Source organism: Pseudarthrobacter sp. S6 (assembly GCF_050156575.1).
Lineage (GTDB): Bacteria > Actinomycetota > Actinomycetes > Actinomycetales > Micrococcaceae > Arthrobacter.
On the sequence record NZ_CP189581.1, the window covers coordinates 957,682 to 1,069,346 of the forward strand.

A 111,665-nucleotide genomic window follows, 5' to 3' on the forward strand; every position below is an offset into this window, starting at 1 on the left:
CAGTAGGACACGGCGCCCAGCACGCGGGCGGCTGGGCCAACCAGCAGCCCACGCGTGACGGCAACGGCGAGCAGGCCCACCACCGGCCGAACGCCGAGGAACTCCTGCAGGGACTGAACCCGCAGCAGGAAGAGGCCGTTAAGCACGCCGGCGGAGCCCTGCTTATTGTGGCCGGCGCCGGTTCGGGAAAAACCCGCGTCCTCAGCAACCGGATCGCCTACCTCATTGCCACCCACCGTGCGCATCACGGTGAGATCCTGGCCATCACGTTCACCAACAAGGCCGCCGCCGAGATGCGGGAGCGTATCGCTGCCCTGGTGGGTGGACGCGCCAAGATCATGTGGATCTCCACGTTCCACTCGTCCTGCGTGCGAATCCTGCGCCAGGAGGCCGCCAACGTGGGCCGGAAGTCGAACTTCTCCATCTACGACTCCGCGGACTCGCTGCGGCTGGTTATCCAGGTTTCCAAGAGCCTGGACCTGGACCCCAAGAAGTTCGCGCCCAAGGCCATCCAGCACAAGATCTCCGCACTCAAGAACGAGCTCATCGACGCCGATTCCTACGCGTCATCCGCGAACCACAACGATCCCTTCGAGTCCGCCGTGGCTGATGTCTTCAAGGGCTACACCCAGCGGCTGCGCCAGGCCAACGCCATGGACTTCGATGACCTGATCGCCGAGACCGTCTACATGTTCCGCGCCTTCCCCGCGCTCGCCGATTCCTACCGGCGGCGTTTCCGGCACGTTCTCGTGGACGAATACCAGGACACCAACCACGCCCAGTACGCACTGGTCCGCGAGATCGTGGGTGAGGGCCCCGGAGCATCCGAGCTCACCGTCGTCGGCGACTCCGACCAGTCAATCTACGCCTTCCGCGGCGCTGACATCCGCAACATCGTGGAGTTCGAGAAGGACTACCCGGACGCCCGGACCATCAAACTGGAGCAGAACTACCGCTCCACCCAGAACATCCTCAGCGCGGCCAACTCCGTGATCTCGCGCAACCCCAACCGTCCCGACAAACGGCTGTGGACGGCCGAGGGTGACGGGCACAAGATCATCGGCTACGTGGGCGAGAACGAGCACGCAGAGGCCCAGTTCATTGCCAAGGAGATTGATCGGCTCCAGGACGAGGACAACCTCCGCCCCGGTGACGTTGCCATTTTCTACCGCACCAACGCCCAGTCACGCTCCATAGAGGATGTGCTGGTCCGGGTTGGCCTGCCGTACAAGGTAGTGGGCGGCACGCGCTTCTACGACCGCAAGGAAATCAAGGACGCCCTCGCGTACCTCCGGGTTCTGGTGAACCCGGACGACGACGTCAACCTGCGCCGGGTGCTCAACGAACCCAAGCGAGGCATTGGTGACCGAGCCGAAGGCGCCGTGGCCGCGCTGGCCCAACGCGAACGGATGTCATTTATGGCCGCCGCCCGGCGGGCGGAAGAAGCTCCCGGCATGGCCACCCGTTCCGTCAACGCTGTCCTCGGGTTTGTGAAACTGCTGGACGACCTCGCAGAGGTAGCCTCGGGCTCGGGGGCCGCCGCAGCGCTGGAAGCCGTCCTGGAACAGACCGGATACCTTGCCGGGCTGCGTTCCAGCACTGATCCACAGGACGAGTCCCGCGTGGAGAACCTGGCGGAACTCGTCGCCGTCGTGCGTGAATACGAACAGGAGAATCCGGAAGGGTCCCTGGGTGCTTTCCTGGAGCAGGTGTCCCTGGTGGCGGATGCCGACCAGATCCCGGATGCGCCGGGCGCAGACATCGATGCCGCCGTGGCGGAAGCCAAGCGCCTCGGGGTAGTCACGCTGATGACCCTCCACACCGCCAAGGGGCTCGAATTCCCGGTGGTGTTCCTGACCGGCATGGAACACGGGCTGTTCCCGCACCAGCGCTCGGCTACGGACCCCAAGGAACTCGCCGAGGAACGCAGGCTGGCCTACGTAGGCCTGACCCGCGCGCGCAAGCGCCTCTACGTCACCCGGTCCGAAGTCCGCAGCATGTGGGGCCAAAGCCAGTACAACCCGGCCAGCCAGTTCCTCGAGGAGATTCCCGCCGAGCTGCTGGAGTGGAAACGCGAAGGCACCAGCAAGGCGTCCGGCGGGTGGGGGAGCAGTGCCTCGATCGGCTCCAGCCGTTACGGCGGATCCTTCTGGGGCGCCGGTACGTCCCGCGGTGCGGCGGCCGACTCGTCGGCAGGCTTCAACGCGGACGTTCCCGCAGCCATCGCCAAGAACCGGGTCCAGCCGCAGAAAGAGATTGTGGCCGTCGGTGTGGGTGACAAAGTCCACCACACCAGCTTCGGTAACGGCACGGTGCTGGCGCTGGAAGGTGCGGGGGACAAAACGGTGGCCAAGGTGAAGTTCGACGTCGGCGAAAAGCGTCTCCTGCTCCGTTACGCGCCTCTGACGAAGCTCGACGCCTAGCCACGGGTGCCCTTGTCCGGGCACGGCGCTTGGCTTACAGTTCAGGAACGCGCCAGTAGCCGGGAGCCGCCGGTTGCCGGGAAACCGCCGGTTGCCGGGAAGCCGCCGGTTGCCGGGAAACCGGTTAAGCGCAGGCCACTTGGGCACAGCAGATCCTGAGCACAGCAGATTCGGGGGCTCCACCGTGAAGATCCTGTTCGCCAGCCAGGCCATTGACGGCCATTTCAACCCCATGACCGGCGTGGCGATGCGGCTCAAGGACCGCGGCCACGAGGTGGCCTGGTACACGGGGCCTGTTTATGCAGACAGGCTCGGCGGGATGGGAATCCAGCACTTCCCCTTCCGCAGGGCCACAGAGCACCGCGCGGACAACCTCAATGAGCTCTACCCGGAGCGGGCCAAGCTGAAAGGCCCACGGGCCATTGGCTTCGACGGCGAGAAAATCTTCGCCAGCAACGTCAGCCACTTCTTCGAGGACATCCGCGAAGTAGCGCAACAGGATCCCTTCGACGTATTGGTGGCGGACAGTTCCATGTTCATTCACCGCCTCGTCTCCCATCTGATGGGCACGACGGTGGTGAACTTTGTCGCGATCCCCAACATGGAAAGCGATCCGCAGGTGCCCCCGCTCTTCTTCGGGTTCCGGCCGCCCCGCAATCCCATGGAGAAAGCGATCCAAGGCCTGGCGGGCCTGCTGTCCGACAAGGTCATCCTTCGGCCGGCCAGCCAAAGCTACCGGCGGCAGCACACCGCCTACGGCCAGGCTGTCCCGCGGGAAGGCCGGCTGACGGACGAACCCTACCGGTGCTCGGACGCCATCATCCAGACCGGCCCGGAATCCCTGGATTTCCCGCGGCGCCGGGTCAACCCAAAAGTGCACTACGTCGGTGCGCTCCTGCCGTACCGGTCGGCAGGCCAGTCCGTGGCAGGTCGCGGCGCCGGCGATGGGCTGCCGCGAAACTACCCCGCAACACTCGTAATAACCCAGGGAACCGTGGACAACCTCGACCAGGACAAACTCATCGTTCCGGCGCTTGAAGCGGTCAAGGACATGGACGCGTTGGTCATCGTCGCAACCGGCGGGCACGGCACCGAGGCGTTGACAGCCCGCTTCGCGCAACCCAACGTGGTGGTGCGGGACTACGTGGACTTCGCGGAGGTCTTTGACTTCACGGATTGTTTTATCACCAACGGCGGATTTGGCGGTGTGCAGCTGAGCCTGTCCAAGGGTGTTCCGTTGGTGGTGTCGGGGATCAACGAGGGCAAAAGTGATGTTAACGCCCGGGTGGAATACGCCGGCGTCGGCATTAACCTCAGAACGGAATCACCCAAACCCGCCGACATTGCCGCTGCAGTGGGAAAGATACTGGCCGATCCCGGCTGGAAAAGCCGCGCACGGAAGATGCAGGAGCAGTTCGAGGGTGAGGATCCCGCTGAAGTCGCTGCCGCAGTGGTGGAGGACGCGGGCAGGCGTACGCCGGGCTGAGACCGGCACCGGGGCATAATGGAGGCCCTACGACGGACTGTATTGGGGATCCTGGCCGCCCTCTTCCTGCTGGCGGGCACTGCCTGCAGCATCACCACCGAGGACCCGGGCTACGTGGCGCCGCCCCCGCTGCCGGCCATCAAGCAACTCGAACAGGCAGCCCTGACTGACCCCGCCGCGTTCAGGCCAGCGGAGACGTCCTGTCCTTCATTACGTAGGATCGGAACATTCTCTGCTTCCTTGACGTCGGCCCGTGAGGAACACCTCAACCTCCCGTACGAGTCGAACAGCTTCAGCGACGCGGCCAACAACAAGCTCGCGACCGTCCCCGTGGCGCATTGAGAGCTTGCCGGATACCCCAAACCTGCCGCGAGCGACATCAAGGACGACTGCGCCGGCACCGGCCTGGGCTACCTGGGCGGGACGGCGCTGCTCAGCCCGGACAAGGCAACGTACGGGGAGTGCCGTTCCGGCGTCACACAAATGGAGGCCGCCTACGGCCCCAAAGGAAGTAAAAGCGGCCCGCTGACCGAACTGGCGGTCCTCGCCGAAGGCCAGAACCTGGAACGGAATGGGCTACGCTGCACCGACTACAACGGCGGCGTGGCGTGCGGAAACGTCTCGGCCGGCGTCGGGTTCTTTGTGGCACGGGACCGCTACGGACTTATTTCCAAGGCAGCGGCAACGGCCTCCCGGGCGCCCGCAGAGGCCTCGAAAACCCCGTAATCTAGGCGTTTTTCTACGCTCCATAGAATAGTGTCGTTACTCACATAAGCGGTACTGTGGAACGGGCCGGTCCTCGGAGAGGACTAGAGTTCCGAATGGAGCATTGCGCTGTGTGGCCCGTTTTCGAACTGGCCCCAGGTGCAGGCAATCCGCAGCCCGGTCATCGTCTTCGGCGGTGCCCGACTGTACAGAAACTACTTCGACGTAGAAGGACACTAAACCGTGGACCTGTTTGAATACCAGGCGCGCGATATGTTCGAGGCGCACGGTGTCCCCGTGCTTGCCGGCATCGTGGCGTACACCCCAGAAGAAGCAAAGGCAGCTGCCGAGAAAATCGGCGGCGTAACTGTCGTTAAGGCCCAGGTTAAGGCCGGAGGCCGCGGTAAGGCTGGCGGCGTCAAGGTTGCAAAGACCGCCGATGAGGCGTTTGAGCACTCCACCAACATCCTGGGCATGGACATCAAGGGCCACACCGTCAACAAGGTGATGATTGCCCAGGGTGCCGACATTGCCGAGGAGTACTACTTCTCCGTCCTGCTGGACCGGGCCAACCGAAACTACCTGGCCATGTGCTCGGTAGAAGGCGGCATGGAAATCGAACAGCTCGCCGTCGAACGCCCCGAGGCGCTCGCCAGAATCGCCATCGACCCCGCTGTGGGCATCGACCAAGCCAAGGCTGACGAAATCGTTGCAGCTGCAGGCTTCGATGAGGAACTGCGCGGCAAAGTCGCCGCCGTGATCCTCAAGCTCTGGGACGTCTTCAAGAAGGAAGACGCCACTCTCGTGGAGGTCAACCCGCTCGTACAGACCGGCGCCGGTGACATTGTGGCACTGGACGGCAAGGTCTCCCTCGACGAGAACGCCGACTTCCGCCACGCCAAGCACGCCCTCCTTGAAGACAAGGACGCTGCAGATCCGCTCGAGGCCAAGGCCAAGGCGCAGGACCTGAACTACGTCAAGCTGGACGGTGAAGTGGGCATCATCGGCAACGGTGCAGGCCTGGTCATGTCCACCCTGGACGTTGTTGCTTACGCCGGTGAAAACCACGGCAACGTCAAGCCCGCCAACTTCCTGGACATCGGCGGTGGAGCTTCCGCCGAGGTCATGGCCGCTGGCCTCGACGTCATCCTGGGCGACCCGCAGGTCAAGTCCGTGTTCGTGAACGTCTTCGGTGGCATCACCGCGTGTGACGCTGTAGCCAAGGGCATCGTCGGTGCGCTGGCCGAGCTGGGCCATAATGCGAACAAGCCGCTGGTAGTCCGCCTCGACGGTAACAACGTTGAGGAAGGCCGCCGCATCCTGGCCGAGGCCAACCACCCGCTGGTTACCCTGGCCGCCACCATGGACGAGGGCGCCGACAAGGCCGCCGAGCTCGCCAACGCAGCTAAGTAAAGGGACGCACCATGTCTATCTATCTGAACAAGGACTCTAAGGTCATCGTCCAGGGCATCACCGGCGGCGAAGGCACCAAGCACACCGCCCTGATGCTGAAGGCGGGCACCAACATTGTTGGCGGCGTCAACGCCCGTAAGGCCGGCACCACGGTCCTGCACGGCGACACCGAGATCAACGTTTTTGGCACCGTCAAGGAAGCCATTGCCGAAACCGGCGCCGACGTCTCCATCGTCTTCGTCCCGCCGGCTTTCACCAAGAACGCCGTAGTTGAAGCCATCGAAGCAGGTATCGGCCTGGTTGTTGTCATCACCGAAGGCGTGCCCGTCCAGGACTCCGCCGAGTTCTGGGCACTGGCCCAGTCCACGGTTGACGCCGACGGCAAGCAGGTCACACGCATCATCGGACCGAACTGCCCCGGCATCATCACGCCCGGCGAAGCGCTGGTTGGGATCACGCCGAACAACATCACGGGCAAGGGCCCCATCGGCTTGGTTTCCAAGTCCGGAACCTTGACCTACCAGATGATGTACGAACTGCGCGACCTGGGCTTCTCCACCGCCATCGGCATCGGCGGCGACCCCGTCATCGGTACCACGCATATCGACGCCCTGGCCGCGTTCGAGGCTGACCCGGAGACCAAGGCGATCGTCATGATCGGCGAAATCGGTGGCGACGCCGAAGAGCGTGCTGCCGACTACATCAAGGCACACGTCACCAAACCCGTTGTTGGCTACGTTGCCGGCTTCACTGCTCCCGAAGGCAAGACGATGGGCCACGCCGGCGCCATTGTCTCCGGTTCAGCCGGAACCGCCCAGGCCAAGAAGGAAGCCCTCGAGGCTGCAGGCGTGAAGGTCGGCAAAACGCCGTCCGAGACCGCCAAGCTGCTGCGCGAAGTCTACGCAGCGCTTTAGCACCAAGAAGTACAACGCGGGGTCATTTACGGCCCATTCCACTCGGTGGGATGGGCCGTAAGTGACCCCGCGTTGCTTGTTTAAGTACGACGGCGGACGGTCACCTTTCCCGCGAAGGTCACCGTCCGCCGTCGCCCGCGTTTAGGTGCTGTGCTAGACCTTGGCGCCGCTGAGCAGTTCGTCGAGCCGCTCGTAGCCCTCGGTCATGCCGCCTTCCATAGCGGATTGCGCCATGCCGTCGCGGGCTTCCCGGGTGGGGTAGACGGAGTGGCCCCGGACGCGGGACCGGCCGTCGCCGAGGTCCTCGAACGTGAGGAACTCGATGCTGACCACGTCGGGGTAGCCGCCGAATTCGAAGGTCTGGACGGCAAATTCGTTCTCGCGGACGGTGTGATAGACGCCGCTGAATTCGTAGGCGACGCCGTCGGGCCCGGTGTGCAGGTAGCTGTAGCTGCCGCCGGTGCGGAAATCGAAGTGGTTGATTTCCATCTTCATACCGCGCGGGCCGAGCCACTGGACGATGAGGTCCGGGTCCTTGTGCGCGCGGAACACGTCCGCTACCGAGAAGTCGAATTCGCGGTCGTAGTCGATGAAGGGGAGTCCTTCAGGAATGGTGAGGTTCAGTGGATTGCTCATGATGATTCCTTGGGGTGGGTGCCGCCGTTGGCGGCATTGGACCTGAGCACGGCGTCCAGGCTGCGGAACTGCTCTTCGCGGACCAGCCGGTACTGGTCGATCCACGCGGTGAGTGCCTCCAGCCGTGCGGGATTCAGGTGGACGGGCCGGCGCTGGGCTTCCCTGCTGCGGGTAACGAGCCCCGCCTGCTCGAGGACCTGGATGTGCTTCGAGACCGCCTGTTTGGTGATCGCGAAGGGTTCCGCTAATTCGTTGACTGTTGCCTGTCCGCGGCTGAGCCGGGCGATGATCCGCCGCCGTACGGGGTCGGCCAGGGCCATAAAGGCCGAGTCCAGGGTGCCGTCGTCGGGGTTCATCGTGGTGCAGGCCTTTCATAATCGGTAATCAAATAACTCATTTATCAACCATTTGGTTGTTTAACCGTACCGCTGCCACTGCCTGTGCGGAAGGGGTTTCCGGGGATTTCCTTGCCCCTTATCCTGTATGTTTGTTAGTATGTCAGGACAATCTTTAAGGGAGATGAAAAAATGCCACTGGTTCGAATCGATGTTAATCAAGGGCGCAGCTCCGAACAGTTGCAACGCCTAAGTCGCGGAATCCACGATGCCATCCTCGCGGAGTATGCCATCCCCGAGCGCGACTATTTCCACGTCCTCACGGAGCATCCGCAGGGCCAGATTGTCGCCCAGGATGCAGGGCTCGGCTTCGAGCGCACCGCCGATGTGGTGATGATCCAGATTTTTACCCAAGGTGGCCGCAGCCAAGCGGCCAAACAGTCCCTCTTTGCCGCGATCGCTGCCCGACTCGTGGAACTTGGTATTGCCGGCGAGGACGTATTCATCGGTTATGTGGAGAATGCCGCCAGCGACTGGTCATTCGGCTTTGGGCGGGCGCAGTACGTCACGGGCGAACTGGCGGTTCCCCCAAAGTAATCCCGAGGGCGCCAATCCGGCACCTTTATGCAGGTTGTAAATATGTCAGTACAAACCTTTGACAGGACAATGATTCTAGGGCAAGGTAGTGGTTGTGGTCCCGCTCACGGGGGCCCGGCCAGGAACCGGAGTTCTAGCTCTTGCTGTACAGGGTATGGAGCTCAAACAGAAAGGTCCGCGATTACCGTGACCCACGAACTGCTCACGATCGGGCGCATCAGTGTCGATATCTACCCGAACGATATAGGGGTGGATCTGGAGGACGTCACGTCCTTCGGAAAGTACCTCGGAGGTTCCCCGTCTAATGTGGCCGTGGCCGCGGCTCGGCATGGCCGCAATGCAGGCGTGATCACGCGCACGGGCGACGACGCCTTCGGGAAATACCTCCACCGTGAACTGCGCAAGTTCAACGTGGACGATACGTTCGTTACACCGGTGAAGGAATGGCCCACCGCGGTGACGTTCTGCGCCATTATGCCGCCGGAAGATTTTCCGCTCTACTTCTACGGGCGTTTCCCCACGGCCCCTGACCTTCAGATCAAGGCCGCGGAGCTGGACCTGGACGCCATCCGTGAAGCCGGGATCTTCTGGTCCACCGTGACTGGCCTGTGCCAGGAGCCCAGCCGCGAGGCCCACCTGGCTGCCCATGCGGCGCGTCCGCGGACCGGTCTCCGGGCAGGCCAGTACACCATCCTGGACCTGGACTACCGGCCCATGTTCTGGGCCTCCGAAGCGGATGCCCGGGCCGAGGTTGCCAAGATCCTGCCGCACGTCACGGTAGCCATCGGCAACGACAAGGAATGTGCCGTCGCCGTGGGCGAAGGTACCCCTGACGAGCAGGCCGACCGATTGCTGGCCGCCGGCGTCGAGATCGCCGTGGTCAAGCTTGGCCCGGAAGGCGTGATGGCAAAGACCCGCACCGAACGCGTTGTCTCGGCGCCGGTCCCGGTGGAAACCCTTAACGGCCTCGGTGCCGGCGACTCGTTTGGCGGAGCCTTCTGCCACGGACTGCTGTCCGGCTGGCCGCTGGCCCAGGTCCTGGATTACGCAAATGCCGCCGGCGCCATTGTGGCTTCCCGCCTTTCCTGCGCAGACGCGATGCCGACGCCGGAGGAGGTCACCTCGCTGCTGGCCGAACGCGGCCGCTTGGCACCGGCCCTGGCCGGTGCCGCCGCTTCACAACCGTCCCACACCACAGTTTCCGAAGGAGCAGCGTCTTGAGCGCCAACGATGATCCCCGCCGCTACCAGCACCTGAGTGCCCTCCGGCTGGAAGATCCCGAGGCCGTTGCCCGCGCGGCAGCCACCCGTCGCCGCCATCCGGGGCTGAAGTATGGTGTGCAGAACTTCATCGTTGCCGCCGACCACCCGGCCCGCGGCGCCCTCTCCGTGGGAAACGCTCCGGTGGCCATGGCGGACCGCCTCGATTTGTTGGACCGCCTGCAGATTGCCCTGGCAAATCCCGCCGTCGATGGTGTCCTGGCGTCCCCGGACATCATGGATGACCTGCTCCTGCTGGGGGCCCTGGAAGACAAGCTCGTTTTCGGCTCGATGAACCGCGGGGGCCTGGCCGGGCTCGTCAACGAAATCGACGACCGCTTCACCGGCCACACGGCCGCGGCACTGGAAGCCTTGGGCGCCGACGGCGGCAAGATGCTGACCCGCATCTGCCTCGGCGACCCGGACACCGCCTCCGCCCTGGAAGCCACGGCACGCGCCGTCGACTCCCTCGCTGCACGCAAGCTGATCGCCATGGTGGAACCCTTCCTCTCGGTCTGGAAGAACGGGAAGGTCCGCAACGACCTCAGCCCGGACGCCGTCATCAAGTCCATCGCGATCGCCCAAGGCCTAGGCTCCACGAGCGCCTACACCTGGATGAAGTTGCCCGTGGTGGCGGAGATGGAACGCGTCATGGCGGCCACCACGTTGCCCACCGTGCTCCTCGGCGGGGATCCGGAAGGCACCCAGGACAAGGTCTTCGCCAGCTGGCAGGCCGCCCTGGCCCTGCCCGGCGTCCAGGGCCTCACCGTGGGACGGACGCTCCTGTACCCGGCCGACGGCGATGTGGCCGGGGCCGTCGCCACCGCCGCCTCGCTGCTCAAGACGTCTGAGCTGCAGTCATCAGCGAAAGTATCGGAGTAACGTCCCAATGGGAACAGCAACACGCAGAATGACAGTGGCCCAGGCCGTCGTCGAGTACCTGTCCAAGCAGTACACGGTGGACCGCATCGGTACCGAGGACTATAGGGAGCGGCTGATTCCTGGGACGTTCGGCATCTTCGGCCACGGCAACGTTGCCGGCGTCGGCCAGGCGTTGAAGCAGTACCAGCAGCTCGATCCGGCGATCATGCCGTACTACCAGGGCCGCAACGAGCAGGCCCAGGTGCACCAGGCCGTCGGCTACGCCCGGCATACCCGCCGCCGCCAGACGTTTGCCATCAGCACCTCGATCGGTCCGGGATCCTCGAACCTGCTCACCGGTGCGGCGCTGGCCACCACCAACCGCCTGCCGGTGCTGCTGCTGCCGAGTGACACCTTTGCCACCCGCGCCGCGGACCCGGTCCTGCAGCAGCTCGAGCAGCCGTACGCCTACGACATAACGGTCAACGACGCATTCCGGCCGCTGTCCAAGTTCTTTGACCGGGTCTCCCGCCCGGAGCAGCTGTTCTCGGCCTTCCACCACGGCCTGCGCGTCCTGACGGATCCGGCCGAAACCGGTGCCGTCACCATCTCGCTGCCGCAGGACGTCCAGGCCGAAGCCTTCGAGGTGCCTGAGGAGTTCCTGGCCGAACGCGAATGGCGCATCCGCCGCCCCGAAGCCGAGGACGAGGACATCCGCCGCGCCGCCGAGGCCATCCGGGCCGCGAAACGCCCGCTGATCATCGCCGGCGGCGGCGTCCTCTACGCCTACGCCAACGAGGAACTCGCTGCCTTTGCCGAGTTGACGGGCATCCCGGTGGGCAACACCCAGGCCGGCGTCGGCGTCCTGCCGTGGGACCACAAGTTCTCGCTCGGCGCCATCGGCTCCACGGGTACGACGGCGGCCAACACCATCGCCGCCGAGGCGGACCTGATCATCGGCATCGGTACCCGCTACGAGGACTTCACCACTGCCTCCCGGAGCGCGTTCCAGAACCCCGACGTAAAGTTCATCAACATCAACGTCGCCGCGATTGATGCGTACAAGCACGGCACGTCCCTGCCGATTGTCGCGGATGCCCGCAAGGCCCTGGTCAAGCTGAACCAGGCCCTGGGCGGCTACCGCGTCGGCGCGGACCTCGAAGCGAGGATCGCCGCGGAGAAGAAGCGTTGGGACGCCAAGGTGGACGAAGCCTTCGACACCCGCTTCACGCCGCTGCCGGCCCAGAATGAGATCATCGGCGCCACACACCGGGCCATGGATGCGGCCGACGTCGTCATCTGCGCGGCAGGTTCCCTGCCCGGTGACCTGCACAAGATGTGGCGGGTCCGGGACCCGTTCGGCTACCACGTGGAATATGCGTATTCCTGCATGGGCTACGAAATCCCGGGCGGGCTCGGCGTTAAGCGCGCCGCACTGGCAGAAGCCGCCCGCGGTGGCACGGACCGGGACGTTGTGGTCATGGTGGGGGACGGCTCCTACCTGATGATGCACACCGAACTGGTCACCGCCGTCGCCGAACGCATCAAGCTGATCGTGGTCCTGATCCAGAACCACGGCTACGCCTCCATCGGCTCGCTGTCCGAATCCCTTGGTTCGCAGCGTTTCGGCACCCAGTACCGGTCGCTGAACGAGGAGCAGCACAGCTTCGACGAAGGCGAAACCCTCCCGGTGGACCTGGCCCTGAACGCCGAAAGCCTCGGCGTGAAGGTGATCCGGATCGAACCGGGGGAGAAGGTCATCGCCGAACTCGAGCAGGCCATCCGGGATGCCAAGGCCGCGCCTGAACGCGGCGGCCCCATCCTGATCCACGTTGAATCGGACCCCATGCTGGACGCTCCGAGCTCCGAATCATGGTGGGACGTTCCCGTCTCGCAGGTCTCGGACCTCGACTCCACGCAGCAGGCCTTCAAGACCTACACCGACCACAAGAACCGCCAGCGCAAACTGCTCGGCTGATTTCCCAGACACACAGCCCCCACAGACCGAAGGAAGTCCAACACCATGTCAAAGACGACCGTCACCACCACCATCAACCACTTCATCAACGGGGCCGAAACCGCCGGCGTTGGTACCCGCACCCAGCCCGTCTACAACCCCGCCACCGGCGCCGTCTCCGCGGAGCTGCGGCTGGCCAACCGTGCGGACCTGGACGCCACGGTCGCAGCCGCCCGCGCCGCCGCCGACTCCTGGGGCGACATCTCCCTGGCCAAGCGCACCAATGTGCTGTTCAAGTTCCGCGAGCTCGTTGCCGCCCACGTGGACGATCTTGCCGAACTGATCACGGCTGAGCACGGCAAGGTCCTCTCCGATGCCAAGGGCGAGATCGGCCGCGGCCTGGAGGTCGTCGAGTTCGCCTGCGGCATCCCGACGCTCCTCAAGGGCGACTACTCGGACCAGGTCTCCACCGGGATCGACGTCTTCTCCTTCCGCGAGCCGCTCGGCGTGGTGGCCGGGATCACCCCGTTCAACTTCCCGGTCATGGTCCCTTTGTGGATGGCCCCGATGGCTATCGCCGCCGGCAATGCCTTCATCCTCAAGCCCTCCGAGCGTGACCCGTCCGCCTCGATGCTGTTGGCCAAGCTGTGGAAGCAGGCCGGTCTGCCCGACGGCGTGTTCCAGGTCCTGCACGGCGACAAGGAAACCGTGGAGGGGCTCCTGACCCACCCGGACGTGGACGGCATCTCGTTCGTTGGCTCCACTCCGATCGCCCAGTACGTCCACGAGACCGCCACCAAGCACGGCAAGCGCGTCCAGGCCCTGGGCGGGGCGAAGAACCACGCGATCATCATGCCCGATGCCGACCTGGACAACGCGGCGGACCACCTCGCGGCCGCCTCCTTCGGTTCCGCCGGCGAACGCTGCATGGCCATCTCCGTGGCCGTCGCCGTCGGTGAGGCCGCGGACCTGCTGGTCAAGAAGGTCGAAGAGCGCGCCCTCGCCGTCAAGGTCAACAACGGCACCGCGCCCGACGCCGAAATGGGCCCCGTGATCACGCCCGCTTCCAAGGAACGCATCGTCAGGATCGTCACCGAGGCCGAAGCCGCCGGCGCGGCCATGGTGGTGGACGGCCGCGACCTGGTTGTCCCCGGCCACGAGGACGGCTTCTGGGTTGGCCCCACGGTCATCGACCACGTCAAGACCGAAATGACCGCCTACACCGAGGAAATCTTCGGACCGGTCCTGGTGGTGGTCCGCGTCGAGGACCTGGACGCAGGCATCGCCCTGATCAATGCCAACCCCTATGGCAACGGCACCGCGATCTTCACCTCCTCCGGCGCCATTGCCCGCAAGTTCCAGCGTTCGGTGACCGTGGGCATGATCGGCATCAACGTGCCGCTGCCTGTGCCGGTGGCCTACCACTCCTTCGGCGGCTGGAAGGCCTCGCTGTTCGGCGACAAGCACATCTACGGCCCGGAAGGCGTGTCCTTCTACACCCGCGGCAAAGTAGTCACGTCCCGCTGGCCCGAGCCCACCCACGCCTCGGGTGCCTCCTACAACTTCCCGTCCAACTAATCCCCACCGCCGCCCTCGCCTCGCAAGCTCGGCCAGGGAACCCTGGCGGGGTGGGCCCACCCAAAAGCAGAAAGACACCGCTGTTATGACTGAGAACAAGCTGATCATCGGCACCGCGCCGGACTCCTGGGGCGTGTGGTTCGCGGATGACCCCAAGCAGACTCCGTGGGAACGCTTCCTCGACGAAGTGGCCGAGTCCGGTTACAAGTGGATCGAACTGGGTCCGTACGGGTACCTGCCGAACGATCCCACCCGGCTGGCCGAGGAACTCAAGGCCCGCGACCTCAAGGTCACCGCCGGAACGGTCTTCACCGCCTTCCATCGCGGGCTGGAACAGTGGGAAACCGCCTGGGAACCTGCCCGCAAGGTGGCCGAACTGACGGCTGCCATGGGCGGAGAGCACATAGTTGTCATCCCGGCCATGTGGCGTGACGATGTCACTGGCGAAGCTGTGGAGAGCGGCCAGCTCACTGAGAAGTCCTGGAGTGACCTTTTCGCCGGCCACAACCGCCTGGGTAAGACGCTGCTGGAGGACTTCGGCCTCAAGCAGCAGTTCCACTCGCACGCCGATTCGCACGTCGGTGCCCAGGGAGACATCGAAACCCTGCTGGCCGCGACGGATCCCGAATACCTGAATCTGTGCCTGGACACCGGCCACGCCGAATACTGCGGAGCTTCCAGCCTGGAGCTCATCAAGAACTACCCGGACCGCATCGGCTACCTGCACCTGAAGCAGATCAACCCGGACATCCTGAAGAAGGTCAACGACGAAAACATGACCTGGGCGGCGGCCAACCTGGCCGGCGTTATGACCGAGCCGCCGAACGGCCTCCCCGACCTGCGCGCCGTCATCGAGGCGGTGGAGGGGCTTAACCGCCCGATCTTCGGCATCGTGGAGCAGGACATGTATCCAGTGGCGTTCGACGTGCCGATGCCCATCGCCAAGCGAACCCGCAACTACCTGTTGTCGTGCGGCTCCCGCACGGCAGTCAATTAACAGCCGCCCCGGAATCCGATACCTAAGGACAGAAACAATGACTGACATTCTCCGCGTTGCCGTCATCGGCGCAGGCCGCATGGGTGCGGACCACATTAAGCGGCTCAGCACCCGCATCCACGGCGCCGAAGTGGCCGCCGTCGTCGACGTCGACCTCTCCCGGGCGCAGGCCGCCATCGAAGGGATCGACGGCGCCGTGGCCCTGGCCAGTGCCGACGAGGCGCTGAACAACGGCGACGTCAACGCCGTGCTGATCGCCACGCCGGGCTTCCTCCATGAGGAAATCCTGTACAAGGCGCTCGAGAAGGGCTTCCCGATCCTCTGCGAAAAGCCGCTCACCCCTGATGCCGAATCAGCGTGGAAGATCGTGCAGGCCGAGGAAAACCTCGGCCATAAGCGCGTCCAGGTGGGCTTCATGCGCCGCTTCGACGCCGAATACGCCGCCTTGGGCCAGCTTATCCATGGACACGACCTCGGCGAACTGCTGATGCTCCACCACCAGCACCGCAACCCCACCACCCCGCCGGGCTTCACCAACGAAATGCTGATCAACGACTCCGTGGTCCACGAATTCGACGCAATCCGGTTCTTCACCGGTGAGGAAATCACCTCCGTTCAGGTCCGGCTGGGCAAGGCCACGCGCAACGCCCCGAACGGCCAGCACGATCCGCAGCATGTCCTGCTCGAAACCGAATCCGGCGTTCTGGCCGACGTCGAGATCTACGTCAACGCCAAGTTCGGCTATGAAGTGGCCACCCAGGCCTCCTTTGAAGACGGCATCGTGAACATCGGCGGCGACACGGGCCCATACACCCGTAGCTCCGGCCGCTGGGGCGGCAAGGTTACCCCCGGCTTCGAAGAGCGTTTCGGCGCGGCGTACGACGTCGAAATCCAGTCCTGGGTTAACGCTGCGGTCCGCGGCGAAATCGGCGGCCCCACCGCCTGGGACGGCTACGCCACCGCCGCCTGCTGCGAAGCCGGCGTCGAGGCGCAGAAGTCGGGCGAAAAGGTCAAGGTCCGGCTGAACACCAAGCCGGACCTCTACAAATAACAGCCCGCGCCCGCTCCCGTAGTTTTTGTCCAGATAATGCGGCTTTGAGATCCTTCTCGGCGCATTATCTGGACAAAAACTTTAGATCAATGACGCATTTACCAAGGAGTGACCATGAAAATCGCCCTGGATCCCACCCCGTTCCACCACAGCCACAGCCTGCTGGAATTTCCGCGCGTGGCCGCCGATCTCGGTTACAACTACCTGCAGCTGACCCCGCACGCGGACATGATCCCGTTCCATAACCACCCCAAAGCCGACGACGAGCTGGTGGCCCGGATGAACAAGGCATGCAAGGACGCCGGCGTCGAAATCGCGTCCGTCCTGCCGGTTCTGCGCTGGTCCGGTCCGGACGAGGATGCCCGCGAGGCGGCGGTCCGCTACTGGAAGCGCGCCATCCAAATTGCCGTGGATCTGGGCGTCAGCACCATGAACACCGAATTCAGCGGCCGCCCCGAAAAGGCAGAAGAGTCCGAGCGCGCCTTCTTCCGCTCCATGGAAGAGCTGCTGCCGATCATCGAGCGTGAAGGCCTGGACGTCCTGATCGACCCGCACCCGGACGACTTCGTCGAAGACGGCCTGGCCGCCATCCGCGTCATCCGCGGCATCAACTCGCCCAACATCGGCATGGTCTACGTGGCCTCGCACTCGTTCCACATGGGCAACAAGCCCCTGGAAATCATGCGGGCCGCCGGGGACAGGCTGCGCCTGGTCCACGTCTCGGACACGATGGACCACCACGCCTCCCACGGCCTGCGCTACATCACCAACCCGCCCGGAAATGCCGTGCGGGTGCACCAGCACCTGAAGATCGGCGACGGCGACGTCAACTGGGACGAGTTCTTCGGCGGTCTCAAGGAAATCGGCTTCCTGGAGAAGGACAACACCGTGATGGTGTCCAGCGTCTTCGCCGAAGACGACAACGCCAAGGACGTGTCCCGCTACCAGCTGGAGACGATGAAGGAGCATATCCAGAAGGCGAGCGTATGACGGCGCCGGGTGCTTCCCGGACGTGGCCCGGAAACCGCCTGTCAACCACAAACGCGCCCTGCGGACTGTCACCATCATTTCGACATTCGGGGGCCTGCTGTTCGGCTAGGATGCCGGTGTCATCAACGGAGCGCTGCCTTTCATGCAGGAAGATCCGGGGCTGACGCCGCTGACCGAAGCTCTGGTCACGTCCTCGCGCCAAGCACCGGGTGATTGCCGCACGCTTTCGTGTTGGGTCTGGCCGTGGGCGGTGCGTCCGTGACCGTCCTTGTGTACCTGGCTGAAGTTTCACCCAGCGCACGGCGCGGGCGCATCGTCACGCAGACCGAGTTGATGATCGTCACCGGGCAGTTGCTGGCCTTCATCTTCAACGCGTATCTCGGCAACACTTTTGGTGAGACCGGTGGATTCTGTCGTTGAATGCTCGTCATCGCCGCGTTGCCCGCGATCGCGCTGTGGGTCGGGATGAACTTCATGCCGAAAAGCCCCCGCTGGCAGGACCTCGGAATTCCCTGGCTCCGCCGGAATTTCCGTCGGTATAAAGGCCGCCCTGCTACTGATCGGCTTCTTCTCGCTGGTCCTGCTTAAAGGTATAGGCCGCGGCTTCGTGATCCTGGCTTTGACCGTCACCTTCCTGGCCTTCCAGGAAGGTGCCATTTCGCCGGTCAGCTGGCTCGTGTTGTCCGAAATTAGACCGCTGAAGATCCGCGGTCTCGGGAGGGGAGCGTCGGCATTTCTGGTGTGGACCGTAGACTTCATGGTTGGCTTCGGCTTCCCCCAGTTACTCGCCGCGATCGGACTCTCCAGCCCATTCTTCGTGTTCGCAGTGCTGGGCGTTGGCGCCATTGTGTTGCTGCCACGTACGTTCCGGAAACAAAGGACAAGAGATTGGAAGACGTGCAGCACTACTTCAAGAATGTTGCCGGCAACAAAGCCATGGCTGGCGGCCCAGCCCCCCGACCTGCCCTGCCGACGCGGTCCGGACACCGGCATCCCTGACCTTATTACGTCAAAACATCCTAATGTCAGGACAAACTATTGACTTATGTGAATTGAGTCACCATGATCGTTGTAGAAGGCCGACTGACTGGCGCAGCGAAGCGTCCCCAGGGGCCCGGATCAAAGGAGATAATTCGTGACGAAGTTTTCGTGGCGTAAGGCGGCCCTCGTGGCCACTGTGGTGCCCATGCTGGCCCTGAGCGCATGTTCCAGCACTGGCGGTAAGGCCCCGGACGCGGCCGGCGGTGCAGCCGGAGGGCAGGTCGTCAGCACGCCGAAGCTGAAGATCGCATTGATCACGCACGCGGCCCCGGGAGATACCTTCTGGGACATCGTGCGCAAGGGAGCCGAGGAGGCCTCGGCGAAGGATAACGTGGAGTTGCTTTACACGTCCGATCCTGAGGGTGGCCGGCAAGCCCAGCTGATCGAGCAGGCCATCAACCAGAAGGTCGACGGGATCGCCGTGACCCTGGCCAAGCCCGATGCGCTTAAAGGCGCCCTGCAGAAAGCCACGGAAGCCGGCATCCCCGTAGTCAGCCTCAATGCGGGCGAATCGGTTTCGGCACAGCTCGGTGCCTTCACGCACTTCGGCTCGAATGAAAAGCTGGCCGGTACAGCTGTTGGCGACAAGCTCCGGAGCGAGGGTTTGTCCCACCCCATCTGCGTCATTCAGGAACAGGGCCACGTTGGCCTTGAAGCCCGGTGCGCCGGCGTTAAGGAAAAGCTGCCCGCAACGGAAATCCTCTATGTCGCCGGCACCGACATGACCCAGGTGTCCTCCACCGTGACCGCCAAGCTGCAGGCCACCGCGGACGCTGACTCGATCGTCGGCCTGGGCGCCCCCTTCACACTCACCATCCTGAAGGCCGTCAACTCGGCCGGCAGTAAGGCCAAGGTGGCCTCCTTCGACATGAACGCCGAGCTTGCCCAGAAGATCGCCGACGGCGAGATCCTCTTTACCGTGGATCAGCAGCCGTGGCTGCAGGGGTACGGGGCGATTGATGCGATCTGGCAGAACAAGCGTGGCGGGTTCGAGATCGGCGGCGGCCAGCCGGTACTGACCGGCCCGTCCATCGTCGACAAGGCCGCAGCGGCTGACGCACTCAAATTCGCCAAAGAAGGCATCCGCTAAGGATCCTTTGAGCCGGGTTCCGGGGCCCTTGCGGGGCCCGGAACCCGGCCCGGAGTAGGAGAAGCACCATGACCCAGACCATTTCCAAGACACCGCCATCGAAGACACCGGCGCCGGTCACTGATGAACGTGTCGGCAAACGCAATCCGCTACAGAAGCTCCTGGGCCGCCCGGAAGTCGGCGCCCTGGTCGGGGCGATCGTGCTGTTCGTGTTTTTCGCCTCGGTCTCCCAGACCTTCATCCAGCCCAACGCGTTCGCGACCGTGCTCTACGGCAGCTCCACGATCGGGATCATGGCGGTCGGGGTATCGCTGTTGATGATCGGCGGGGAATTCGATCTCTCCACCGGTGTCGCCGTCATCTCGTCCGCGCTGGCCGCATCAATGTTTTCCTGGTACTTCGCCACGAACGTCTGGGTCGGCGTGGCCCTGGCACTGGTGGTATCCCTGGCGGTCGGGCTGATCAACGGCCTGATCCTGATCAAGACCAAACTCCCATCCTTCATCGTGACCCTCGCTTCGTTCCTGATGCTGACCGGCCTGAACCTGGGCCTGACCCGGCTGATCGGTGGATCCGTGTCCTCCCCGTCGATCTCGGACATGGACGGCTTCGCGTCCGCGAAGGCCGTATTCGCCTCCTCCGTCCCGATCGGGGACGTGGACGTGAAAATCACCGTGTTCATCTGGATCGGCCTGGTTGCGGTCGCGTCCTGGATCCTGCTGAGGACCAAGGTCGGGAACTGGATCTTCGCCGTCGGCGGCGACGCGAACGCCGCCCGCGCCGTCGGCGTCCCGGTCAACAAAACCAAAATCGGTTTGTTCATGGCTGTCGGGTTCTGCGGCTGGATCCTGGGCATGCACAACCTCTTCGCGTTCGACTCCGTCCAGTCCGGTGAAGGCATCGGCAACGAATTCCTCTACATCATCGCCGCGGTCATCGGCGGCTGCCTCCTGACCGGCGGCTACGGCTCCGCGGTGGGCGGCGCGATCGGTGCCTTCATCTTCGGCATGGCCAACAAGGGCATCGTCTACGCCCAGTGGAACCCGGACTGGTTCAAGTTCTTCCTCGGCCTGATGCTGCTGCTGGCCACCATCGTCAACCTCATCGTCAAACGCCGCGCGGAACTCAAGTAAAGGGGCCCGGGAACATGAATGCCAAAGAAATCGACCAGCAAACACTGCTCCAGAACGAAAAAGACCCCCTCACCCACACCCCCGTCCACCTCCTCTCCCTCGAGGCAGTAGGCAAGCACTACGGAAACATCATTGCCCTGAGCGATGTCACCATGGCCGTGGACAACGGCCGCGTCACCTGCGTCCTCGGCGACAACGGCGCCGGTAAGTCCACCCTGATCAAGATCATCGCCGGCCTGCACCAGCACGACGCCGGGATCCTGAACATCATGGGCGAGGAACGGAAATTCACGTCCCCCCGTGACGCCCTCGACGCCGGCATCGCCACCGTCTACCAGGACCTCGCCGTGGTGCCCCTGATGCCGATCTGGCGGAACTTCTTCCTCGGCTCGGAGCTGACCAACGGCTTTGGCCCGTTCAAGAGCCTGGACGTCGAGAAGATGAAAGCCATCACGCTCAAGGAACTCGCCGAGATGGGCATCGACCTCCGCGATGTGGAGCAGCCCATTGGCCAGCTTTCCGGCGGTGAACGCCAGTGCGTCGCGATCGCCCGGGCCGTGTACTTCGGCGCGAAGGTCCTGATTCTGGATGAGCCGACGGCGGCCCTGGGCGTCAAGCAATCCGGCGTGGTCCTGCGGTACATCCTGCAGGCCCGCGACCGCGGCCTCGGGGTCATCTTCATCACCCACAACCCGCACCACGCCTTCCCCGTCGGGGACCGGTTCCTGCTGCTCAAACGCGGCAAATCAATCGGCTACTACGACAAGAAAGACATCACCCTCGACGAACTCACCGCCCAAATGGCCGGCGGCGCCGAACTCGCCGAACTCGCCCACGAACTCGAACAACTCGGCGGCCACAGCGACATCGTCAAAGAAGTCCAGGCGGAGGTGGCGGGGGTGGCCGACGTCGCGGATGCCGTCCAGGCAGGCGCCCCAAGACACGCCTAGCAGCGCCGGCGGAAGGGGCCCTCCGGCGGACTGCCGGCGGGCCCCTGCCTTGCCACGGGCAGCTATTAATCGACGTACAGAACCACGATGGACAGGACAGGACCAACATGCCGATCCGGGTAGGCGTCATCGGCGCCGGAATCATGGGCGCCGACCACATCAGGAATCTCCCCACCACCATCGGCGGTGCCGAAGTCACCTATGTGGCTGATATCGACGCCAGCCGTGCCGCGGCCGCTGCGCCACCGGCCGCCCGCATCAATACCGATCCTTCCGAGCTGATCAATTCAAGCGAGGTGGACGCCGTCGTGGTTGCCTCGCACGACTCCACGCACGCCGGGGTGGTGCTGGAATGCTTCGAGGCGATGACCCCGGTGTTGTGCGAAAAGCCAATGGCACCCACACTCCTTGAAAGCCTTGAGGTGGTAGCGGCGGACGCAGATATTGTGGCAGCCACCGGCGCATCCTTGCTCTCACTGGGCTTTATGCGGCGCTTCGACCCCGGCTACGTGGCCGTGCGCCAGTCCGTGCAGGACCGGGTCCAAGGTGAGCCTCTGCTGGTTCACTGCACCGGCCGCAATGCCGCTGCGGGCCCCGGCACCACCTCGGAATCGGCCATCACCAATTCGGCCATCCATGAGCTGGACATCATTCCTTGGTTGCTGGACTCGCAGATCACGGAGGTGTCATGGCAGGCCGGACGGAGCTCACGCCATGCCGACGGCGGCCTGAAGGACCCAGCCTTTATGATGCTCCGCACGGCCGACGGCACGGTGACCACGCTGGAGCTGTTCCTGAACGCCCAGTACGGCTACACCACGCGCTGCGAGGTTGTCTCGGAACGGGGTACCACCGGATTGCAGAATTCCGCACTGCTGGGGGTCCAGCAGGCGGGCCTCAGCCAGACGGCGATACCCGCAGACTGGCGCCCTCGGTTTGCCGACGCGTACCGGCTGCAGCTGCAAGCGTGGATCTCAGCCCTGGCCGAGGGGGAACAGCCGCCCCTGGCCGAAGCGCAGGACGGTCTGAACGCCTCGCTCGTGGCCCAAGCCCTGATCCAGTCCCTGCGCAGCGACGGTACCTACACGAAAGTGAGCTACTCATGACCGCTACAGCCCTCCCACAGTCCCGAGTGCCTGGATCCTGGGATGCCCCCGTGCTGCGCTGGGGCATCATGGGACCGGGCTGGATCGCCGAACGCTTCACCGAATCCGTCCAGGCGCACACGGACCAGGTGATTGCCGCCGTCGGGTCCCGTTCGCTCAGCCGGTCCAAGGCATTCGCGGACGCTTTCGACGTGCCCGCGGCCTACGGCAGCTATGAGGAGCTGGCCGCCGCCCCGGACATCGACATCGTCTACGTCTGCACGCCGCACAACTTCCACCACGAGGCCGCGGTGCTCGCCGTCGACGCCGGCAAACACGTTCTGGTCGAGAAGCCGATCGGCCTCAACGCGGCGCAGGCCCGGGACATCGCCGCCCGGGCCGAGGCCGCCGGGGTGTTCGCCGCCGAGGCCATGTGGAGTTTCTTCCTGCCCAAGTTCGACGTGATCCGGCAGATCCTCGACGCCGGGACCCTGGTCACCGAGGTCCTGGGCCTGCCGGAAGAGCTACACGCCATCGGCCAGCCCCACGAATCCGGGGTCAACGCCCAGCTGTCCGCCATCATGCGGTTCGCCGGCGGCGCGCAGGCCGTCGTGAACACCCACCTGCACAACTTCACGCCCACTTCCGCCACGATTGTCGGTTCCGAAGCCACGCTGACTATCGACGGGCCCTTCAACATGCCCGGTGGCTTCGAGGTCCGCTTCCCGGACGGGGCCCGGCTGCGCCATGAGGAACCGGCCGGCGGCCACTTCGAGGGACTGCACTACGAAGCCGCGGCCGTGGCCCGTGCCGTGGCCGCCGGGCAGACGCAGGCCGGCCAGCGGACCCTGGCAGCCTCCATCCGCACCCTGGAAGTAACCGATGAGATCCGCCGCCAGCTGGGAGTGGTGTTCCCGGGCGAAAATGTCCCCGGCGAGGAAACCCCATGCCCCTGATTCATTATCCGTTCTAACCATCGAAAGGACGGGCCCACCCATGGCCTACATCGAACAGCACTCCGACGGACTCCCCGCACCCGTAAAAGTCGGGCTCATCGGCTCCGGCTGGATGGGGGCGTTCCATGCCGAAAGCATCGCCCGCCGGGTCCCGGGCGCCGTCCTGGCGGCCATCGCAGACCCTAATGTGGAATCCGCGAAGGCCCTTGCCCAAGCGTTGGGCACGGTAAAGGTGACGGCCAACGCAGAAGACATCCTGGCGGATTCGGAGATCGATGCCGTGGTGATCGCGAGCCCGGCACGCTTTCACTCCGCCCTGATCACCCAGGCCGCCGCCGCGGGGAAGCACGTCTTCTGCGAGAAGCCCGCGGGCCAAGGGCTCGACGAACTCGACGCCGCGCTTGCCGCCGTTGAAAAAGCCGGGGTGCATTTCCAGATCGGCTTCAACCGGCGCTACGCGGATGACTTCCAGGCCGCCAAGAAAGACCTCGCCGCCGGCATCGCCGGCCAGCCGCAGCTCCTGCGCTCGCTGACGCGCGATCCGGGCAACGGCAGCATCCCGAACGCGGCCAGGGTCCCCGCGTGGACGGTCTTCCTGGAAACCCTGATCCACGACTTCGACACCCTGAACTGGTTCAACGAAGGTGCCGAGCCGGTGGAGGTCTATGCCGTGGCCGACGCCCTCGTGGAACCGGAGCTGCGCGATCAGGGCTTCCTGGACACCGCAGTGGTGACCATCCGCTACAGCAACGGCGCCATCGCCGTGGCGGAAGCAAACTTCAGTGCCCTCTATGGCTACGACATCCGCGGAGAGGTCTTCGGTTCCAAGGGCATGGTCCAGGCCGGCCGTGCCACCGAGACGGCGGCCCGGCGTTACACGGCGGAGGGACTGTCCGCGGACACCCCGCGCCTCAACGTGGAACTCTTCCGGCAGGCCTACACGGACGAACTCGCGGATTTCGCCGCCACGGTTCGTGCGCAGCGTGACGGCACCCCGCCGCCGTCCGGCGCGTTCACCCTCACTCCCGGGGCCGCAGACGCCCGCCGCGCGCTGGCCATGGCGCTGGCGTGCATCGAATCGGTCAAACAGGGCGGTCCGGTGGCTGTGGCTGCTGCCCCGGTGCCGGCGCTCCGTGACGACGCCCGGGCCGGCGTCTGATGCGCCTTGCCATCTGCGCGGAAATGGTCTTCACGGACCTGCCGTTTGTGGAACGGGTGCAGCGGCTCCACGACGCCGGATTCGACGTCGAGATGTGGGACTCCAGGGGCAAGGACCTCGCCGCGCTCAAGGCCACCCGCGCGGTGTTCTCTTCGATGACCGGGTACACCTCGGGAAGCCTCGTGGACCCCGACACGGCCGACGACGTCGTGCGGACCGCGGGGTCGCTGATCCCCACGGCCTTGGAGCTCGGCGTCAGCCGCATGGTGGTGCACTCCGCGGAGCTCATCGATGGCCAGGCGGCCCGCCCCCTCTACCGTTCCACCGGTCCTATGTGGAGTACCGGCGCGCGGACGCTGGAACGCCTCGGCAAGCTGGGGGAGAAGTACGGTGTGACGTTCTGCCTGGAGAACCTCAACACCATCCTTGACCACCCAGGCATCCCGCTGGCCCGGGCCAAGGACACGCTGGCGCTCGTGGAAGCAGCCGGGCACCCCAACGTGAAGCTCATGCTGGACCTGTACCACGCACAACTGGGGGAGGGGAACCTCATCGAGCTCGTGCGGACCGCCCTGCCGCACATCGGCGAAGTCCAGGTAGCGGACGTACCGGGCCGCTGCGAACCCGGCACCGGGGAAATCCACTACCCAGCCGTGGCCAGGGCGCTCGCGGACGCAGGCTATGAGGGAACCGTGGGCATGGAAGCCTGGGCCAGCGGCGATGACGAGGAAGCCCTTGCGGCCTTCCGGGCAGCGTTCACGGTGCCAGGCACTAAAACTTTTTCAACGGAAGGAACACTATGAAGGACGTCATTCTCGGTCTGGTCGGAGTGGGGCGCATCGGCGTCATGCACGCCAAAAACATCGCCGCTCTCAACGGAGCTCTTAACCCGGAAGGCATCAACGTCAGCCTCCTGCTGACCGACGTCGCCGCGGACCACGCCAGGGGCATTGCCGCGGGCCTCGGTGCCGGCTTCCTGCCCTCGGTGGCGGAAATCATCGCCGCCGGCGTGGACGGGCTGGTCATCGCCACGGGGACCGGAACCCACCCCGAACTGATCAAGGCGGGCGTGGACGCCGGGATTCCGGTCTTCTGCGAAAAGCCGGTGGCCATGAACGTGGCGGACGCCCTGCCGGTGCTGGACTACATCCGCGACAACAACGGCGTGGTGCAGATCGGCCACCAGCGCCGCTTCGACCACGGCTACCTTGAGGCCAAGCGTGCCTACCAGGCGGGCGAGCTGGGTTGGATCCACTCCCTGCGCGCCGTCACCTGCGACATGGCGCCGCCGCCCGTGGAGTTCCTCGCCAGCTCCGGCGGTCTGTTCCGCGACTGCTCCGTCCACGACTTCGACATCCTGCGCTGGCTGACCGGCCGCGAGATTGTGGAGGTCTACGCAAAGGGCTCCAACAACGGCGACCCGGCCATCGGCGCCGTGGGCGACGTGGACACGGCGCTGGCGCTGGTCACGTTCGACGACGGGACGGTCGGTACCGTGTCAGCCACCCGCTACAACGGTGCCGGCCACGACGTCCGCCTGGAAATCCAGGGCTCCGGCCGTTCGCTGATGGTTGGGCTCGATGAGCAAACGGCCATGGCGTCGGCCGAAGCCGGGATCGCCTTCCCCGCCGGGGCACCCCACCGGACCTTCGCCGAGCGCTTCGACCAGGCGTACCGATCGGAAATGGCCGCGTTCGTGGAGCTGATTCTGGGCCGCCGGGAGAACCCCTGCACGCCGGAGGACGCCGTGGCCGCTTCCCGCGTGGCTGACGCAGCCCAGGAATCACTGGCCACCGGCGTCCCGGTCAAGGTGGTGCTGGCCGCGGCCAAAGCTGGCTAGGCGAGCGTACGGCTCCCATGCAAAATGCCCCTCCGGAATCCGTTCCGGAGGGGCATTTTCCTTGATCTCTTCGGATCTCTACGCTCCGAACGGCAGCCGGGGATCGATGTCCTGGCCGTCCCAGCTTTGGCGGACCCAGCCGTGGTGCGGGTCGTCGCTGATGAGCCATTCACGGACCGGTCCGGGGCCGGCCATCACGTTCAGGTAGTACAGGTCGTAGCCCGGGGCTGCCATGGCGGGGCCGTGCCAACCGTAGGGGACCAGCACAACGTCGCCCGTGCGGACCTCGGCCGCGACGTCGATGGGACGCTCATCCGAGGCGTACACACGCTGGTAGCCGATGGCATCGGCGTCGGCGGGTGCCCCGGAGCCGGCAGCCACCTGCGTCTCGAAGTAGTAGATCTCCTCGAGGTTCGTTTCGCCGTCCTTTTCCTCATCATGTTTGTGCGGAGGGTAGGAGGACCAGTTTCCGGCGGGGGTGAGGACTTCACACACGATGAAACGGTCAGCCTCGAGGGCCGCCGGCGTGCCGAAGTTATGGACCTGGCGGGAACAGTTGCCGGCGCCGCGCAGTTCCACAGGCGTTTCCGCCGCCGTGACCAGGCGGGTCGGATAGGAGGCCTTTGCCGGTGCCGTGGCGACCGCCACCCGTCCGCCGTCGGATGAGCTGACGGTGACGGCACAGGAAGTGCCCGAATACAGCACGTCGCTGGGGCCGTGGAACACGGACGGCCGCCCCTTCAGGACATACTGGTCACCGTCCACGGAGACGGTGAAGGAGCCGTTGAGCGGAACCACTATGCGCTCCTCGTCCGCTGCTGGGAGAACGACGGCGGCACCTGCAGTTAAGGTGGCCACCTTCAGGCCCGTATGGGCCCAGCCGTCCACGGCCATGGTTGAATCGGAGGTTCCGAGCGAGATGTCCCAAGCGCCGTCGGCGGCGCTGCCCAAGGGGTAGACCCAGTTAGCCATTGATATTCCTTGCGCTATCGCTGTACGAGTGTCATTTCAAAGCTGTACGAATCCGCCCGGTACACGTGGTGCCCGGTTTCCACGCGGCGGCCCGCATCGTCCGTTGCGGTGCGCTCCATGGTGACCAGGGCGGAACTGACCTCGGCCCCCAGCAGTCGGGCCTGGTAGTCGTTGGCGATCATGGCGCCGATTCGTTGCGAGGCCAGGCGGAAATTGACTCCGCCGCGGCGGAGAATGGCGTAGAGGCCCTCAGAGGCGAGCGTGGCTTCGTCCATGGTGACGATGTCGTCCCGGACCCAGTTCTCCATCAGGGCCAGGGGCTTGCCGCCCACTTTCCGCAGGCGGGTGAAGTGGTACACCTTCGAGCCTGCAGGAAGTTCGAGGGTGGCGAGCGTCGCCGCATCGGCCTCCAAATGGGAGAAGGTCAGCACCTGCGTGGTGGGCTTCTTGCCGTTGTTGGAGAGATCATCAAACAGGCTGGAGAGCTCCAAGGGGCGGCGAACCTGGCTGGAGACCACCTGGGTGCCCACGCCACGCTTGCGGACCAGCAGCCCCGAGCGGACCAGTTCATCCATGGCTTTGCGCATAGTGGGCCGGGACAGGTTCAGCTGGGCAGCGAGATGGATTTCGTTCTCCAGCCGGCTGCCGGGTTCCAGGATTCCGCTATTGATAGCGTTCTCGATGCCCTGGACCACCTGGTGATACAGGGGCACGGGCGAGGAACGGTCGATGATGAGACCAAGTTGATTCGCCACTAAATACTCCTCGTTCCATGCCGGACGCTGGTGCCTGCCCGTGGTTCGGGCGGACATCCATGTCCTAGTATGTTCGCTTGATAGGACATACTACCTTAGTTGATAATATCAGCGGAATTTTGGCGGTCAAGGCTGCCACTGGCGGGCGACCCTCCATTCGTGCCCGTGGTCTTAGGCTGGGGGAATGAATAACCGATATCTCGTCTCCCGCGAACGCTTCATCGCCGCTCCGGCCCAAGTGATCTTTGACGTCCTGGCCACGCCGGCGCTGCACAGTGCGATCGACGGATCCGGCACGGTGAAGGGCGCCCAGCCGCACGGCCCGGAACGGCTGGGCCTCGGAGCCCGGTTCGGCATGGAAATGAACATGGCCGTGGACTACAAGATCCTGAACACGGTCTCCGAGTTCGAGGAGGGCCGGCGCATCGCCTGGCGCCATTTCTACGGTCATGTCTGGCGTTACATCCTCGAACCGGCCACCGGTGCCGATGGTGCTGCCGGCACGCGCGTCATCGAACAGTGGGACGCCAGGGAGGTCCGCGGCAAGGTCTTCCTCCGGCTGGCAGGTTACTTGCGCCGCCACCCCGTCAGCATAGAAAAGACGTTGGCCCGGTTGGACGAGCACGTCACCGGCGCTGCCGGAGCGGCACGCTAGTGTTCCCGGCGTGAACCCCTCCGGCGGACTGGTTCCCAGCCCGCGGACCCTGGAGGTTGAGAGCCTCGAGGCCTTCGATCGGCTGGTCGCAGCCGGCGCGGTGGCCATGGGCGGCTGGCACGCCCAGTCTCTGGATCTGCGTGGCCGGAACGCGGCGCTGGAAACCCTGGACGTGGAAGGTGCCATTTTCCTGGGCTGTACCTTCGACCAGGGCGTGGAAGAGGGGCTTCGCCGCCGCGGCGCACTGATCTTCCCCAGGCTGCAGGGTGTGCCGTTCGATCCCTACCGGGCACGGCTCTACACGCCGCAGGAACTGTATGCCGGCCTGGAAACTTCACCCTATGAGGAGCTGCCTGATGCCCTGGTGTACCAGTGGAGCATCAGCCCGGGGCAACGCAGCCGGTTGGATGCCACCCTGGCCTCGGCGCTGCATGACCACGCCATCGGGGACGCCCTGGACGAGTTCACGCACTCGGACCTACTCGCCGGCCGCACCACCGTGGGCGTGATGGGCGGCCATTCCGCCCAGCGGGGCACCCCGGACTTCGCCCAGGCAGCCGAGCTGGGCAGGCTCCTGGCGCAGAGCGGGCGGCGGGTGGCAACCGGCGGCGGCCCCGGTGCCATGGAAGCGGCCAACCTCGGCGCCTATCTCAGCCACGTTCCGCATGCGGAATTCACGGCGGCACTGGCCGGGCTTGGATCCGTCCCCGGCTTCCGCCCCTCGGTGTCCGCGTGGGCACGCGAGGCGGCTGCCGTCGTCGAACGCTATCCGGGCGGAACACCATCGCTGGGAATACCCACCTGGTTCTACGGGCACGAGCCGCCCAACTACTTTGCCACCCACATCGCCAAGTACTTCGCGAACGCCATCCGCGAGGCGATCCTGCTGGAACTGTGCGACGGCGGCATCATCTTCCTGCCGGGCGCGGCCGGGACCGTGCAGGAAATCTTCCAGGACGCCTGCGAGAACTACTACAGCGCGCGCGAAGCTGTGATGCCGATGGTGCTGGTAGGGCGGCAGCAGTGGAAGTACGAGTATCCCGCGTGGCCCATGCTCCAGCGGCTGGCGGCCGGACGTGCCATGGAGGACCGGATCTTCCTGGTGGACAGTGCGGACGAGGCGCTCGCGGTGCTGGGCGCCCAGCCCATTTCCGGCAGCGGCTAGCCCACCGCGGTGCCGAAGGCCAGCCCCAGCACGTAGGTCACAGCGGCGGCGCCCAGGCCGATGCCCAACTGGCGCAGCCCGCGCGTCAGCGGCGACGTCCCGGACAGCAGGCCCACGATTCCGCCGGTGGCCAGCAGTGCCAGCCCCACCAGCACCGCGGCCACCACCAGGGCGGCCACCCCGGTCAGGCCGAACAGGAACGGCAGGATGGGGACCACGGCGCCGGACGCGAAGAAGCAGAAGCTGGACATTGCCGCCCCCCACGCAGTGCCCACGGCCTCGTGCTGGTCCTCCAACTCCGGCAGTTCGGCTTGCAGCGACAGGCTGGGATCGCAGTCGCAGCTCAGCAGCCCCATGCGTTCGGCCACGCGGTGTTCGGCGGCCTCGTGGGACATGCCGCGCGCCAGGTAGACGAGCATCAGTTCGTTGTGTTCGATGTCCAGTTTCGGGGCGGCGGCGAGGGTGATCTGGGTGGGACGGGTGGCGGCGAGGAGCTCGCGCTGGGACCGGACGGAGACAAACTCGCCCGCGGCCATGGACATGGCGCCGGCGAGGAGCCCGGCTACACCGCTGAGCAGCACCACACCGCTCGCCACTCCGGAAGCGGCCATGCCCACCACGAGTGAGAGGTTGCTGACCAGGCCATCGTTGGCGCCAAAGACGGCGGCGCGGAAAGTCCCGGCGAGCCGATTGCGGCCGCGCGTTGCCAGGCCGCGGACCACCTCCTCGTGGATCTGCTCATCCGCTGCCATGGCGTCCGTGGCGTTGGGATCCAGGGCATACGGGGAGCGGCCTTCAGCGCGCTGGGCGAGGGCCAGGACAAAAACGGAACCGAAGTGGCGGGCCAGGAATCCCAGAAACTGGCTGCGGAGCGATGCCGGCCGGGACTTTTGGGCGTGGTCGCCGAGGAGCCGCAGCCAGTGGGCCTCGTGCCGTCCTTCGGCTTCGGCGAGGGCCAGCAGGATGGCACGCTCTTCGCCGTCGCGGTTCTGGGCGAGGTCGCGGTAGACGGCGGCCTCTGCCCGTTCGTCTGCCAGGTATTGGCGCCACCGGCGGAGGTCCGCCGGTGTGGGCTGCGGCGGTGATGGATTGGATTCCGCGGGCGCGGCTTGGTGGGGATTGTGGTGCTGAGACACGCAAGGCTCCTGTGCTGGATGGGGAAGGTTCGGCCCCATTGCACCGCCCAGCTTACCGCGGAATGACGCGGTTTTTCGGCTGGCTGACCTCACTGCGGAGTTTAGGTTTCCCTCAATAAATGGCGGCCTGCCGGGTGTGCCCGGACGCGTTGCGGCGGGTCTTGACCGGGCCCACCGGCGGTGCTGTGATGAAGGAGTGGCGTCCGCCCGCGCCCACCCACAAAAGCACGTCAGGCGAACAATCGGAGGTCAAACCATGAGCACCACCGGACAGCACCCGGACATGCCGCACCTGGATTCCGTTGAAGCGGATCCCGCCTATGACTACGCCGAGGACCTACCAGTCAGCGAGGAGGACTGGGACGCCGACGAGGAGTTCCTGGACGCCGAAGAAGTGGTGGTTCCTACGCCTCCGGTAGTAGTCGACGCCGAGGAGCGCGTGGTCCCACTCGATGAGGACGAGTTCCGCGGAACGGAATGAAACGAACGACGGCGGCACACCGGTTCGCCGGGGAAGCGAAGGGAGTGCCGCCGTCGTACTCTGCGTTGGTTGAGCCTTATCTCCGGAATGAGCCTTATCTCCGGTGATGGAGCCTGTCAGTAATGACCCTAATGGGTCCGGTGGCTGGCGACCGGTGATCCTCCATGGGTAGTTCTTCGGTGACAGCTCCCGCGACCCACGATGCCGGAGGTCTGGGTGGCGCGTTTGGCCGTAGCGCAGGCTGAGCATCTGGGAGACCGTGTAGATCTTCAGCCGCTGGATGGTGCCTGCGAGGAGCAGGCTCAGGAGGAGCACCCGAGCCGATGGGATGTTGACGAAGTGAGCGTCCATTTGGGGCTCCTTGGAGCTGATTTGCAGCTTGGCGGGTATCCCGGCGGCGCTGCTGGGGACGCCGGTTTTCCGCTGCTCCTGTTGAGTGGGGAGGAAGAGTTCCTCAGCCATTAGGATTGCTCCAGAGATGGGGCCGCACCGCCGGCCATGAAAGGTCCGTACATGAAGGCACTTCCAGTTGAGCCGAGCAACGTCCCCGTTGCCATCGGTTCCCGAATCCGTGCCGCCCGGCAGTCCCAGCGGCTGACCATCGAGCAGGTTGCCGACGCCACAGGCCTGACCAAGGGCTTCCTGAGCCGCGTGGAACGTGACCTCACGTCGCCGTCGGTCGCGTCCCTGGTGACCCTGTGCCAGGTCCTGTCCATCTCCATCGGCGATTTGTTTGTTGCCCCGGAAACGCACCTGACCAAGCGGAACGATGGGCCCCGGATCTCCCTCGGCGGCGAAGGCATCGTGGAGCGGCTGCTGACGGCCCGTTCCGAACGGCGCATCCAGATGATCCAGGCCGTCATCGAGCCGCATGGCCGCGGGGAGACTGAGCTTTACGCCGTGGACTGCGACGTGGATGTGCTCCATGTGATCAAGGGGCGCATCCGGCTGATCCTGACCAACGAGGAATACGAGCTCAGCACCGGCGACACCGTGACATTCCCGGGCCGCGAACCACATACGTGGGTCAATCCCACCGACGAGGCTGTTGAGGTTCTCTGGGTCCTGGTCCCCGCCGCCAGCCGGTAGGTTGCCACTGCCCGCCTACTGGCTGCCCGCTTCCTGCTTCTAGTTGCTTGCGTGGCAGCGCTCCGTTGCGTGTTCCTGCCCGGTTTGTGGCCGGCCTCCTCTTTCCTGCGGGCCGGCAGCCCGCCTCGGCTCCGCGGCGTGAAGGCCTGCCCCTGCCGAAATTGCCGACCCGCGGGAGCGATCAGCGGGACCCTCGCCAAAGAGTTTGTAAACAACTGATACGCATAAGAAAACTTCAGGCTATGATGGCTGTCACCCCCGCCGATCAATCCTCGAAGGAGAGGCTCATTTTGAAAGAGCTGCGCATCGAAGCCAACGGCAACCTTGGCCCCATCGATTCATCCCGTATCCCGCGCTATGCCGGCGCTGCAACGTACGCCCGGCTGCCGCGCCTGGACCAGGTGGCCAAGGCTGACGTGACGGTGGTGGGAGTGCCCTTCGACTCGGGTGTTTCTTATCGTCCCGGCGCCCGGTTTGGCTCCAATCACATCCGCGAGGCCAGCCGCCTGCTGCGCCCGTACAACCCCGCGTGGGACGTCAGTCCGTTCGAAAACATCCAAGTGGCCGACGCCGGCGATATGGCGGTCAACCCGTTCAACATCAACGAGGCCATCGAAACCATCCAGCAGAACGCCCTGGACCTCACCGCGGCCGGCAGCAAACTGGTGACGCTCGGCGGGGACCACACCATCGCCCTGCCGTTACTCCGCGCGGCTGCCGAGCGCGCCGGCGGCCCTATCGCGATGCTCCACTTTGACGCCCACCTGGACACCTGGGACACCTACTTCGGTGCCGAATACACGCATGGCACCCCGTTCCGCCGGGCCGTTGAAGAAGGCATCCTGGACACAGAAGCCATCAGCCATATCGGCACCCGCGGCCCGCTCTACGGCAAAAAGGATCTCGACGACGACCACCGCTTCGGGTTCGGCATCGTCACCTCCGCTGACGTCTACTACCAGGGCGTCCTGGAGACCGTGGCCAAGGTCCGCGACCGGATCGGCAAGCGCCCGCTCTACATCTCCGTGGACATCGACGTCCTGGACCCCGCGCATGCGCCCGGTACCGGAACCCCGGAGGCCGGCGGCATCACCAGCCGCGAACTCCTGGAGATCATCCGCGGCTTCCGCGGCATGAACCTGGTGGGCGCCGACGTCGTCGAGGTTGCTCCCGCCTACGACCACGCCGAAATCACCGGCGTGGCGGCCAGCCATGTGGCCTATGAACTGATCACCCTGATGGCGGACAATGCTGTTGAAGGTGACCGGTTCGGGACCGCCAGCGGCTACGCCGCCCAGGCTTTCGGCCAAGAAGCCCGCCAACCTGCCGGTTTCGCCGCCGGAACCAAGGAGTAGCCACCATGATTGATTTCGATCCGGGCACGGCAGCTGCGCCCGCAGGGGAGAGCAAGGGGAGAAGTCAGCGCAACGGCGGGGACCTCGTCGTCGAAACCCTTGAAGCCCTCGGCGCCAAGACCGTCTTCGGCATCCCGGGCCAGCACGCACTCGGCCTGTTTGACGCCATGGGCCGCGGAAACCTGCACTTCGTGTCCTCCCGCGTGGAGAACAACAGCGCCTTCGCCGCGGACGGGTACTCCCGCGCCACCGGTGAAGTGGGTGTGCTGTTCCTGTCCACGGGACCCGGCGCGCTGACGTCCCTGGCCGGCCTGCAGGAGGCCTACGCCACGGGAGTGCCCATGGTGGTGGTGGCCAGCCAGATCCCGCTCGACGGCCTGGGCGCCCGCCGCAAGGGCATGCTGCACCAGCTCGATGACCAGAAGGCCTCGGCCGCGAACGTCACCAAGAGCCAGCGCCTGATCCAGCACGCGTCGGGCATTCCCTCAGCCATCCAGGATGCCTGGACTGAAGCCATCTCCTCGCCGCAGGGGCCGGTCTGGCTGGAAATCCCGCAGAACGTGCTGCTGGATCCCATCATGGTGCCACCGGTGGAGGATGCACTCGCCGAAGCAGCGGACAATCCGCCCCGCGTGGAGCTGGTCCGGGAAGCGGTGAAATGGCTGTCGACGGCGGAACGTCCCGCCATCATCGCCGGCGGCGGTACGCGGCGGGGCCGGGCCGAAAAATCGCTGCTCTCGATTGCCGAGAAGCTGCGGGCGCCGGTCATCTGCACCCCGGGCGGCAACGGCGCCTTCCCCTGGACCCATGAGCTTTCGCTGCAGTCCTGGATCGAGGACCGCCACATGACGGACCTCCTTGAGGATGCCGACGTCCTGATTGTCATCGGCTCGTCTCTCGGTGAAGTAACGTCCAACTACTTCACGTTCACGCCCCGCGGCCGCATTATCCAGATCGACGCCGAACCGCGGGTCCTCGAATCGAACAGCCCCGGCCTGGGCATCCGTGCCGACGCCGGCCAGGCGCTCGCCGCCCTCGACGACGCCCTGGCAGCGCCGGTGGACGCCGCCCGCAGCTGGCACGGGACCACCCCCGAGGACCTGGTGAAGGAATCCCTCGCCAAGGTCAAGGCAAGGCTCGAATCCCAGGACCTGGGCAAAGAGCTGATGTTCATGTCGGACATCCGCGAGGCCGTCCCCGCGGACATGCAGACCTTCTGGGACATGACCATCTCCGCCTATTGGGGCTGGAGCTGCTGGGATGCGCGGCAGGGTCAGTTCCACTCCGCCCAGGGCGCAGGCGGCCTGGGCTACGGCTTCCCGGCAGCCATCGGCGGCGCCGTCGGGCTAGAAACACTGGGCAAACCGGGCCGTGTTCTTGCCGTGTCCGGTGACGGTTCATCCATGTACTCCATCTCCGAACTCGCCACCGCCAAGCAGCACAATGTCCCGGTCACGTGGCTGATCGTGGACGACGGCGGTTACGGCATCCTGCGTGAATACATGGTGGGCGCGTTCGGCAAGGCCACGGCCACCGAGCTCGCACGCCCCGACTTCGTGAAATTGGCGGAGGCGTTCGGTGTGCCGGCCACGCGAGTGGCCCCCGAGGACGTCGGGGACGCGCTTAAAGCGGGCTTCGCGGCGCACGGACCTAACGTTGTCGTCGTCGAAACCCTGCTCAAGATGTTCGCTCCCACCCACCAGGACGGCTGACCAGCACGCACCAAAGCACCCGCTCCACCACAGCGCGAGAGGACACTTGAGGCCCCATTCCAAAGGGCCCCAAGTGTCCTCTCGCGCTTTTGTTGTGAGGGTATGTGCCACCGCACCCAGCTCTTTAGTTTCCCAAAGCAACCAGTTAAGGATATAGTTGCCTTAGGCAAACAAAAGAGGAGAGCTCAACCATGGCAGTTGCCCCGGATACCGCAGCGGACCTTGTCTACCGCATTTTCGACCTCCAGCGGGTGGTCCGATGTGTGGCCGCGGCGAGCTTCCGCGGACAGGACACCGGGGTTGCGCTGCAAGGCGTCCTCAGGTTCGTGGGGGAGGGGGAGTCCCGCGCCACCCAGCTTGCGGAGCGGCTCGGCGTCAGCGCCCCCGTCCTCAGCCGCCACATCGCGGACCTTGAAGAGCAGGGTTACGTCATCCGTCGGCAGGATCCCGACGACGGCCGTGCCCAGTTGGTTGCCCTTTCGCCGGCCGGCGCGGAAAAGCTCCGGAAGATCGAGGAGCACCGCACGGCCACGCTGCAGGATTACCTCAGCGACTGGAGCCAGGAGGATGCCGAAGATACGGCACGGATTCTGACGAAACTCTCGGAGTCCCTCAAGCATTCAGCCCGGGAACATGCAGTCCCGGCACTTTCAACCATGGCAACAGCCGCCGCAAACCAGACCTTCCAGGAGCACTGATTATGTCGAGCCAACCGGCCGCACCCCCCTTGGCGATGACCCACCGCCAGATCATGGAAGCCCTGACCGGGCTCCTCGCGGCGTTCTTCACCGCCATCCTCAGCAGCACCATCGTGGCCAACGCGTTGCCCACCATCATGTCCGATCTGCACGGCACCCAAACCGACTTCGCCTGGGTGATCACCGCTGCCCTGCTGGCCAACGCCGTCACCACCCCGATTTGGGGCAAGCTGTCGGACCTCTTCAACAAGAAGATTCTGGTCCAGCTGAGCATCGTCATCTTTGTGGCCGGCTCGGTCATGGCCGGACTCTCCGAGACCATCCCGCTGCTGCTCACCGCACGCGTTATCCAGGGTGTGGCCATGGGCGGGCTCACCGCGCTGGCGCAGGCCATCATCGGCACCATGATCCCGCCGCGGGACCGCGGCAAATACTCCGGCTACATGGGTGCCGTGATGGCGGTAGGCACTGCCGGCGGCCCGCTGCTGGGCGGATTCATCGTGGACAGCCCGCTGGGCTGGCGCTGGACCTTCTTCGTCTGCGTGCCGCTCGCCGTCGTCGCGCTCATCCTGCTCCAGATCACCCTGAAAATCGAGCACATCAAACGCCACGTCAAGATCGACTGGCTTGGCTCCATCCTGCTGACCTCCGGTGTCAGCCTGCTCCTGATCTGGGTGTCCTTCGCCGGCAACCCCGCCTACTACGACTGGGTTTCCTGGCAGTCGGCCGCCATGGTGGGCGGCGGCGTGGTGCTGCTGGCCCTGCTGGTGCTGGTGGAGTCCAAGGTTGAGCAGCCCATCATCCCGCTGAAGATCATCTCCGAGCGCACCACCGCTTTGGCCATCATCGCTTCAGTGGCCGTGGGCATCGCGATGTTCGGTTCAACCACCTTCCTGGGCCAGTACTTCCAGGTGGCCCGCGGGGCCACCCCCACCGAAGCCGGGCTGCTGACGCTTCCGATGATCGCCGGCAACCTGACCGGTTCCGTCGTTTCCGGTCTGCTCATCAGCCGCACCGGAAAATGGAAGGGCTATCTGATCGGCGGGTCCATCCTGCTGATCGGCGGCCTCGGCCTCGCAGGGACCATGGACCACACCACCGAACTGTGGCAGGCCGGGATCTTCACGGCCATCCTGGGCCTGGGCCTCGGCATGCTGATGCAGAACCTGGTCCTTGCGGTGCAGAACACCGTCCGGGCGTCAGACATCGGTACGGCCAGCTCGTCCGTGGCATTCTTCCGTTCGGTGGGCGGCGCCATCGGTGTCTCCGTGCTCGGCGCCGTCCTCAGCAACCGGGTCAGCGAACTCGCCACGCAGGGCCTGGCCGCGGCCGGCATTCCTGTGGCGGGCGGCTCTGCCGGCGCCAGCATGGACCTTGTTGATATGCCCGCACCGGTGCGCGAGATCATGCGCGCTGCTTACGGCGACGCCACCGCCGAGGTCTTCCTGATCTCCGCCGGCGTTGCGGTGATAGCCCTGATCTCGGTCCTGCTCATCAAGGAGCGCCCGCTGCGGCGCACGGTTGACATCCAGCCGGCTGCTGAACCAGGGGCGGGGGCAGCGCCGGGGACAGGCGCAGGGGAAAGCGCTAAGGAAAACGCCAACGCTGACAGCACGACGCCGGAACTCGCCTCCGCGAACCGCTGACCTGAGCGCGAACGGCTGATCGCCGCGCGAACGGACACTTGAGGCCCCATGGATCCGGGGCCGCAAGTGTCCGTTCGCGCAGGTGAGTGGTGGAGGAACGTGTGGGGGAGTACGCCGATCGGATGATATTTACCGTAGATGTTTCGCCGGGGCAACGGATTTCGTAGAGTAGGTAGGCTGAGAAATGTCAGCCCCGTCTGCTACTACTTATCCTCATCATTTCGCGCTCTCTCCCTAAGGAATCAAGGGCATGCTCCTCACCCTCATACGGCGCTACTCCAAACCGTATATGCCATACATCGTGGCCGTCGTAGTGTTCCAGCTGGCATCCACCATCGCAGCGCTTTACCTTCCCAGCCTCAACGCCCAGATCATCGACGAAGGCGTTACCCGCGGGGACACGGATTTCATCTGGCGGACCGGGTCCGTGATGCTGCTGGTGGCCATTGTCCAGGTGGGTACCGCCATCGCCGGCGTCTACTACGGCTCCAAAACGGCCATGGCCGTGGGCCGGGACCTGCGCCGCGGGGTGTTCCGCAAGGTCACCAGTTTCTCCGCCAAGGACGTGAACAGGTTCGGTGCCCCCACCCTCATCACGCGCGGCACCAATGACGTCCAGCAGGTCCAGATGCTGGTGCTGATGGGACTGAACTTCATGGTGGCCACCCCCATCATGTGCATCGGCGGAATCATCATGGCGCTGCGCGAGGATATCAGCCTGTCGTGGCTGGTCTGGGTCTCCGTGCCCGTGCTGTTCGTTGTGGTGGGCTACCTGGTGGTCCGGCTGATGCCCCTGTTCCGTTCCATGCAGAAGAAGATCGACCGCATCAACGCTGTCCTGCGCGAGCAGATCATCGGCATCCGGGTGGTCCGCGCCTTTGTCCGCGAACCGTACGAAACTGACCGTTTTGGCGTCGCCAACAAGGACCTGACCGACGTCTCCTTGAAAATCGGGGCCTTGTTTGTCCTGATGTTCCCGGCCATCGGCATGATCCTGCACCTGTCCACGGCAGCTGTGCTGTGGTTCGGCGGCCAGCGCGTGGATTCAGGCGAGATGCAGGTGGGCTCCCTGACCGCGTTCCTGCAGTACCTGTTGCAGATCCTCATGGCCGTCATGATGGGCACGTTCATGGCCATGATGATCCCGCGGGCCTCGGTCTGCGCGGACCGCATCGGTGAGGTGCTCGACGTCGAACCCTCCATCCACGATCCCGAACGTCCCGAGACTCCCGCCACAGTGGCCGGGGTAGTCGAGTACCGTAACGTCACCTTCGCCTACCCAGGTGCCGAGACGCCGGTGCTGAGCAACGTCAGCTTCACCGCCAGGCCAGGCGAGACCGTTGCGATTATCGGTTCCACCGGCGCAGGCAAGACCTCGCTGCTGGCCCTGCTGCCGCGCCTCTACGACATCGCCGAGGGCGAAGTCCTCCTGGACGGCGTCTCCGTCAGCAACCTGGACCGCGCCGAGATCACCAAGCGCGTGGCGCTCGTCCCGCAGCGGCCGTACCTCTTCTCCGGCACCATCGAACACAACCTGCGCTTCGGCAAGACCGAAGCCACGGACCAGGAACTCTGGGACGCGCTGCAGATCGCCCAGGGCGGGGACTTCGTCCGCGAGAAGAAGAACGGCCTGGACGCCCGCATCGCACAGGGCGGCACCAACGTCTCCGGCGGCCAGCGGCAGCGGCTCTGCATCGCCCGCGCGTTGATCACCAAACCCAAGGTCTACCTTTTCGACGATTCGTTCTCAGCACTGGACGTGGCAACCGACGCCAGGCTCCGCGCAGCCCTGAAACAGACCACCGCCGACGCCACAGTGATCATCGTGGCCCAGCGGATCTCCACCATCACCGACGCGGACCAGATCCTGGTCCTGGACAACGGCCGGATCGTGGACCGCGGAACGCATGAGGAACTCCTGGAAACGTCACCCACTTACCAGGAAATTGTTGAATCCCAGCTGAGTGTGGAGGAAATGGCATGAGCGCCGCCAAGAAGGTCTCGACGCGCTCGACCACCGAAACGAACCCGGATTCCGTAACTCCCGAAGACCTCCTGGAGGACGACGGGTTCTTCGAGGAGGAGTACAAACCTTCCGAAGCCGACGGCGATATGTTCGGCGGTATGCCCGCCAAGAAGGCCGAGCACTTCTGGCCCTCGGCGAAGCGCCTGCTGGGGCTCCTGAAGCCTGAGGCTGTGGGCATCTACGCCGTCGTGGCCCTGGTGGTGGTCTCGGTGGTCCTGAACGTCATCGCCCCCAGGATCCTGGGCCAGGCCATGGACGTCATCTTCGGCGGCGTAGTGGGCAAGCAGCTCCCCGCCGGCGCCAGCAAGGACCAGTTCGTGGAAGGCCTGCGCCAGCAGGGGCAGGAAAACTTCGCGGACATGGTGTCCCGGATGGAGCTGGTTCCAGGCACTGGGATCAACTTCCAGAAGCTCTCGGTCCTGATCGCCATCGTGCTGCTGATGTACTTTGTGGCCAACATCTTCCTCTGGCTGCAGGGCTACGTGCTGAACCGCATCGTGATGAAGGTGATCCGCAGGCTCCGGGACGACACCGAAAAGAAGCTGAACCGGCTCCCGCTGAACTACTTCGACACCCGCCAGCGCGGCGACGTCCTCTCCCGGGTAACGAACGACGTCGACAACGTCCAGCAGGCGCTGCAGCAGGCCTTCGCGCAGCTGATCAGCTCGCTGCTGACGGTCATCGGCATCGTTATCATGATGTTCATCGTCTCGTGGCAGCTCGCCCTCATCGCCCTGGTGGCGCTGCCGCTGTCCGGCGTGGCGGCCGGCCTGATCGGTTCGCGCAGCCAGAAGCTCTTTGCCGCCCAATGGAAGAACACGGGCGAGCTGAACGGCCAGATCGAGGAATCCTTCTCCGGTCACGATCTTGTGCGGGTTTTCGGCCGTGACGCTGACATGCTGGAACGCTTCGAAGAGCGGAATGAGGCCCTGTACAAGGCCAGCTTCGGAGCCCAGTTCGTCTCCGGCATGATCTTCCCGGTCATGCAGTTCGTTTCCTACCTCAGCTATGTGGGCATTGCCGTCGTGGGTGGTCTCCGGGTGGCCTCGGGCTCGATGTCCCTGGGCGACGCCACGGCATTCATCCAGTACTCGCGCGAATTCACCCAGCCGCTGGGCCAGATGGCCGGCATGGCCAACATGCTGCAGTCCGGCGTGGCGTCCTCGGAGCGGGTGTTCGAATTCCTCGACGCCGATGAGCAGGACCCCGAGTCCGTCACCGAGCACCTGCCGGCCAAGACCGACGGGCATGTGGCGTTCAACGACGTCACGTTCAGTTACACCGAGGACAAACCCCTGATTGAAAACCTGTCCTTCACGGCGGAACCCGGGCACACCGTGGCAATCGTCGGTCCCACGGGGGCCGGCAAAACCACCCTGGTGAACCTCGTGATGCGCTTCTACGAGCTCAACTCAGGGTCCATCACCCTGGATGGCGTGGATGTCACGCACCTGAGCCGCTCCGAGCTGCGGTCCAAGGTTGGCATGGTACTCCAGGACGCCTGGCTGTTTGGCGGGTCCATTTACGACAACATCCGGTACGGCAACCTGGATGCCACCGAGGAGCAGGTCATGACGGCCGCCAAGGCCACCTTCGTGGACCGCTTTGTGCGCGCCCTGCCGGATGGCTACGACACCATCATCGATGAAGAAGGCAACAACGTCAGCGCCGGTGAAAAGCAGCTGGTCACCATCGCCCGCGCATTTGTGGCCAACCCGTCGCTGCTCATCCTGGACGAGGCAACCAGTTCGGTGGATACACGCACTGAACTGCTGGTCCAGAAGGCCATGGCGGCGCTGCGGACGGACCGCACCAGCTTTGTGATCGCCCACCGGCTGTCCACCATCCGCGACGCCGACACCATCCTGGTGATGGAGAACGGCAAGATCGTGGAGCAGGGTAACCACAAGTCACTCCTGGCGGCGGAAGGTGCCTACTACCGGCTGTACATGTCCCAGTTCGCCGGTTCCGACGTTGAGGACACCGTTGTGGACGATTCGACGGCGGTCCACAGCTGAGCGCCCTGGAAGCCGGAGCCGCCCGGCGCATTGAGGTCCTGGTCCCGATGCGCTGGGGTGACATGGACGCCTACGGGCACATCAACAACGTCCAGATTGTCCGGATGCTCGAGGAGGCGCGGATTATGGCGTTTGGGCCTCCCCGGGGCACCGGTCTGCCGGGCGTTGAGCCGGAAATGTCGCTGTTCAACGACGTTCCGGAGGGAACCCTGGCGCTGGTGGTGGACCACAAGATCCGCTACGTCAGGACGCTCGAATACCGCAACATCCCGGCAGTGGTCCAAGTGTGGATCGGTGCCGTCAAGGGCGCCAGCTTCGACATCCACTACGTGGTGCAGGACCCGGTCACCCGGGAGGACTGCGTCCGGGCCAGCAGCCACCTGGCGTTTGTGGACGAAGCCTCCGGCCGCGTCCTGCGCCTGACACCGGAGCAGAAGGAGCGGCTGGCGCCGTTCACTTTTTGAGCCGTTCACTTTTGAGCCGTTCACTGTTTGAGCCGTTCACGTTTTGACCCGTAAGGCGCCGTTCGTGCGCATCCGTTGCGCAGGCACGGCGGACACCGGAAACTGGGAATATCCACTAAGGAGCGTTTGATCATGGCCAAGAAAACCAAAAAGACCTGGAAAGAGATGTCACCGGCGGCACGGGCAGGATTTGTGGCCATCGGAATCGCGCAGGTGTCACTGATGCTGGCCGCCCAGCGGGACATTTCCAAGCGCCCGGCTGACCAAATTAACGGGCCAAAAGCGGCCTGGCGCGTGGCTGCCCTGATCAATTTCATCGGGCCGATGGGCTACTTCATTCTTGGGCGCAAGCGGTCTGGTGCCGGGGCCGTGTCAGTCAAATAGCGGGCCTGTGAACTGCAGACCGCCAGGGACTTCGGAGCGGGCATCCAGCTTGAGCCTGTAAATTTGAACCCATGACCCCAAACCCCAAGACTGCCATGCACCGCGCCCTCGGTGTCTCAAAGGAGATCGAGGACGCTGCGTGGTTTGTGCTGGGACCGGGCTTGCAGGGCAAGCCGTCAGCTTTGGACGGAAACACGCTGACCTGGACCGCGGAGGCTGCGGCAGAGCTGCTGGAACGCCTGGACCGGGGAACCGCGGACGCCAAGGCGCCCATGATGACAAACCTCCGGCAGAACCTCGAAGACGCGTCCCGGGAGGCCAAGCAGCTGGCCGTCGAGCTGCTCTTCCTGCAGTCGCTGCCCCTGGCGCACGAGGTGAAGTCGCTCAAGGTCAAGCGTGCCCGCGTGGCTGAGGCCGCGTCCTGGCTGGAAACACCGTTGGAAGCACCGCTGGAGCTGCCCGAGGAACTCTACAAGGGCATGACTGACCACGGCGTGATCAGGGACCGCACCGCCGAATTCAACTGGACCATTTGGGACCACCTCAAATGGCTCTGCCGCTTTGTGCAGCACGTGGACCAGCAGATTCCTGCAGCCATCGCCAAGGCGCTGAAGGACCCGCTCAATTTCCACGAGCTCGCCGCGGGCACACCGGGGGACCAGCCGGCTATCCGCCGCAGCATCGAGTACCTGGCGTGGCCGAGCTACTTCGAGCCCGTTGTGGCGGACGTGGAACGGCAGGAAATCCGGGACGCGTTCGCCTCCCTGGTGGGCGGGGCCAAGGGCGACAGTGATGAAGACATCACCGCGGACATCCACCGCATCCGGCTGCATTTGGATGAACAGGCCGGCCAGCGGATCGACTGGTACGCCCGCCAGCTGGTCAGCCAGTGGCGCAAGGTCGGGGACCCCGGGCGCCGCGCGTGGCTGCTGCGTACCCACAGCGACAACGCCGAGCTCCTCACCGCGTGGCAGGAAGAGGAGAAGGTGACGCTCGACGTCGAACATCTCCGCCATCTGGACCCCGGGGTGACCGCCGGGCTGGTGCAGCACGCGGTGGACGAGGATTACAAGCACCTGGGCTACGTGGAGCGGGAGGACACCAAAACAGCGGTGTTCGCCTTCCTCACCGTCATGAAGCCCGGCGACCTGGTTCTGTTCCAGCATGCCGGCACCGTGCGGCTGGGCGTCGTGCTGGGCGAGCCCGAGCACAACGATGACAACCGTCGCCTGCGGCGCAAGGTGCGTTGGCTGGACGACGGCCACGCCACCACCGATCTGCCCCGTCACGTCCAGCGGCAGCTGGCCACCTCGGGGATCGTTGTTGACGTCACCAAAGTGGTGCAGGCGCTCCAGGCGCTTGTGCCGGCCGAGGCGGAACCGGAGGACGACGGCGACGCCGAACCTGCCGCCGTCGTGCCCCCTGTGCAGGAGGGCTTCCGCCCGCTGAGCCGCGACTTCGCGGAGTCGCTGCACATGGACCTGGAGCCGCTGCAGGAGATCGCGGAACTGCTGGAGGAGAACCGCCAGTTGGTCCTGTACGGGCCGCCCGGAACCGGCAAGACGTACCTGGCCAAGCATCTCGCGGCGGAACTGGCCCAGGACAGCACGGACGAACGGGTGAAGCTGGTGCAGTTCCACCCGTCCTACGCGTACGAGGACTTTTTCGAAGGCTACCGGCCGGACAAAACGGACGAGGGCCAGGTGGCCTTCAAACTCGTGGCGGGGCCGCTGCGCCGCCTGGCCGAAGAAGCCGCCAAGCCCGGGAACGAGAAGAAGCCCTATTTCCTGATCATTGACGAGATGAACCGGGCCAACCTGGCCAAGGTGTTCGGCGAGCTTTACTTCCTGCTGGAGTACCGCGATGACCGGATCTACCTGCAGTACAGCCCCAACGAGCCGTTCACGCTGCCGGACAACCTGTACATCATTGGCACCATGAACACCGCGGACCGCTCCATCGCCATGATGGATGCCGCCATCCGCCGCCGGTTTGCGTTCATCGAGCTGCATCCGCAGACGGAGCCGGTGCAGGGGTCGTTGCTACGGTTCCTGCAGGCGCGGAACCTGGACACCACGCCGGCACTGCTGCTGGATGCGCTCAACGCCGCCATCGACGAGTGGGACCGGGACCTGATGATCGGCCCGTCGTACTTTATGAAGACCGCCGCCCAGACGCCCACGGGGCTGCGCCGGATTTGGAAATATGAGCTGATGCCGCTGCTGGAAGAGCATTACCACGGCCAGCTGACGCGCGCGCAGCTGGAGGAACGGTTCGGTCTGGAGCAGCTGCTGGGGCGCCTTGTTACCAGCTAAGCCAACCCATACTCCCGCCCACGGCGGCGCCGCGTCAGGAGGGGCTGTGCAGGGGCGCGCAGCGCAGGGTGGCGCAGCGTTGGGCGGCGCCCAGCAGCGTGGTGGCGGCCCCGCAGTGCGCCACCTGGTCCTCGATGAGCTGTGCAAAGGCACCGTGGAACGCCTCGATGCGGCCAGCGCGGCCTTTATGAACGCCAGTGGACTTGCCAAGGCCTCCCCGATGGGCATGGGTTTGTACCGGATCGAGCCCGCGGGCAAGGTGGGTTCGGTCCGCACGGCCACCCTGCAGCTGGATGTGCGCCCCAAAGACCGGCTGGGTCTGAGCCGGCTGCTTTTCCTCCTCAGCTACGCCGGCAACCAGGGCTTCCGAGCCGACTCCGTGGCCGCAACCGAGGACCGCGAACTCTGGAGCGCCCTGGCCGAATCCTTGGCGCAAATGGCAGAGCGTGCCCTTGGGCGAGGGGTGCTGCAGGGCTATCTGACCGTTGATGAGTCCCTCCGCACGGTCAAGGGCCGCATCCGGATTTCCGACCAGATCTCCCGCCGCCCCGGCATGCTGGTGCCGCTGGAAGTGTCCTACGACGAGTTCACCGAGGACATCGCCGAAAACCGGATCCTGCGCGCCGCGCTGGAACGGATGGGCCAGGTGCCCCGGGTCCGCCCCGAAGTGCTGAGCCGCCTGCGCCAGCTGAAGGGAAAGCTCGACGCCGTCACCCGCCTACCTGCCGGTGCGCCCCTGCCACCATGGACGCCGAGCCGGATGAACGTTCGCTACCAGCCAGTGCTGCGCCTCGCTGAGCTGATCCTGAAGAATGCGTCTGCTGAGGCGGGCGAGGGGAAGCAGCAGACGGCGTCGTTTGTGGTGGACATGGCCCAGGTGTTCGAGGATTTTGTGGGCACGGCGCTCCGCGAGGCCATGGCGGCGTATCCGGGGGAGATGCGGCGGCAGTTCAACGCGCTCCTGAGCGAAGCTGTCCATGATGCCGACCGGCTATCCGTGCGCCCGGACGCAGTGCACCTGCTGGGCGGCCGGCCGGTGGTGGTCTACAACGCAAAGTACAAGGCCGCCACGGACTTGGGCGCCTCCCTGACCGCCGACCACTACCAGATGCTTGCCCACTGCACCGCCCTGGGTGTGCCCACCGCCTGGCTGGTCTATGCGGGGGTGGGCGAGATGAAGCTGCGGAGGATCCTCAACACTGACATCGACATTGTGGAGTTTCCGCTGGATCTGTCGATGCCGCCGTCGGACATTCTGGCAGCGGTGGCGGACCTTGCGCGGCAGTCCTGGGGTGAAGTGGTCCGGACCGCCCGCGCGGTCCGGTGATCGTACCCGCCTCCCGGTGATCGAGCCTGTCAGATCCAGGAAACCTAGACCGGCATCCGGAACGTGAACGTGGTGCCCTGTCCCAGTTTGCTTTCCACCTGGATGGTTCCGCCGTGGGCTTCCACGATGGCCTTGCTGATGGGCAGGCCCAGGCCTACACCGGGAATCGATGTATGGCGGACGTTGCTGGTCCGGAAGAACTTGGCGAACACCTGGGCCTGGTCGTTGGCGCTCATGCCCATGCCCGTATCACTGACCCGGCAGGCGAGGTGGCCGTCGTCGTGCTCCAACGACACCACCACGTTCCCGCCGTCGGGCGAATATTTGATCGCGTTGGAGACCAGATTGTCCAGCACCTGGGAGATGCGGGGGCCGTCCACATGGGCATCCAGCCGCGCTGGCGTGTCGGCTGTCAGCGCCACGCGGGAGACGTCGGCCCTGGGCATCGCGGCGGACACGCTGGCACGCACCAGTTCAGCGACGTCGACGGCGTGTGGGGTCACGATCAGTTGCCCGTTTCTGGTGGCTAGGAGGTCGGACACCAAGGTGAGAAGCCGTTCAGAATTGCGCCTGATGATGTTCAGCGGTTCCAGTTGGTCGTTGCCGGGATCGTCCTCCAGGAGGAGTTCCACGTAGCCCAGGATGGAGGTCAGCGGGGTCCTGAATTCGTGGGACACGCTGGCGACGAAATCATCCTTGGCCGCCAGGGCGTCCACCAGGTCTGTCACGTCGCTGAACACGATTACCGAGCCGGCGAACGTTCCGTCCGGGTCCGTCATGGCCCGGGCGCTCGTAGTGATGGCCCGCTGTTCCGTGCCTGCGCCCAGCCAGACAAGGTAGTCGGTGAAGGTCTCGCCGAGGACAGCCCTGCGCACAGGTCGGTCCTCCACCGGGACAGGGGTGGTACGGTCCGCGGCGAAGACCAGCAGCTGGGACTCGTTCGGATCATCGATGTCCTTTGGGCGGGCCAGTTCGTGGTTGGCGCGCTGTTTCCGGTTCATCAGGATGTCGTGGCCGTCTGCGTCGACGGCGAGGACGCCCAGGTGCACAGTGTCCAGAACGGAGTTGAGTAAAGCCTCCTGTCTCCTGGTGCCGAGCAGGCTGGCTTGGAGCTGTTTATCTTTCTCTTCCAGGATCCGTTGCTGCCGCGTCATGCTCAGGGTCAACACGCTGACTGATACGCCGATTCCGAGCATCATGACAGGGAGGAGAAGGGGCTTGACCAGGGTAGGGCCAGACACATCTAGGCGAATCAGCAGCGGAACCCAGATCATGGCCAATGGCACGAAGAAGGACAACCACAGGGAAGTCCGGGGATAGTAGCCTGAGGCACATAGCCAGATGACGGGGAAGACTGCCAACAGACTGATTCCGGCCAGGCTCTCCTGCCCGCCTTCCCGGCCCACGCCGATGGAGGCGAAATCCAACAGCGGGACAACCAGGAAGCTAGTGTACGGCAGGCGGTCCCACGGCACCACGTAGCACAGCACCATGAGGGCCAGCTGGGAGAAGAGGAACGCCACGAATAGCGCGTTGTCCATGGTCCGGGGGAAAAACGCCGACACGAGGACCACGGCCAGCAGTGTGGTTATGAAAAGCGGCATTTGGCTGAGGGCAACTCTTTCCGTCAGCCGGTATTCATGGAAGGGTTTCCGGAAAAACCTAAGGTGGCCCGCGGCCCACGTTGCGGGTTCAGTCATGAACGTCGGCCTGAAGTGGGAGGATAGGGGAATACATACCAGCAGGATATCGGCAGCGGGCTATACTTCTCACGTTGTCAAGCTGGTTGAGGGGACTGGTATGAGTGAAGCACGAGTTGGTCTGGTCATCGAAGACGATCAGGATATCCGGGAGTTGGTACGGGCGGTCCTGACGCAGGCGGGTTTTGACGTCACAGTGGCGGGCAGCGGATTCGAAGGGGTCAAGGCTGCCAGAACCTTGAATCCAGACGTCATAACACTTGATTTGGGACTGCCGGATATCGACGGATTCGAGGTCTCCCGCCAGATCCGCGAGTTTTCGGATGCCTACATAGTGATGCTCACGGCACGGGCTGAAGAACTGGACACTTTGATCGGCCTCGAGTCCGGGGCTGACGACTACCTCACCAAGCCCTTCCGCCCACGTGAGCTCCGCGCGCGGATCGCGGCGATGATGCGCCGCCCCCGAGCGCTTCCGGACGCGGGGGAGAGCGCCCCTCCAGTATCTGATCGCCCGGTCGACCTCGGCACTGGCAGCGGAAACGGTCATTACAGCCACAATGGCTTGGATCTGAACTACGCCTCACGGTCTGTCGCTGTGGACGGCCAGGAGCTCAACCTGACGCGGACGGAGTTTGAACTCCTCTATGCCTTGCTCGAGGCGGGCCGGACTGTCCGGACCAAATCGGATTTGGTGCGTCGGCTCCGGGACGAGGATTACGACGTCGGAAGTTACATCAGCGAAGCGGACGAACGTTCGGTGGAGGTGCACATGGGCAACCTCCGGAAGAAGCTTGGTGATTCACCGCAGCAACCGCGCTGGCTGCAGACGGTCCGCGGTGTGGGTTACCGGTTGGCACCAGGCGGGCGCTGAGCCTGGAGCCGGTACAGGGTCTGGCGGCTGCACTGGTTGATCGGCCGGAGGTAGTTGGCGGCCAGTTGCGGCAGTGCAACGGATGGTTCCGCGCGCGGTGACTCTTCCCGGATGGAACGTTCAAGGGCCATGGCCAGCCCCGCCAGCCGTTCGGCGCCCACCATTTGGCTCGAAGTCTTGAGGCTCAGGACCGCGTCCACCGCCCCGTCCAGGTCTCCCGTGGTGAGAGCGAGCCGCAGCTTGCCGATCCGCAACGGCAGGCAGTCGATGAAGTTTCCCACGAACATGCTGCAGTAGCCCTCGTCTTCGTCGAGTTCGACGCGTAGCCGGTCAAGGACGGAGGGATCTACCAGGGGGCGCCCTGCGTCGTCGGATGGAGCCATGTCCGTCCCTTCCGCTCGCGACTGCCGCCCGGGTAGGGGGCTGTGACTTGGGTTTGTGTCCACTTTCAGCGTAAATCTGTTCCCTGAAGATGCAGCCGTCCGGGACAAGGACTGCGGGATTCCTGAGGAAAATGCGGGTTTTTCATAGGAGCTCATCTTTGCTGGTGCCGATCAATTCGCGAGGCGGCAAAGGCTCAAGATTGCCTCAACTTCCGGCTGGCATTGTTTGCCTGCTGTGGGCTTGTCTGGCGTCGGCTTGCCGGGCACCGAGGAACTCCACAAGGTGGGCTTCGAGGGCGGAGCCGTCCTTCAACTCGCACTCCCACACGGTGAGGACCTCCCAGCCGGCGGCCATCAACTGTTGGCGCTGGTCGGCGTCGCGGTTTCTGGTGCGGGTGCGCTTGGCTTGCCAGAAGGCGGCGTTCGCTTTTGGCGCGTGCTGGCCTACCCGGCAGTGGTGGAAGTGCCAGAAGCAGCCGTTGATGAAGATGACCTTTCGACGGCCTGCGAATACCAGGTCCGGGCGACCGGGCAGTCGACTTTTGCCTGCCTTGCCGTGCAGGCGGTAGCGGTAGCCTTTGGCGTGGAGGAGGCGGCGCACCAGCAGTTCCGGCTTGGTGTTCGTGCCCTTGATGCGGGACATGTTCCAGCTGCGCTGCTCGGGAGTGAGCATGTCCGCCATGATTCCAGTCTAGGAGCTCCTAGATTTCGCGCTCCGGCTGGTCGCCCAGTTCAAAATGGCGGCCGCTGACGGACGTCGGCACGATTTCCACGTAGAAATCCTTTAGCGTCGGCACCCAGGATTTCAGGCCAATTTCCTCGACGGCGGCGAGCTCCGTTGAGTTGGCCAGGACGCGCGCCGTGCCCCGGAGGACTACCGACCACGCCTCATCTGAGAGAATACCGTCCGTTTCGAGCAGCACGCGGGAGTTGATGGTGAGCTGCGCCAGCTTGTTGCCTGGCGCGGTGCGGAGGTAGATTTTCCGGTCCGAGGTCAGGTAGTTGACGGGAAAGATATCCGGTTCGCCGGCCACAGAGACCACCAGCCGGCCGTGCTTTGTTGCGTCCAGGAGTTTCCAGGACTGCTCGTCGTCGAGCTCAAGAACGGGGTTGCCATCTGCGTGCGTAAACATCATGCACGCCATTCTTCTACGTTCGGTAGAAGAATTCTAGGGTTTTGGCGCGGAGATTCTGCACCAGGGTCCTGGCGTGCGATTGTCCGTGTGACTTTTTATTGGTCCTTGGCGGTGGTAGAACCGATGGCGGGTGGCTGTGGATAACTTTCATCGCTCAAATGTGTCCTGGGCTACCCTTAAGGTCATTGTTCGGAGCGAAACGTCTTGAAACTATCGGGGGATTAGCTGCCCATGACATCGCACATCACTTCCACGGCCAGGCGTTTGCGCATGCACTTTGTTGCTGCTGTTGCCGTGTCCGCTTTGCTTTTGACCGGATGTAACCCGGGTGGCGATCCTGGGGGCACCTCGTCCGAGGCTCCGACCGCGAGCTCCACGGCCAGCCCTAGCCCCAGCCCAACCCCGACGGCGACTCCGGTCTATGTGCCGGCTTCGGCTAGCGGCCGTGCTCAGAATGTGCCGGTGCCGGTGTTGCCCGAGGTCGCAAAGACGGAGACGAAAGAGGGGCTGGAGGCGTTCGCCAGACACTGGTATGCCACTCTGACTTACGCCTATGAGACCGGCGACATGAAGCCGCTGGAGAGTATTTCAAGCCCAACATGCGTTAGTTGCGCTCGAGTGAAAGAGGTCGTCGAGGGCTGGCACTCGGGCGGCCAGTGGATCGCCGGCGGGCGCATGGTCGTTGAGGGTGCGCAAACGAAGTTTCTCGAGGTTGCGCCCGGGGAATATCAAGTCTTGATTCAGGTGCGGCAGGAGCCGCTTTCCTACTACCGCGCCGACAGGTCTCTTGATGAGACAACGGAGAGCAAGCCTGCGATCGGCGACATAATGGTTGCCGGATACGAGGCTGGTGTCTGGACTGCCAAAACTGTTGAGCACCTGGTCAATGAATAATGAAAACAATTGCCCGCTGCGGGTTCTTAATGCTGTTCGTCATCCTGCTATACGTTCCGACAGTTTCCCCTGCTCGCGCTGAGACTTCTGTCAAAGGTGACTGGGGAGGGGCCGGCGCGAATGTTGGTGGTTGGTATCAGGATCCGGGCTCAGGTGCGTGGACTGAAACTCCCATAGGAGTAGACGATGATCCTTACGTGTACATGTATAAGCACGTTTGCCGGACGGATCCGACTCTGGATGGCTCAAATTGCGCGGGACCGGATATCGCTTGCACAGCAGGCGATAATGGGCGGAGCGTCAACTGGTACAGATCGCTTGCAGAGTTTACTCCGCGTGTTTGGAGTTTTTTTGCGGGCCCGACCTGCATCTATGATGAAAAACCTGTCGACGTCCTGGAACAAATAGCCGCTCAGATCCAACAGCAGTTCGAGAGCCTCCCGATCAACGCCGGAGCCGTTGTCGCGCAGCCCAGCCCAAACACGCTCCGCGGTGCTGAGACGAACTTCTACGCGGACGCGTCCGAGCAACAGTTCGACGTGACGATGTTCGGGCAGAAGGTGCACGTTGTCGCGACGCCGGTTCAGTACACCTGGAACTACGGAGACGGAACCGTCTTCGGCCCGCAGCCTTCCATGGGTGGGCCGCTGCCCCAGGACCGCTGGGGTGAAAAGACCCGAACAAGCCACGTCTACGCGGACACGGGCGACTTCCAGGTTGTCCTCACAGCGTCCTTCCAAGGCACGTATTCCGTGAACAACGGACCACCGCTGCCTATACCGGGCCAAGGCCAGTTCAGCGCACCACCGCAGCCCATCAGCGTCTGGCGGTCCATCACACGGAACTATGCCGACGACTGCAACGAGAACCCGCAGGGTCAGGGATGCCCGGGCATCGCATCGCCCCGATAGGACGCCTCCGACGACGCGACTGAGACGGCTGGCAACGGCGCCGGGAAACCCTCGAAGCCGCCCCCGCAAAGAGTGATCCGCGCCTCCATCGGAATACTTGCACGCGCCGGGCAGTTGGGCACAGCAGTACCAATTCACCTCGAAAGGAACTGCGCATGCTGTTTTCCCCCTTGACTCTTGGCGAGCTTGAACTGCCCAACCGCCTGGTCATGGCGCCCCTGACCCGCCTCCGCTCAGGCGAGGACGGTGTTCCGGGTGCCCTGGTCGTGGAGCATTACCGGCAGCGCGCCTCACTGGGACTCATCGTCAGCGAGGGCACGTACCCCAGCCCCGCAGGACGCTCCTACCCGGGTCAGCCCGGTCTGGTCACCACGGAGCAGATTGCTGCCTGGAAGAAGGTCACCGACGCGGTGCACGCTGAAGGCGGCCGGATTTTCGCGCAGATCATGCACGGCGGGCGGGTTTCCCACGCGGACATCACCGGCGGCCACACCATCGTTGGTCCGAGTGCTGTTGCCATCGAGGGTGAGGTCCGCACGCCGTCCGGCAAGCAGCCATACCCCGTCCCGCACGCATTGACCACCGACGAGTTGCCCGTTGTGATGCAGGAAATCGTCGCCGGCTCGGTCAACGCCATTGAAGCAGGATTCGACGGCGTGGAGCTGCACTCGGCCAACGGCTACCTTCTCCACGAATTCCTGGCTCCGAACTCCAACGTCCGGGACGACAGCTACGGCGGTTCGCCGGAAAAGCGAGCCCGCTTTGTGATTGAAACGGTCAACGCCGTGGTGGCCGCCGTGGGTGCGAACCGCGTGGGTATCCGCATCTCGCCGGAGCACAGTGTCCAGGGCATCGCCGAAACGGATGCGGACGATGTCCGCGCCACGTACGAGGTGCTGGTGGACAGCATTGCGCCGCTCAACCTCGCCTACGTCAGCATCCTGCACCACGAGCCCACCAGCGAGCTGGTCCAGGATCTCCGGGCGCGCTTCAACGGCACCTTCCTGGTGAACTCCGGCTTTGGCACCATCACCACCCGTGAGGAAGCAGCCGCGCTGGTGGCCGACGGACATGCGGACGCGGTGGTGGTGGGGCGGCCCGCCATTGCCAACCCGGACCTCGCGCGTCGCTGGAAGGAAAGCCTTCCGCTGAACGAGCCGGACCCGTCCACCTTCTATGCTGACGGCTCCATAGGCTACACGGATTACCCCGCGTATTCGGCTTAGCGGTCAATTTTCGCCTTGACCGGAGCTTAACGACGACGGCGGCACCCGGCTTAGGTGCCGCCGTCGTTGGCTGCTCGGTGTGCTGTCCCGGCAGCCCGCGCCAATAGGCCATCCGACGGCTGTTTTGGCTCATTTTCTACGTTGGCCCGCCCAGATTCACAAGTGCTGAGCGGTAACTTCAGAATACTCCAGCGAATGGATTATTGCTAGGAAAATTATAGGTACGCCTCCCGGCCCGTCCCCTCGCGCATCACCAGCTTGTCATCCTGAATGGAGACGAGCAGGCTTTTGGGCTTTCCGCTGACTTTGGTGATGGCTTTCAGGCCCCGGTTGGTGACTTCCACACCTACCTGCGCCCCTTTCGCGGGAAGCTCCACGGATGTTTCATAGGCTTCCCCCAGCAGCGGGTTGGTGGACACCCCCATATCGCGGCGGACCTCCTTGCCGTTGACCATGACGGTGATGTTGGCCTCGTCGAATCCTTCCTGAAAGACGATGAGCAGTTCCCGCATGGTGGGCCTCTTCCTCGAAGTGATTGCCTGTGGCGGCATATCAACTACAGCACTTCGCGGCCCGGAGCGGAATACCCCGGCCGGCTGCCCGGCAGAGCGTCGCTGGAGACCATCAGGCCCGTAGGGCAAAATGTTCAGGTGACCCAACTCCCGCACGTCCCGTCCGCCTCCTCGTCTGCCTCCACTCCGGACGGCGCCATCCATGCCCAGATCGCCGCCGAGCTTGCCGTGAAGACCTGGCAGGTCAAGGCTGCAGTAGACCTGCTCGACGGCGGGTCCACCGTTCCGTTCATCGCCCGGTACCGCAAGGAAGCCACCGGGACGCTCGATGACACGCAGCTGCGCGAGCTCGACGAACGCCTGCGCTACCTCCGCGAACTTGAGGACCGCCGTCGTACTGTCCTCGAAGCGATTGCCGCGCAGGGGATGCTGACCCCCGAACTGCAGGCAGCGATCCTTGCCGCGGACACCAAGTCCCGGTTGGAGGACATCTACCTTCCGTTCAAATCCAAGCGCCGCACCAAGGCCCAGATTGCCCGCGAAGCCGGGCTGGAGCCGCTCGCTGATGCCCTACTGAAGCGTCCCGAGCTGGACCCGGAACGCGAGGCTGCCAGGTACCTGAGTGCCGAACACTCCATTGATGACGCGTCCGCCGCGCTCGCCGGCGCCCGTTCCATCCTGGTCGAGCGGGTTGCGCAGGATCCGGACCTCGCGGCGACTCTGCGCGAGCGGCTGTGGACGCAGGGGCGGATGGTGTCGCGGGTCAAAAAGGGCAAGGAGTCCGACGGGCAGAAATTCGCCGACTACTTTGACTTCGCCCAGGCGCCCACCGGGATGCCCTCGCACCGCGTGCTTGCGCTGTTGCGCGGTGAGAAGGACGGCGTCCTGGAGCTGGATCTCGCCGAGGCGGATCCGAACGACGACGACGCCCTGGCCGCCGCGCGTTCCCGTTACGAATCGGCCGTGGCCAGGTGCCTCGGGGTCGCCGACCGCGGCCGTCCCGCCGATTCGTGGCTGATCCAGACCGCGCAGCTTGCCTGGCGCTCGCGCGTGCTGGCCCGGCTGACTGCCGACCTCCGGGGAAGGCTGTTCACGGCCGCAGAGGACGAGGCTGTCCGGGTGTTCGCCGCCAACCTGCGCGACGTCCTCCTGGCGGCACCCGCTGGAAACCGCGCCACTCTTGGGCTGGACCCCGGACTGCGGACCGGCGTGAAAGTTGCCGTTGTGGACGGCACGGGCAAAGTGGTGGCCACCGACACCGTGTACCCGCACGCGCCTGCCCGGAAGTGGGACGAGGCCCTCGCAACGTTGGTGCGGCTGTCCCGGAAGCACAAGGTAGAACTGGTGGCCATCGGCAACGGAACAGCATCCCGGGAGACTGACAAGCTGTCCGCGGAACTGATCAAGCTGCTGCCGGCGGCGGATGCGAAACTGCAGAAACTGGTGGTTTCCGAGGCTGGGGCGTCGGTGTACTCTGCGTCGGCGCTCGCCTCGGCGGAGCTGCCGGGTATGGATGTGTCCCTGCGCGGGGCCGTTTCCATTGCGCGGCGGCTGCAGGACCCGCTGGCGGAATTGGTGAAGATCGATCCCAAGTCCATCGGCGTGGGGCAGTACCAGCACGACGTCACTGCAGCGAAGCTGGACCGCAGCCTGGACGCGGTGGTCGAGGACTGCGTGAACGCTGTCGGCGTTGACGTGAACACGGCGTCGCCGGCGCTGCTGAGCCGTGTGGCCGGCGTAGGGCCGTTGCTGAGCGAGAACATTGTGGCCTACCGGAACGAACACGGGCCGTTTGCCAAGCGCAGCGAACTGAAGAAGGTGCCCCGACTGGGTGCGAAGGCGTTTGAGCAGTGCGCAGGCTTCCTGCGGATCACCGGGGGAGCAGAACCTTTGGACGCGTCGAGCGTGCACCCCGAGGCGTATCCGATTGCCCGGAAAATCCTGGTTGCGGCTGGCTCTGCGCCGGCGTCGTCCCTGGACCCGCGGGCCTTCGTGGACGGAACGTTTGGCCTTCCCACCGTCCAGGACATCCTGGCCGAGCTGGACAAGCCCGGCCGCGACCCGCGGCCAGCCTTTGCCGCGGCGACGTTCTCCGAGGGCATCGAAAAAATCTCCGACCTCAAGCCCGGCATGGTGCTCGAGGGGACGGTGACCAACGTTGCTGCGTTCGGCGCCTTCGTTGACCTGGGAGTGCACCAGGACGGCCTTATACACGTGTCCGCCCTGGCCAACCGCTTCATCTCCGACCCGCGCGAAGTGGTCAAGTCGGGGCAGGTTGTGCGCGTGAAGGTGCTGGAGGCCGATCCGGAGCGGAAACGAATTTCCCTGACGTTGAGGCTCGACGACGAGCTGCCGCCCTCGGGCGGCAACCAGCGGGGAAACGAGGGCCAGCGTGGCGGGCGGAACGCAGGCGACCGTGACAGCGGCTCCGGCGGCGCGCGACGGCCCGGCGCCTCCGGTGGGCCCCGCCCCCGCAGCCAGAACGTTGAACCGGGACGGGGATCGTCCGGCAAACGTCCCGACAATCGGCCTCAGGCCAGCATTCCGGCTCCTGTCGATACAGCCATGGCTGAGGCGCTTCGCAAGGCCGGCCTCGGCAAGTAATCTGTCATGCTGGCTGGACGCCTAGCACCGGTAGCGGCGGGGCCAGCCAAAGCTGCTAAGGAAGCAGCACGCGGGGGCGCCCGAACTGGGTCCGAACTCCGGGGGAGAAGAGGACAGAGTCAGGGGGACCGGACACATTGATTCCGGCGGCGCTGATCAATTCGTCGTTGAGTCTTGTCACCTCGGCCCGGTGAAGGGGCCACGCCGCATGCGTGTTGGGAACGTACAGCGTGCGGCGCCCGATGGTGGTGTGGAGGCCGAACCTCGCTGTCAGGTGAACGGACAGCGGATCGGCAGCGACGGTGTCCAAATCGGGTACGGCGCCGAAGTCGCTCCGGGCCCCGTCCCTGAACCGGCGGACAGTGAAGCCGATGGAGTCATCTATCGCCGACCGACGGAAGCCCGCGCGGGACCAGACGTAGGGGATTCCCGCCGCCCGGGCCGCCAGGACCACAGCGAGCCGGTTGGCGTCCAGGCTCAGGAACACCACGCCTCGGGTGCCATCCGGTTCTCGGGAGTAAAGACGGACATTGATCTCGTTGAAGTCCCCGAAGAAGGGTATCGCGGGACCGCTGCCGAGCCCGGCCTTCCGCATGCGGAAACCTATCAGGCCCACCCACGACGAGCCGTCGAAGACGTCAGGTACCACCCCGGGCGGCATGAAGTGTGCTGCCTCGGCTTCAGGCAGACGCCAGTGCAGGAACAAGGCATCAGTCCAACGCTGGTCCATGATGATGGGCCCCGGTAGTTGGGGCGCCTCCGGCCAAGGATCCAGCTCGTTCGCGTGGGAAATCATCACTACTGCTGTCCTCCTTACTGTCTTTCCGCTGGTGGGGGCTTATGCGTCCGTTCGCGCCGTACCCGCGGGTGCTTTCTGCCACGGCCATCGTCCCGTGATTTCCAGCTCCAGCGAGAAGCTCAGGAACGTACGGATGAGGACGATGATGGCCAACACCCCGACGCTCTCGAAGGTGGGCGTCACGGCTACCGTCCGGATGATGTCGGCGGCCACCAGGAGCTCCAGGCCCAGCAGGATGGACCGCCCCAGCAGTTGCCGATAAGCGCGGTATACCGTCAGCTTCTCGGCCCCGGCCGGCAGTTTTCGCGGCTGATAACCGCGTAGGGCCATCGGAATGGACACCACAGCGCCGATAACCATCACGGATACCCCCGCCAAGTCCATGAATTTACCCACGGCCTCGATGATCTGCTGGAAATCCACCCTGCTCCTCGTGTGTAACGTGCCTGCCACCCCTTGGAAGAGGTGCCTTACGACAGCAGCCTACGGGTGGCGGACTCCAGTTCCGGCAAAGACCTCGCGGTAGCCCTCACGGAAGGTTGGATAGGCGAACTGGAAACCCGTGGACCGAAGCAGCGCGTTGCTGCAGCGTTTGTTGCCCCCGCGGGCTTCGCCTGCCGGACCGACTGGCGGTTCCGGATAGCCCATTTCGGCGGCCAGGAACCGCAGGACGTCGCCAAGTTCGGCGGGAGAGTTGTCCACACCGACATATACCGCCGCGGGCATAGCTTCCATGCAGGTCAGGCGCACCATCGCAGCAGCGGCGTCGTCCCGGTGGATCCGGTTGGTAAAGCGTGGCTCGTCGGGAACCACGGCATTCCCCCCGCGGACCTGATCAATCAAACGGGTCCGGCCCGGACCATAAATCCCGCCAAGCCGCAGCACAACGGGCGAAGTGCCCGTGCCGCGCAACCGCGAAACCAGGAGTTCCTCCGCTTCGAGGAGGATGCGTCCCGAGAAACTGCCAGGCGCCGCCGTCGTACTCTCGTCAACCCAGCCACCGGCGGCGTCCCCGTAAACAGCGGTGGAGGACACAAAAAGTACCCGGCGTGGCGTCACGCCGTCGCGCTCCAGGGCGTCCAGGACGTGCGTCAGCCCGTCCACATAGGCGGCCCGGTAGGCCGCTTCCGTGGGTGAGTCGGCCGCTACGGCCACGACGACGGCCGTAGCGTCCGCCGGGACGGTGGGTAGGTCCGTGGAGCCCAGGTCCGCTGCCACGCCTTCGATCGCAGATGGAAGTTTCTCGGGCGAACGGCGCCAGCCCACCACCCGGTGTCCGGCCGCGGCGAAGCGCAGGCCCGCTTCGGTGCCCAGATCGCCGCAGCCGGCCAAGAGAATCGTCATGGTGAAAGTCTGCCACTCCCACCGTCGTGACTCGCATTCGCGGCTTGATCAGGGCGCTGGAAGGGTGGAAACTACCGCTGGCGCGGGAACCGGGACTCTCTGCGGCTGGTGCGAAAGTTGTGAGAGCACGTTGGAGAGCACACCGAGAGCGACAATGATCAGTGCCAGCCGAAAGAGCACCCCCAGGCAGCTCGTCCTTTTCCTGCGTGCAGGCTTTGGTCGAGCGCTAACTGGAGGGCGTATGGTGCGTGGGTCATCGGAGGGGTCGCGTGCAGTGCGCCACCGTGCCAAGGATGTGGCAGGGCCTGCAGCATGCATGATATCCGAAGGCCCAGTCGGAACACTTCCAGTGGTTAGAAGCGGTGGACTTGACGTTCCGGCAAGCAGGTTGGTCAGGAATTGGTGAATGGCTTCGACTGTGTTCGCATCAAGCACGGCCGGCACAGCACCTATGGCGCGGCATACGGTGTCGATGCCCTGGACCCGCGCACCGCTGGCGGTGGTGCCCTGCAGATCGGGTTGTCCAACCATGCACAGCCACGCTTGAACGTAGCGGCGGTGCCGCGGTTCCAGGAGGGCTGCCACCGCTGAGCACTGCTCTACCACCCCGGAGACTTCACTCTCGCGTGAGTAACCGTTTTGCCGCAGGACGCCGCTCCGGATCTGGACGTCACCGGACCAGTTCTTTGCATCGATCACGATAACGCCGCCCGGGCCTATCAGGACATGGTCCAGATTGGCTTTGGGGCGTCCGGGCCAATGCACGTCATGAAGGGCCATCCAGCCCTGGGGCTGCAACGTTTCCAGGATCGCCGCAACACGGGCTTCACCCGCGGCACCCGCGGCCCACGCCCGTTCCGCCCGTTCTGCGTGCTCGAGTTGCCGTCGCAGTTTGGCCGCTCGTTCCGCCGCCATCCGCGCCTGCTCAGCCGCGCCGCCGCCTGCCCCCATTTTCGCCCCCAAGCCCGTTGGTGCCTACTGACAGCACTCGAGGCCTACTTTAGGCGAAAAGTCGCGCGCGGGGAGCAGGCAGGCCTCCTCAGGGGCGAGAGGCCGGGCGTGGTGCCTCAGAGAGCGGTAATCGGGAAGAACACTCGGGGGTCCTGCAAAAGCGCGGGGTAATCGAACGCGGACCGGTCAATTACCTCGGTGACGCCGAATGTGCGGCCGAACCGGCCGTCGTCGAGCGTGATGGGACGGCCCAGCACCTGCCCGACGGCGAACTTGGTGCCGTCCTCAAATGAAACGGCAACGGTGGTCTTGCCGGGGAGGGTGGCGAACGCTTCCTCCTGCGCCTGGCGCTTGCGGGTGGGCTTCTTCACGAGCTGCTTGGGCGGCAGCTTGCGCGGCTGCTTGGACGGGCGGCGGGAGCCGTCGTCGACGTAAACGGGGGAGTAGCCATCCTCAGGTGCGGCGGGTGCAACAGCGCCGGCGCGGCGGATCGGAGGCAGTGCCACGGTATCCAGCGTCTGCGGATCGATTTCTGCGTGCGGGTCGCGGAGAATCCAGAGGATGTCGCCGTCGGGTTCTGCCGGATAGAACTCGTGCTTGGGCTCAGGCCAAATGAAGTCCAGGTCCAGGTCGGCGTCAGGAAACACCGTCTTGTAGAACTTTGGTTCCTTGCGGAGCAGCTTCGCGCGGTGGCTCAGGTGGAAATCGGGGTTGCCGAGCCACTCCGGCAGCGGAATCTTGGCCGCGTACTCCGGGTGTGCTGCCTGGGGCGCGAACTCGGTGATGTTGGCGCGGGTATTGTCCGCATGGCCGCGGGAGGTCCATTCGTCCACCATCGCCAGGCCGTACATGGTGAGCGCCGGAACGTGGCCCATCCACATGCGGACGGCGGGGTGGTCCAACCAGCCGTACTCGGGAATCACCAGAGCCCGGAGGGTCTGCAGCGCCTCAACACGCTGCTTGCCAAGCCTGGCGGTGTCCAGTGCTGCGGCACTCTGCCGGAAATCGGGATACGGAAGGAAGGTTTGCATCCCTTCAGTCTGACGGCAGGCGGCGGATGTGCCAATTGCAGTGCCCGGCGCCACACGCGCATGCCCGGTGGCGGGGTCCTGGAACCACAAAGGCGCAACGAAATAGTTCACATAGTGGACCAATACATACAGCGGGTATCGCCAGCCACTAGGATCACCGAAACGCCCCACCGTCCCGGAAGCCCCCAATGACAATTTCTCCTGCTGTGACCACCGGTTCAACGCAGCTGTTTGTGCCCAAGTTCGGGCAGATGCTGGATCCGGAGGCCAAGGGCATCCTGGTCCTTGATGAATTTACCCTTGACCCGGCCGCGGCGCGGACTGAGCAGCACGGTTTTCGTGCGGCCATGGCCTCCGTTGCCCTGACCCTTCGCCGGATCGTTGCGCTGCGGATCGTGATCGCGCTCGTGGCCATCGGCAACCTGCCCCTGTTCCTGATGTCCAGCGGCTGGTGGATCTACGCCGTTTCGCTCGCGCTGGTGATCGGTGTGCACCTTGCCGTCTCCTGGCTCAACAAGCACGAGCCCAAAGTGCGCCAGCGCCAGATGCTGGAACTTCACCTGCACCGCGAGAAGAGCGCCAACTACCGCAAGGTCCGCGACGCCGTGAAGTACATGATTGATACCCCCAGCCGCATGAACGAGCACCTCTACCTCGAACTCCTGGCGGCCAAGCGGGTGGCATTGAACCTCGCCCACGGCACGGTGGCCCTGCTGGACACCAGCGACGACGCCGCGTGGAAGGTCCGCATCATCCGAGAGATTCCGGCCGCAAAGGCAGCAGCCTAAGGTAACAGAACGCGGGCTGGCGGCCAGGAACGTCAGGCGCCTGCCCTCCAGTCAGAACACAACGGACGACGCCGGAGCTCCCCAGTGAGGGGCGCTCCGGCGTCGTTGGTTCCCGGCGTTGCTGCTGCCGGGTTTTGCTGTTTCCGCGGAAAGTCGGTCTGGGGGGAAAGTGCGGTTTCCGCGGAAAATGTTGAAGCTTAGGCGGGAAGCTGGAGGACTTGCCCGGAGAACACGAGGTCCGGGTTGGCAATCGTGTCCATGTTGGCGTCCGCGAGGCTCTGCCAGCCGCCCTCGACGCCCAGCTTGTCGGCGACCGTGCTCAAGGTGTCGCCGGGCTCGAGCGTGTAGGTCTCGCCGCTCAGTTCCACGGGCGCGGCGTGCTGCGGAGCGGTGACGGCATCAGCGGGGACCTGTACGGCAGGAGCTTGCTCCACCGGGGCCTGCGCCGGCGCACTCTGGACCGGCGCACTCTGGACTGGCGCGCTTTGGGGGGTTACCGCCGTCGTGCCCCCTCCGCCGCTCAGGCCGAGCTCCGCGGCGCAGGACGGCCACGCTCCCCAGCCCTGCGATGCCTGGACCTGTTCGGCCACGGCGATCTGCTGTTCACGGCTGGCATCGGCCGCGGAACCGGTGCCGCCGTAGGCAGCCCAGGTTGTGGCGCTGAACTGCAGGCCGCCCGAGTAGCCGTTGCCGGTATTTGTGGCCCAGTTTCCGCCGCTTTCACATTGCGCCAGCGAGTCCCAGGTTGCGCCGTCGGTGGCCGCGTTGGCTGCGGTGACGGAGAGTGCAAGGCCGGCTGCGGAAATGGCGGCGACGGCTACTCCACGGCGTGCGGCAGTACGGATGGTGGTGTTGTTCATGGTGGGATGCTCCTAAAGGCCACCAGCGCTCGGTCCGTCCCCGGAGGTTATTGCGCCACTGCCCGCCCCTGACGATATAGAGGTCAATTTTCGGTGTCTGCCGGCCGGGCAGTTCTGGTGGAGGCAGCACCGGGCATTCATGTCGCCCGAAGAACGGGCTTACATTTCACGCTAGGACATCGCTGGCCCGTTATCAAACCGAGATGATTTCTGGTGGTCAGCTGGTGACCGGCTGGGGAAGCGCGGCGGCCAGGTAGGGCGCGGTCCGGCTGGCGGTGGAACCCGCGACGTCGGCGGCGGTGCCGGTGGCGACAATCCGGCCGCCGGCGTCCCCGCCGGAAGGGCCAAGGTCAATGACCCAGTCCGCAGCCGCCACAACGGCCATTTCGTGCTCTACCACCACCACGGTGTTGCCGCTGTCCACCAGGCCGTGGAGCTGGGCCATCAGGAGTTCGACGTCGGCGGGGTGGAGCCCGGTGGTGGGCTCGTCCAGGAGGTAGAGGGTATGTCCCCGCTGGGCTCGCTGCAGCTCGGTGGCCAGCTTGATGCGCTGGGCCTCGCCGCCGGAAAGCTCCGTGGCGGGCTGGCCCAGCCGGAGATAGCCCAGGCCCACGTCCCCGAGGCTCTTCAGGCTGCGGGCCGCGGCCGGAACGTCGGCCAGGAACGTGGTGGCCGCATCCACCGTCAGGCGCAGCACTTCCGCCACATTCTTGCCCCGGTACGTCACCTCCAGGGTTTCGGGGTTGTAACGGGACCCGTCGCACTCAGGGCACGGCCCGTAGCTGCCCGGGAGGAACAGCAGTTCAACTGCCACAAAGCCTTCGCCCTGGCAGGTTTCGCAGCGGCCTCCGGCCACGTTGAAGGAGAACCGCCCGGCGCCGAACCCGCAAGCCCTGGCCTGCTCCGTGGCCGCGAATTCCTTGCGCACCGCGTCGAACAGGCCAGTGTAGGTAGCGAGGTTGGAGCGGGGGGTTCGCCCGATGGGTTTCTGGTCCACAGTGACCAGCCTGTCGATCCGTTCCGCGCCGCTGACCCGTCCCACGGACAACGCCGTGGCTGGGCCCGCATCATCAGGTTCGGACAGCTGCGGGGCCTGGTGGTTCTTCAGCCCGGATCCCACAACTTCGCCGAGGACATGCGTCACCAGGGTGGACTTACCGGAGCCGGACACACCCGTGACTGCCGTCAGGACGCCCAGCGGGAACCGCGCATCCAGGTCCTTGAGGTTATGCCGGGTAATCCCGGCGAGTTCCAGCCAGCCGTCGGGCTCCCGGGCGTCGCCGGCATGTGGTGCGCCGCCCGCCCGAGGTGCCGTGCCGCCGTCGGAAGCTCCTCGGGGCCCTCCGTTGCCGCGCGACCCGTTGCCGCGCGCCACGCCGTCGTTGAACAGGAAGGGCCGCGTGACTGACGCTTCGATGGCCGCGAGCCCGTCAACCGGCCCGCTGTAAAGCACCTCGCCGCCGCCTTCTCCGGCGCGGGGACCAACGTCCACCAGCCAGTCGGCCCGGCGGACCACGTCCATGTTGTGCTCCACCACAAACACCGAGTTGCCGGACGCTTTGAGCTGGTCCAGGACCGCCAGGAGCGGTTCGGCGTCGGCCGGATGGAGGCCGGCGGACGGTTCGTCGAGCACGTAGATCACGCCGAACAGTCCAGACCTGAGCTGGGTGGCGATCCGGAGCCGCTGCATCTCGCCGGGGGAGAGAGTGGGAGTGACACGGCCCAGCGCCAGGTATCCGAGGCCCAGATCCAGGAGCACGGTGATGCGCTGCAGGAGATCGGCGGTGATGGCCACTGCCACCTCGTTTTCCTCGCCGGAGGACTGCCGCCGTGACGCGGTCCCGGCTTCCTTGAGCCCGGCGGTGGGGCGGATGATTTCGGCGAGCTCCGCCATCGGCGTGGCGTTGAGGGCTGCGATATTGTGGCCGCCGAAGGAGACCGCGAGGGCTTCGGGCCGGAGCCCGGTGCCGCCGCAGCGCGGACACGGTCCGGACTCCATAAACGCCAGGACGCGTTCGCGCATGGCGGCGCTCTGGGAGTCCGCCAGGGTGTGCAGGACGTAGCTTTTGGCGCTCCAGAAGCGACCCTTGTATGGCTTGGCCACGCGGTCCCGCTCCGGCGTGACTTCCACAACGGGCTGCTCGTCCGTGAACAGGATCCAGTCGCGATGCTTCCTGGGCAGCTTCCGCCAGGGCACGTCCACGTCGTAGCCCAGGTGGCTGAGGATGTCGCGGAGGTTCTTGCCCTGCCAGGCGCCGGGCCACGCCGCGATGGCCCCTTCCCGGATGGTCAGGTTGGCGTCCGGGACCAGGGATTCCTCGCTGACGGTGTGCGCCACCCCCAGTCCGTGGCATTCAGGGCAGGCGCCCGCCGCGGTGTTCGGCGAAAACGCGTCGGAGTCCAGCTGCTCGGCACTGGCCGGGTAAGTGCCCGCCCGGGAAAACAGCATGCGAAGTGAATTGGAGAGCGTGGTCACTGTGCCCACGGTGGAGCGGCTGCTGGGGGCGCCGCGGCGCTGTTGAAGCGCGACGGCGGGTGGCAGCCCGGAGATCATCTCCACCTTGGGGTTGTGGCCCTGCTGAATGAGGCGGCGTGCATAGGGGGCCACGGATTCGAAGTAGCGGCGCTGGGCTTCGGCGTAGATGGTGCCGAAAGCGAGGGAGGACTTTCCCGAGCCGGAGACCCCCGTGAAAGCCACAATGGAGTCGCGGGGCACATCCACGTCCACGTTCCGCAGGTTGTTCTCCCGCGCGCCCCGGACCCGGACGAAGCCGTCCGCCAGATGGCCGGGAGTGGGAAGGGAAAGATCGTCAGCCTGTTGAGGGTTCCGCATCGATCCGACTCTAGCCGGGAACCGGCCGGCGGGCGATATCCTGACCCGATGGACAACAACAGGGACACAGCCGCCGATCCGCTGCCACAGGCCGATCCGCTTCCACAGACGGGACTACCAGCCACGGAAGTGCCTGGGACGGGACTTTTAGGGACAGAGCCTTCGGCGACGGACCTGCCGGAGACGGAAGCGGCGCAGCTCCTGCCCGTCGCGGAACTGCACCTGCACATTGAGGGCACTCTGCAGCCGGAGCTGATCTTCGAACTGGCCGAGCGGAACGGCATGACCCTGCCGTACTCCGGCCTGGAGGAGCTCCGCGGACTGTACGAGTTCAGTGACCTGCAGTCCTTCCTGAACCTGTACTACGCCAACATGGCGGTGCTGCAGACCGAACAGGACTTCGCGGATATGACCAGCGCCTACCTGGCCCGCGCCGCCGCTGCAGGGGTCCGGCACGCGGAGATCATGATGGACCCGCAGGCCCACCTCTCCCGCGGTGTCAGCCTTGAAACCTGCGTCAACGGCGTGGCGTCGGCCCTGGCCACCTCCCAGGAGGACTTTGGCATATCCACCCTCCTGATCGCCGCGTTCCTGCGGGACCTGTCCGAGGAATCCGCGCTGGAAGTCCTGGACGGCCTGCTTGCCATGAACGCCCCCATCGCGGCCATCGGTCTGGATTCCGCTGAGGTGGGCAACCCGCCGGCCAAATTCGAGCGGTTGTTCGCCAAAGCACGCGAAGCGGGCCTGCGGCTGACCGCCCACGCAGGCGAGGAGGGGCCGCCGTCGTACATCATCGACGCTCTGGACATCCTCGGAGTGGAACGGATTGACCACGGCATCCGATGCATGGAGGACCCCGAACTGGTGGAGCGGCTGGTGGCGGACCGGATTCCGCTGACGGTCTGCCCGCTCTCGAACGTCCGGCTGCGTGCCGTGGACACCCTGGCGGACCATCCGTTGCCGGCCATGCTCGCCGCCGGGCTCAACGTCTCCGTGAACTCGGACGATCCGGCGTACTTCGGTGGGTACGTGGACGACAACTTCTCCCAGCTGAAGGCCGTTTTTGACGTTTCAGACTTCGACATGGCACGGTTGGCGGCCAATTCCATCCATTCGTCGTTCGCCTCCGAGGAGCGCAAAGCCGAGCTTCTGGACGAGCTGAACGCCGGCTAGCTCTCGGCTAGCTCCGGTCTGCCCTGCTCGCTAGACTGGTGCGCGAGAGCGGCCGGAAAGAGTCCGGCGATACCCGGAATTTGCGCTCCAGGGTTGAGTAAACAGCCTCCTAGCCGAGACTCCTGCCTCACTTCTGCTGTAATCCGCGTCATAGTCGGTCACGACACGCAGAGTTAACCAATTAAAGTCGCGCGATTTAACAGGGACTTGGCAGGATGCCTAGTGACAGATCGCATTATGCAAGGGGAAAAATGGCCAAGTCCATCGCAGATAACACCGACCTCCGACTCAAGACCGTGCTGCACGTCCTGACGGAAGGCGTCTGGTCCGGCGGTTCACTCAACGCTGGCGAGGTTCTGGCGGAAGCCACTGCGCGCGTGCCGTTCAGTGAACACGAGGCCACGCTGCTCAGCGGCGGCATCCCGCGTGGACACAAGACGCTCACCTCCGCCACGGCCAAGCTGGTCAAGGCCGGCTGGCTGGTCAAGGGCCGTTCCGGCTGGACCATCACCGATGACGGCATGCGCGCCACGGTGGCCTTCCCCGATGCGGATTCGTTCGCCACGGCGCTCGACGCCGGCACTCCGGTTCCTGCCGACGTCGCCATTCCGCCGGCCCCGGCCCCTGCGCCAGCAGCGAAGGCGGCACCCGCCAAGAAGGCCCCGGCGAAGCTGACTCCCGCCAAGAAGGCCGCCGACGCCGTCGGGAAGGCCGCCAAAGCAATCGAAGTCGCCATTGAGGACGCCGTGGAGCCTGTGGTCAAGGCCGTCCGCGCACGCAAGGCAGCACCCAAAACTGCGGCTAAGGCTGCGCCCAGGGCCGAAGCTTCAGCTGTGGAGACTTTCCCCCAGCCCGAGGCTGTAGCGGTTGCCGGCGACTTCAACACCATTTTGGGCGCGCCGGAGAACTGGGCCCCGCAGTACGACGAAGCCCAGCTGACGCTCGATGCCCTGGATCAGCTGTGGAAGATCAGCGCCGACCTGCCTGCCGGCTCTTACACCTTCAAGATCGCGCTGAACCGTTCGTGGGACGAGAACTACGGCGCATTCGGCACGTTCGATGGCCCCAACCACGAACTGCACCACGACGGCGGCACGGTCACCATCCGCTACGATCACCGCACGCGGGACATCACCATCAACTGACCGCACGCGTCCCCCGCTGAGTTTTTGACCATGTAACCGTATCTGCGGGCGGATTTTGGGTCAGTATCTGGACAAAAACTCCGGAGTGAAGCAGTGTGGAAACCGGCCGTCCTGGCCGGTTTCCACCCCACTGTTTCCCACCAAGGAGATGCGAAAGTGACCCTACCTTCAGGCCTTACCTCGGGCGTCTGGACCCTGGACATGTCGCACAGCGAGATCGGCTTCACTGTCCGGCACGCGGGTATCAGCAAGGTCCGCGGACGTTTCACGGACGCCTCGGCCGAAGCCCGCGTTGGCTCATCCCTGGCCGAGGCTTCGCTTCACGCCACGGTCAAAACGGCCAGCTTCGATTCCGGCGACGCCAACCGCGACGGACACGTGAAGGGGGCGGACTTCTTCGATGTGGAGAAGTACCCCGAGATGACGTTCCGTGCCACCTCGGTAGAGGGCGACGGCGAGGATTACACGCTCACTGGCGATCTCACCATCCGCGGAATCACCAAGCCGGTGGAGCTGGAGGTTGAGTTCTCCGGGGTAGCCGTGGACCCGTTTGGTGCCACCCGCGCAGGGTTCTCCGCGGAGTGCGAGATTAGCCGCAAGGAGTTCGGCCTGACCTGGAACGCTGCCCTGGAAGCCGGCGGCCTGCTGGTCAGCGACAAGGTAAAGATCAACGTCGAAGCGGCGCTGGTCAAGCAGTCCTGACAGCCATGGGTTTTTCCTGGCGCCGCCACGACTCCGGCCGGGATATCCCGGCTGGGGATATCCCCGGCCGGGATAACGGCGACATCCGGCTCTCCGCCCGCGTCTTTGGCGTGGTGCAGGGGGTCGGATTCCGTTTTTGGACGATGGGCAAAGCCGACGAACTGGGGCTTAAGGGCGTAGTGAGGAACCTCGACGACGGCTCGGTGTCCATCGAGGCCGAGGGGCCGGAACAGCAGGTCCACAAGCTCCTGGACTGGCTGAGATCGGCGAACGCCCCCGGCCGGGTGGAACGGGTGGAGGAGTCCATCTCCGCCGCCGACGGATCGTACCGGGATTTCAGGGCCCGCTGACGCGCTCTTTTGGCCCCGGCGGGTAGGAGTGCCGCCGTCCCGTGAGGATCAGCGCAAACGCGACGACGGCGGGGATGGCGGCGGCGATCGGGACCAGAAGCGGCCCCGCAACGGTGAGGGCAGCGGCGCCGAACATCGCGCCGATCATGATCCCGATCTGGATGGTCAGTACCGTCAGCCCGTTGGCGGCGTCTCTGTACTCGCCGCCGGCGCGGAGGATAGCGGACTGGTTGTATATCCCCATCGCGCCGATGCCTGTGCCCCAGACCAGCATCAGGACCAGCGTGACCGGCAGCGCCAAGGCCGGCAGGACGCTTCCCACCAGCGGGAGCAGGGCCACGGAAACTACAACGCCGGCGACAGTGATCAGGAGCCAGCGCCGGGGCCGGGAGTCCACGGTGACGCCGGCGATCCAGATGCCCACCAGCCCGGCAACACCGAGGACACTGATGGACAGCGGGATGCTGAAGTCAGGCAGCCGGACCTCGCGCAGGAACGGCGCAATGTAGGTGAACAAGGCGAAGTGGGCCATAAGCATCAGCGGCCAGGCAACGGCGACGGTCTTCACTCCCGGCTGGCCGATTGCCTTGCGGATTGATGGGTGCGCAGCATCGGGGATACGCCGCACCGGGGGAAGCAGCCACACGGCAAGGAGCGCCAGCACCACCCGGGAGGCGGCCAGGACCAGGAACGCCGCGCGCCAGCCGACGACGTTGCCCAGGGCGGTGCCCACCGGGGCGCCGATGGCAAGTCCCAGGCTGTTGCCGCTGAAGACGATGGCCAGCGCCTTGCCCACTTTGTGGGCCGGGACGATCCGCGCCACAAACGGGGCCATGGCGGACCACAGCAGGCCGTGGGCAATGCCGCCCACCATCCGTGAACCCATGGCGGCACCGAAATCGGAGACGATGGCCACCAGTGCGTTGCTGGCCGCGAAGAACAGGATCAGCGCGATGAGCAGGTAGTGCCGGGGGACCCGCGACAGCAGCAGCGACAACGGGATCACGGTGACCACGATGATGGCCGCGTAGCCCGCCGTCAGATACCCGGCGGTGGCCTCAGAGACCCGGAAGTCGGCGCTGATCTGGGGCAGCAGGCCGGAGGGCAGGAGTTCGGTGGTGATGGCGGTAAAGCCGATGGCGGCAAGGACGATCAGGGCGCCGACTGGCAACCTGTTGCTCTGGGACGTCACTTCATGAACCTACCGTGATTCAGCGGTGAGAACACGGTTTCTCCGGGTGTTGCGCGGGCCGTGAGTACCTGGGCCATGGATACCCGCGCTGAGGCCGATGAAGGCGCCGAGCTCCTCCAGTACCGCCGGTTTGGTCGGCATGTAGTTCGTGAGCTCGGGGGAGCGGATGATCACGGCACGCCACTGGCCCCGCGACACGGCCACGTTGATCCGGTTCCGGTTCAGCAGGAAGTCGACCCCGCGCGGAGCTTCGGCAACGGCGGAGCAGGCCATGGACACCAGGACCACCGGCGCCTCCTGGCCCTGGAACTTGTCTACCGTGCCCACCCGGACACCGGGCAGGCCGGCGTCGTGCAGCGCCTGCCGGATCAGCTGGACCTGGGCGTTGTAGGCGGCCACCACCAGGATGTCCTCCGGGTTCAGTGACCTGGCCGGTTTGTCGTCGCCCGGAAGCCATTTAAGCCCGATGTGCCGCTGGGCCTGACGGACCACCTCGGCAGTTTCTTCTACGGAGGACTTGGTGTTCCCGCTGTGGTCCACAAAGACTGTTTCCACGCCGGCCGGCAGCTCCGCGAGGCTGCGGAGGGATGCCGCCGGCGCAGCTTCCAGCTTTCCGTCGTAGCTGAGGACAGACACCGTCCGGCACAGGTCCGGGTGCATCCGCCAGCTGTCCGCCAGGAAATAGCCCAGTTCGCGGGGGAGCGTGGCGTGCCCGGCAGCAAGCCAGCCCAAGGCGGACTCGTCCACGGGCTCCGGGTGCGAGCCCTGCGTGACCTGAGGCAGCTGCTGCGGGTCACCGAGGAGCAGGAGGCACTTGGCGGCGCGAGCCACGGCCAGTGTGTTGGCCAGCGAGAATTGGCCGGCCTCGTCGATGACCAACAGGTCCAAGGATCCTGCTGGGACGGACTTGCCCGTCATGGTCCACGCTGTGCCGCCCACCAGACAGCCGCCGGGGGAACCCAGCAGGGCCGCGACGTCGTCGTCGGAGGTGCGGTGCCACAGCACCGGATGCGGGGCGGCCAGCTTCTTCGCCACCCGCGCAGGATCCACTCCGGCGGTTTCGATCGCTGTGCAGAGCATGTTCTCCACCACCGCGTGGGACTGCCCCACCACCCCGATCTTCCAGCCCTGTTCCACCAGCCGGGCAATGACGTGGGAGCCGACGTAGGTCTTGCCCGTGCCCGGAGGGCCCTGCACTGCAAGGTACGAATGATCGAGGTCCAGCAGCGTGGCGGTGATCGCCGTGACGTAGTCCGCTGCACCGGCGGCGTCCGTGCCGACGGCTGCGGGACCTGGCATCGAATGGAAGCGCGGGGGCATCTTGCGCAGGATGTCGACGCCGGGATGTTCCGGAAGCGAGGGCACCGAGGCGCCAACACTCTGGGCCAGTTCGGCCAGGGCGGCCTCGATGCTGGCGGTGCGGATGGGCTGGTCCTCGGTGAGCGCCACCGGAATGTGCGGGTAAGCGGGGACTTTTCCTGTTTCCCGTTCCTCGATGGTGATCATGGTCTGGCCGGCAACCCGCGGGTGGTCCTCCACCGCGGTCACGAGCGTGCCGAAGGTGAACCCACGGCCCGTGGCGGTGCCCAGGGGATCCTCCAGGCCATCGGGGACCGGCGCATCGTAGAGCCGGCACCAGGTGCTCCCGGGCTTGAACTCCGACCCTTCACTCATGACCCCCGTCAGCCTCAGCGTGCGGGTGCGCATCCTGGCCGTAGGCTTTGCGAGCTCCCAGTCCGTCAGTATCTCCGCGGTATCCACCACAAATACGTTGCGGTGCTCGGACCAGTGGTCGATCTCGGAATCGGTGCGGTCGAAGTGTTCCCACCAGAACTGCTTGCGCTCGCGGCGGTGGTATCCGGTGGCTGCGGCCACCATTGCGATGGCCCGTTCGTCGTTGGTCCAGGGCCGGTTGTCCGGCAGGCCGGACAGATACTCCAGGAGGCGGCGCTCCTCGGGTGTTGGCTCGGGTTCCGGTAGCGGTGGCGAGGCCGCAACAGCGGACGACGACGTCGACGACAACAATGCCGGCTGCCCGCCGTCGTCGGAAGTTCCGGTTGTCGCCGTGCGTGCGGCAGGCGTCCCACGCAGACCCAGCAGCCAGTCGCGGAGGCGGAGCGTGGAGAGGCAGTCGTACTCGTTGTAGTCGGAGATGGAGGCCAGGATGTGCGCGGCCGTGGCGTCGTCGTCGTCCCGGGCGGCGCAGTAACTGGCATACGCCACCACGGAGGCTCCGGCGTCCTTGACGTCCCCGGAGCGGAGGTTGTCTCCCATGTACAGGGGTTCAAGCTTCTTGATGGAGTAGGACGGCTCGGAGATCCGGAGCGAATGCCGGGCGGTGGCGTAGAGGTCCACAAGGAGGCCGTTGCGGAGCCAGTTGTCCACAATGTCCTCGCCGGCTAGGTGCGTCACGGACAGGTTCCGGAGCGCGGATTTCTCGTAGGCGGCGTAGTGGTAAACGTGCATGTCCGGGTACCTGGCGCGCCGCGCTTCCACATAGGCGAGGAAGTCCAGGAATGCCTGCCGCTCCTCGTTGCGCGAATGCGCCCAGAAGGGCCGGAAGACGGGTTTGTCATCCACGACGGGCTTGCCCGCTGCGTGGGCGTTTGCAGCGTCACCGTCAAACACGGGCGCCTCGATCACGCCGAACAGGTACTCCAGCCCCCATTTGCCGGTGGCGGGGTCCTGCCAGAGGGGATCGCCCTCGAAGTCGAAGAAGATGTCGCCGGGACTGGGCTCCGGAATCGCTGCCAAGGCATTCTCCGGCAGCACCTTGAACGTGACGGTGTGCTCCTCGCCGTCCTTGAAGTAGGTGCGGGAACCGTCCGGAACGTCCCGGCCCAGCTGCATGCGGGCCTGGTCGCGGAGCCGGACAAGCGAGCCCGTGGCCTTGCCGGGCGGGAGATCGGCCAGCTCGTCGATGGTTGTGATGTGATCGGCGATGAGTTTCCTCCGCCGGAGGGTGGTCATGCCGCCCACCAGCAGGAGGTCGCGGTGGGACCGGACCTGCTCAGCGCAGTAGTTGCACCGCCCGCAGTACGCGACGCCGGGCTGTTGCCACTGCACCGCTGCACCGGCCTCGCGGTGGGCGCCGGTCAGGGCGCGGAACCGGTCGCGGCGCTCGCGGAACACCGGCAGCAGGTCCGGCAGGGAGTGGTGGCTGCGGACGTAGTCGCCGTCCACCACGGCGCCCAGCACCAGCGTGACCCGGGGCGAAGGCTCCAGGCCCATGCCGATGAGCTGGTCTCCGTATGCGGCGAGCTGCAGCAGCGCGCCCACCTTGGCGTGCCGGGCGAGCTTGGTGTCCCAGACCTCGTAACGGCCAGGGTTTCCGGTTCCGGCGGCCTCGTTGACGATGAAGTCCGCGTAGCCCAGGAACTCGCCGTCGAAAAAGGTTGCCTGGAAAACGACGTCGGCCCCGGCACGGAGCGCGAGTTCTGTTTCAGCGTGCCGTGCCAGCAGTTCGCCGCGGGTGTTCTCCCCGCGCTCGATCGAGTACACCCCGGCGCCGCGGCCGGCGTCCCAGACGCCGTACTGCGCGATCAGGCCGGCAAGGACCGTGGCCTCGTGCTTGTCGCCGAGCGCCCCGGCGCGGCGCTGCATTTCGTCGTCGGGAAACTGCGCTTTGGGGGACCGGCCCAGTTTCTCGTCCAGGATGCGGAGCGTGCGGTACTCGCATTCGCTGGCGGCCACCAGGTCGCTAGCGGAAAACACCAGGTCCTGCGGTGCGCGGGGGCCGGAATCGGCTGAACTGGAATCCACACTGCGGGGATCAACACTGCGGGGATCAACGCTGGCTGGATCGAGCAGAAACACGGGGCCTCCTCATAAACGTGCCTGGTGACGTGCCTGGCCGGTGGACGGTTCCCCTGGCGCTGGTTTGAATCTAGCAACAGCCACTGACAACGCGGGGTCACTTACGGCCCATCACGGGCCTCTGGATGGGCCGTAAGTGACCCCGCGTTGCTTTAGGGGTTCGCTGCCCTGACCTGGGCCTCGTCGTGCTCGGTGTGGGCCTTACGGAGGAGGTCCATGAATTCGGTTTCGTTGCGGATGAGCCGTTTGTACTTCTCCGGCAGGCTGCGGAGCTGGTCTTCCTCCCGGACCATCCGGGCAAACAGCTTGTCACGCTCCGCCATGTCCGTTTCGTAGTTGAGGTCCAGGTATTCGGTGGCGTGCCGTTTGGCCCCGGACACCGCGTTTTTGGCCTTGCCCTTGGGGCTGAAGATCGAGGCCAGTACGGTGACCACCAGGACGCCCAGGATCACGGTCAGGGAAACATTGGTGCTGACCTCCACCACATTGACGGGCTCGCCGTCGTTGATGAACGGCAAGTTGTTCTCGTGCAGGGCATGCAGGATGAGCTTTACGCCGATGAAGCCGAGAATGGCGGCGAGGCCGTAGGCAAGGAAAATCAGCCGGTCCAGCAGCCCATCGATGAGGAAGAAGAGCTGGCGCAGGCCCATCAGCGAGAACGCCGTGGCCGTGAAGACGATGAAGACGTTCTGGGTGAGGCCGAAGATGGCGGGGATGGAGTCCAGCGCAAACAGGATGTCGGTGCCGCCGATGGCCACCATCACCAGGAGCATTGGGGTGAGGACGCGCTTGCCGTTCTCCATCGTGAACAGTTTGTCGCTGTCGTAATGTTCCGACGCCGGGAGGTACTTTTTGGCGAGCCTGACCACCAAACCTTCCGCGTCGTCGTCGTGATTGTCCGGCTTGAGCAGGTTCCCTGCGGTGATCAGCAGGATCAGGCCGAAAATGTAGAACACCCACGCGAAGCTGTTGATCAGGGCGGCGCCGAGGAAAATGAACGCGGTCCGGGCGATCAGCGAGAAGACGATGCCGAACAGCAGCACCTTCTGCTGGTCCGCGCGGGGGACCTTGAAGCTGGCCATGATGATCAGGAACACAAAGAGGTTGTCCACCGAGAGGGCCTTCTCCGTGACGTACCCGGCGAAGTATTCGGTGCCCATGGTGGTGCCGCCGAACAGCAGCACCCCCAGGCCGAAGAGGAGGGCGATCCCCACGTAGATGGAGGACCAGATGGCCGATTCCTTGAGTTTGGGCGTGTGGGCCTTGCGGACATGGAAGAAGAAATCGAAAGCCAGCAGGCCCACGATTCCCGCGACGGTCAGGGTCCAGACAAGGGGAGGGACGTCCATCTGTCCACCCTACCCAGACGTTTGCCGTTAGTCCTTCTTGACTTGGATGAACCCCTCGATAGGGTGGAATGGGACCGTCGCACTGTAGAAAACCGGTGCGTCAACGGCGAGAGAGCTTGAACCAAGGAGAGTGCAACGTGGCACGCAAGAACCCGCGCGTGAAAGAGGCCAACGAGGCTGAGATCGAGGTCAGCGGCCACCCGAAGTCGTGGGCCGCCGGAGTCCCGGGCGTCTACCATTCCCTGGAGCCGGCCGTGCAGCAGATGGGGGCGGTCAGGACCGCGAAAACTTTGCTGGCACTGAACCAGAAGGATGGCTTCGACTGCATGAGCTGCGCGTGGCCGGACCCCAGCCACCGGAAGACGTTTGAGTTCTGCGAAAACGGTGCCAAGGCGGTCACCTGGGAGGCCACACCGGTGGTGATCGGCCCCGAATTCTGGGCTGAGAACCCGGTCAGTGAACTTCGGCAGCGGTCCGAGTACTGGCTGGGGATGCAGGGGCGCCTTACCGAGCCCGTGCACAAGCCCGCAGGGGAGGACCACTACCGTCCCGTCAGCTGGGAGCAGGCTTTTACCATCGTCGCGGACAAGCTCAAGGGACTGCCCAGCCCGGACCAGGCCACCTTTTACACCAGCGGCCGGACCTCCAACGAGGCCGCGTTCCTCTACCAGCTGTTCGTCCGGGCCTACGGAACCAACAACCTGCCGGACTGCTCCAACATGTGCCACGAGTCTTCGGGCTGGGCCATGGGGCAGACCATCGGCATCGGCAAGGCTACCGTCTCCGCCGACGACTACGCCAAAGCGGACCTGATCATCATCATGGGCCAGAACCCGGGCACGAACCACCCGCGGATGCTGACGGCCCTGGAAGAGTGCAAGGAATCCGGCGGGGAGATTGTGGCCATCAACCCCCTGCCGGAGGCGGGGCTGCGCCGCTATAAGAACCCCCAGAAGGTCAAGGGAATCATCGGGCACGGGACACAGATTGCGGACCAGTTCCTGCAAATCCGGCTTGGCGGCGACATGGCACTCCTCCAGGCCGTCTCCAAGCGCGTGCTCGACGCCGAGGCCAAGAATCCCGGCACGGTGCTGGACCATGACTTCCTGGCGGAGCACTGCCACGGGCTGGAAGAGCTGAAGGCGCACCTCGCCGAACTGGACGAAGCCGCCGTCCTGGCGGCTACCGGGCTTCGGACCGAGGAAATCGATGAGCTGGCGGACCGCTACCTGAAGGCCGAGAAAGTGATCATCACTTGGGCCATGGGAATCACCCAGCACAAAAAGGGTGTGGCCGCGATCAAGGAGATCATCAACCTCCTGCTGCTCCGTGGCAACATCGGCAAGCCGGGTGCCGGCGCCTCACCCATCCGCGGGCACAGCAACGTCCAAGGTGACCGGACCATGGGCATCTGGGAGCAGATGCCGCCGTCGTTCCTGGACGCACTGGGTAAGGAATTCAGCTTCGATCCGCCGCGTGAACACGGCGCGGACGCCGTGGAAACCATCCGGCAAATGCGCGACGGCGGAATCAAGGTTTTCGTGGGGATGGGCGGCAACTTCGTTGGAGCCATGTCCGACACGCAAACGGCCATAGCTGCGATGGAAAAGACCGAAATGTCGGTCCAGGTTTCCACCAAGCTCAACCGCTCGCACACTGTCACCGGAGCCGAAGCACTGATCCTGCCCACCATGGGCCGCACCGAGATCGACCTGCAGGAATCCGGGCCGCAGTTTGTATCCGTGGAGGACACCGTCTGCGCTGTCCATGGCTCCCATGGCGCGGTCCCGCCGGTGGCGCCCGGGCTGCTGTCCGAGGTGGCCATCCTCAGCAGGCTGGCGCAGAAGGTGGTGGGCGACCGGGTCAACGCTGACTGGGCCGGGTTCGAGAAGAACTACGACCTCATCCGGGACCACATCTCCCGCGTGGTCCCCGGGTGCGCGGACTACAACGGGAAGATCCGGCAGAAGGGCGGCTTCGTGCTGCCGAACGGTCCCCGGGACTCGCGCACATTCGACACCCCCATGGGTAAGGCGATGCTCACGGTCAACCAGCTCGAACACGTCGAACGCCCTGCTGGCACGCTGATTCTGCAGACCATGCGTTCCCACGACCAGTTCAACACCACCATCTACGGCAACAACGATCGTTACCGCGGCATCAAGAAGGGCCGCGAAGTGGTGTTCGTCAGCCCGGAGGACCTGGCCGGGCTGGGCCTCAGCGACGGGCAGCACGTGGACATTCACGGCGTGTACCAGGACAACATGGAACGTGTGCTGCACAACTACCGGGTGGTCTCGTACCCCACCGCGGCGGGCTGTGCAGCCGCTTATTATCCCGAGGCCAACGTCCTGGTTCCGCTGGAGAGCGTGGCCGAGGGCAGCCAGACACCCGTATCCAAGGCAGTGATCGTCCGGCTGGAGCCAGCCAAGGCACACGCGCCGGCGGACGTGGCCGCCGGCTGACTACTGGGCGTGACTACTTCGCGGGCTGATTACTGGGGCCGGCGGACTACTGGGCGCTGTGCGTCCAGCCCTTCGCGCCGGGCTCCGGGTGGGGATTTCCCTGCTGGCGGGCGTTCTCACAGAGGCTGAAAGCGACGTCGGCTGCTTTGGTGATGGACGCCGCCGAGGCTGTCTTGGAACCGGCGCTTCCGGTGCCGGCCTCGAGGGCCGCGGCGTAGCCCACCAGAAACGCGGTGATCGGGGCTGCTGCGTGCGTTACGGAATCTGCGGATTTCCGGGCCAGCTCAAGAATCAGCTCCTGATCGACCTTCAGGTCCAGGATCTGCAAGGCTTGGGTCAGCTTGTGAGTCCACTGATCCAGGATCTGAGCTTCGTTCTCGTCAACAGTCATGTTCGCTCCTACGTTCCCGGTTTGCTGCTTTTGGGCGGTAGGGGGAGTCCTTGCCCATTGCCCACGACACTACAAGGCTTGGGCCGCTGAGTCACCGACATGCCGCGGCGTCGAGGCTGGTTTCGATGACTGGCAGTCGCTCGAGTTGGCCGAAGCATCGGTGGCTGCGATCGATCTGGCCTTCCAGAGGGCGACGAAATAACGGCGGGGGTGCCAGGGTTAAGCTGAAGCGAAAGCCGAACCGAGGTGATCCCATGCAGGATGTCACCATCCGCCACAACCCGGAGCGGCAGCGCTTCGAAGTGCTGACGGGCGGGAACGCAAAAAACATTAGGCCCGTAACCCTAGACCCCGCCGAGCTGCCGTGCCTAGACTGACCGAACCCCCGACGTCAGGAAAACATCAAACTGCTCAAGCAACGGGCAGGCCTGCACGTAGGGGATCCATTGCAACACTTCACAGCTCACGGCTGCCTCACGAAGACACGCCGTGCCGACGCGAGGAGAGCATGATGACAGGGAACAAAGCCGTTGCCTACAAGGAGCCCGGCAAGGTCGAGCTGATCGACATCGACTATCCAACCTTCGAACTGAAAGACGGACCGGGCGTGAACCCCGCGAACGTGGGGCGCGCGGTCAACCACGGGGTAATCCTGAAGACCGTGGCCACCAACATCTGCGGATCGGACCAGCACATGGTCCGTGGGCGTACCACTGCCCCGGCCAACCTGGTGCTCGGGCACGAGATTACCGGCGAGGTAGTGGAGGTGGGCCGCGACGTCGAGTTCATTAAAGTCGGAGACCTCTGTTCGGTTCCATTTAATATCGCCTGCGGCCGGTGCCGGAACTGCAAGGAACGCAAGACAGGCATCTGCCTGAACGTGAACCCGGACCGCCCGGGCAGCGCCTACGGGTACGTGGACATGGGTGGCTGGGTGGGTGGCCAGGCGAATTACGTGCTGGTGCCGTACGCCGACTGGAACCTGCTGAAGTTCCCGGACAAGGACCGGGCCATGGAGAAAATCCTTGACCTGGCCATGCTGTCGGACATTTTCCCCACCGGCTTCCACGGGGCCGTTTCCGCCGGGGTAGGCGTCGGTTCCACGGTGTATGTGGCTGGCGCGGGTCCTGTTGGCCTCGCAGCGGCTACCAGCGCGCACTTGCTGGGTGCCGCCGTCGTGATTGTGGGGGACCTGAACGAGGAACGGTTGGCGAGGGCACGCAGCTTTGGCTGTGAAACGGTGGATCTGACCAAGGGAGACCCGGCGGAGCAGATCGAACAGATCCTGGGTGTGCCGGAGGTGGACTGTGGCGTGGACGCCGTGGGCTTTGAGGCGCGCGGTCACGGCCATGACGCCAAGGAGGCGCCCGCCACGGTGCTGAATTCGCTGATGGACATCACCGCCGCCGGTGGTGCCCTGGGCATCCCGGGCCTGTACGTCACCGGCGATCCGGGCGGAATTGACGAGGCTGCCAAGACTGGTTCGCTCAGCCTCAGCCTGGGTACCGGATGGGCGAAGTCGCTGAGCTTTACCACGGGGCAGTGTCCGGTGATGAAGTACAACCGTCAGCTGATGATGGCCATCCTGAACGACAAGGTGAACATCGCCAAGAACGTCAACGCCAAGGCGATCACCCTTGAAGAGGCGCCCAAGGGCTACGCCGAATTCGACGCCGGTGCAGCCACGAAGTACGTCCTCAACCCGAACGGATACCTCAGCTGAGCCCCTGCCGGGTTTGACGCGGCGGCGGTGCGGCTGCGCCGGGTAAGGCGGCGCAGCTGCGCCGGGTAACCGGGCGGCGGCCAACTCACCGCAGCGGCGGTGCCTCCACTTCAAATGGAGGCACCGCCGCTACCAGGTGCAGGTCAGCGCTAGAGTTGCCGCGGATCCAGCGGCTGCGGAACGATCGGCTGGTCGTTGGCCATCAGATCTATGCCCAGGTCCTTTGCGAAGACCAGCCGGGTCTCCTTGTAGATTCCCTGGTGGTTCTCATCCAGCTCGAAGACCCGTGCCCCGCGCAAACGGTTCCGTTCGGCGCCGGGGAGCCCGTAGGCGCCGAATCCGGTGCCGGGCGAGTAACCGAGCTGCACACCGTAGTAGTTGCCCACGTACGTGTTGACATGGTCGTGGCCCACAAAATAGCCCAGGACGTCCCCCCGCTCCAGGAAGGCGTTGAACAGGCCGGAGTTGATGGGACCGGGGCACTCGTCCTCGTTTCGTTCACCAATGATGTTGTGCTTCGTGAGGGCCCGGGCGTGATCCGCGTTTGTCCGCGAGTCGAGGCTGGCGAACCACATGTTGCGGTGCTCGTGGAGCGCAATGTGGCCCCACATCAGGGAGGGGACCTTCTTGCCGTACTTTTGCTCGGTAGCGATCGACAGATTGCGGTACCAGGTGACCTGGTCCATGCGTACCCAGTCCCAGTTCGGGTAGCCTTCGAAGTCCTGTCCGCTGATGGCGTCCGGGGCATAGCGGCCGGTGTCCATGAGCCACAGGCCGAAGGCCGGCGCCTTGGACTTGGCGGACTGAACGAGCAGCAGCGAGTTTGATGTCCCGGTCAGGCCCGGCGTGGAGTCGCCGTTCATATTGAAGTCGTAGGTTTGGAGGAACTGCAGCATCCTGGCCTCGGTCATGCCGGTCCGTGCCACGGAATCCTCGTCGTGGTTGCCGAACGTGACGGCCCACGGGATAGGCCGGCCAGGTAGCGGGCGCCGGAACAGGTGGTGAACACAAGAACTGTTGCCCCTCCGGGGCTGGCGGATTCACCCGCCCTTCCGCCTATGATTGCGGCATGTCCACTTACGAAGTCACTCGCAATGCCCTTATTCCTGCGCCTGCGGAAGACGTGTTTCCGTTGGTCAACAGCTTTCTCGAGTGGACCAAATGGTCGCCGTGGGAGAACGTGGATCCGGAATTGAACCGTTCGTATTCGGGCAGTGACGCCGGTGTGGGGGCCAAGTATGCCTGGAGCGGCAACCGCAAAGCAGGCAGCGGCAACATGGAGATTGTCGAGTCCGAGTTCCCCCGGAGTATCAAGGTCCGCCTTGAGTTCACAAAGCCGTTCAAGGCTGTGAATCCCACTACGTTTACGTTCACACCGGGCGACGGCGGCACCCAGGTCACGTGGCGGATGACCGGGGAGAACAAGGGCCTCGCGAAGGTTTTTGCCCTGTTTATGAACATGGACAAGGTGGTCGGCGGCGATTTCGAGCGTGGGCTGGCTGCACTCTCGGCCGCAGCGACGGCCAACAAGGCCTGACCCGAGCTTGACCTGGCGGGGCTGCCGCCGGTGCGCTGCCGCCGGTGCGCTGACGCTGGCGGTTGCCGCGGAGCACGTCGTCGAGATCCGACAACGACGTTCGCTTGGCGCGATTGTTCGCAAGCCTCCCGGTGGGCCTGCTGGACGCTGGCGATGGTGTCCCGGTCCGTGAGGATGAACGACTCGTCCGGTGTGGCCGGGGCATCCCCGAAGTATTGCAAGGGCAGGGCCCCGCGGCAATGCGGATCCCGGAGGAGGGCCCGACGTCGGCCGCTCACCCATGGTGATCGCCCCGGCGCACGCTTATTGTGAGGTTATGTCTGACTCCTTTTCGTCCTTTGTGGACACCTTCAAAAACATCGGCGTCACCAAGGCCTATGGCCCAGGCCGTCCAGGTGGGCGGCCGTAGCGGCACCCGCCGCTAAGTCACTAGCCGGATGCACGCCGGTTGCGAGCCTGGCGCGCCAGCCGGATGAAACCGTAGACAAAGACGGCCTCGATCAGCGCCATCAGCCCGAGCAGCAGCCACTGGCCCTGGGCGATGAAGACCACGGCGCCGGTGAGGACCAGAGTGGTGCCGAGCGCTAGCGCGTACACGGCGAAGCCGAAGGCCACTTTGGCGCTGCGCACACCCGTCCGGAAGCCAAAACCCACGGGTTCGCCGCCGGGATAACCGGCCACGCGGTCCGGGACTGCGGGCTTGAGCCGGTCGAATTCAGCCCAGGGGTCCGGGTCTTGATTGCTCATGCTTCCATTATCCCGCGGTTCCCGGACCGCCCACCTCCTGTTGCTCTATCAGGTACGGCTGCTAAACCACGGTTTTGGGGACTACAAGTGGTAGAGCAAACCAGGGGAGACTCGTCGATGCCTTGCCTAATATGTTAGTCTACACTAACGTATCCAGGGTGCCCGACCTTCTTGAAACTGCCGCGGAACCGAACAGGCGCCGACTGCTCCAACTGCTGGCCCGCGGCGAGCAGTCCGTCATAGAACTGGCGTCCAACTTTGCCGTCAGCCGGTCCGCCATCTCCCAGCACCTGCTGCTGCTGGCCGACGTCGGTCTGGTGCGTGCCAGGAAGGACGGACGCAACCGGTACTACAGTCTCGACTCCGGGGGAATGCGGAGTCTAAGGGAATCCCTGGATATTTTCTGGACCGACGAACTGGATTCACTGGTGGCCGAGGCCACCGCCCTGCAGCATCCAAACCTCAAGGCGAACCCTGATGACCACTGACAAGTCAGTCTTCATTCCGGTCGACCCGGACACTGCTTTTGCCCTGATCACCCGGCCGGAGCGGTTGCGGCGATGGCAGGCCGTCGCCGCGCGCGTGGACCTGCGCGTTGGTGGAGAGTACCGCTGGACCATCACGCCGGGGCAGTCCGCCGCGGGCACGTTTACGGAAATTGAACCCGGCAAGCGCGTCGTCTTCACCTGGGACTGGGAGGGGTCCACGGCCCCGGCCGCCGCTGCCTCCAAGGTCACCATCACACTGGCAGCGTCGACGGCGGGACCAACGTCCGCCTCGTCCACGAGGGCCTCAGTCTCGAAGCCGCAGCCGGCCACACCGAGGGGTGGAACCACTACTTCGGACGCCTGGCCACACTGGCCACTGCGGCAAGGCCCTGGGCGTCGCCATCGTCGACCAGCCGGATGCTGCACCGGAGGTCCGAGTCGCGGACGCCGCCCAGCCCACGCTCGAAGCGTTCCAGGTCCGCGGCCTGGAGTGAACCATCGACATGGGCTTCGCGGAACTGCCGGCCTCCATGATGGCCAACATCCTTAACCTGGAATTCCTGGTCCACGCCTGGGACTTCGCAGCGGCCACCGGCCAGGAACTGGAAGTTTCGCCGGTGCTGTCCGGCTACGTCCTGGGCCTGGCGCGAAACACCATCAGCCCGCAGATCAGCGGAAAGAGCTTCGCCGATGAACTCATGGTGGAAGAATCGGCCGCGAGCATGGACCGGCTGGTGGCGTTCACCGGCCGGCAGGTCATGGCCAACTGCTCGGTTTTGGTCCCTAAACCACGGGGTTGGGAACCAAAAGTGATAGATCATACGGGGTGCTCGGCTCGTAGAAGGCCGGCTCCTGGTGCGTAATGACGACGGCGTCGCTCACCACGTCAGCCAGCCTGCCGTGGCGGGCGTAGGCCTGCCGCTGCAGTTTGGCGCCGGTTCCGCTGCTGAAGATCCGGTGCAGGGATGCCTCGACGTAGGCTTCGTCGCCTGCCTCCACCAGGGCGTCGCGGACATGGTTATGGAGCGCGGCGATGACCGTGCGTGCGGACTCCGGCTTGTGGGTCAGCGGGTTCAGCAGGTCACCCTGGATTCCCCACCGGCTGGCCAGCCAGGAACCCTGGCGCAGGATGATGGCCGAAACCATGTCCGGCCCCTGGCCGGATTTCCATTCCCGGGCCGCGGTCTCCACCAGACCCCGGACCAGGGCGGCGATCAGGACGGTGTCGCGGGGGTCGAGGCAGACATCGGATACCCGGATCTCTACGGTTGGGTGGCGGGCGGAGAGGCGGGCGTCAAAATCAGGGTTGTTGATTACTTCCGTGCCGGCCAGGTCCGCCACGCGCTGGTGGTAGGCCTGGGCCGAGCCGAAGATTTCAGTCGGACCGGCTGAGGACCACCGGTTCCAGGCCTGGGTGCGGTAGCTGGCATAGCCGCTGTCAGCTCCGTCCCAGAACGGAGAGTTGGAGGTCAACGCCATCAGTGGCGGCAGCCAGGACCTGACGCGGTCCAGGATGGCGACGCCTTCCTCGTCAGAGTCAACGGAGACATGGACGTGGCAGCCGCAGGTCAGCTGCTCACGGGCCGTAACAGCAAACTTTTCCAGCAGCGCATCATAGCGGGCGTTGCTGGTGGAATGGGGTGTCACCGCCAGCGGGGACGTGGCGAGGGCGGCGATCCTGGCGCCCGCTTTCCGTGCGAGCGAGTCCGCGAGAGCGCGGCCGGACAGTATCTCGGCGGAGAGCCCGCTCAGGGTGCTGTGCGGGTGGGTGATCACCTCGATCTGTTCCTGGTGAAGCTCGACGGCGAGCATCGGGTGCGTGGAAAGGTCCGCCGGTTCGCCCGGGTCCTGGAGACGCAGCAGGTCTGCGGCCAGGGGCAGGGGACTGCCGTTGGAGGGATCAACGATCAGGAATTCTTCTTCTACACCAAAAGTACGCACTAGCTAAGTGTGCGGCACCAAAAGCAGCCCCAGATCCACGCCTGTTCCAGGCCCCTGTGGGGGCATCTGTGAAGGAACGGTGAAGGCACCGTGGCGGCATCCGGGCGCGCCGCCTGAAGCTGTTGAACTTCCCTATATCCGCAGGTGCCCTTTCAGTTCCATAATGGCCACATAGGCTTCGGGGACCCTCGTGCCAATGATGGCTGGCGCGGCGCAGGAGAGTCCCAGGTGGCCGCTCCGGCACTTGGCGCAAGGGGCGGCCACGCGGTACCGGACAACGATGTTCCGGAGCCGCACCCGGGGGAGAGCACCGCCACCGACGCGAAAGTAAGGCACAAAGGTAATCATCATGCTCAAGGATTCAACCATCATGGCTGTCCTCGCTGCCAAGGACATCAACAGGGCGAAGGATTTCTATCGGGACAAGCTGGGCCTGGATCCGTCCGCTTCCATGGAGGACGGCAGCCTGTATTACAACGGGGGCAACGGAACCGGTTTCCTGATCTACCAGACAGAGAATGCCGGGACGGCCAAGAACACCCAGATGGGCTGGGAAACGGACAACCTCGAAGGCGAAATGGAGGAGCTGCGGGGCCGCGGCGTCGTCTTTGAAGACTACGATTTCCCCGGCCTGAAGACGGAGAACGGCGTCGCCGACAATGACTGGGGGAAGTCCGCCTGGTTCCTCGACAGCGAAGGGAACATTCTCAACATCTCCCAGCGCACGTCGCCAGCGGCGGGCTGATTGGCGCAGGGCTGTCCGGCGCGCGAGGGGCCGCACCTGCCGCGAAGGCAAGTGCGGCCCCTCGCGCGCCACGCTAAGGAATCGTCGCGGTTCGCCGCCCCAGCAAAGATGGGTAACGGTTCTATCATTCCGCGCTATCCGGCGGTGGGGTGAGCGTGTAAGCATGGGGCTCAGTCAAAACGGTACGTCGAGGAGGACCTGATGAAATCCAACGAACTGCTGCTGGACGCGTTCCGCCGGATCAGGGAGACGGTGGAGGCCACGCTTGAAGGGCTCGACGACGGGTCGCTGGTCCGGCGGCCGGTGGGAACCGGCAACTCGATTGCATGGCTTATCTGGCACCTCGCCCGCGTGGAGGACGCCCAGGTGGCCTCCGCCGCGGGCCTGGACCAGGTTTGGACGTCACAGGACTTTGCCGGCCGTTTTGGCCTCCCGCTGACAGGCCGTGACACCGGCTACGGTCACTCGACCCACCAAGTCGACGCGGTGCAAGCCCGGCCGGAACTTCTCCTTGAGTACTACGACGCCGTCCACCGGCAGACCAGGAATTTCCTGGAGACTCTCACCGATGAGGACTTGGACCGCATCGTTGACAATCGTTGGGATCCGCCCGTTACCCTCGGCGTGCGGCTGGTCAGCACCCTTGCCGATTGCCTCCAGCACGTGGGGCAGGCCGCGTACGCCAAAGGGTTGAACCCCGAGTAGGGGAGAGGGCGGCTTCACAGCATCAGGCCGTCCCGACCGGCTGGCTTCCGAGGACGGGCTGGGTAAGGGAGCAGGTGGCTACGCTGGGGCCATGGACTTTCTCATCAGGCAGGCCACCCCCGAGGACGCTGAAGCCGTGGTGCACATGCACACCCTGGCCCACGAGGAGACCTATGGGGACCGGCTGTCAGCGGAGTTCTTCCGCACGCGGCGGGCCAGCATTCCCGAACGGGTGCAACGCCGTCGGCCATATCTGGCCGGCAGCGACCCGCGGGTCATCGCCATGGGCACCAACAATGAGGTAGTAGGTCTCGCCGACTCGGGTCCTGGACGGGATGAGGACGGCCCGGAGGCGCTGGAGCTGTATTCGCTGTACACGCTCCGGCGGACGCACGGCAGCGGGCTGGGCGCCGCGTTGCTGAGCGCGGCCATCGGAGAGAGTCCGGCCTATCTCTGGGTGCTGGAGAACAATCCCCGGGCGCTCGCCTTCTACCTCAAACACGGCTTTCGGCCCGACGGCGGGCGCGGGCAGCTCCCACCCGAGTGGGAAGAACTGCCCGAGATCCGCATGGTCCGTCCGGGGCGCGGCTGGTCGTGATCATGCGGACAGGGTCATTGCCGGATAAGGGGTCACTACCGCGCTGGGCCAGGATCGCCGTCGTGGTTTATCTGTCCGTGCCGGTTGCCATAGTTGGCGTTGCCCTTGTCACCGGCTCCCTCGACTTGGATCTCGATGAGACGGCCAGGGAGTGGCTGATGCGGTCCTTGATGATCCTGACGCTGCCCGTTTCGGCAGCGTATTTCGCCGTGGGCTTCCTCTTTGATTCCTCGGGTCCGCCGGCGTCGGGCGGGCTGCGGCCGACGGCGGTTTTTTACTATCTGGGGCACCTCGCCCTTGCGGTGGTCAACGCAGCGCTCTTCCGATGGATCGTCCTGAGCATCCGGAGGCCCGTTCCGGCCGCAGCGACAGCAGCTGCGCCTTCCGCCGTGCCTCAGGTTCCGGTGGTGACATTTCACGGGGTCACCCGGAACGTCCGGAACCTCTGGTGGACGGTGCCTCTCGCTGTCCTGCTGAGCCTTCCGCAATGGCTCGTGGCGGGACTTGCCTGGTGCGGGATCAGCGGCTGCAGTGGCGGAGGCTTCGGGGTGTCCGCCGGGACCGAATGGTTGGCGGTCACCATGAGTGTGGTGAACGGGCTGATTCTCGCGCTGGCTGTTTTTGCAGTCCGCTGGCTGTATCCCACGCGGCGTCGTGCCCTCATTGCCTTGGCGGCCGGATCGCTGTTCGGACTTCTGGGTGCCGCGGTCACGCACGGCTGAGCAACACCGTAACGAAGGATGAACGGCACTCGGCAAGGCCGGCAATCGTCGGTACGGTTGCGTCATGCAAAAGATATCGATTGAGGCTTTGGCCCGCCAGCAGATCAGCGCCGCCGTCGCGGCTCCCAGCGGGCGGGCAGCCGACACAGCGTACGGCGGGCATGAGAAGAAACTGCGCCAGACCGTCATGGCCTTCCGTGCCGGCACGCAGCTCAGCGAGCACCAGAACCCCGGCGAGGCCACGGTCTACGTGGTGAAAGGATCGGTCTGGCTCAGGGCGGGCGGGGAATCGTGGCAGGGCAAGGCCGGGGATCTGCTGATCGTGCCGGACGGGCTGCACAGTCTTGAAGCGGAAGAGGACTCGGCGGTGCTGTTCACGGTGGTCAAGACGGACCGCTAGAGAACACGGCGGCTCCGCTGAGTTGGGTGCTGGGCTGGTGCTTGACTCACCCGAGCGAGGCGAGGAACGCCGTCGTATCTTCTGCCACCTGCTCCGGACACTCCCACAGCACCAGGTGCGCCACCTCGGGGTAGACCTTCAGGACGGAACCGGGGATCCGGGCGGCCAGGGTCTCCCGATCGGCGCGTGGCAGCAAGCCGTCCTTGGCGCCCCACAGGATCAGCGTGGGCGCCTGGATAGTTCCCGATTCCGTGGGCGGGGTAGCTGCACATAGCCCGTTCAGGATGCCTTTCCACACGTGGGCCGGCATCCTGAGACCGTCGCGCACACGGTCCTCGAGGAACCACTGCGGAACCTCGTGCAGCAGGGGAAACCAGGCCAGGGAATCCCGGACCCAGGCCTCGTCGAGGGGGTCCGTCAGGCGGTCCACTTCATCGGCGAAGGCGGGCCGCCCGTGGAGGCTCAAGGGCGCGCCCACTAGCACGAGTGCCGCAACCTTCTGGGGATGGGCGATGGCCAGCTGCTGGGCGACGTAACCGCCGCTGGAGGAGCCGACGACGGCGGCGCTCGTCACGTCGAGGGCGTCCAGGACCGCTGCCGCGTCCTCGGCCTGTTCCGCCAGGGAGTAACCACCCTCTGGTTTGTCCGCCTCGCCTTGCCCGCGCAGGTCCGGGGCGTAGACCCTGAACCCGGTCAGCAGCGGTATCAGGAGGTCAAAGCTGCCGCTTGACTCGCCCCATGCGTGTAGCAGCAGCACCGGCGTCGCATCGGCGTCGCCGTGGATTAGACACGGTACCGTGATGCCCGTGCGGAGCCTGGGATACCGGACTTCGGAGTCCATGGAATCAGGCTACGCCACGGGCTGCGCGGCCGGCCGCGAGCACCCGAGCCACGTCCGGGTCGCCGACTCGGCGGAGGACGTAGTGCAGGACCCGTTCGTGCTGGGCAGCATGCGGGAGATGAACTCGGCTTCCCGATGCAACATCATCACGCTGCCCTCGCTCGTTTGCGGCCCCGTTTCCCCCTACCCCTCATGTTTCCGCGGTGTTCTACCGCACGCAAAGAACCGTGACGGACGGCAAATACTCAGCCGTTCTTATTTTTGCCTTTGCCCTCGCCTTTTGCCGGTTCGGGTGCAGGGGCTGGTGCAGGTACCGGCACGACGGGCGCCGTGTATTCCTGGGCGGCCTGCGCGGCGGCTTCCGCGTCCGCCTTGGTCTTCGCCGCTTCTGCCGCGGCAGCCGCTGCTTCGTCAGCTGCTTTCGCTGCCGCTGCGGCGGCTTCTGTGGCGGCTTCTGCGGCGGCTTTGAGGTCGGCCCTGACAGCGGTGATGCTGGTCACGATGCTCCGGCGCCGTTCTTCGGAAACCCGACCGCTGCCGGCTGCGGACGCCACGTCCGTTTCCAGGCTGTCCAGCGTCTTGAGCGCGGCAGCGTGATCGGCTGCAGCCGCTGCCTGGCTCACGCCGAGCACGAGTTCCTGGAGCTTTTGGGCGGTGTCGCGCTGCAGGCCGGTATCGGCCGGGCCGCAGCCGGCGAGCGCCGCCGCCAGCATCACGGTGACGGCAAGGCCGGCTCCCCGGGCGCCGGCGCGCTTGCCCCTGGAATGGGGGCGGGTCATGGTTCCACACTCTTCTGAAGTTCCAGGAGGTGGTCGCCCAGCGTGCCGCTTACAGCAGGGTAAGTGACGACGCCGGATGTGGCCTCTGGCGCCTGGCCCGCTGTCAGTACCGCGGCCCCGCCCGCCAGCGCGAGTACAACCGGGATGGCCACTGCCCAGAGCCGCGCCTTCTGTCCGGCACGGAACGACTTCCGCCGGCGCGTTCCCCGAGGGTCGCGGCGCTGATCGGCACCCGGCGCAGGCCCCGTCTTGGCTGTGACGGACGGCGTCCTGAACGGCATGGCCGGCAGCACACGCGTGGTTTCCGGTACTAGTTCGCCGGGAGTGGACGTCGGCGAGACAAGGGCCTTCCGCAGCACCGTCTCGACGTCCGCTGCTGCTGGGCGTTCCAGCGGCTCGATTGCAGTCATGGCGCGGATCAGGTCGGTCCACTCGGAGGGGAGATCCGTGGGAATGCTGGGCGCGCGGTGCAGCCTGGCCACGGCGGATTCCACAGCGCTGCCGGGGTATTCCATCGTCTGTTTGATGCATTCGAGCAGGACCAGCCCCAGTGAGTAGATGTCTGTGGCAGGGGTGAGGGGGGAGCCCACGGCCTGTTCGGGGCTGAGGTACGCTGCGGTGCCCACCATTGCTCCAGTTGCGGTTAGGCGGGTTGCGTCGGCGATTCGTGCTATGCCGAAGTCGGCCACCTTGGCCCGCAGGGGCTCCCCGGGCCGGGTCTGCACCAAGAGGATGTTGCCCGGCTTGATATCGCGGTGGAGGATGCCAAGGCCGTGGACATAGGCGAGTGCGTCAGCGATGCCGGCGCCTATGACGGCGAGCTCGTCCAGTGGGATCTCGCTGTGCCTGATCCGGCTGCGCAGATCCTGTCCCTCCACCAGTTCCATCGTCAGGAAGGGGCGGGGTTCATCCGGGATGCGTGCGTCAACGCCGACGTCGAACAATGTCACGAGGCTGGGATGGTTCAGCGTTGCCAGCAGCGTGATCTCAGCTTGCTGGCGTTTCAACTCGTCTGCGTCCGGGGCCTGGGGTGCGAAAAGCTTCAACGCCACGTCCCGGCCCAGGTTCTCGTCCCGAGCGCAGTAGACGGACGACATGCCGCCGCGGCCGATCACCTCGCCCAGCCGATAACGTCCGCCCAGCACTTCAGTCCTGCTGGCGCTGCGCGATTCCGCCACCATATCCGTTCCTCCCGGTGCACTGCGGCACTATTACCTAAAATCATAAGGCAACTTACTATGTTCGGGAGCTTCTTCGAATCACGGCAGCCCGTAGACGCCAATCCGTTTGTGTCCGTGGCTACGAATTGTGTCCGAAGCGATGTCTCCCGGCCGGGTGAGGCGCTGTCAAGGACGATTCCGGCAGGCGAAGAGTTCCCGGAGCGCAGCGTGTGTTCTGGGCCGCGATGGCGCAGAGCGGGCACCATCAGCGCCGGCGCCACGCAGGCCACTACTTCAGGCCGGGGCTGGGCATGACCGGCCCGGCGGCCGTGGATTACATCCTGTCGAGCCAGCCGAGCCTGGTCTGACCGTCCTGTCGAGGAGTGCCCGCGGCGTGAGGTGCGCCGGTCCTCCCGGTCCAGCCTGTCTCAGCCCGCGGTTGTGGTCGGAACTGGCGTGGGAGCGACCGGTGCTGGTTGGGTCGGCTCCGTGGTGGGAGCTACTTGCACGGGGCTGCTTTCCGGTGCCGCCCCGCCGGTGGCAGGCGCCGGGGGAGGGGGCGCCGCCGTCGTCGTTCCGGACGGCAAGGATGCCGGGGCGGTGGCGCCCGAAGTGGGCGCGGCGCTTGATCCGGCCGTTGAGCCGGGTGACGGGGTGGCTGGTGTGGACGGCGTCGTGGAGGTGCCGGTTCCCTTTGTGGCGTTGGGGTCGCTTTGGATGATCTCCTTGATCTGTTCCCTGAATGCGTTAAGGCGTCCCTGGATTTCGGACAGGGGGACGTTCTGGAGGTTCCGTCCGAATTCAGCAATTTCGGCCCATAGGGCATTGAGCCTGGCCGTTCCGCCGTCACTCAGCGGCCCGTCGAGCGTGAGAACGAGCTGACTGGCCACTGCGTACGTCAGGCAGCGGAGGCAGTTGTAATTGGCGGCCGCGGACAGATTCTCCGGCACGATCACATCCGCCTGACCCACGATGAGCACCACCTGGAAGCCCACAGCCACGGCAGCGCAGTCGGCGCAGCTGGCGAACGCATAGGCCTCGTTGGTGGTGTCCACGTTGAACGGGAATACCCACGACGGCGCCGGGGCGGAACCGGCCGTGGTGCCAGCCGCTGTCCCGGCCCCGGCAGGAGCGGTGCGGGGCATCAGGACCGTGCTGAGCTGGGGGTTTTCCCGCGTCGGCTTCGCTGCTCCTGCGGGCCACAGGGCCACCCTCTTCCCGGTCCCGCCTTCCCGCAGGGCGGAGTACGCCGCCGTCGGAAATACGGCTGTGGTGACGTCGGCCAGAGTGCCGCGTTCGTACGGCTGCACCGGCCGATAGGTGTCTGCTCCGGGCCACCAGGCCCAGGCCAGCCCGGCGGTCACCGCTGCGATGGCGGCCATTGCTACGGCCCGCTGCCGCGTCTTGCCGCGGGTTTTCTGCCAGAGTCCGGTGGTCAGCTGCCGGACCAGCCGGAGCAGGATGTAGCCAACGCCCAGGATGGGAAGTACGACGGCGGCGATCGCCAGGGTGCGCACCGCGGCTCCGGCGATGTCCCCGGCCGCCAGGCTTTCGGACAATTCCGACTGCTGTTTCAGGACGCTGGCCCATGCCGTGCCCAGGAGCCGCGGCAGCGAGAGGACCGTCATGACCAGGCTAAGTACCAGCAGTGGCACCGTGACCAGCACCCAGACCGTGACCACTGCCCGTGCCCATGGCTTGAGCGCCTGGGCTGCGGGGTCCGTCCGGCGCCACGGCAGCAGTCCCAGCAGGGTCGGTTTGATGCGCTGGAAGAGGTCCGGAACTCCGGTGGCGTCGGCCAGGATGTGGTAACTGTCAAACCGCACCAACGGAAGCAGCTGCCGGATCATCTGGAGAATTTGGGTGACCACCACCAGCAACAGGGCGTCAAAGCCGGTGGCCCACCAGACACCAGAGGCCGGCTCCCATGGCTCCCGGTGTTGCGCCGCCACGGCGTGCGGCGGCAGCGTGGCCGAACTCGTGGAAACCCGCGGACAGGACAGCCACGGCCAGGACCAGCAGCACAAGGGCCGGGTTGGCGAACGCATCGTGGGTTGCGGAGGCGAGGCCCTTGACCATGAGCACCCACCAGCACGCGGCGATGACGGCTGCGCACACGGCCGCGACGATGAGTGGGTTGAAGAGCGAAGCAAAGACTGTTGAGTGTTCGTTGCGCACAGTACATCCGGCGGCGGTACTGTGAGGCGCATGGAGATGCGCCTTGAAGTTGTCCAGGTACCTGTGGCCGATGTCGACAGGTCGAAGTCGTTTTATACGGAGAAGCTGGGCTTTGTCCTAGACCACGATGTGGAGCACATCCCGGGAATGCGAGTCGTGCAGCTGACGCCGCCGGGTTCGGCCGCCTCGATAGTCATTGGTACAGGAATGACGAGCATGACGCCGGGCAGCCTCGAGGGCCTGCAGCTCGTGGTGCCCGACATTGGCGGGGTCCGGGCCGAGCTCGTCCGCCGGGGTGCCGAGGTCAGCGAAATACAGGACATGGGCGGAGTGCAGTTTGCGTACTTTGCTGACCCGGATGGCAACCGCTGGGTCATCCAGGGCGCAACACCATCGGAGGTACGGGACGCGCACCTCTGATCGGGGCCGTGTCATGGACCGCCGGTACCGGCGGGGGCGTAGGATGCCGCTATGGGACTAATAATTGGGCTTCTGGTCATCTGGCTTGTTCTGTCGATCGTAGGCTTTGCCGTGAAGGGCCTCATTTGGCTGGCAATCATCGGCCTCATCCTGTTCGTCGCGACGGGCGTGTGGGGCTGGGTCAAGCGCAAGGCCAACGCCTGACGAAGGGGATGACGCGGACCTTCCTCGAAAGCGGTGGGTTATCCGTTAAGGGCATCAGCGCCATGAACGAACCTGACTGGGTCCAGCACGCCATCTGGTGGCAGGGGCACACCATCGCGGACTGCGCATACTGCTCGACGGCGTCTTCAACCACACCGGGCGCTCCTTTGCGCCGTTCCAAAATGTCCTCGTACGCGGGCCGGAGGCGGACACTGCCTCGTGGTTCTTGCTGGAGTGGCCCGAGGGTGCTGTTCCCGCCGTCGAACCCGCGTACCGCGACTTCGAAGGCCACCACCACCTCATGGCGCTCAACCATGACGAGCCAGCTGTCGCCGATTTCGTAGTCGAGGTCATGGAGCACTGGCTGCGCCGGGGTTCGGACGGCTGGCGACTCGACGCCGCCTATGCCGTCCCGTCCTCGTTCTGGGCCCCGGTCACCGCGCGCGTCCGGTCATCCCATCCGGACGCGTACTTCGTGGGCGAGTACATCCACGGCGACTATGCAGCCGAGGTTCGGTCCGGCGGACTCGATTCCGCCACGCAACACGAGCTCTGGAAGTCCGTCTGGAGTTCGCTCAACGACGCGAACTTCTTCGAACTCGCAGCCGCATTCGAACGACACAACGCACTCCTAGGCTCCTACGCACCGCTTACCTTCATCGGCAACCACGACGTCACCCGCATCGCGAGCAAGCTCACCGACGCAGCACTCGTGCCGCACGCCGTCGTCGTCCTGCTCAAGGGTGGCGGAACGCCGTCCATCTACTACGGCGACGAGCAAGGCTACCGGGGCGTCAAGGAGGACAGGGCAGGGGGCGACGACGACGTGAGGCCAATCTTCCCGTCCTCCCCCGGCCAGCTCTCGGCCCTGGGAGGACCTATCTTCGCCGTGCACCAGGAGCTCATCGGGGTGCGCCTCCGTCGTCGCCGGACAGGCGACCGTCGATGTCGGTGCGGACGCCGTCCTCGTGCCGCCGCGGGGATGGGCCGTCCTGGGCTAAGACGGTTGCGAGTGGCCGCTCTATCTGAGGTTGCGGCCGCCTTTCAGCGGACCACTCGATACCGCACGTGCGTCACGAGGCCGGTGCCGCTTACTTCCGTCGGCTCAAGCGTGACGTTCCCGACGCCGTCGAGCAGCCGTTCGCCCGCTCCCAGGATCAGGGGCGAGATGTGGAGCCGCAGTTCGTCCATCAGCCCCGCCGAGAGGTATTGCCGGGCGGTCTTCGCTCCGCCGGCAATGGCCACGTCCTTGCTGCCGGCGGCCTCCCGAGCCTGGGCAAGCGCCGATTCGATCCCGTCGGTCACGAAGTTGAACGTGGTGCCGCCCTGCAACTCCAGGGGCTCGCGTGGGTGATGGGTGAGGACGAAAACCGGTGCGTGGTAGGGCGGCTCCTCGCCCCACCAGCCCCGCCAGTCCTCATCCCACGGCGCTGGCCCGGGCCCTGCGAACATGTTCCGTCCCATGATGAAAGCGCCGGCAGCGAGGATGCCCTCGATCGCTGCGGCATGGGCCTCAGGTTCCTCGAACTGCCACCTGTGAAGCAACTCGCCATTCTCGCCCAAGGGCTCCGCGGTGCTTTGGTTCGGTCCGGCAAGGAAGCCGTCAAGGGAGATGGTCAGATCGCAAGTGACTCGGCTCATTCGCCCATCATGCCACCTGCAGCGAATCTGATCCCCACATACTGGCATTGCCGCCGGCAAGAGGCCGTAGCTCCACCGTGTCCTAGGATCAACTCCCGCCGTGGCACACATAAGCTCGGTATATGGGCAAAAACCAGCACAGCGAGTTGGAAGGGCAGACCTCCATTAACGAGTTGCTCGACAAGCCCATCGGCGACTCCCATATCCAGCTGGTGCTGCCCATCCATGTCCAACTCCGGCCCGGGGAATTCCGCCGCGTGTCCTGAGGCGGTGGAGAACTGCCGTAGCAGTGTTTATTGGTGCCGCTCCGGGAGCAGGGAGACGATCATAAAGCGGGTGACGTACTGTGCAAACCGTGGCAGGGACCAGCCTCGCTTCATCACCAGCAGTTCGTAGAGTTCCGCTGAGCTGCAGACCCAGAGTATGTCGGTCGCCTCGTCCTCGGTAACGTCCTGGCGGAGGTAGCCGCGGCCCTTGAGGTACCGGGTGTGGTGCCGCATCCGTTTGAGGCGCTCGCTGTCGATCTCATCGAGCAGGTGTGCCATTTCCTGATCGTTGATGGCGGCCGAACGCATTAGCAGCCGGATCGGGGTGACCAGTGCAGCTACTTCGGCCGTGAGGAGCCCCCACTCACGCATGACGGTCTTTGGATCGCTCTCGTGTTCGCGCATGTCGTCGGAGCGCTCGTAGGCGGGGACGGGTCCGGAGCCGGCCAGGCCCCGCTCATAGATGGCGCGGACCAGCCCCGCCTTGCCACCGAAAGCCTTGTAGACCGTCTCCACTGAAACGCCGGCCTCTGCGGCCATGGCGGCTAATGTGGCGCCCGCGTACCCGAGTTCGCGGAACTGCCGCTCGGCTGCCTGAAGGATGGCTTCCCTGTTGCGTCGGGCCTGTTCCAACCGGCCGCTGGAGTCGTAGCGACGTTTGCTCTTGACGTTTGCCATTATTCGTTCCATGCTGAAGTATCAGATACAGAGCACTGTATCAGAATCATTCGAGGAGTAGGAATGATCACCACAGCAGATGCCGCCGGAAAAATGCCGGAGCGCTTGCTTCGCTCAATAAACGCCCACAAACTGGACGATCTGGTGGCATGCTTCGCCGACGATTACGTCAATGAGACCCCTGCCCACCCTCAGCGGGGTTTCCGCGGACGGGATCAAGTGCGTCGAAACTGGACTGAGATCTTTTCCCAGGTTCCGGATATCCGCGCACGGGTGCACAGCACCGGGGGTCAGGGCGACACCCTGTGGACAGAGTGGGAGATGTCCGGGAGACGAAACGATGGCGCACCGTTCCTGATGCGGGGTGTGGTCATCTTCTTTATTATTGACGGGCTCATTTCCGCGGCCAGGTTCTACCTTGAGCCGGTGGAGGACGTCGGCGGCGGCGTGGACGCAGCAGTGAGCAGGGTAGTGGGCAAAACTCGCGGATCCAGAGAGAAGGAAACATCATGATTCTTGTCGTGGGGGCCACCGGACAACTGGGTGGCCTCATAGCTCAAACCTTGCTTGATGAGGGGTTCCACGTGCGCGTCCTGGTGCGCGAACGTTCGGCATACGACGCCATTGTGAGCGCAGGCGCTGAACCTGTGACCGGTGACCTGAAGGATCCCCCCTCACTTCTGGCGGCCTGCGCCGGGATCGACACGGTAGTTACAACAGCCAACTCATCCGCCCGCGGAGGCAGCGACACCGTGGATTCGGTGGATCGCCTCGGCAACCGGAACCTGATCGAGGCGGCCGTCGACGCCGGCGTCCGGCGCTTCGTCTTCGTCTCCAACCTGGGTGCCAGCCCCGACAGCCCTATCGCCTTCATGGCCGCCAAAGGCGAGACCGAGCAGCTGCTTCGCAGCAGCGGAATGTCCTGGACCATTGTTCAGCCCAACCTCTTCATGGATAAGTTGCCGGTCATGGTGGTTGGCGTGCCGGCACTGACGGGTCAGGCGGTCACTCTCGTGGGGGAGGGGCGGCGGGTCCATTCGCTGGTGGCAATGCGCGATGTGGCACAGTATGTGCTGGCCGTCGTGAAGCATCCGGAGCAGGATGGCCAGCTGCTGGTCATCGGCGGCCCGGAGCCCGTCTCCTGGCGTGATGTGGTGACGGCATTCGAGCTCGAACTCGGGCTGCGGATTCCCGTGCAGACCGTTCCCCCGGGGCAACCGGTCCCCGGCCTGCCCGATCTGCTCAGCGGATTTCTCGCACTGCTGGAGACCTACGACTCACGGCTCGATGCGACCGAACTGAGCACGCGCTACGCAGTGGTGCCCACCACCCTTCAGGCCTGGGTGCACCGCTTTGTGCAGGAGTCCGCGGACACCTTCAAAAAGGCGTAATCCTGGCTGGGTGAGGCTCCCCACGGTTTGTCTCAGGTGTACATGAGGGAGCCCGGGGTGGTGAGTTTTTCGCCGCTTTCAAGCCAGGTTTTGAGGCCCGATAGGATCATGGGCCAGCCGCCGTAGAGCTGGTCGTTCGCGCCTTCGCGGAGTTGGTCGTGAGTGACAGTGAGGTGACAGGAGTCGCCTACGGGTTCGATCTCCCAGGTGATGCGGGAGGTGCCCTCGGCCTTGACGTCCTCGCCCCAGAGTGCCGTCATGGTTTGGACGAGCTTGCGCGGCGGGTCGACTTCGATGTTTTCGCCTTCGCCCAGGAGGCCACCGGCCTTCGGGTTGCCCATCTCGAAGCGCCCCCCGGGAGTCCAGTCAGACGTGACGGTGTTCCCGAACTGGTACTTGCCACGGATTTCGCTGTCCGTGATGGCTCCCCAGAGCAGTTCCGGGGTGGTCTTGATGTAGATTTCGAAGATCTTTTCCATGGGATTTTCCAATCTGGTTTTGAGGTCGCTGAGGGCAGCGGCCCATGGTTGTGCATATTTGCTGACCCAGCGGTCGTGGACCAGGCGGATGGGCACCGGATTGAGGAAATGGAGTTTCTCCCGGCCCCGACGGCGGGTGACCACCAGGCCCGCTTCCTCCAGCAGTTTGAGGTGCTTCATGACCCCGTAGCGGGTCATCTCGAAACGGGCCTCGAGTGCGTGCAGGGTCTGCCCGTCATTCCGGAAGAGCTCATCGAGCAGGTCCCGGCGGGTGGGGTCGGCGAGGGCTTTGAATACGGCGTCCACGGTTCAAGAATAGGTGACTGAATGGTCACATGTCTAGGGTTGCGTCAGCGTATCCGGATATTTGCTGGAGCTGTTGTCACACTGCCGTGGAGTGGGCCGACGGGCGGCCTTCTACGGAATGTAAAATCCAGAACCCTATATCGGTTTCTCCCAAATCGATAGAAATGTTAAATTGCGACATTTTTCATCAATTTTTGCTCAAGTCTCAATCAATATTGTCTCAAAATCTTCGCACAGTCAGTTCCAAGGGCGCAGCAAGAAATAGGCTCGGCATCGACACAATGTGTCAACACAGAAGGTCGGGCTCAATTGCCGGGCCTTTATTATTGGGGAAATAATGTCGAATCATCAGACCCTTTTCGGGTCAGCATCGTCTGTTCCTGTGTCCGGGCCTAATCCGCCCCGCAGGCCACGCGCTTCCACGTACATCGTCGGGGGCATCACGGCCCTCTTCATGATGATTGGTGCTTTCAGCGGCGGTCTCGGGGGCGCTCTGGTTTTCCTTGCTATCTCGGCAGCCCTTACCGGCCTCTACATTCTGGTGACCGGGCGTCGTTCCTGGGCGTGGCTTCCTGCCAAGCGGAAGGCAGGGGGCATCGCCCTGGCGGTCTCTTTCGCTCTTTTCATCGCCGGCGCCGTCGCGTTGCCCCGGACCAACGCGGAGGATCTTCAGGCAGCCTCCTCGGACTCGAATGCCTCGCCAGGAACTGCAGCAGCGAGCGCATCCGCAAAAGTGACTCCGACGCCGTCGTCCGCTCCATCCGCGCAGGCGACGGGCGTCCCGCTCGATCCTGAGACTCCGAGCCTCGTTGCGAACGGCGTTGCGGCTCCGAGGACGCAGCCCGCCTTTGCTACCAAGGCGATTGACCTGCTGGCCACCCTTCCCGTCAAGGGCCGGGCGCCGAAGACGGGATATGACCGCGCGCTCTTTGGACAGGCGTGGGCGGACGTCGACCGCAACGGCTGCGACACGCGGAACGACATGCTCAAGCGCGACCTTTCTGCGATCACGTACACCAACAGCGTGCCCTGCAAGGTTCAGTCCGGAGATCTGGCGGACCCCTACACGGGTACCACCATCAGCTTCCTGCGGGGGAGTGCCACCAGCAGCGCCGTCCAGATCGACCATGTTGTTGCCCTCAGTGACGCCTGGCAGAAAGGCGCGCAGCAGCTGACCACGGACCAGCGGACCGCCTTCGCCAATGACCCCCTGAACCTCCAGTCCACGGACGGTCCCACCAACATGAAAAAGGGCGACGGCGACGCCGCCACCTGGTTGCCTCCGAACAAGGGCTTCCGGTGCGAATACGTAGCGCGCCAGATTTCGGTGAAGGCAACGTACAGCCTGTGGGTCACCCAGGCGGAGCACGACGCGATGGCCAGAATCCTGGCCGACTGCTCCGGCCAGCTCGCACCAACCAACGAGCAGGCACCAGCCGTCGCGGCGCCCGCACCCGAGCCGGTACCGGTGGTGCCCGCTGCTCCGGTAGCTCCCGCTCCTGCCCCGGCGGCCGTGGTGCCGGCCCCTGCCCCGGTTGCTCCCGCGCCTTTTGTTCCGGCACCCGAACCTGTTCCGGCGGCTCCGGCCGCCGTCTACTACGCCAACTGCACGGCCGCCAAGGCCGCCGGTGCCGCTCCCATCTATGCCGGACAGGCCGGCTATAGAGCGGCGTTGGACCGCGACTCCGACGGTGTGGCCTGCGAGAGGTAGCCACGCCAGTCACTCCACCGTTTCAAAAATTTTCCAAGGGGGAAAAATGAAAAAGACACTGACATTAATTGTGCTGACCGGCCTCATGCTGACGGGATGCAGTGGTAAGCAGGCGTCATCAACGTCAACCACTGTTGCGGTGGTTGCAGATGCTGTCACGATTCCAGGGGTGCTGAGCCTGACCTTGGACAAAGCCACGGAGCAACTTGAAGGTCTCGGGCTCAAGGTTGAGGCTGCGGACACCGCCGACGGCAAGACGATCATTTCAAAGAAGAACTGGCAGGTGACATCCCAAGACCCAACCGAAGGGGCACAGGTGGCAAAGGGCTCCACCGTGCACCTCGGCGTCAAGAACCTCGAAAAGGTTGCGGCCGAAAAGGCTGCCGCTGAGAAAGTCGCCGCCGACAAGGTGGCGGCAGAGGCGGCTGCACCAGAGGCGGCGGCTGCAGCAAAGGTTGTGGCGGACAGGGCTGCAGCTGAGAAGGCTGCGGCAGATCAGGCAGCCGCGCAGCAGGTTGCAGCCCAGAAAGCAGCCGAGGCAGCGGCACAGCAGGCGGCCGTAAAGCCAGCACCCGTAGTCCAGGCACCAGCCCCGGCTGCCGTCTCTTACGCGAACTGCGCAGCTGTGCGAGCAGCAGGTGCGGCGCCAATCTATGCCGGTACACCGGGATATGGGAAGCATCTTGACCGGGACGGCGACGGCGTGGCCTGCGAGAAATAGCGCTCCCTCTCGACTCAGCTTGCATGCGCTGATTTCGTTCGTGAACAGACCCGGGAGCCGAATGGCGTTCGACGACCCCGCGTACTATCTCATGGCCACCTCGGCCATCGCCGCAGTCACCATTTACTTTCTGCCGGAATCCGCCCGGCGGCACCTGCCAGGGTCAATGCCCAGTGTTGATTTGGACAAAGCTGCTCAGGAACTGGTGGCGACCCAGGACGATAACGCCATGCTGGACATGGATACGCTGCCCTTCGGTACCAGCTATGGGGCCGCAAAGGCGTCGCACTAGGGACCTGAAAAGTAGCGTGGGGGAGCGGTGAGGCGGCCGCCCGGGCGGTGTGCCGCCGTCGTGCCTTAATCAGGCGAGGACGTGGCTCCGCCGTGCGTCAGGCCCATGAACATCGTCCGGTGCAGGATGTCCACGTGCCTGCGTGAGACGTTCACGGCTTCCTGGATATCGCCGGCCCTCAGGGCTGCCACCAGTGCGGCGTGGTCGCAGTTTGATTTGTGCAGCAGCTCGATGGGGTAGGGGATGAAGAAGGCGTAGAGCTCGGTGAGCGTCTCGTGGTAAGCCTCGACGGCGGTACCCAGTCCGGACGCGGTGCCCACCAGCTGGTGGAACTGTTCGTCTGCCTGGTGATAGTCGGACCAGTCCGAGGACTCAGCCATGTCCCGGGTCAGCCGTTCGAGCTCGTCCAGCTGTTCGGCCGTGGCGTTGACCGCCGCGTAGTGGGTCACCGCGCATTCAAAAAGCAGCCGTCGGTCCACCAGCTTATTCACGGCCTGGGACTCCGCAGGTGACGCCGAGAGTTCGGCCAACACGCTCTGTGGAGGCTCGTCGGCCACGAAGGTTCCGCCGGCCCGGCCCCGCCGGCGGACCACCACGCCCTGTTCCGCCAGGCTCGCAAGCGCGCGGCGCGCGGTAATCGGGCTGACTGACAGGCCCAGGGCTACATCCTCCTGGTCGGGCAGGCGCTCGCCGGGTTTGAGCAGGCCGAGAGAAATGGCCATGCCGATCCGCAGCCGGACGGCGTCGATGGCACTGCGGCGGTCGATGCCGGCCAGCCTGCCGGCGCCGATGGGCGAGGGCTCGGCGGTGTCCTCCAGCTGACGGGTCATATCCGCTACTTTACGGCCCAAACCTGCCTCTTCCCATAATTAGATCATTCTGATCTAATATAAGTCAGATCACATCCCCAACATGGAGACAACCATGCAGCGCATCCTTCCCCTCATCGCAGCCCAGGCCCCGCCCCGGCTGATTGGTGAACCCCTGTCCGCCTTCGCCGACGAGGTCAAAGCAGCCCTGGCCGCCAAACCGGACAGCCGGCTGGTGGTCTTCCCGGAGCTGCACCTGTTCGGCGATTCATACCCGGACAGGCAGCGCACCGAGGCTCTGCAGGACTCCGCCGAGCCGCTGCACGGGCCCCGGGTCAAGGAACTGCGGCAGCTCGCCGCGGACCTGGGCATCTGGTTGGTCCCGGGCAGCGTCTGCGAGCGCGGTCCTGAAGGCCAGCTGTTCAACACCCAGCTGGTCCTGTCCCCGGGCGGGGAGCTCGCCGGCTTTTACCGGAAGATCTTTCCCTGGCGCCCGTTCGAGCCCTACGACCCCGGCGACAGGTTCACCACCGTGGACCTGCCCGGCATCGGCAGGGTGGGCCTGAACATCTGTTACGACGCGTGGTTCCCCGAGGTGTCCCGCCAGCTCGCCTGGATGGGCGCCGAAGTCATCCTCAACGTCGTGAAAACCACCACGCCGGACCGCCGCCAGGAGCTGGTGCTCGCCAAGGCCAACGCCATCGTCAACCAGGTCTTTATGGTCAGCGTCAACTGCGCCGGCCCCACCGGAACAGGCCGGAGTATCATCGTCGATCCCGAGGGCAACACCCTGGCCGAGGCCCCGGACGACGCCCCGGCCCTGCTGACCGCGGAACTGGACCTTGCCGCCGTCGAGCATGTCAGAACATATGGAACTGAAAACCTCAACCGCCCCTGGTCCCAGTTCCGCGACGGCGAAGACGCCATTGAACTGCCCGTTTACCAGGGCCGGATCACCCCGGCCACCTGGGCTCCCCAGTCCTTCAACGCCTAAGGAAACACCGTGACAACAACACCCACCCTCACGCGCACGCTGAAACTGCCCTCCCTGGTCCTGTTCGGCCTCGCGTACTTGACCCCGCTGATCGTCCTGGGGATCTTCGGCATCATCGCCGAAGCCACCGGCGGGGCCTCACCGTCCGCGTATTTGGTGGCGCTCGTGGCCATGCTGTTCACGGCGCACAGCTACGGCCGGATGGCCGTCGCACACCCGGTGGCCGGGTCCGCCTACACCTACGTCCGTCGGTCCATCGATCCCAGGGTGGGGTTCCTGGTGGGCTGGGCCATCCTGCTGGACTACCTCTTCCTGCCCATGGTGATCTGGCTGATCGGCGGCTCCTATCTCAGCGCGCAGTTCCCCGAAATCCCCATCGGTGGCTGGGTCGTTGGTTTCATCCTCATCACCACGGCCCTGAATGTCCTGGGCATCAAGGTGGCGGACAAGGCCAACTACGTGCTGATGGCATTCCAGCTGCTGGTGATCGTGTTCTTTGTGGCGCTGTCCATCGGCAACGTGGTGTCCACCTCCGGTGCCGGCGGCCTGGCCAGCACCCAGCCGTTCTTCAACGACACCTCCAGCTTCACCACCATCTCCGCCGGTGCCGCCATCGCGGCGTATTCGTTCCTGGGGTTCGACGCCGTCACCACCCTCACCGAGGAGACCATCGAACCGCGCAAGAACATGCCGCGCGCCATCATGCTCATCGCCCTGATCGGCGGAGGCATCTTCGTGACCGTGTCCTACGTGACCCAGCTGGTCCACCCCGGCGGTGTGTTCGAGGACTCGGCTTCCGCGGCCAGCTCCATCGCACTGCAGATCGGCGGTCAGCTCTTCGGAGCCGTGTTCCTCGCCGGCCTAGTGGTGGCTCAGTTCGCCTCCGGCCTCGCCGCGCAGGCCAGCGCCTCGCGCCTGCTCTACGCCATGGGCCGGGACTCCGTGCTGCCCAAGGCGGTCTTCGGCCGGCTCAGCGCGAAGTTCCACACCCCGGTGGTGAACCTGATCCTTACCGGCATTGTCGGCCTGATCGCGATCTTCCTGGACGTGGCCACCTCGACCTCGTTCATCAACTTCGGCGCCTTCACCGCTTTCACCCTGGTCAACGTCTCCGTGGTGTTCCACTACGTCCGGCAGCGCCGCGCCGGGCAGAACCTGAACCCCGTGTCCTACGTGGTGGTCCCGGCGGTGGGAGCCATCATCTGCGCGTACCTGCTCTCCCAGCTGGACGGTAACGCGATTACGCTGGGACTGTCATGGCTGGTGCTGGGCGTCGTGGTCCTGGCCCTGATTACGCGTGGTTTCAAAGCGGCGCCGCCGGAAATGTCGGCCACGGAGAGGGCAACGGTTGAGGCTGCAGCCTAAGCCGGGCCGCCGCCTGACCAAAGGGAAGGAACAACTGTGAGGATAGCGCTCGGGCAGCTGGAGTCGGGCACCGATATCCTGGCCAACCTCGCCGTGATCGACCGGTTCGCCGCCGAGGCCGTGCGCGAGGGCGCCGAGCTGGTTGCATTCCCGGAATATGCCACGTACGAGAAGAAGAAGGTGGACGCTACGTTCCCCGTGATGGCTGAGCCGCTGGACGGTCCCATCTGCCAGGAACTGGCCGGCACTGCCCGCCGCCACCGCATCGCGCTGGTGGCGGGCGTGGTGGAACGCTCGGAGGAGCCGGGCAAGGCGTACAACACCCTGGTGGCGTTCGGGCCGGACGGAAGCCGGCTGGCCTGCTACCGGAAGATCCACCTGTTCGACGCCCAGGGCTTCGGGGAATCCCGATTCATCAAGCCGGGTCTGTCCACCAGCCCGGTGGTGTTCGAGCACGGGGGAACGCGCTTCGGCCTGATGACCTGCTATGATCTTCGCTTCCCGGAGCTGGCCAGGGAACTGGCCGACGCCGGCGCCCAGGTCCTGCTCGTCTGCTCATCCTGGGTGCCGGGCACCCATAAAACCGAGCAGTGGCTGGCGCTGAACGCCGCGCGCGCTATCGAGAACAGTGTGTACGTGGCTGGGGTATGCCAAGCGCCGCCCATCTCCGTAGGCCGGAGTATTCTGGTTGATCCTATGGGGGCCATTGAAGCCGATCTCGGACTCGAACCAGGTGTTCGGGCGGTGGACGCCTCGCTTGAAGCGGTGGCCAGGGTGCGGGAAGCCTTCCCCATGTTCCGGCAGCGCCGGCTATAGGCAGGTGGCGTGTCCTGCTTCCCCATGACCACGACGTCGCCGGGCTTCTGGCACTCGTTGTGCTCACCGACGCCGGTAGGGACGCCCAGCTCGATGAACACCGAGAACCTGTGCTGAGGGAGAACCAGGACCGGTCGAAGTGGGACCGGCGGGCCATCGAAAAGGGGCTGGTGCTCCTGCGTGAGGCGCTGAACTCGCGGCCCCCGGACCGCTTCGCCCTCATGGCGGCGATCGCAGCCGTCCATGACGAGAGCGAGACGTGGTCCCACGCTCACTGGCAGGCGATCCTGGGGCTGTACGACCCGGCTGAGCCGTCCCGGCGAAGTACGGGTTGCCTTCGAGGAAGCGTTGATCCTCACGGAGAACGACGCCGAACGGCGCTACCTCCGGACCCGCCTGAACGAACTGGCGGGTTGAGCCGGGCCATCGAGGGCCGCGGGAGAGTACGACGGCGGCACGCCTTTTCGGTACGGCGGAGCGGGGGCAGTGGGAGGATGAATCCGTGGACCAATTCTTTGACTTCCTACGCCACTACTGGTGGCTCGTCTTCCCTCTCAGCGGAATGGCCGGAGGGTGGGCAAGGCAGTGGTCCAAGGCCAGCGAACGCCGGCACCGTCGCCGTCTGGAGCTGTACAAGCTCAAGAACCAGGCGATGCAGGCCGAACAAGCCAGCCAGGCCCAGGTCGCCGCCTTGATGTCAGCGCACGACGCCGTGAACCGGCGGTGGCTGGACTATGAGCTTGACGTGGGGAAACTTATCGACTTCCCGCTCATGACGGATGTACGGGAACCCCTTACCGTCGCATTCCTCCGGGCCAAGAAAGCAGCGGACGGTTTGCGGCCGGCCAAGCCGGAGGAGATTACGACGGCGGCCCGGCTGGCTGAGTACCGGACGGCCGTTCACGGCTTCGAGCTGGCATTCGACGTCGCGGAGCGCGAAGCCAAGCGGATTAAGGACAGCAATTTCACGGGTCCCGAACGCCAGCGGCTGGCAACGGCAAGGAAGCTGCTCAACCTCGCCCTGGACAATGCCGCCACACCGGCGGAGCGGCAGACGGCCTACAGGCGCGCCCGTCGGGAGCTGGATGGGCTGATCGTCCTGCCCGAGGCAACGGTTGCGGCACTGGAAGAGAAGATTGCCGGGCAATTGGGTAGGCGGGCGACCCCGGAATAGGTGCACGCCCGGACTGGTTAAACTTGCCGTTCGTCGCCTCTACCTAGCCGCTCGGCGCAATAATAGTACGTTTGCTTATGATTTGCACCATGATTGCCCAAGGTGAAGGTTCGTCTTGAGGGTCCTGGTCCTCCAGATCGTTGGACACCGACGTCTTCGACAAGCAACGGGAGCAGAATATGAGCTGGCTGGACCGTGAACGAACTATTGCCCCGCCGGGATTCAATCGCTGGCTGGTACCGCCCGCGGCGCTGGCGGTCCACCTCTGCATCGGCCAGGCCTACGCGACCAGCGTGTATAAGACGGCATTGGTCAAGCACTTCGATGCCAGCCTGACCGAAATCGGCGTGATCTTCTCCATCGCCATTGTGATGCTGGGCCTCTCGGCCGCGATCATGGGCACTTGGGTGGACACGAACGGCCCGCGCAAGGCGATGTTCACTTCGGCCGTGTTCTGGGCCAGCGGCTTCCTGATCGGTTCGCTCGGCATCTTCAGCGGCCAGTTGTGGCTGGTCTACCTCGGCTACGGCTTCATCGGCGGCATCGGCCTGGGCATCGGCTACATCTCGCCGGTGTCCACGCTGATTAAGTGGTTCCCTGACCGCCCGGGCCTGGCCACCGGCATGGCCATCATGGGCTTCGGTGGCGGCGCGCTGATCGCCAGCCCGGTGTCAACGGCGCTGTTGAAGATGTACGACCCGAACTCCGATGCCAAGGGCTGGGTGGCCAGCGGCGACTCCGTCGGCAAGCTCTTCCTGACTCTCGCGGTCATCTACCTGGCCTACATGATGTTCGGTGCCTTCACCATTAAGGTGCCCGCCGACGGCTGGCGGCCGGCAGGGTTCGACCCCGCCAAGGTCAAGGCCGCCACGCTGGTCACCACGGAGAACGTGTCCGCCAAAAATGCCATCAAGACCAGGCAGTTCTGGTTGGTCTGGATTGCCCTGTTCTGCAACGTCACCGCCGGCATCGGGATCCTGGAACAGGCCGCGCCGATGATCCAGGACTTCTTCCGCCAGTCCGACGGCGTGTCCCTGGTCAGTGCCGCTGTCGCCGCCGGCTTCGTCGGGCTGCTCTCCATCGGCAACATGGCCGGGCGCTTCGCGTGGTCCGCCACCTCCGACGTCACGGGCCGCAAGCGCATCTACATGGTGTACCTCGGCGTCGGGGCCATGCTCTACACGGTGCTGGCGTTGGCCGGCTCCAGCACCACCGTTCTCTACGTGGCACTCGCATTCGTCATCATTTCCTTCTACGGCGGCGGCTTCGCCACCGTCCCCGCCTACCTGCGTGACCTCTTCGGGACCTTCCAGGTGGGTGCCATCCACGGCCGACTGCTGACTGCCTGGTCCGCCGCCGGGGTTGCCGGGCCGCTGATCGTCAACGCCTTCCTGGACGCCCAGGGCAAGCCCGGCCAGCTGAACGCCGCCTCCTATCAGCCGGCGCTGCTGACCATGGTGGCGCTGCTGGTGGTTGGTTTTGTAGCCAACCTGCTGGTCAAGCCGGTCGACGCACGATTCCACGAATCCCGCCCCGACCGCGGGCGGTCCCAAGCACCTGCCATGGAGGCCTGAGATGAGCACTGCACACACCCCCGGCGCGCAGGCGCCCAACAAAGTGTCCACCGGCAGAGTGGCCCTGGCATGGGCCCTGGTGGGGGTGCCGCTGGCCTACGGGGTCTACGAAACCCTGACCCGTGTGGCGGCGCTGTTCGGCTAGCGGTTGGCGAGCGTCAGAAGTTGCCTTCCGCCACGGCCCCACGAGGGGACGCAGTGCGCCTCGTCCACCACGAACAGCGGGACGTCCAAGGCCGCGAGCCGTTCCACGGTCCCGGTCTTGGCCAGCTGTTCGGGGCCAGGAAGACGAAGGCGGCGTCGCCGCGCCTTGCGCTGCCAGGCGTCGAGGTCATCGGGGGTGGCGCTGAGGAGCGCTTTCCAATTCCCTGTTCTGACCGTGCCTTCCTCAGGCCTGGATGAATTCCTGGCGTTGGCGCCCGAGGCCTTCCACTTCAATTTCGAGGACGTCGCCGGACTTCAGGTACGGGAAGCGCCCTGACAACGCCACCCCTTCCGGGGTGCCGGTGCAGATCAGATCCCCGGGCTCCAATACAAGGTACTGGCTGAGGTGGTGGATGAGGGTGGCGACGTCGAAGATCAGGTCCCTTGTGGTGGAGTCCTGGCGCGGTTCGCCGTTGACCCAGCTGCGCAGCCGCAGGTTGCCGGCATCCACCTCGTCCGGGGTCACCAGATACGGGCCAGTGGGGCAGAACCCGGCGCAGTTCTTGCCCTTGGACCATTGGCCGCCGGACACTTCGAGCTGGAAGTCGCGCTCGGACAGATCGTTGACCGTGACGAAACCGGCGATATGGTCGATGGCCTCCGACGGGTTCGCGAGGTAGGAAGCACGCGCACCGATGACGACGCCGAGCTCGACCTCCCAGTCCGTTTTGCTGGAGCCGCGGGGAATCGCGACGGCGTCATGGGGCCCTGCGACGGTGTTGGGGGCCTTGTGGAAAAGAAGGGGGAAGGCAGGGGGAGCGGAGCCGGACTCGGCGGCGTGTCCTGCGTAGTTCAGGCCGATGCCATACACCGCGGAGGGCCTAGTAATGGGGGCGCCGATCCGGAGGCCGTCGGCCTCCAGCTCGGGCAATTCGCCGGCGGCCAGGGCTGCGGCGGCGCGGGTGGGCCCGCCGGACGACCAGAAGTCGGCGTTGATATCCGCAGTCAAGGACGCTAGGGAGTAGTACTTTTCGCCATTCACGATGGCGGGGATTTCGGAACCGGATGTACCCAGACGTGCGAATTTCATTGATTCAGCTCTTTCTCGGAAGGCAGGATCAGTCGTTGGTGCCGCATCTCGGCCCAGGCCTTGACGGCGAGGGGATGGTCAGCCGGCCGTATGGCCCGGGCCAGCAGTTCCAGAGGTGCTTTTCGTCATTCTAGGTGGGGCCAGCCGTAGTAACCGACTGTGACTGTGGCTCGGTTTTCAACACACCGACGTTCACCGCCCCGCCTGCCGTTGTCCCAGCCTGACAGCAACGCGGGGTCGCTCTTCGCCCATCCTGATGGCCGGGATGGGCGAGAAGTGACCCCGCGTTGGTTTGTGTCGCGAGGTGATACCCGGAGTCCAGTGGACCCCTGTGCGGTCAGCTCATGGCCGCGGCCGTCAGCTGCTCGCCATTGAGGTATTCGAGTTGCCAGCCGTCGGCGGGGTGGTGGTGGGCCAGGTTGAGCACAGCGTTGTCGATGCGCTCCAGCTGAAGCCCGATCGCACGGTTGAGGCTCAGCCGGATGAGCGTTCCGTGGGCGACGACGAGGATGCGGCCGCCGCGGAACTCCTCGGCCAGGGCTTCCAGCGCCGCGAGTCCACGGAGCGCTGCTTCGTCCTCGCTCTCCGCGCCACGGAAGCCGCCGGGGATGCGCAGTGCCTCCAGCTCGGGGCCGTCCTGGAGTCCTTCCGCTCGGCCAAAGCTGCGCTCGGCGAGTTCCGGCACATGCCGGTCGACGCCGAGCCGCAGCCCGCCGGCAATCAGGTCAGCAGTTTCCGCGGCACGGCTCAGCGGCGAGGACACGACGGCGTCCCATTCATAGCAGGAGAGGGCGTTGACGGCTTCCCGGGCCTGGCCGCGGCAGACGTCGTTGAGGGGAATATCGGTGGATCCCTGCAGCCGGCGCTGTGCATTCCAGTCGGTCTGGCCATGGCGGATGAGAGCGAAGGTTGTGAGGGTCATGCTGTCCATTGTCTCTGAGCTTCGATGGGCGCGGGAATCGTCCCTTCACGTAGCGCCGGAACCGGAAACGAGTATCAAGTTGCGGTTCTTGGTGTGAAGCTCAACGCCACCGAAGAGGTCGTTTCCAACAACATGTTTAACGACCCCCCCCGGAAGGAAGGTATGTCCTCGTCGACCTTGCAGTGACCTACGCAGGGGCTGATGAAGGAACACCGTGGATCGACCTGTCGCCGACCTTCGTAGGCACAGATGCACGACAATACGTTGCCAGCTCGTGCGGCGCCTCTTTGAACAATGGGGCGATGCATGTACCGACGCTTAAAAAGGGCGGTCAGGCAAGCTATCAAGTCTGCAAGGATGTGCCGGTTGGGGAGATTGAAGGAGGCAAGATTTTCATCCAGAAGAGCCTGTCCATGAATAGCGAAGCCAGGGCTCACTGGGGACTGAAGTAACGCCCCTGAGTAGGTCCGTGCCCCAAGGCAACCATGCGCCAGACTTAGGGGCGTGACGAACAAACCCCGTCCTGGCCTTGCGATCGCTGCGCTCAGCCTCGGTACCGCCCTGAACCCGCTGAACTCCTCCATGATCGCCGTCGCGCTGGTGGTCCTGCGGGAGGATTTCGCGCTCGACGTCGCCACCGTCACCTGGGTGATCACCTCGTTCTACCTCGCATCGGCGGCCGGTCAGCCGCTGATGGGCCGGCTTGCGGACCGCTTCGGGCCGCGCCGCCTGTTTACCTTCGGGATGGCCCTGGTGGCCGTGACGTGCGCACTGGCGCCGTTCGCGCCCAACTTCGCGCTGGTCTGCGTGGCCCGCGCGCTCATGGCGGTGGGGACGGCGACGGCGTACCCGTCCGCCGTCGTGATGGTCACCGAACTGAGCCGGCTGGCGGAGCTGCCGTCCACCCGCCCGCTGGGCCGGATCCAGATGGCAAACACGTCGGCGGCAGCGGTGGGACCCGTCGTCGGCGGTTTGCTGGTGAGCCTGCTGGGCTGGCAGGCGCTGTTCGCCGTCAACGTGCCGCTCGCGCTGCTGGCGCTGGTTGTGGTGCACCGGGCGGCGCCGGCCGATTCCGGTCGCGAGAGCGGGAAGCTCTCAACCCTGATCCGCGACTCCGACATCCCCGGCATCCTGGCCTTCGTGGCCTCGCTGATGCTCGCGATGATGGCGCTGCTGAACGTGATGCCGGGATACCGCTGGTGGCTCCTGGGTGCCGCGACGGTCATTGCCGCGCTGTTCGCGTGGCGCGAGCTGCGCTTCCGCCCACCCTTCCTGGACTTGCGGCTGCTGGGCCGGAACCGGCCGCTGCTGCTGGTGTATCTGGTGTTCGTCGTCTTCAGCGGCGTCTACTACTTTGCGTTCTTCGGCCTGCCGCAGCTGCTGCAGGAGGCGGGGCATTACGACGCCGGGCTGGTGGGTCTGCTGATGTTTCCCCTGGCGGCGATGTCCGTGCTGGTCACCCCGGTGACGGTACGGCTGATTGAGCGGTTCGGTGTGCGTGCGGTGCTGATCGGCGGTGTGCTGATCCTGCTGGTTGCCTCCGGCGGGCTGGGGGCGTTGACGCTGTCCCTGTGGCCGCCCTTGGTGTTTGGGCTGACCGCGTTGATGGGGGTGCCGTACGGGGTGGTAAGCACGGCATCGAACCAGGGCCTGTACGTGTCGGCCCGGCCGGAGGAGAGGGGAGTGGCAGCCGGCATTTTCCAGACCTCCCGCTACCTTGGCGCCATCACGGCGACGGTGCTGATCGGGGTGCTGTACGGGCCAGGCGTGAACCAGGCGAACTGGGGACTGATGGTCCTGGTGATGCTGGGGCTGGGCGCCGTGGTGCTGGCGTTGGCAGCGGCGTGGAAGCGGAAACCCGGGGTGTAGGTGTGGCACAGTGTCTGGCCGCCCGTGCCGGACGGGCGTAGGGTCTGGAGGACCATGACAGAACAGCAACCCCACGAGCTGGTCAACAGCTACCCGCACTTCGAGTTGCGCCGGTATCCCGCGCACGTTGTCGCCGAGGTGCACGTCAACAC

Annotated in this window: 114 protein-coding genes and 4 pseudogenes (2 of these 118 only partly in view); 78 read left to right on the top strand and 40 right to left on the bottom strand. The window is 65.0% G+C overall.

The window, feature by feature from the left end; all coding sequences use genetic code 11:
* The 6 genes from pcrA to sucD all read left to right on the top strand — a co-directional run.
* Window positions 1-2,423, top strand: partial view of a DNA helicase PcrA gene (pcrA, locus tag ACQCS0_RS04695; RefSeq protein ID WP_426940214.1) — the 3' portion only. Its footprint begins 148 nt before the window's first position; only the last 2,423 of its 2,571 coding nucleotides appear in the window; the start codon falls outside the window, past its left edge; the stop codon is at window positions 2,421-2,423.
* A 184-nt stretch (window positions 2,424-2,607) separates the two neighbouring features.
* Window positions 2,608-3,909: a nucleotide disphospho-sugar-binding domain-containing protein gene (locus ACQCS0_RS04700; protein ID WP_354222573.1), complete on the top strand. Its 1,302-nt coding sequence runs from the start codon at window positions 2,608-2,610 to the stop codon at window positions 3,907-3,909.
* 42 nt (window positions 3,910-3,951) lie between these two features.
* Window positions 3,952-4,251, top strand: coding sequence for a hypothetical protein (locus ACQCS0_RS04705; RefSeq protein ID WP_426940041.1), 300 nt, complete (start codon window positions 3,952-3,954; stop codon window positions 4,249-4,251).
* Between the two features lie 141 nt (window positions 4,252-4,392).
* Window positions 4,393-4,635 carry a hypothetical protein gene (locus ACQCS0_RS04710; RefSeq protein WP_354155773.1) on the top strand — a complete coding sequence of 81 codons (243 nt, stop codon included), beginning with the start codon at window positions 4,393-4,395 and terminating at the stop codon, window positions 4,633-4,635.
* 222 nt (window positions 4,636-4,857) lie between these two features.
* Window positions 4,858-6,027, top strand: coding sequence for an ADP-forming succinate--CoA ligase subunit beta (sucC, locus tag ACQCS0_RS04715; protein ID WP_354155772.1), 1,170 nt, complete (start codon window positions 4,858-4,860; stop codon window positions 6,025-6,027).
* Between the two features lie 11 nt (window positions 6,028-6,038).
* On the top strand, window positions 6,039-6,941 hold the full coding sequence (gene sucD, locus ACQCS0_RS04720) for a succinate--CoA ligase subunit alpha (protein WP_056346687.1): 903 nt from the start codon (window positions 6,039-6,041) through the stop codon (window positions 6,939-6,941).
* A gap of 153 nt (window positions 6,942-7,094) precedes the next feature.
* On the opposite strand, the gene ACQCS0_RS04725 is transcribed toward sucD, so the two are convergent.
* Window positions 7,095-7,577, bottom strand: coding sequence for an SRPBCC family protein (locus ACQCS0_RS04725; protein WP_354155771.1), 483 nt, complete (start codon window positions 7,575-7,577; stop codon window positions 7,095-7,097).
* A complete protein-coding gene (locus ACQCS0_RS04730; RefSeq protein ID WP_354155770.1) occupies window positions 7,574-7,933 on the bottom strand; it encodes a metalloregulator ArsR/SmtB family transcription factor in 360 nt (119 codons plus the stop codon). Before ACQCS0_RS04730 ends, ACQCS0_RS04725 begins: the two co-directional genes overlap by 4 nt.
* A 171-nt stretch (window positions 7,934-8,104) precedes the next feature.
* Here ACQCS0_RS04730 and ACQCS0_RS04735 point away from each other — a divergent pair, with 171 nt between their 5' ends.
* The 18 genes from ACQCS0_RS04735 (at window position 8,105) to ACQCS0_RS04820 (ending at window position 26,456) form a co-directional block, all read left to right on the top strand.
* Window positions 8,105-8,509 carry a tautomerase family protein gene (locus ACQCS0_RS04735; RefSeq protein ID WP_354222575.1) on the top strand — a complete coding sequence of 135 codons (405 nt, stop codon included), beginning with the start codon at window positions 8,105-8,107 and terminating at the stop codon, window positions 8,507-8,509.
* Between the two features lie 186 nt (window positions 8,510-8,695).
* Window positions 8,696-9,730, top strand: a complete 1,035-nt coding sequence (gene iolC, locus ACQCS0_RS04740; RefSeq protein ID WP_354222577.1) for a 5-dehydro-2-deoxygluconokinase — start codon at window positions 8,696-8,698, stop codon at window positions 9,728-9,730.
* The gene (locus tag ACQCS0_RS04745) at window positions 9,727-10,650 is read left to right on the top strand and encodes a Cgl0159 family (beta/alpha)8-fold protein (RefSeq protein WP_354154192.1); all 924 of its coding nucleotides are present in this window, start codon (window positions 9,727-9,729) and stop codon (window positions 10,648-10,650) included. Before iolC ends, ACQCS0_RS04745 begins: the two co-directional genes overlap by 4 nt.
* A gap of 7 nt (window positions 10,651-10,657) precedes the next feature.
* Window positions 10,658-12,607 carry a 3D-(3,5/4)-trihydroxycyclohexane-1,2-dione acylhydrolase (decyclizing) gene (gene iolD, locus ACQCS0_RS04750; protein ID WP_354154191.1) on the top strand — a complete coding sequence of 650 codons (1,950 nt, stop codon included), beginning with the start codon at window positions 10,658-10,660 and terminating at the stop codon, window positions 12,605-12,607.
* Window positions 12,608-12,652: 45 nt separating this feature from the next.
* Window positions 12,653-14,164, top strand: coding sequence for a CoA-acylating methylmalonate-semialdehyde dehydrogenase (locus ACQCS0_RS04755; RefSeq protein ID WP_354154190.1), 1,512 nt, complete (start codon window positions 12,653-12,655; stop codon window positions 14,162-14,164).
* Between the two features lie 85 nt (window positions 14,165-14,249).
* A complete protein-coding gene (locus ACQCS0_RS04760) occupies window positions 14,250-15,161 on the top strand; it encodes a sugar phosphate isomerase/epimerase (RefSeq protein ID WP_354154189.1) in 912 nt (303 codons plus the stop codon).
* Window positions 15,162-15,198: 37 nt separating this feature from the next.
* The gene (locus tag ACQCS0_RS04765; RefSeq protein ID WP_354154188.1) at window positions 15,199-16,212 is read left to right on the top strand and encodes a Gfo/Idh/MocA family oxidoreductase; all 1,014 of its coding nucleotides are present in this window, start codon (window positions 15,199-15,201) and stop codon (window positions 16,210-16,212) included.
* Between the two features lie 114 nt (window positions 16,213-16,326).
* Window positions 16,327-17,202, top strand: a complete 876-nt coding sequence (locus ACQCS0_RS04770; RefSeq protein ID WP_354154187.1) for a sugar phosphate isomerase/epimerase — start codon at window positions 16,327-16,329, stop codon at window positions 17,200-17,202.
* A gap of 258 nt (window positions 17,203-17,460) precedes the next feature.
* Window positions 17,461-17,622, top strand: coding sequence for an MFS transporter (locus tag ACQCS0_RS04775; RefSeq protein ID WP_354154186.1), 162 nt, complete (start codon window positions 17,461-17,463; stop codon window positions 17,620-17,622).
* Window positions 17,623-17,794: 172 nt separating this feature from the next.
* The gene (locus ACQCS0_RS04780) at window positions 17,795-18,244 is read left to right on the top strand and encodes an MFS transporter (RefSeq protein WP_426940215.1); all 450 of its coding nucleotides are present in this window, start codon (window positions 17,795-17,797) and stop codon (window positions 18,242-18,244) included.
* Between the two features lie 93 nt (window positions 18,245-18,337).
* On the top strand, window positions 18,338-19,333 hold the full coding sequence (locus ACQCS0_RS04785; RefSeq protein ID WP_354154185.1) for a substrate-binding domain-containing protein: 996 nt from the start codon (window positions 18,338-18,340) through the stop codon (window positions 19,331-19,333).
* 68 nt (window positions 19,334-19,401) lie between these two features.
* The gene (locus ACQCS0_RS04790) at window positions 19,402-20,466 is read left to right on the top strand and encodes an ABC transporter permease (protein WP_354154184.1); all 1,065 of its coding nucleotides are present in this window, start codon (window positions 19,402-19,404) and stop codon (window positions 20,464-20,466) included.
* Window positions 20,467-20,480: 14 nt separating this feature from the next.
* Window positions 20,481-21,416, top strand: coding sequence for an ATP-binding cassette domain-containing protein (locus tag ACQCS0_RS04795; RefSeq protein WP_354154183.1), 936 nt, complete (start codon window positions 20,481-20,483; stop codon window positions 21,414-21,416).
* Window positions 21,417-21,523: 107 nt separating this feature from the next.
* Entirely contained in the window at window positions 21,524-22,522 is a 999-nt protein-coding gene (locus ACQCS0_RS04800; protein ID WP_354154182.1) for a Gfo/Idh/MocA family oxidoreductase, read from the top strand.
* Complete coding sequence (locus ACQCS0_RS04805) at window positions 22,519-23,457, top strand: Gfo/Idh/MocA family oxidoreductase (RefSeq protein WP_354154181.1); 939 nt, start codon at window positions 22,519-22,521, stop codon at window positions 23,455-23,457. Before ACQCS0_RS04800 ends, ACQCS0_RS04805 begins: the two co-directional genes overlap by 4 nt.
* A gap of 40 nt (window positions 23,458-23,497) precedes the next feature.
* Window positions 23,498-24,616 (top strand): Gfo/Idh/MocA family oxidoreductase, encoded by a 1,119-nt coding sequence (locus ACQCS0_RS04810; RefSeq protein WP_354154180.1) that lies wholly within the window; start codon window positions 23,498-23,500, stop codon window positions 24,614-24,616.
* Complete coding sequence (locus ACQCS0_RS04815) at window positions 24,616-25,419, top strand: TIM barrel protein (protein WP_354154179.1); 804 nt, start codon at window positions 24,616-24,618, stop codon at window positions 25,417-25,419. The genes ACQCS0_RS04810 and ACQCS0_RS04815 overlap by 1 nt, the downstream gene beginning before the upstream one ends.
* Window positions 25,416-26,456, top strand: a complete 1,041-nt coding sequence (locus ACQCS0_RS04820; RefSeq protein ID WP_354154178.1) for a Gfo/Idh/MocA family oxidoreductase — start codon at window positions 25,416-25,418, stop codon at window positions 26,454-26,456. Before ACQCS0_RS04815 ends, ACQCS0_RS04820 begins: the two co-directional genes overlap by 4 nt.
* 78 nt (window positions 26,457-26,534) lie before the next feature.
* On the opposite strand, the gene iolB is transcribed toward ACQCS0_RS04820, so the two are convergent.
* Together iolB and ACQCS0_RS04830 are read right to left on the bottom strand one after the other, a co-directional pair.
* Complete coding sequence (gene iolB, locus ACQCS0_RS04825; protein WP_354154177.1) at window positions 26,535-27,428, bottom strand: 5-deoxy-glucuronate isomerase; 894 nt, start codon at window positions 27,426-27,428, stop codon at window positions 26,535-26,537.
* A 14-nt stretch (window positions 27,429-27,442) separates the two neighbouring features.
* Window positions 27,443-28,183 (bottom strand): GntR family transcriptional regulator, encoded by a 741-nt coding sequence (locus ACQCS0_RS04830; protein ID WP_354154176.1) that lies wholly within the window; start codon window positions 28,181-28,183, stop codon window positions 27,443-27,445.
* Window positions 28,184-28,367: 184 nt separating this feature from the next.
* Between ACQCS0_RS04830 and ACQCS0_RS04835 the strand changes: the two genes are divergently transcribed.
* Together ACQCS0_RS04835 and ACQCS0_RS04840 are read left to right on the top strand one after the other, a co-directional pair.
* Entirely contained in the window at window positions 28,368-28,838 is a 471-nt protein-coding gene (locus ACQCS0_RS04835; protein WP_354154175.1) for a polyketide cyclase / dehydrase and lipid transport, read from the top strand.
* A gap of 10 nt (window positions 28,839-28,848) precedes the next feature.
* Window positions 28,849-30,003 carry a Rossmann fold nucleotide-binding protein gene (locus tag ACQCS0_RS04840; RefSeq protein ID WP_354222582.1) on the top strand — a complete coding sequence of 385 codons (1,155 nt, stop codon included), beginning with the start codon at window positions 28,849-28,851 and terminating at the stop codon, window positions 30,001-30,003.
* Here ACQCS0_RS04840 and ACQCS0_RS04845 read toward each other — a convergent pair.
* Window positions 30,000-31,139, bottom strand: coding sequence for a VIT1/CCC1 family protein (locus tag ACQCS0_RS04845; RefSeq protein ID WP_354154173.1), 1,140 nt, complete (start codon window positions 31,137-31,139; stop codon window positions 30,000-30,002). The genes ACQCS0_RS04840 and ACQCS0_RS04845 overlap by 4 nt on opposite strands.
* Before the next feature lie 256 nt (window positions 31,140-31,395).
* Between ACQCS0_RS04845 and ACQCS0_RS04850 the strand changes: the two genes are divergently transcribed.
* Window positions 31,396-31,620 (top strand): hypothetical protein, encoded by a 225-nt coding sequence (locus ACQCS0_RS04850; protein ID WP_354154172.1) that lies wholly within the window; start codon window positions 31,396-31,398, stop codon window positions 31,618-31,620.
* A 197-nt stretch (window positions 31,621-31,817) separates the two neighbouring features.
* Here the strand turns inward: ACQCS0_RS04850 and ACQCS0_RS04855 are convergent.
* A pseudogene (locus tag ACQCS0_RS04855) lies at window positions 31,818-31,935 on the bottom strand (sodium:solute symporter family transporter); the annotation flags it as partial.
* Between the two features lie 198 nt (window positions 31,936-32,133).
* Between ACQCS0_RS04855 and ACQCS0_RS04860 the strand changes: the two are divergent.
* The 11 genes from ACQCS0_RS04860 (at window position 32,134) to ACQCS0_RS04910 (ending at window position 46,654) form a co-directional block, all read left to right on the top strand.
* Window positions 32,134-32,709 carry a cupin domain-containing protein gene (locus tag ACQCS0_RS04860; RefSeq protein WP_354154171.1) on the top strand — a complete coding sequence of 192 codons (576 nt, stop codon included), beginning with the start codon at window positions 32,134-32,136 and terminating at the stop codon, window positions 32,707-32,709.
* Between the two features lie 290 nt (window positions 32,710-32,999).
* Window positions 33,000-34,064, top strand: coding sequence for an agmatinase (speB, locus tag ACQCS0_RS04865; protein WP_354154170.1), 1,065 nt, complete (start codon window positions 33,000-33,002; stop codon window positions 34,062-34,064).
* 5 nt (window positions 34,065-34,069) lie between these two features.
* Window positions 34,070-35,776, top strand: a complete 1,707-nt coding sequence (locus ACQCS0_RS04870) for a thiamine pyrophosphate-binding protein (protein WP_354154169.1) — start codon at window positions 34,070-34,072, stop codon at window positions 35,774-35,776.
* Window positions 35,777-35,967: 191 nt separating this feature from the next.
* Window positions 35,968-36,474: a MarR family transcriptional regulator gene (locus ACQCS0_RS04875; protein WP_354154168.1), complete on the top strand. Its 507-nt coding sequence runs from the start codon at window positions 35,968-35,970 to the stop codon at window positions 36,472-36,474.
* 2 nt (window positions 36,475-36,476) lie between these two features.
* A complete protein-coding gene (locus ACQCS0_RS04880) occupies window positions 36,477-38,120 on the top strand; it encodes an MFS transporter (protein ID WP_354154167.1) in 1,644 nt (547 codons plus the stop codon).
* Window positions 38,121-38,370: 250 nt separating this feature from the next.
* Window positions 38,371-40,104, top strand: coding sequence for an ABC transporter ATP-binding protein (locus tag ACQCS0_RS04885; RefSeq protein ID WP_354154166.1), 1,734 nt, complete (start codon window positions 38,371-38,373; stop codon window positions 40,102-40,104).
* Entirely contained in the window at window positions 40,101-42,164 is a 2,064-nt protein-coding gene (locus ACQCS0_RS04890) for an ABC transporter ATP-binding protein (protein ID WP_354154165.1), read from the top strand. The genes ACQCS0_RS04885 and ACQCS0_RS04890 overlap by 4 nt, the downstream gene beginning before the upstream one ends.
* 47 nt (window positions 42,165-42,211) lie before the next feature.
* Window positions 42,212-42,628 carry an acyl-CoA thioesterase gene (locus tag ACQCS0_RS04895; RefSeq protein WP_354154164.1) on the top strand — a complete coding sequence of 139 codons (417 nt, stop codon included), beginning with the start codon at window positions 42,212-42,214 and terminating at the stop codon, window positions 42,626-42,628.
* 132 nt (window positions 42,629-42,760) lie between these two features.
* On the top strand, window positions 42,761-43,012 hold the full coding sequence (locus ACQCS0_RS04900) for a PLDc N-terminal domain-containing protein (RefSeq protein ID WP_354154163.1): 252 nt from the start codon (window positions 42,761-42,763) through the stop codon (window positions 43,010-43,012).
* A 71-nt stretch (window positions 43,013-43,083) separates the two neighbouring features.
* Window positions 43,084-45,327 carry an AAA family ATPase gene (locus ACQCS0_RS04905; protein WP_354154162.1) on the top strand — a complete coding sequence of 748 codons (2,244 nt, stop codon included), beginning with the start codon at window positions 43,084-43,086 and terminating at the stop codon, window positions 45,325-45,327.
* Window positions 45,328-45,514: 187 nt separating this feature from the next.
* Window positions 45,515-46,654 carry a 5-methylcytosine restriction system specificity protein McrC gene (locus ACQCS0_RS04910; protein ID WP_354154224.1) on the top strand — a complete coding sequence of 380 codons (1,140 nt, stop codon included), beginning with the start codon at window positions 45,515-45,517 and terminating at the stop codon, window positions 46,652-46,654.
* A 44-nt stretch (window positions 46,655-46,698) separates the two neighbouring features.
* On the opposite strand, the gene ACQCS0_RS04915 is transcribed toward ACQCS0_RS04910, so the two are convergent.
* On the bottom strand, window positions 46,699-48,354 hold the full coding sequence (locus ACQCS0_RS04915; RefSeq protein WP_354154161.1) for a HAMP domain-containing sensor histidine kinase: 1,656 nt from the start codon (window positions 48,352-48,354) through the stop codon (window positions 46,699-46,701).
* 100 nt (window positions 48,355-48,454) lie between these two features.
* Between ACQCS0_RS04915 and ACQCS0_RS04920 the strand changes: the two genes are divergently transcribed.
* Window positions 48,455-49,228: a response regulator transcription factor gene (locus ACQCS0_RS04920; RefSeq protein ID WP_354154160.1), complete on the top strand. Its 774-nt coding sequence runs from the start codon at window positions 48,455-48,457 to the stop codon at window positions 49,226-49,228.
* Here ACQCS0_RS04920 and ACQCS0_RS04925 read toward each other — a convergent pair.
* From ACQCS0_RS04925 to ACQCS0_RS04935, 3 genes are all read right to left on the bottom strand, one after another.
* Complete coding sequence (locus tag ACQCS0_RS04925; RefSeq protein WP_354154159.1) at window positions 49,201-49,611, bottom strand: Hpt domain-containing protein; 411 nt, start codon at window positions 49,609-49,611, stop codon at window positions 49,201-49,203. The two genes, ACQCS0_RS04920 and ACQCS0_RS04925, sit on opposite strands and share 28 nt — an antisense overlap.
* Window positions 49,612-49,816: 205 nt before the next feature.
* A complete protein-coding gene (locus ACQCS0_RS04930; RefSeq protein ID WP_354154158.1) occupies window positions 49,817-50,293 on the bottom strand; it encodes a very short patch repair endonuclease in 477 nt (158 codons plus the stop codon).
* Window positions 50,294-50,312: 19 nt separating this feature from the next.
* A complete protein-coding gene (locus ACQCS0_RS04935) occupies window positions 50,313-50,747 on the bottom strand; it encodes a pyridoxamine 5'-phosphate oxidase family protein (protein WP_354154157.1) in 435 nt (144 codons plus the stop codon).
* A 270-nt stretch (window positions 50,748-51,017) separates the two neighbouring features.
* Between ACQCS0_RS04935 and ACQCS0_RS04940 the strand changes: the two genes are divergently transcribed.
* The 3 genes from ACQCS0_RS04940 to ACQCS0_RS04950 all read left to right on the top strand — a co-directional run bounded on the left by ACQCS0_RS04940 (window position 51,018) and on the right by ACQCS0_RS04950 (window position 53,778).
* The gene (locus tag ACQCS0_RS04940) at window positions 51,018-51,641 is read left to right on the top strand and encodes a DUF6318 family protein (RefSeq protein ID WP_354222700.1); all 624 of its coding nucleotides are present in this window, start codon (window positions 51,018-51,020) and stop codon (window positions 51,639-51,641) included.
* Complete coding sequence (locus ACQCS0_RS04945) at window positions 51,641-52,552, top strand: PKD domain-containing protein (protein WP_426940042.1); 912 nt, start codon at window positions 51,641-51,643, stop codon at window positions 52,550-52,552. The genes ACQCS0_RS04940 and ACQCS0_RS04945 overlap by 1 nt, the downstream gene beginning before the upstream one ends.
* 155 nt (window positions 52,553-52,707) lie before the next feature.
* On the top strand, window positions 52,708-53,778 hold the full coding sequence (locus ACQCS0_RS04950) for an alkene reductase (RefSeq protein WP_354154154.1): 1,071 nt from the start codon (window positions 52,708-52,710) through the stop codon (window positions 53,776-53,778).
* Window positions 53,779-53,993: 215 nt separating this feature from the next.
* Here the strand turns inward: ACQCS0_RS04950 and ACQCS0_RS04955 are convergent, their stop codons facing one another.
* Entirely contained in the window at window positions 53,994-54,290 is a 297-nt protein-coding gene (locus tag ACQCS0_RS04955) for a hypothetical protein (RefSeq protein ID WP_354154153.1), read from the bottom strand.
* Window positions 54,291-54,428: 138 nt separating this feature from the next.
* On the opposite strand from ACQCS0_RS04955, the gene ACQCS0_RS04960 reads away from it, so the two are divergent.
* The gene (locus ACQCS0_RS04960) at window positions 54,429-56,894 is read left to right on the top strand and encodes a Tex-like N-terminal domain-containing protein (RefSeq protein WP_354154152.1); all 2,466 of its coding nucleotides are present in this window, start codon (window positions 54,429-54,431) and stop codon (window positions 56,892-56,894) included.
* Window positions 56,895-56,949: 55 nt separating this feature from the next.
* Here ACQCS0_RS04960 and ACQCS0_RS04965 read toward each other — a convergent pair whose 3' ends face one another.
* The 5 genes from ACQCS0_RS04965 to ACQCS0_RS04985 all read right to left on the bottom strand — a co-directional run bounded on the left by ACQCS0_RS04965 (window position 56,950) and on the right by ACQCS0_RS04985 (window position 61,019).
* The gene (locus tag ACQCS0_RS04965; RefSeq protein WP_354154223.1) at window positions 56,950-57,690 is read right to left on the bottom strand and encodes a DUF2071 domain-containing protein; all 741 of its coding nucleotides are present in this window, start codon (window positions 57,688-57,690) and stop codon (window positions 56,950-56,952) included.
* Window positions 57,691-57,732: 42 nt separating this feature from the next.
* Window positions 57,733-58,116 (bottom strand): DUF1622 domain-containing protein, encoded by a 384-nt coding sequence (locus ACQCS0_RS04970; RefSeq protein ID WP_282330909.1) that lies wholly within the window; start codon window positions 58,114-58,116, stop codon window positions 57,733-57,735.
* A 60-nt stretch (window positions 58,117-58,176) separates the two neighbouring features.
* Window positions 58,177-59,037, bottom strand: coding sequence for an NAD-dependent epimerase/dehydratase family protein (locus tag ACQCS0_RS04975; RefSeq protein WP_354154151.1), 861 nt, complete (start codon window positions 59,035-59,037; stop codon window positions 58,177-58,179).
* A 48-nt stretch (window positions 59,038-59,085) separates the two neighbouring features.
* Window positions 59,086-59,988, bottom strand: a complete 903-nt coding sequence (locus ACQCS0_RS04980) for a nuclease-related domain-containing protein (RefSeq protein WP_354222592.1) — start codon at window positions 59,986-59,988, stop codon at window positions 59,086-59,088.
* Between the two features lie 116 nt (window positions 59,989-60,104).
* Window positions 60,105-61,019, bottom strand: a complete 915-nt coding sequence (locus ACQCS0_RS04985; RefSeq protein WP_354154150.1) for an MSMEG_6728 family protein — start codon at window positions 61,017-61,019, stop codon at window positions 60,105-60,107.
* A gap of 251 nt (window positions 61,020-61,270) precedes the next feature.
* On the opposite strand from ACQCS0_RS04985, the gene ACQCS0_RS04990 reads away from it, so the two are divergent.
* Entirely contained in the window at window positions 61,271-61,807 is a 537-nt protein-coding gene (locus tag ACQCS0_RS04990) for a hypothetical protein (RefSeq protein WP_354183889.1), read from the top strand.
* 197 nt (window positions 61,808-62,004) lie between these two features.
* On the opposite strand, the gene ACQCS0_RS04995 is transcribed toward ACQCS0_RS04990, so the two are convergent.
* Window positions 62,005-62,667, bottom strand: a complete 663-nt coding sequence (locus ACQCS0_RS04995) for a transglycosylase family protein (protein WP_354154148.1) — start codon at window positions 62,665-62,667, stop codon at window positions 62,005-62,007.
* 217 nt (window positions 62,668-62,884) lie between these two features.
* Complete coding sequence (locus tag ACQCS0_RS05000) at window positions 62,885-65,500, bottom strand: excinuclease ABC subunit UvrA (RefSeq protein WP_354154147.1); 2,616 nt, start codon at window positions 65,498-65,500, stop codon at window positions 62,885-62,887.
* Between the two features lie 48 nt (window positions 65,501-65,548).
* On the opposite strand from ACQCS0_RS05000, the gene ACQCS0_RS05005 reads away from it, so the two are divergent.
* The 4 genes from ACQCS0_RS05005 to ACQCS0_RS05020 all read left to right on the top strand — a co-directional run bounded on the left by ACQCS0_RS05005 (window position 65,549) and on the right by ACQCS0_RS05020 (window position 68,870).
* Window positions 65,549-66,673 carry an adenosine deaminase gene (locus ACQCS0_RS05005; RefSeq protein WP_354154146.1) on the top strand — a complete coding sequence of 375 codons (1,125 nt, stop codon included), beginning with the start codon at window positions 65,549-65,551 and terminating at the stop codon, window positions 66,671-66,673.
* A 251-nt stretch (window positions 66,674-66,924) separates the two neighbouring features.
* Window positions 66,925-67,818, top strand: coding sequence for a glycosidase (locus ACQCS0_RS05010; RefSeq protein ID WP_354154145.1), 894 nt, complete (start codon window positions 66,925-66,927; stop codon window positions 67,816-67,818).
* A 156-nt stretch (window positions 67,819-67,974) separates the two neighbouring features.
* Window positions 67,975-68,520 carry a YceI family protein gene (locus ACQCS0_RS05015; protein ID WP_354154144.1) on the top strand — a complete coding sequence of 182 codons (546 nt, stop codon included), beginning with the start codon at window positions 67,975-67,977 and terminating at the stop codon, window positions 68,518-68,520.
* A 5-nt stretch (window positions 68,521-68,525) separates the two neighbouring features.
* Window positions 68,526-68,870 carry an acylphosphatase gene (locus ACQCS0_RS05020; protein WP_354154143.1) on the top strand — a complete coding sequence of 115 codons (345 nt, stop codon included), beginning with the start codon at window positions 68,526-68,528 and terminating at the stop codon, window positions 68,868-68,870.
* Here ACQCS0_RS05020 and ACQCS0_RS05025 read toward each other — a convergent pair.
* The 3 genes from ACQCS0_RS05025 to ACQCS0_RS05035 form a co-directional block, all read right to left on the bottom strand.
* Window positions 68,857-70,062, bottom strand: a complete 1,206-nt coding sequence (locus ACQCS0_RS05025; protein ID WP_354154142.1) for an MFS transporter — start codon at window positions 70,060-70,062, stop codon at window positions 68,857-68,859. The two genes, ACQCS0_RS05020 and ACQCS0_RS05025, sit on opposite strands and share 14 nt — an antisense overlap.
* A gap of 9 nt (window positions 70,063-70,071) precedes the next feature.
* Complete coding sequence (locus tag ACQCS0_RS05030; protein WP_354154221.1) at window positions 70,072-73,824, bottom strand: TM0106 family RecB-like putative nuclease; 3,753 nt, start codon at window positions 73,822-73,824, stop codon at window positions 70,072-70,074.
* Between the two features lie 206 nt (window positions 73,825-74,030).
* On the bottom strand, window positions 74,031-75,227 hold the full coding sequence (locus ACQCS0_RS05035) for a TerC family protein (RefSeq protein ID WP_354154141.1): 1,197 nt from the start codon (window positions 75,225-75,227) through the stop codon (window positions 74,031-74,033).
* A gap of 137 nt (window positions 75,228-75,364) precedes the next feature.
* On the opposite strand from ACQCS0_RS05035, the gene ACQCS0_RS05040 reads away from it, so the two are divergent.
* Window positions 75,365-77,692 (top strand): FdhF/YdeP family oxidoreductase, encoded by a 2,328-nt coding sequence (locus ACQCS0_RS05040; protein ID WP_354154140.1) that lies wholly within the window; start codon window positions 75,365-75,367, stop codon window positions 77,690-77,692.
* Between the two features lie 46 nt (window positions 77,693-77,738).
* On the opposite strand, the gene ACQCS0_RS05045 is transcribed toward ACQCS0_RS05040, so the two are convergent.
* The gene (locus tag ACQCS0_RS05045) at window positions 77,739-78,083 is read right to left on the bottom strand and encodes a DUF6457 domain-containing protein (protein WP_354154139.1); all 345 of its coding nucleotides are present in this window, start codon (window positions 78,081-78,083) and stop codon (window positions 77,739-77,741) included.
* A gap of 511 nt (window positions 78,084-78,594) precedes the next feature.
* Here ACQCS0_RS05045 and fdhA point away from each other — a divergent pair.
* A complete protein-coding gene (fdhA, locus tag ACQCS0_RS05050; RefSeq protein WP_354154138.1) occupies window positions 78,595-79,806 on the top strand; it encodes a formaldehyde dehydrogenase, glutathione-independent in 1,212 nt (403 codons plus the stop codon).
* A 149-nt stretch (window positions 79,807-79,955) separates the two neighbouring features.
* Here fdhA and ACQCS0_RS05055 read toward each other — a convergent pair whose 3' ends face one another.
* Window positions 79,956-80,732, bottom strand: a complete 777-nt coding sequence (locus ACQCS0_RS05055; RefSeq protein ID WP_354154137.1) for a phosphoesterase — start codon at window positions 80,730-80,732, stop codon at window positions 79,956-79,958.
* A 143-nt stretch (window positions 80,733-80,875) separates the two neighbouring features.
* Between ACQCS0_RS05055 and ACQCS0_RS05060 the strand changes: the two genes are divergently transcribed.
* The gene (locus ACQCS0_RS05060; protein ID WP_354154136.1) at window positions 80,876-81,343 is read left to right on the top strand and encodes an SRPBCC family protein; all 468 of its coding nucleotides are present in this window, start codon (window positions 80,876-80,878) and stop codon (window positions 81,341-81,343) included.
* Between the two features lie 429 nt (window positions 81,344-81,772).
* On the opposite strand, the gene ACQCS0_RS05065 is transcribed toward ACQCS0_RS05060, so the two are convergent.
* Window positions 81,773-82,090, bottom strand: coding sequence for a hypothetical protein (locus ACQCS0_RS05065; RefSeq protein WP_354154135.1), 318 nt, complete (start codon window positions 82,088-82,090; stop codon window positions 81,773-81,775).
* A 158-nt stretch (window positions 82,091-82,248) separates the two neighbouring features.
* On the opposite strand from ACQCS0_RS05065, the gene ACQCS0_RS05070 reads away from it, so the two are divergent.
* On the top strand, window positions 82,249-82,578 hold the full coding sequence (locus ACQCS0_RS05070) for a helix-turn-helix domain-containing protein (protein WP_354154134.1): 330 nt from the start codon (window positions 82,249-82,251) through the stop codon (window positions 82,576-82,578).
* Window positions 82,568-82,831: pseudogene (locus ACQCS0_RS05075) on the top strand (SRPBCC family protein); the annotation flags it as partial. The gene ACQCS0_RS05070 and the pseudogene ACQCS0_RS05075, both read left to right, overlap by 11 nt.
* 94 nt (window positions 82,832-82,925) lie before the next feature.
* Here the strand turns inward: ACQCS0_RS05075 and ACQCS0_RS05080 are convergent.
* The 3 genes from ACQCS0_RS05080 to ACQCS0_RS05090 all read right to left on the bottom strand — a co-directional run bounded on the left by ACQCS0_RS05080 (window position 82,926) and on the right by ACQCS0_RS05090 (window position 84,870).
* A complete protein-coding gene (locus ACQCS0_RS05080; RefSeq protein ID WP_354154229.1) occupies window positions 82,926-83,399 on the bottom strand; it encodes a hypothetical protein in 474 nt (157 codons plus the stop codon).
* Window positions 83,362-84,519, bottom strand: coding sequence for a glutamate--cysteine ligase (locus ACQCS0_RS05085; protein WP_354154133.1), 1,158 nt, complete (start codon window positions 84,517-84,519; stop codon window positions 83,362-83,364). Before ACQCS0_RS05085 ends, ACQCS0_RS05080 begins: the two co-directional genes overlap by 38 nt.
* 132 nt (window positions 84,520-84,651) lie before the next feature.
* Entirely contained in the window at window positions 84,652-84,870 is a 219-nt protein-coding gene (locus tag ACQCS0_RS05090) for a hypothetical protein (RefSeq protein ID WP_354163195.1), read from the bottom strand.
* On the opposite strand from ACQCS0_RS05090, the gene ACQCS0_RS05095 reads away from it, so the two are divergent.
* From ACQCS0_RS05095 to ACQCS0_RS05115, 5 genes are all read left to right on the top strand, one after another.
* Window positions 84,869-85,264 (top strand): VOC family protein, encoded by a 396-nt coding sequence (locus tag ACQCS0_RS05095; protein WP_354154132.1) that lies wholly within the window; start codon window positions 84,869-84,871, stop codon window positions 85,262-85,264. The genes ACQCS0_RS05090 and ACQCS0_RS05095 overlap by 2 nt on opposite strands.
* Before the next feature lie 201 nt (window positions 85,265-85,465).
* Window positions 85,466-85,969: a mycothiol transferase gene (locus tag ACQCS0_RS05100; protein ID WP_354154131.1), complete on the top strand. Its 504-nt coding sequence runs from the start codon at window positions 85,466-85,468 to the stop codon at window positions 85,967-85,969.
* Window positions 85,970-86,060: 91 nt separating this feature from the next.
* Window positions 86,061-86,567: a GNAT family N-acetyltransferase gene (locus ACQCS0_RS05105; protein ID WP_354154130.1), complete on the top strand. Its 507-nt coding sequence runs from the start codon at window positions 86,061-86,063 to the stop codon at window positions 86,565-86,567.
* A gap of 2 nt (window positions 86,568-86,569) precedes the next feature.
* Window positions 86,570-87,289: a hypothetical protein gene (locus ACQCS0_RS05110; protein ID WP_426940043.1), complete on the top strand. Its 720-nt coding sequence runs from the start codon at window positions 86,570-86,572 to the stop codon at window positions 87,287-87,289.
* A 64-nt stretch (window positions 87,290-87,353) separates the two neighbouring features.
* Window positions 87,354-87,689 (top strand): cupin domain-containing protein, encoded by a 336-nt coding sequence (locus ACQCS0_RS05115; protein ID WP_354154128.1) that lies wholly within the window; start codon window positions 87,354-87,356, stop codon window positions 87,687-87,689.
* A 46-nt stretch (window positions 87,690-87,735) separates the two neighbouring features.
* On the opposite strand, the gene ACQCS0_RS05120 is transcribed toward ACQCS0_RS05115, so the two are convergent.
* From ACQCS0_RS05120 to ACQCS0_RS05140, 5 genes are all read right to left on the bottom strand, one after another.
* On the bottom strand, window positions 87,736-88,530 hold the full coding sequence (locus ACQCS0_RS05120) for an alpha/beta hydrolase (protein WP_354154127.1): 795 nt from the start codon (window positions 88,528-88,530) through the stop codon (window positions 87,736-87,738).
* Between the two features lie 245 nt (window positions 88,531-88,775).
* Window positions 88,776-89,309, bottom strand: a complete 534-nt coding sequence (locus ACQCS0_RS05125; RefSeq protein ID WP_354154126.1) for a hypothetical protein — start codon at window positions 89,307-89,309, stop codon at window positions 88,776-88,778.
* Window positions 89,306-90,490 (bottom strand): serine/threonine-protein kinase, encoded by a 1,185-nt coding sequence (locus ACQCS0_RS05130; RefSeq protein ID WP_354154125.1) that lies wholly within the window; start codon window positions 90,488-90,490, stop codon window positions 89,306-89,308. The genes ACQCS0_RS05125 and ACQCS0_RS05130 overlap by 4 nt, the downstream gene beginning before the upstream one ends.
* Window positions 90,491-90,897: 407 nt before the next feature.
* Complete coding sequence (locus ACQCS0_RS05135) at window positions 90,898-92,421, bottom strand: hypothetical protein (RefSeq protein WP_426940044.1); 1,524 nt, start codon at window positions 92,419-92,421, stop codon at window positions 90,898-90,900.
* Window positions 92,357-92,647, bottom strand: coding sequence for a hypothetical protein (locus ACQCS0_RS05140; RefSeq protein ID WP_354154123.1), 291 nt, complete (start codon window positions 92,645-92,647; stop codon window positions 92,357-92,359). Before ACQCS0_RS05140 ends, ACQCS0_RS05135 begins: the two co-directional genes overlap by 65 nt.
* 30 nt (window positions 92,648-92,677) lie before the next feature.
* Between ACQCS0_RS05140 and ACQCS0_RS05145 the strand changes: the two genes are divergently transcribed.
* The 3 genes and pseudogenes from ACQCS0_RS05145 to ACQCS0_RS05155 all read left to right on the top strand — a co-directional run.
* Window positions 92,678-93,067: a VOC family protein gene (locus ACQCS0_RS05145; protein ID WP_354154122.1), complete on the top strand. Its 390-nt coding sequence runs from the start codon at window positions 92,678-92,680 to the stop codon at window positions 93,065-93,067.
* Window positions 93,068-93,118: 51 nt separating this feature from the next.
* On the top strand, window positions 93,119-93,271 hold the full coding sequence (locus ACQCS0_RS05150) for an LPXTG cell wall anchor domain-containing protein (RefSeq protein WP_185262737.1): 153 nt from the start codon (window positions 93,119-93,121) through the stop codon (window positions 93,269-93,271).
* Window positions 93,272-93,368: 97 nt separating this feature from the next.
* A pseudogene (locus ACQCS0_RS05155) lies at window positions 93,369-94,010 on the top strand (alpha-amylase family glycosyl hydrolase); the annotation flags it as partial.
* On the opposite strand, the gene ACQCS0_RS05160 reads toward ACQCS0_RS05155, so the two are convergent.
* Window positions 93,903-94,166, bottom strand: coding sequence for a hypothetical protein (locus ACQCS0_RS05160; RefSeq protein ID WP_354154228.1), 264 nt, complete (start codon window positions 94,164-94,166; stop codon window positions 93,903-93,905). The pseudogene ACQCS0_RS05155 and the gene ACQCS0_RS05160 sit on opposite strands and share 108 nt — an antisense overlap.
* A 149-nt stretch (window positions 94,167-94,315) precedes the next feature.
* Window positions 94,316-94,912: a dihydrofolate reductase family protein gene (locus tag ACQCS0_RS05165; protein WP_354154121.1), complete on the bottom strand. Its 597-nt coding sequence runs from the start codon at window positions 94,910-94,912 to the stop codon at window positions 94,316-94,318.
* Window positions 94,913-95,034: 122 nt separating this feature from the next.
* On the opposite strand from ACQCS0_RS05165, the gene ACQCS0_RS05170 reads away from it, so the two are divergent.
* The gene (locus ACQCS0_RS05170; RefSeq protein WP_282331639.1) at window positions 95,035-95,178 is read left to right on the top strand and encodes a hypothetical protein; all 144 of its coding nucleotides are present in this window, start codon (window positions 95,035-95,037) and stop codon (window positions 95,176-95,178) included.
* A 27-nt stretch (window positions 95,179-95,205) separates the two neighbouring features.
* Here ACQCS0_RS05170 and ACQCS0_RS05175 read toward each other — a convergent pair whose 3' ends face one another.
* The gene (locus ACQCS0_RS05175) at window positions 95,206-95,856 is read right to left on the bottom strand and encodes a TetR/AcrR family transcriptional regulator (protein WP_354154120.1); all 651 of its coding nucleotides are present in this window, start codon (window positions 95,854-95,856) and stop codon (window positions 95,206-95,208) included.
* A 63-nt stretch (window positions 95,857-95,919) separates the two neighbouring features.
* Here ACQCS0_RS05175 and ACQCS0_RS05180 point away from each other — a divergent pair, with 63 nt between their 5' ends.
* Window positions 95,920-96,369, top strand: a complete 450-nt coding sequence (locus tag ACQCS0_RS05180) for a nuclear transport factor 2 family protein (protein ID WP_354154119.1) — start codon at window positions 95,920-95,922, stop codon at window positions 96,367-96,369.
* The gene (locus tag ACQCS0_RS05185) at window positions 96,366-97,247 is read left to right on the top strand and encodes an SDR family oxidoreductase (RefSeq protein WP_354154118.1); all 882 of its coding nucleotides are present in this window, start codon (window positions 96,366-96,368) and stop codon (window positions 97,245-97,247) included. Before ACQCS0_RS05180 ends, ACQCS0_RS05185 begins: the two co-directional genes overlap by 4 nt.
* Before the next feature lie 32 nt (window positions 97,248-97,279).
* Here the strand turns inward: ACQCS0_RS05185 and ACQCS0_RS05190 are convergent, their stop codons facing one another.
* Window positions 97,280-98,032 (bottom strand): metalloregulator ArsR/SmtB family transcription factor, encoded by a 753-nt coding sequence (locus ACQCS0_RS05190; RefSeq protein WP_354154117.1) that lies wholly within the window; start codon window positions 98,030-98,032, stop codon window positions 97,280-97,282.
* A 382-nt stretch (window positions 98,033-98,414) separates the two neighbouring features.
* On the opposite strand from ACQCS0_RS05190, the gene ACQCS0_RS05195 reads away from it, so the two are divergent.
* The 3 genes from ACQCS0_RS05195 to ACQCS0_RS05205 all read left to right on the top strand — a co-directional run bounded on the left by ACQCS0_RS05195 (window position 98,415) and on the right by ACQCS0_RS05205 (window position 100,756).
* Window positions 98,415-99,743, top strand: a complete 1,329-nt coding sequence (locus tag ACQCS0_RS05195; RefSeq protein WP_426940045.1) for a GmrSD restriction endonuclease domain-containing protein — start codon at window positions 98,415-98,417, stop codon at window positions 99,741-99,743.
* A gap of 46 nt (window positions 99,744-99,789) precedes the next feature.
* On the top strand, window positions 99,790-100,464 hold the full coding sequence (locus tag ACQCS0_RS05200; RefSeq protein ID WP_354154115.1) for an excalibur calcium-binding domain-containing protein: 675 nt from the start codon (window positions 99,790-99,792) through the stop codon (window positions 100,462-100,464).
* Window positions 100,465-100,525: 61 nt separating this feature from the next.
* Window positions 100,526-100,756, top strand: a complete 231-nt coding sequence (locus ACQCS0_RS05205; RefSeq protein ID WP_426940046.1) for a hypothetical protein — start codon at window positions 100,526-100,528, stop codon at window positions 100,754-100,756.
* A gap of 65 nt (window positions 100,757-100,821) precedes the next feature.
* Here the strand turns inward: ACQCS0_RS05205 and ACQCS0_RS05210 are convergent, their stop codons facing one another.
* A complete protein-coding gene (locus ACQCS0_RS05210; protein ID WP_354154114.1) occupies window positions 100,822-101,586 on the bottom strand; it encodes an FCD domain-containing protein in 765 nt (254 codons plus the stop codon).
* Window positions 101,587-101,680: 94 nt separating this feature from the next.
* On the opposite strand from ACQCS0_RS05210, the gene ACQCS0_RS05215 reads away from it, so the two are divergent.
* The 8 genes and pseudogenes from ACQCS0_RS05215 (at window position 101,681) to ACQCS0_RS05250 (ending at window position 107,633) form a co-directional block, all read left to right on the top strand.
* Window positions 101,681-102,559 (top strand): carbon-nitrogen hydrolase family protein, encoded by an 879-nt coding sequence (locus tag ACQCS0_RS05215; protein WP_354154113.1) that lies wholly within the window; start codon window positions 101,681-101,683, stop codon window positions 102,557-102,559.
* 9 nt (window positions 102,560-102,568) lie between these two features.
* Window positions 102,569-103,924: an APC family permease gene (locus ACQCS0_RS05220; RefSeq protein ID WP_354154112.1), complete on the top strand. Its 1,356-nt coding sequence runs from the start codon at window positions 102,569-102,571 to the stop codon at window positions 103,922-103,924.
* 36 nt (window positions 103,925-103,960) lie between these two features.
* On the top strand, window positions 103,961-104,740 hold the full coding sequence (locus tag ACQCS0_RS05225; RefSeq protein WP_354154111.1) for a carbon-nitrogen hydrolase family protein: 780 nt from the start codon (window positions 103,961-103,963) through the stop codon (window positions 104,738-104,740).
* 59 nt (window positions 104,741-104,799) lie between these two features.
* A pseudogene (locus ACQCS0_RS05230) lies at window positions 104,800-104,868 on the top strand (hypothetical protein); the annotation flags it as partial.
* 115 nt (window positions 104,869-104,983) lie between these two features.
* Window positions 104,984-105,157 (top strand): hypothetical protein, encoded by a 174-nt coding sequence (locus ACQCS0_RS05235; protein WP_354154227.1) that lies wholly within the window; start codon window positions 104,984-104,986, stop codon window positions 105,155-105,157.
* 85 nt (window positions 105,158-105,242) lie between these two features.
* Window positions 105,243-105,914, top strand: coding sequence for a hypothetical protein (locus tag ACQCS0_RS05240; protein WP_354154110.1), 672 nt, complete (start codon window positions 105,243-105,245; stop codon window positions 105,912-105,914).
* A 179-nt stretch (window positions 105,915-106,093) separates the two neighbouring features.
* Entirely contained in the window at window positions 106,094-107,488 is a 1,395-nt protein-coding gene (locus tag ACQCS0_RS05245; RefSeq protein ID WP_354154109.1) for an OFA family MFS transporter, read from the top strand.
* A gap of 1 nt (window position 107,489) precedes the next feature.
* Window positions 107,490-107,633: an MFS transporter small subunit gene (locus ACQCS0_RS05250; protein ID WP_354154108.1), complete on the top strand. Its 144-nt coding sequence runs from the start codon at window positions 107,490-107,492 to the stop codon at window positions 107,631-107,633.
* On the opposite strand, the gene ACQCS0_RS05255 is transcribed toward ACQCS0_RS05250, so the two are convergent.
* The 3 genes from ACQCS0_RS05255 to ACQCS0_RS05265 form a co-directional block, all read right to left on the bottom strand.
* Window positions 107,630-107,926 carry a hypothetical protein gene (locus ACQCS0_RS05255; protein WP_354165630.1) on the bottom strand — a complete coding sequence of 99 codons (297 nt, stop codon included), beginning with the start codon at window positions 107,924-107,926 and terminating at the stop codon, window positions 107,630-107,632. The genes ACQCS0_RS05250 and ACQCS0_RS05255 overlap by 4 nt on opposite strands.
* Window positions 107,877-108,722: a fumarylacetoacetate hydrolase family protein gene (locus ACQCS0_RS05260; RefSeq protein WP_354154107.1), complete on the bottom strand. Its 846-nt coding sequence runs from the start codon at window positions 108,720-108,722 to the stop codon at window positions 107,877-107,879. The genes ACQCS0_RS05255 and ACQCS0_RS05260 overlap by 50 nt, the downstream gene beginning before the upstream one ends.
* 337 nt (window positions 108,723-109,059) lie before the next feature.
* Entirely contained in the window at window positions 109,060-109,644 is a 585-nt protein-coding gene (locus ACQCS0_RS05265) for a histidine phosphatase family protein (protein ID WP_354154106.1), read from the bottom strand.
* Between the two features lie 182 nt (window positions 109,645-109,826).
* On the opposite strand from ACQCS0_RS05265, the gene ACQCS0_RS05270 reads away from it, so the two are divergent.
* The 3 genes in view from ACQCS0_RS05270 to ACQCS0_RS05280 are tightly spaced (at most 54 nt apart) and all read left to right on the top strand, a layout consistent with a single transcriptional unit that may run on beyond the window.
* Window positions 109,827-110,096, top strand: a complete 270-nt coding sequence (locus ACQCS0_RS05270) for a hypothetical protein (protein WP_354222609.1) — start codon at window positions 109,827-109,829, stop codon at window positions 110,094-110,096.
* Between the two features lie 52 nt (window positions 110,097-110,148).
* Window positions 110,149-111,513, top strand: coding sequence for an MFS transporter (locus ACQCS0_RS05275; RefSeq protein ID WP_354154104.1), 1,365 nt, complete (start codon window positions 110,149-110,151; stop codon window positions 111,511-111,513).
* 54 nt (window positions 111,514-111,567) lie between these two features.
* Window positions 111,568-111,665 carry the start of a heme-binding protein gene (locus ACQCS0_RS05280; protein ID WP_354154103.1) on the top strand. Its footprint extends 514 nt past the window's final position, so only the first 98 of its 612 coding nucleotides appear in the window; its start codon is at window positions 111,568-111,570; its stop codon lies beyond the right edge, outside the window.

Coding starts and splice junctions, on each gene's coding strand:
- ACQCS0_RS04710 (WP_354155773.1), top strand. CDS start 4,393: ATGGAGGCCGCCTACGGCCCCAAAGGAAGTAAAAGCGGCCCGCTGACC.
- ACQCS0_RS04910 (WP_354154224.1), top strand. CDS start 45,515: ATGAACGCCAGTGGACTTGCCAAGGCCTCCCCGATGGGCATGGGTTTG.
- ACQCS0_RS05110 (WP_426940043.1), top strand. CDS start 86,570: ATGCGGACAGGGTCATTGCCGGATAAGGGGTCACTACCGCGCTGGGCC.
- iolB (WP_354154177.1), bottom strand. CDS start 27,428: ATGGCTAACTGGGTCTACCCCTTGGGCAGCGCCGCCGACGGCGCTTGG.
- ACQCS0_RS04945 (WP_426940042.1), top strand. CDS start 51,641: ATGAAAACAATTGCCCGCTGCGGGTTCTTAATGCTGTTCGTCATCCTG.
- ACQCS0_RS05090 (WP_354163195.1), bottom strand. CDS start 84,870: ATGATGATTACCTTTGTGCCTTACTTTCGCGTCGGTGGCGGTGCTCTC.
- ACQCS0_RS05145 (WP_354154122.1), top strand. CDS start 92,678: ATGGAGATGCGCCTTGAAGTTGTCCAGGTACCTGTGGCCGATGTCGAC.
- ACQCS0_RS05260 (WP_354154107.1), bottom strand. CDS start 108,722: ATGAAATTCGCACGTCTGGGTACATCCGGTTCCGAAATCCCCGCCATC.
- ACQCS0_RS04895 (WP_354154164.1), top strand. CDS start 42,212: ATGCGCTGGGGTGACATGGACGCCTACGGGCACATCAACAACGTCCAG.
- ACQCS0_RS04940 (WP_354222700.1), top strand. CDS start 51,018: ATGCACTTTGTTGCTGCTGTTGCCGTGTCCGCTTTGCTTTTGACCGGA.
- ACQCS0_RS04835 (WP_354154175.1), top strand. CDS start 28,368: ATGAATAACCGATATCTCGTCTCCCGCGAACGCTTCATCGCCGCTCCG.
- ACQCS0_RS05080 (WP_354154229.1), bottom strand. CDS start 83,399: ATGATCTATCACTTTTGGTTCCCAACCCCGTGGTTTAGGGACCAAAAC.
- ACQCS0_RS05235 (WP_354154227.1), top strand. CDS start 104,984: ATGACGAGAGCGAGACGTGGTCCCACGCTCACTGGCAGGCGATCCTGG.
- ACQCS0_RS05150 (WP_185262737.1), top strand. CDS start 93,119: ATGGGACTAATAATTGGGCTTCTGGTCATCTGGCTTGTTCTGTCGATC.
- ACQCS0_RS05010 (WP_354154145.1), top strand. CDS start 66,925: ATGGCCAAGTCCATCGCAGATAACACCGACCTCCGACTCAAGACCGTG.
- ACQCS0_RS04820 (WP_354154178.1), top strand. CDS start 25,416: ATGAAGGACGTCATTCTCGGTCTGGTCGGAGTGGGGCGCATCGGCGTC.
- ACQCS0_RS04930 (WP_354154158.1), bottom strand. CDS start 50,293: ATGGCGGACATGCTCACTCCCGAGCAGCGCAGCTGGAACATGTCCCGC.
- ACQCS0_RS05185 (WP_354154118.1), top strand. CDS start 96,366: ATGATTCTTGTCGTGGGGGCCACCGGACAACTGGGTGGCCTCATAGCT.
- ACQCS0_RS05060 (WP_354154136.1), top strand. CDS start 80,876: ATGTCCACTTACGAAGTCACTCGCAATGCCCTTATTCCTGCGCCTGCG.
- ACQCS0_RS04760 (WP_354154189.1), top strand. CDS start 14,250: ATGACTGAGAACAAGCTGATCATCGGCACCGCGCCGGACTCCTGGGGC.
- ACQCS0_RS04870 (WP_354154169.1), top strand. CDS start 34,070: ATGATTGATTTCGATCCGGGCACGGCAGCTGCGCCCGCAGGGGAGAGC.
- ACQCS0_RS04875 (WP_354154168.1), top strand. CDS start 35,968: ATGGCAGTTGCCCCGGATACCGCAGCGGACCTTGTCTACCGCATTTTC.
- ACQCS0_RS05125 (WP_354154126.1), bottom strand. CDS start 89,309: ATGACCCGCCCCCATTCCAGGGGCAAGCGCGCCGGCGCCCGGGGAGCC.
- ACQCS0_RS04890 (WP_354154165.1), top strand. CDS start 40,101: ATGAGCGCCGCCAAGAAGGTCTCGACGCGCTCGACCACCGAAACGAAC.
- ACQCS0_RS05020 (WP_354154143.1), top strand. CDS start 68,526: ATGGGTTTTTCCTGGCGCCGCCACGACTCCGGCCGGGATATCCCGGCT.
- ACQCS0_RS04915 (WP_354154161.1), bottom strand. CDS start 48,354: ATGACTGAACCCGCAACGTGGGCCGCGGGCCACCTTAGGTTTTTCCGG.
- ACQCS0_RS04850 (WP_354154172.1), top strand. CDS start 31,396: ATGAGCACCACCGGACAGCACCCGGACATGCCGCACCTGGATTCCGTT.
- ACQCS0_RS04765 (WP_354154188.1), top strand. CDS start 15,199: ATGACTGACATTCTCCGCGTTGCCGTCATCGGCGCAGGCCGCATGGGT.
- ACQCS0_RS04805 (WP_354154181.1), top strand. CDS start 22,519: ATGACCGCTACAGCCCTCCCACAGTCCCGAGTGCCTGGATCCTGGGAT.
- ACQCS0_RS04755 (WP_354154190.1), top strand. CDS start 12,653: ATGTCAAAGACGACCGTCACCACCACCATCAACCACTTCATCAACGGG.
- ACQCS0_RS04920 (WP_354154160.1), top strand. CDS start 48,455: ATGAGTGAAGCACGAGTTGGTCTGGTCATCGAAGACGATCAGGATATC.
- ACQCS0_RS05100 (WP_354154131.1), top strand. CDS start 85,466: ATGAAATCCAACGAACTGCTGCTGGACGCGTTCCGCCGGATCAGGGAG.
- ACQCS0_RS05105 (WP_354154130.1), top strand. CDS start 86,061: ATGGACTTTCTCATCAGGCAGGCCACCCCCGAGGACGCTGAAGCCGTG.
- ACQCS0_RS04880 (WP_354154167.1), top strand. CDS start 36,477: ATGTCGAGCCAACCGGCCGCACCCCCCTTGGCGATGACCCACCGCCAG.
- ACQCS0_RS04950 (WP_354154154.1), top strand. CDS start 52,708: ATGCTGTTTTCCCCCTTGACTCTTGGCGAGCTTGAACTGCCCAACCGC.
- ACQCS0_RS04995 (WP_354154148.1), bottom strand. CDS start 62,667: ATGAACAACACCACCATCCGTACTGCCGCACGCCGTGGAGTAGCCGTC.
- ACQCS0_RS05250 (WP_354154108.1), top strand. CDS start 107,490: ATGAGCACTGCACACACCCCCGGCGCGCAGGCGCCCAACAAAGTGTCC.
- ACQCS0_RS05005 (WP_354154146.1), top strand. CDS start 65,549: ATGGACAACAACAGGGACACAGCCGCCGATCCGCTGCCACAGGCCGAT.
- ACQCS0_RS04900 (WP_354154163.1), top strand. CDS start 42,761: ATGGCCAAGAAAACCAAAAAGACCTGGAAAGAGATGTCACCGGCGGCA.
- ACQCS0_RS04815 (WP_354154179.1), top strand. CDS start 24,616: ATGCGCCTTGCCATCTGCGCGGAAATGGTCTTCACGGACCTGCCGTTT.
- ACQCS0_RS05065 (WP_354154135.1), bottom strand. CDS start 82,090: ATGAGCAATCAAGACCCGGACCCCTGGGCTGAATTCGACCGGCTCAAG.
- ACQCS0_RS04810 (WP_354154180.1), top strand. CDS start 23,498: ATGGCCTACATCGAACAGCACTCCGACGGACTCCCCGCACCCGTAAAA.
- ACQCS0_RS05170 (WP_282331639.1), top strand. CDS start 95,035: ATGGGCAAAAACCAGCACAGCGAGTTGGAAGGGCAGACCTCCATTAAC.
- ACQCS0_RS04980 (WP_354222592.1), bottom strand. CDS start 59,988: ATGGGGGCAGGCGGCGGCGCGGCTGAGCAGGCGCGGATGGCGGCGGAA.
- ACQCS0_RS04725 (WP_354155771.1), bottom strand. CDS start 7,577: ATGAGCAATCCACTGAACCTCACCATTCCTGAAGGACTCCCCTTCATC.
- ACQCS0_RS05180 (WP_354154119.1), top strand. CDS start 95,920: ATGATCACCACAGCAGATGCCGCCGGAAAAATGCCGGAGCGCTTGCTT.
- ACQCS0_RS04990 (WP_354183889.1), top strand. CDS start 61,271: ATGCTGGATCCGGAGGCCAAGGGCATCCTGGTCCTTGATGAATTTACC.
- iolD (WP_354154191.1), top strand. CDS start 10,658: ATGGGAACAGCAACACGCAGAATGACAGTGGCCCAGGCCGTCGTCGAG.
- ACQCS0_RS05035 (WP_354154141.1), bottom strand. CDS start 75,227: ATGGACGTCCCTCCCCTTGTCTGGACCCTGACCGTCGCGGGAATCGTG.
- ACQCS0_RS04925 (WP_354154159.1), bottom strand. CDS start 49,611: ATGGCTCCATCCGACGACGCAGGGCGCCCCCTGGTAGATCCCTCCGTC.
- ACQCS0_RS05130 (WP_354154125.1), bottom strand. CDS start 90,490: ATGGTGGCGGAATCGCGCAGCGCCAGCAGGACTGAAGTGCTGGGCGGA.
- ACQCS0_RS04730 (WP_354155770.1), bottom strand. CDS start 7,933: ATGAACCCCGACGACGGCACCCTGGACTCGGCCTTTATGGCCCTGGCC.
- ACQCS0_RS05000 (WP_354154147.1), bottom strand. CDS start 65,500: ATGCGGAACCCTCAACAGGCTGACGATCTTTCCCTTCCCACTCCCGGC.
- ACQCS0_RS05205 (WP_426940046.1), top strand. CDS start 100,526: ATGGCGTTCGACGACCCCGCGTACTATCTCATGGCCACCTCGGCCATC.
- ACQCS0_RS04735 (WP_354222575.1), top strand. CDS start 8,105: ATGCCACTGGTTCGAATCGATGTTAATCAAGGGCGCAGCTCCGAACAG.
- ACQCS0_RS04770 (WP_354154187.1), top strand. CDS start 16,327: ATGAAAATCGCCCTGGATCCCACCCCGTTCCACCACAGCCACAGCCTG.
- ACQCS0_RS04935 (WP_354154157.1), bottom strand. CDS start 50,747: ATGATGTTTACGCACGCAGATGGCAACCCCGTTCTTGAGCTCGACGAC.
- ACQCS0_RS04905 (WP_354154162.1), top strand. CDS start 43,084: ATGACCCCAAACCCCAAGACTGCCATGCACCGCGCCCTCGGTGTCTCA.
- ACQCS0_RS05210 (WP_354154114.1), bottom strand. CDS start 101,586: ATGACCCGTCAGCTGGAGGACACCGCCGAGCCCTCGCCCATCGGCGCC.
- ACQCS0_RS05095 (WP_354154132.1), top strand. CDS start 84,869: ATGCTCAAGGATTCAACCATCATGGCTGTCCTCGCTGCCAAGGACATC.
- ACQCS0_RS05045 (WP_354154139.1), bottom strand. CDS start 78,083: ATGACTGTTGACGAGAACGAAGCTCAGATCCTGGATCAGTGGACTCAC.
- ACQCS0_RS04975 (WP_354154151.1), bottom strand. CDS start 59,037: ATGACGATTCTCTTGGCCGGCTGCGGCGATCTGGGCACCGAAGCGGGC.
- ACQCS0_RS04800 (WP_354154182.1), top strand. CDS start 21,524: ATGCCGATCCGGGTAGGCGTCATCGGCGCCGGAATCATGGGCGCCGAC.
- ACQCS0_RS04795 (WP_354154183.1), top strand. CDS start 20,481: ATGAATGCCAAAGAAATCGACCAGCAAACACTGCTCCAGAACGAAAAA.
- ACQCS0_RS05120 (WP_354154127.1), bottom strand. CDS start 88,530: ATGGACTCCGAAGTCCGGTATCCCAGGCTCCGCACGGGCATCACGGTA.
- ACQCS0_RS05175 (WP_354154120.1), bottom strand. CDS start 95,856: ATGGCAAACGTCAAGAGCAAACGTCGCTACGACTCCAGCGGCCGGTTG.
- ACQCS0_RS04955 (WP_354154153.1), bottom strand. CDS start 54,290: ATGCGGGAACTGCTCATCGTCTTTCAGGAAGGATTCGACGAGGCCAAC.
- ACQCS0_RS04885 (WP_354154166.1), top strand. CDS start 38,371: ATGCTCCTCACCCTCATACGGCGCTACTCCAAACCGTATATGCCATAC.
- ACQCS0_RS04985 (WP_354154150.1), bottom strand. CDS start 61,019: ATGCAAACCTTCCTTCCGTATCCCGATTTCCGGCAGAGTGCCGCAGCA.
- ACQCS0_RS05115 (WP_354154128.1), top strand. CDS start 87,354: ATGCAAAAGATATCGATTGAGGCTTTGGCCCGCCAGCAGATCAGCGCC.
- ACQCS0_RS05265 (WP_354154106.1), bottom strand. CDS start 109,644: ATGACCCTCACAACCTTCGCTCTCATCCGCCATGGCCAGACCGACTGG.
- ACQCS0_RS05215 (WP_354154113.1), top strand. CDS start 101,681: ATGCAGCGCATCCTTCCCCTCATCGCAGCCCAGGCCCCGCCCCGGCTG.
- ACQCS0_RS05200 (WP_354154115.1), top strand. CDS start 99,790: ATGAAAAAGACACTGACATTAATTGTGCTGACCGGCCTCATGCTGACG.
- ACQCS0_RS04965 (WP_354154223.1), bottom strand. CDS start 57,690: ATGATTTCCCACGCGAACGAGCTGGATCCTTGGCCGGAGGCGCCCCAA.
- fdhA (WP_354154138.1), top strand. CDS start 78,595: ATGACAGGGAACAAAGCCGTTGCCTACAAGGAGCCCGGCAAGGTCGAG.
- sucD (WP_056346687.1), top strand. CDS start 6,039: ATGTCTATCTATCTGAACAAGGACTCTAAGGTCATCGTCCAGGGCATC.
- ACQCS0_RS05245 (WP_354154109.1), top strand. CDS start 106,094: ATGAGCTGGCTGGACCGTGAACGAACTATTGCCCCGCCGGGATTCAAT.
- ACQCS0_RS04860 (WP_354154171.1), top strand. CDS start 32,134: ATGAAGGCACTTCCAGTTGAGCCGAGCAACGTCCCCGTTGCCATCGGT.
- ACQCS0_RS05165 (WP_354154121.1), bottom strand. CDS start 94,912: ATGAGCCGAGTCACTTGCGATCTGACCATCTCCCTTGACGGCTTCCTT.
- ACQCS0_RS04790 (WP_354154184.1), top strand. CDS start 19,402: ATGACCCAGACCATTTCCAAGACACCGCCATCGAAGACACCGGCGCCG.